Raw genomic sequence first — 99,679 nt, forward strand, 5'->3', positions numbered from 1 at the left:
CGCGCCGCTCGTTCGAACAGCAGTGTCCCCATCCGGTCTTCGAGCGCTTTGATTTGCTGGCTGAGCGCGGGCTGCGCGACGTGTAACCGCGCAGCGGCCCGGGTGAAATTGAGTTCTTCCGCAAGGACGATAAAGAACCGCAGGTGTCTTAAGTTCATGGCTATCGTTCAATAAACTCTTGTGTGAGAGCTATCCTGGCGGTTATTTGCTGCACGATGGCGTTGTGAGACGTCTGTTTTTTTCTGTTCGGTGTTCCGTGCACGTGATGCCGAAACCAATCACCACACATTCAGCGGCAGTTTCAAATACCGGACGCCATTATCCTCGGGTGCCGGCAATTGCCCCGCACACATGTTGACCTGTATGGACGGCAGGATGAGCTTGGGCATGGACAGCGTAGCATCGCGTTTTTCGCGCATGGCGACGAATGTCTGCTCATCGATGCCTGCGTGGACGTGAATGTTTGACGCGCGCTGGTCTGCGATGGTGGTTTCCCAGGCATAAACATCCCGGCCCGGGGCTTTGTAGTCGTGACACACAAACACCCGCGTCGCATCGGGCAAGGCCAGCAAACGTTGGATCGATCGATAAAGCGCCGCGGCGTCTCCACCCGGAAAATCGCAGCGCGCTGTGCCGTAGTCGGGCATGAACAACGTATCACCGGTGAAGACGGTGTCGCCGATGACATAGGCCATGCAGGCTGGTGTGTGCCCGGGCACGTGCAAGGCGATCCCCTGCAGGCTGCCTATTTGAAATTGATCGCCATCCTCGAACAGCTCGTCGAATTGCGTGCCATCGCGGGCGAACTCGGTACCGGCGTTGAAGATTTTCCCGAATACATTCTGGACGGTAGTGATGTGTTTGCCGATAGCCAGCCGGCCACCCAGTTGCGAGATCAGCAGGGGTGCCGCGGAAAGGTGATCGGCATGCGCATGGGTCTCCAGCACCCATTGCGTATGCAGACCGTTTTCCTTGATATGGTCAGCCATCCGCATGGCCGAGGTTTCGGCCGTACGGCCGCTGGCATAGTCGAAATCCAGGACGCTGTCGATGATGGCGCAAGCATCCCCACCGGGATCGCGCACGATATGGCTCGCGGTGAAGGTGTCAGGGTCGAAAAAAGTATGCACGTCCGGTCGCGGCAACTCGCCGCGTAGCGTGCGTTGCACGATCGAGATCGCGATATCCTGTGCGGTATCCATAGCAATATCTGCCGATTGAATTCAACTGTACTGGACGTATACAGGAATTGTATCTGTATGCGTGGCTATCTGCTTTTTGCGACGGGCAATGGCAGATCGGATGACATGCCGGATTTTGGTGGTGCGGCAAGCCGTATTCCGCGTGCTTGTCCTATCATGGGGCTTTGTCACCGTAATTCCGAGTAGTCTCCATGCCGTTCTCGCCCCGTCCTTCGTCCAACGCTACGCCATTAGCTGGTATCGCCTGTGTAACTGCAGGGATCTTGTTCCTGACGTGCAGCGATGCGCTGGCCAAATGGGTGGGGGAACATTACAGCCCTGTGCAAATCCTGTTCCTGCGGGCAGCGATCGCATTGCCCGTGGTCTTGGTGCTGGTTCTGGCGCTGGGCGGGCGGCGAGCCTTGCGTACGCGTCATCCGGGGCTGCACTTGGTGCGTGGGGCGCTCAACATCATTTCGGCGTCGATGTTCTATCTGGGCCTGCAGTCATTGCCTCTGGCGGAGGCAACGGCCATCGCGTTTTCAGCACCGCTGTTTGTGACTGCCCTGTCCGTGCTCGTGTTAAAGGAGCCGGTAGATGGCAAACGCTGGCTAGCGGTGGCGGCCGGGTTTGCCGGGGTATTGGTGATCGTACGGCCTGGCGCTGCGAGTTTTCAGATGGCGGCGCTTTTGCCGTTGGCGACTGCGTCCTTGTATGCCGTCATGATGTTGACGGCCAGGGCGATCGGTGCGGCCGAGAGCATGCTGACGACGACTTTGTATATCGTGTTGGGGCAACTGGTTTGCAGCGCAGTCGCCGTTCCTGCGTTCTGGACGCCGCCCGAGTGGTCGCACTGGCCGTATTTTGCGGGCATTGCGCTGTTCAGCACTTTGGGGCTGACCTTTATTACCCAGGGGTTTCGCATCGGCCCTGCATCAGTGGTGGCGCCTTTTGATTACACAGGCTTGCTGTGGGCGTCGCTGCTGGGATGGTTCGTTTGGCAGGATATTCCCGAGTTGCCCGATTATCTCGGAGCGGCGTTCATCGTGGGCAGCGGCCTATACATTGCGTGGCGCGAGACGCGAACCGGCAAGGAACGACGCGGCTGAGTTGCTTCGCACCATATTGAGTTTTTCTGCACCAGGGCAGGGCAGCGATCGTTCGCTTTGCTGGGGCATCCATGGCCGTTGCGGGCCGTTTACGGCATAAATTCTGGTATCCCATCAAGTATTCAAATCGGGCTGACGGTCAGTATTCGTGCGGTTGTCAGTTGGCGCATCGTTGCTTTTTTCTCCTTGTTTCAAAAGTTGGCATGAACCTTGCATCAGGTTCATGAGCCCGACGGGTTACCGCGCATGCGGCAACAGGGAGAGGAGATGTGGAAATACGATGAGCAAGCATTCGCTGGACATTGAATCCGTAAGTCACCGATATGGCAGTTTCCTGGCCGTCGATGAGGTCGATCTTTCCGTCGATCCTGGTGAGGTGGTTGCCTTGCTGGGGCCGTCAGGCTGTGGCAAGACCACGTTGCTGCGCATCGTGGCGGGTTTTGTCAAACAGACACAAGGCAGGATTCGCGTCGATGGCAGGTCCATCGATGATCTGCAGCCGAATCGCAGGGATATCGGCATCGTGTTCCAGAACTACGCCTTGTTCCCTCATATGACGGTGGCGCAGAATGTTGCCTATGGCCTCGACGCACGCGGCCGTTCCCGGGTGGATACTGCGCGTCGCGTGCAGGAATGCCTGGAAGCCGTACAGTTGCCCCATTTGGCTCAGCGCTATCCACGTCAGTTATCAGGCGGTCAGCAACAGCGCGTGGCGCTGGCTCGTGCCATCGCGACCGAGCCGCATATCCTCCTGCTGGATGAGCCATTCAGCGCATTGGACAAGAATCTGCGCCTGGATATGCAGATCGAAATCAAACGCCTGCAACGCCAACTCGGGCTGACGGCGATCCTGGTCACGCATGATCAGGAAGAAGCGATGAGTGTGGCGGATCGCATCGCGATCATGAATCGAGGCCGCGTCGAGCAATTGGGCACGCCTGTCGATATTTATGATCGTCCTGAGACTTTGTTCGTCAATAGCTTTATCGGCTCGACCAATTTGCTCGAGGGGCGAGTGTCCTCAACGGAGGGCGCGGGGTTATGTATCGCGTTGGATGCAGGCGCCAGTATCGTCGTTCCCTACGCTAAGGAGCTTTCTGCAGGTCAACGCGTGATGGTCTCGTTACGGCCCGAGCATCTCGATCTCTTTGATAAAGACGGGGCGGGACGCTGGCCGGTCGATGTCACGCTGAGTCTGCCTCTGGGGCCGAGCGTGGTGCATCAAGTGCTGACGCGTGATCAAGTGTCTATGAAGATCTCCGCTGCGCGCAGGGGCCTTGCGCATACACCGCAGGGCAGGGCGTGGTGCGGTGTACGCCCGGATGCGTTGCCTTCGCTGTTCTTGTCATCCTCTAACGCTAACTGAAGGAAAGACCATGAAGCATGATCCCGTTCGCCGTCAACTCCTGGCTGGTGCTGCATCATTGGGGGCGCTGGCGATGATGCCACGCATTGCACATGCAGAGGGTAGCGTCGTCAGTGCGGTTTATCCGGGCTCTTGGGAAGAGGCTTACCGTTCTATCGTGGCGCCTGCGCTATCCAAGGCACATGGGGTGACGCTGGAAATGCAGCCGCTCTATGCCGTGGACCAGATTGCCAAGGCGCGCGCGGCGCGGGGCAATCCGCTATTCGATACTTTCTTGCTGGACCCCGGGCCGCGCGTGACGGCTATTGACGCCGGGTTATTCGAGAAATTTGATCCGTCTCGCTTGAGCAACGCCTCGAAACTGCAGCCAGGCATGGCCGACGAGCATGGGGTAACGATCGCCGCGCAGTTTGTCGGGATTGCCTATAACCCTAAAAAGTTCGACAAACCCCCTGTCGGGTGGGCCGATTTGTTTGCCGAACCGTACGTGTCGCGCTTGGGATTGACGGGGTTCCAGACGACATTCGGGACGGTATCAATTCTGGAAATGTCCAAAGCGTTCGGCGCCAAAGGGACAGACGTAGAGCCTTTTTTCGCCGAGCTGAAAAAGGCCCTGCCCAAGATCGCGGTCATCGGCGCGCCTGCCTCGATGCCGAGCCTGTTTCAGCAAGGACAGTGCGACATCATGTACGCCAATACGCAGACAGTCGGTACCCTGAAAGCGCGTGGCGTTGACATCGAGTTCGTGCGGCCGGCTAGCGGCGTCATCACGTTTTTTACGACCATGCATATCGCCAAAGGCGCAGAGCAGGCAGATAACGCGTATCGATACATCGATACCGTGCTCTCTGCGCCAGTGCAAACGGCGCTGATGAAAGGGCCCTATTTCATGGCGCCGGTAGCGTCGGATGTAAAGCTGGACGATACCTTGCCGTTGACGAGCCTGGCCGAGATGTCGAGCATGGTGCAACATGACTGGGCACAGATCAATCCACAGCGTGCGGCATGGATCGAGCGCTTTAACAGGGAAGTCGCCCGTTGAGCCAGGCCGCCATTTCGCCGGGGCGTTGGCCGCTGGCCGTGCCGCTGACATTGGCCTACCTGGTCTTTTTCGCGGCACCGTTATTGATGCTGGTGGCAACTAGCGCCTATGAGGACGATGGGCTGACTCAGTCAGGCTGGGCGACATGGCGCAAGTTCGTTGCGGATCCTTTCTACTGGAAAGTCACCCTGGATACGCTCAAGCTCGGTGTCATGACGGTTTGCGCCACGTTGCTGATAGGCTATCCCCTGGCGATGGTGTACATACAGTCGAGTGAGCGATGGCGGCGGTTGATGTTGTTCATCATCATCATGCCGGTACTGCTGTCGGTCGTGGTGCGTACTTTTGCCTGGATTGTCATTTTGGGCAATGAGGGCGTCATCAATCAGGTCATCATGGCGCTGGGACTAAGTCCGACGCCGTTGCGCCTCTTGCAGACCGAGTTGGGGTTGGTCCTTTCTCTGACCCAGATCGAGATGCCCATGATGTTATTGCCGCTGATCAGTGTGATGGCTCGCATGGATCACAATTTGATCGATGCATCGGTCGCATTAGGGGCATCGCGCTGGCGAACCTTGTTCAAAGTCGTGTTGCCATTGTCGATTCCCGGACTGGTCGCGGGTTGTACGCTGGTATTTGCCAGTTCGACGACGGCGTTTATTTCGCAATCCATTATCGGTGGCAATCGCCTGGTCTATCTGCCCCTGGTGATTTGGCAGCAGTCGCTGGTCGTCTATAACTGGCCCTTGGCTGCAGTGGCTTCAATCATGTTACTTACGTCGGTCATGTTGTGCATTGTGTTGATTGCCGCATTGGGCCGTCGTGGTTCGAGGTATTTGCATGTCTAGACGAAACTCGTTCTCCGATGTGAGCTATTACTCGGTGATCGGCGGCATCGCGGGGTTGGCGTTGTTGGTGTTGGCAGGGCCCGTGATCGTTGTGTTGGTGACCTCGTTGACGGATAGCCAGACATTGCGGTTTCCACCTTCGGGTTTGTCGCTGGATTGGTATCGGCGGCTGTTTGATCCGGTTCTTTCTGCACCGATTCATCGAGCGGCGGGAAATAGCCTGATGGTGGCGGCTTGGTCTGCCTCGGCTGCTGCGGTGCTGGGGGGCGCAGCGGCCTTGGCGCTTGCCCGGTCGAGCAGCCGCAAGGCCCGGGCGCTGGATGCTTTTTTCATGTCGCCGTTGATATTGCCCGGTATCGCGTTTGGGTTGGCGGCATTGGTGTTTTTTACGGCAATAGGGTTGAGGCCATCGTTGATGTTGATGGCGGTGGGGCATGCCGTGATGATCGTGCCGTTTGTTGTGCGCACGACCAGCGCCAGTCTGGTTCAGTTGGAAGGGAGCTTGTTGGAGTGTTCGGCCAGTCTGGGAGCAGGGCGGCTGTATACCTTTCGCAGAATCACACTGCCTATTATTTTTCCAGGCCTGGCTGCAGGCACGTTTATGGCGTTCATGGCATCGATCGATAACGTACCTATTTCACTGTTCTTATCCAGCCCCCGCAGCGACATGTTGCCCATCCGCATGTGGGGAATGATGGAGTCCACATTAGATGTGCGGGTCGCGGCGGTATCGGGCGTGTTGATTGTCAGTGTTCTGGTATTGATGCTGGTGATGGAGCGGCTGACCGGCCTGAGCCGGCGGTTGCAAGGGCAATGACGCGAGATGATTGTCGCGATGATGTCGCACGGGTTTGCTATATCAGAGGGCGTACTGCCGTTCGTCAATACATCTAGATCAAAAGAGGGATTCATGCATACCGTTAAAGTTGAGCCGTTAACTGTTGAGGCGTTTACGCCTTATGGCGACGTGTTGACGTTGCCTACTCGTGCGGGACGCAATTACTACAACGATGCGCTGTCTAACGCACGAAAAGAGGCAGGGCCCAGCCTGTCGTTGTCGTTGCGTGAACCCAGCCCTGCATTGCCGTTGCGAGCCAGCATGCTCGAGCGGCATCAGTATTCCTCGCAAACCTTTATCCCGATCGATGTCGAGCAATATCTGGTGGTGGTGGCGCCTCACTTGCCGCAGGGTGGCCCGGACATCATGCAGGCGCGGGCTTTTTTGGCCAGCGGTAATCAAGGTGTGACCTATCGTGCAGATACGTGGCATCACGGCATGACCGTGTTTGGGCGACCCGCCTGTTTTGCCGTTCTCATGTGGTCTACGGGCGGCGAGGGCGATGAGGAATTCGTAGAAGTCGAACCGTTCGATGTATTGCCCAACTAGGAGGTGAATCCGATATGGCATGGCAACCCACGCGAGATTTTATTGGTTATGGGGATCAGCCGCCTGATCCAAAATGGCCAGGCGGAGCTCGGCTGGCATTGAACTTCGTCATGAACTACGAAGAGGGCTCGGAGCCTTCTTTTCAGGATGGCGAGCATCATACGGAAACTGGATTGACTGAGGCTCACGGTCTGAACCAGATGGGAGATGGCCGTGATCTGGCCGCCGAGGGGATGTTCGAGTATGGCAGTCGCGTGGGGTTTTGGCGGCTAGTGCGCTTGTTTGAAGAGCGTGGTTTGCCCATGACAGTGTTTGGTTGCGCCCTGGCGCTAGAGCGCAATCCCCTGGCTGCGGCCAAAATCAGGCAGATGGGTTACGACGTGTGCTGCCATGGATGGCGTTGGGTCAAGCACTATGAGCTGAGCGAGGACCAAGAGCGCGAACATATTCGGAAGGCCATCGCGTCTTTGACGCAAACAATCGGCGTGCGTCCATCGGGTTGGTATTGCCGGTATGGTCCCAGTGTGAATACCCGGCGTTTACTTGTGGAAGAGGGGGGCTTTTTATATGACTCGGATTACTATGGTGACGAGCTGCCTCTATGGCAATTGGTCCAAGGCAAGCCGCAACTGATCGTGCCGTACTCGCTGACGAATAATGACGGCAAGTATGCGGGATGGATGGGTACGTCCGAGCAGTGGTTCGGTTTCCTGAAAGATGCTTTTGACATGTTGTATGCCGAAGGTGCAAAAACCCCAAAAATGATGTCGGTGGGATTGCATATGCGGCTGGTCGGTCATCCGGCCAGAGCGGCCGGATTACAGCGTTTTCTGGATTATGTGATGAGCCACGAAGGAGTGTGGGTGACGCGTCGTCTGGATATAGCGGAGCATTGGCGCCGGACGCATCCCTATCAGGAATAGATTTGTGCCTCGTGCGCGGACGCGGGCGCGGTCCTCCTGTTGCCCAGTCCCATAGTTGAACCGTGTGTGCGATCGGTACAGAGGTGTAGCGGGATATCCGTACCAGGCAACCGATGAGGTGTGCGTACTGCGGCTGCCTGTTTACTGCGGTTTGGGATCTCTCAGTAGGTCCGCCGATCCTTTTTCCTGGCGTTGAGCGTACCTGTCTGTTTCCTGTTCGACGTCGACAGAGAGCGGTTCGAGTTTGTTTTTCCATGCCTTGGCATTGGACCGAATGGCGTCCATGCCGGGCAGTGTGTCACGCGCCGCGACGATGACACGATTGCCTTGCCGCAGGTTAAAGAACGGTCCGAATACATGGGCATAGGTCGCCGATTCGCGTTCGTAAAGATCGCTGTTGGTAAACGTGTTGGCAACCACAATGCCGTCCTTGGCCAAAATGGCTTTGACGTGTTCCAGAAACTCGACCGTCATCAGGTGTTCCGGAACGTAGTCCACATCAAAGGCGTCCAGCATGACCATGTCGTACTGCTGTCCCGTGCGACGCGCGTTTTCGATATAGGCGCGCCCGTCCTCTACAAACAGCCGTTGCCGCGGGCCAGGCCGGTAATCAAAGTAGTCTTCGGCGACGCGCGCGACGGCGGGATCGATTTCCACCGTATCGATGGTCGCGTCGGGCAGGAGGGCGGCCAGCGCTTTCTGCAGTGTGGCGCCGCCCAGGCCCACGATGAGGATGCGCCGCGGTGCCGGATTGACGAACAGGGCGCTGATCATCATGCGTGTATAAGAAAACACCAGTTCGTCGGGTTCCTGCAGATCCATGCAGGTCTGCCGTCCCAGATCGGTCATGGAGTTGAAATTCAGGCATCGTTCGCCGTTGTCTTCGAATACCAGCACCTGGCCAAAGGGCGATGGCTCGCTATGCAGCAACCGGGGCTCTGCCTGTATCGATAGCGCAAGCAGCAACGCCATGCCGCCGATGGCAAGCGGGAAAATCAGGCGAGGGCGAATGTGAGGCATGAGAGACCAGGGACGGTGGCTTTGGGGTCATCATATCTCGCGTTTATACTTTTGCCGTGCCGTTCTTACTTTCTGATCCCATGTCTGATTCGCTGCCTGACGCCTCTATCGAGAGTTCCGGTATTTCCGCCGCCGTGCGCGAGCTCGAAGAAGACATTGTGCTGGGCAGCCTGCATCCGCGTGAGCGTCTGATCGAGGACGAATTGATGCGTCGATTCACGCTCAAGCGTCACGCCGCCCGAGAAGTGCTGGCAGAGTTGGCGCGGCGTGGGCTGGTCGAGCGGCGCAAGAACATCGGCTGCGAGGTCCGGGCATTCGCCGTGCAGGAAGTGCTTGAGTTGTATCAACTGCGAGAGCTGCTTGAGGCCGAGGCGGCCCGCATTTTGCCGTGCCCGTTACCCACCGAGGCCTTGGATCGGTTAAAGGCAATTCAACGCGAACACGACCGAGCGGTGGCCGATGATGACCCGCGTGCGGTGTTTCACACCAATCTGCGGTTTCACGAGACCTTGTTTGGTTTCTGCAATAACAGCGTGCTGCAGCGCGCGATTCAGGAATATGCACGCCAGACGCATGCGATTCGCTTCAGCTCTCTGGTGGACGCCTCGTATCGCGAGCGTGCACGCCTGGAACACTGGGCCATGATCGCGGCGTTGGAAGAGGGACGCCGGGAGGATCTGATTCGGGTATGCCGTGGGCATCTGGCGCCGTCGCGTGATGCGTACCTGGCGGCGAATCGACACTTGAGTCGTCGCGAGCCCGGATCGAATTGACTGGTTTGAATCGGCGGGCTGGGGATTCAGCCCGCCGATGCCGGCAACACGCTGCACAAGCCTGTTGCCGGTTTTGCTTTAGAAGCGGTGACGCAGGCCGACGCCGACAGCCGTGCTCTTCAGACCATCGATGAAGGCATAGTCTTTGCCGTACGAGCCGTAGGCGTACAGGTTGGTACGCTTGGACAGATCGTAGGTGTAGCCCAGGCTCCAGACGTTCATGGTGGAATCGCCACCGGTCAGGCGGTCGTTGGAGGGGTCGACACGCTGCCACGAACCGAAGACGTTGCTGGCGCCGCCGATGGGTACCGTCGCGCCGACCATGTACGAATTGGCCTTGAAGCCATCGACAAAGCGGTTAGAGCCGAATTCGTTGCTGAAGGGCGTGCCCGAATCCAGGTCCTGGCCGGTGAACCAGCCGTCGGTGGTGCGGCCGTAGGCGGCAGCAAGCTTCAGAACTTCGAAGTCGTAGGTGACGCCGACCGCATATTGACGGGGCGTTGCGTTGCTATCGATGTTCGAGGCGCTGTTGCTGGCGTTCAGTTGGTCGTAGGTCAGGGCGACGTTCAACGGACCGTTCAGATAGCGCAGACCGGCGGTGATGCCGCGGGTGTTGTCTGCCGTACGGAAGCCGGTTTCGTTGCTGTTGGTGTCGTCCACATTGAACGAGTAGCCCACGCCGAATTCAAAACCGCTGAACGACGGCGTGCGGTACATCACCATGTTGTCCCAACGGGTGGTGTTCGCTGCGCTGAAGCCCAGACCCAGGTTGGCTTGGGTATAGCTGGTGTAGAACGGGTCGATGTCTGCCAGGTATTTGGAGGACATGTTGGTCTGACGACCGAACTCCAGGGTACCCCAGCTGTCGTTGGCCAAACCGATGGTGGCCTGACGGCCGAACAGACGGCCGTTTTGGGCGCTGTTGCCGTTGCTGGAATCAAAGCCGCTTTCCAGTTGGAATACGGCGCGCAGACCATCGCCCAAGTCTTCGGTACCACGCAAACCCCAGCGCGAACCGGCTTGAATGCCGTTGATCATGCCTACGCGACTGCCACTGTAACCATCGCCTTTGATCTTGTTGTAGCCGATGCCGGTGTCGATGACACCATAGAGAGTGACCGACGTCTCAGCCTGAGCGGCGCCTGCGAAACCAGCCAGCAGTGCAGCGGCGAGTAGCGTCTTTTTCATAAAGAAAATCTCCGTTGAATTGAACAATCAGAGATAACGGCGCAGGTCTTGTTCCAAGGCCTGCGCATTATCCCTGAGGGCTTCATGGTAAAGCATCGATTGCCGCCAAATTCGGAAACTGCAGGATTTTGCGGCTAAAAGTAGTTATTTCTCACGATTTCGCGTCAGGCCTGGAGATGCCTTTTTAGCGCGGGCGCAGCGCCGCAGCGGCCACGACAGCGGCAAGGGTTTTTTTGCGCGTGGCCGTTGTTTTTTTGCATCGAAATGCGGTTCAGGATGGCAGTCTATTCGTGCATGGTGTGCATATTCCGCTTGAATTGCCGACTCAATGCGCAGCAGCGTTTGCTGCGTTTGATGTTCAGCAGACGCTGTCTTTGCTGCGCCGTTGCTGCAGCAAGTCCAGCGCCAGCATGACCAGCAGCGAGGCGCCCACCAGTGGAAAGATGATCCCGCCAATCACCATCAACACCATGACGCCACGCAGCGCACCGCGCGCCGCCGGCATAGGAGGCACGCCCAGGCTGCCCGTTGGGCGCCGCTTCCACCACATGGTCGCGCCCGCCACACACAACAGCACAATAGCGAGACAGGCTGCAAGCAGGATCAATTGATTGGCCAGGCCGAATTCCTGGCCCATATGTACATTGACCCCCCATTCCAGCGTTTTACCCAACGGCCCATAGTCGCCATAGCTCATGTCCAATAGCGGTTGGCCGCTGTATTGATCCAGATGCACGACGCGCTGGCGTGACAGATCGTTGGGGTAGACCGAGGCGGTGTAGACGCCCGTGGCGTTCTGCGGCACGTTGATGGCGTAACCCGGCGCCAGGCCCAGCCGATCGAAAATATTGACAGCGGCGTCCAGGCCGATGGGCTCGCCCACGGTGTGAGCAGGCGTGGATGCGGGCACGCGGGCTTGCTCCAGCGACCATGTTGTGTGTCCCATATGCGCCAGGTGTTCATCCGACATGGGGACGGCTACGCGCACGCCTGCCGGATAGCCAAAGTTGTTGCCATTGGCCCATTGGTTTACCTTGGCGCCCCACACGATGGACCAAGGCATGCCGGTGGTGGCCAGGAACAGAATGAAAAAGCCGACGATCACTCCGGTGACGGCATGCGTGTCGCGCCAGAAGACGCGTTTGGATGGCGTGCTGCGTATGCTGATGACGCCTTGTTTGCGGCCGCGCGGCCACCAAAGGTAGATCCCCGTGAGCACCAGCAGGATGCTCCAGCCTGCCGCGATTTCAATGGCGCCGTTGGCGATCGGGCCAAAGTAGTCCAGACTGTGCAATCGGCGTATGGTCCACATCAACGTGCCGCGTTCAGGGATCGCCCCCAGAACGTGAGCGTCATACGGGTTGACATAAACGCTGAGGCTCGCGCCGGCTGCCGGCTTGATGACGACTTGTGCCGCCGCCTCGGGTGTGGCGGGCGGCAGGTATTTGGCCAGCGTGCCAGGGTAGGCCTGCAAGGCGGCCTGTGTCAATGCAGACGGCGCCAATGCCGGAGTGTCTTGTGCGGGCACCGATTTCAGTTCGCGATACCAGGCGTTCTCGATCTCGTTATGAAACAGATAAAGCGCGCCGGTGACAGACAGCACAATCAGGAAAGGGATGACCAGCAGGCCGGCATAAAAGTGCCAGCGCCAGACAGCCCGATAAACATCGACATGACGGATCGCATCAGTATCTGGTGTGTTTGCTTGAGTGTTCATGATGACGCAGATAGTTGGAGGCCGAATGTCAGCATCCGGCCAGGATTCAGGGATCGCTCAGAACCGATAGTTCGCGGACAATTCGACGCGTCGTCCTGCGCCCAACAGCCATTGCGTCTGGTTGTAGTAGGCGGTCTCGGCGTACTGTTTATCGAATACGTTGTAGGCTCGCAGGGCCAGGCTCAGGTCGCGGCGAGGCTCCCATTGCAGGGCGAGGTTCGTCGTGGTGTAGGCGGCCATCTCGAGCTCGTTGGCGCTGTCGGCATAGCGTTTGCCCACATAGCGCAACCCTGCGCTGGCGGTCCATTGCGGCGCGAAATTCCAGCTCACCCACAGATTGGCCAGTCGCTCGGGCACGTCGGGCGGCACATTGCCTCGTCGAGAGACGGCGGTCCCGTTGGCGCTATCTACATAGTCGTCGTAATGCGCATCCAGGATCGCTCCGTTGAAATCGATGCGCCAATCGTGGGCAATCTCCATGCCTACGGTGAGCTCCAGCCCGCGGCTGGATTGACTGCCGACTTGCACGCGCAATGCAGGGTCATTGGGGTCGCGTGTGACGAGATGATTTTTGCGGATGTGATAGGCCGCCAAGGTCCATTGGCCCTTGTCGTCCCAGAATGTCTGCTTGAGCCCGATCTCGATCTGGCGACCGGTCGAGAGTTCGAAGTCCTTGTTGGCTGGCGACAAGAGCAACAGTCCGCCGACAGGGTCGGCCGCCTCGGCGTATTGTCCGTATATCGCGAGCGTGGGCAATATGTCGTAGACCGATCCGACTCGCCAGCCCACATTGGTAAAGGTGGTGCGATAGGCCGTGGTGCCGGTGACGAGGTCTTCACGCTGCAGATCAATATGGTCATAGCGCACGCCGCCCAATACGGACCATCGCTCGGTGAGCATCAGGCGGTCTTCGGCAAAGAGAGCGTACTGCGTCGCGGTGTTGCGGTAGCGTGGCGAGGTGCCGGCCTCGTTGATGAATTCGCCGTGATCGACATCGTAGGGATCAACCAAGGACGTACCGCTATAAGGCGAGTTGTTGGTATGGGTGAACTTGCTGCGATTGATTTCGGCACCCACCGAGACTTGATTCTGCAAGCCCAATACCTGGCCGCGAAAGGCGGTATCGGCTCGCGCGCCGATTTGCGACTGGTCATGCTGAATCGCCGTGTAGGCACTGCGTTCGATCAGGCCGCTGTCGGGTTGCCAGGTGTAGTTCTCTGCATTGCGATAGTCGCGGTCGCTGCCGATGTAGTAGACGCGTCCACGGACGGTCGTTTGCGCATTGGGCATCCATTCGGTCTGCAGTTCGGTGCGCTGGTCGCGATAGATGATCTTGCTGTCATCGACGTTGTAGTTCTGATGGCGCAAGGAATAATCGATGTCGCCGTCAATCAAGGGTGTACCGAAATAGCGGGTCGGCTCTTGCCACGCATAGGCTTGGGTCAGCGTGAAATTCAGTTCGGGCGAGACGTCGAGCCGCAGTGCCGCGGTGACGGCGGCGTTTTTCGAATCCCCCAGGCTCATGTCGGCATTACTGTGGTTGCCGCTGAGATCCAACCGATACGACCAGCGATCGTCGATCGCACCGCCGCTGCCGAACGCCAGGCGCTGGGTGTCGTGGGTGCCGATTGTGGTCTGGATTTCATTTTCGATCGGGCCACGGGAAGGCTTCTTGGGAATGATGTTGACCACGCCGCCAATCGCCCCCTCGCCATACAGGACCGAGGCGGGGCCGCGCAGGACCTCGATGCGCTCGACTGACCAGGGATCGTAGACAAAGGTCTGGCCCAGGCCACCGTATTGACGCAGTCCGTCGTACAGGATCGCGACCGAATTCGAATCGGTAAAGCCGCGCGCAGAGAGCGACGAGCCGCCGTTGCCAGGATGCCGGAACGCGCTGATGCCGGCCGCTTGCGTGATAGCATCCATCACCGTCACGTCGCCACGTGCGCGCAGTTGCTCATTGGTGATGATTTCCAGGCTGGCGGGGGTCTCAAAGGGCGTGAGTGACAGCGATGATCCGGTTGCGCCGATCTCATTGAGCGTGATGGGGAAGGCGTCGCTGGATACGGAAATAGCGGGCAGCGTGGCGGTCTGGGCTCGGACGCCAGGGCTGGCCAATAGCAGCGCCACGGTCGCGGAAACGACCGTGCGCCGAGGCAGGACGGATGTCCTGACGGAATGGGATGGCATGGAAATTCTCGGTAGAAAGGGCAGGGCCGTCGCGATGCGCGACGGGGAATCAAGCACTAACCGAGTGAGACAGGCGGGGCGCGCGCACCGAGCGGTGCGCTCTGAGGTGAGGTGTCAGCCAGCGCCGGCGGAGCGCGCGCTGCGACTTGCAGCGTGATGGTGCCGGTCGGTACCAGCCCTGGCAGGGAGGGCAAGAGCGGCAATGCGGCCAATGCCACGCCAGCGGGACAGACGGCCGATTGTTCGGCATGTTGAGCGTCTTGGCGCGAGGGGTGATGATCGTGTCCGGCCTTGGATGGGCCTTCGACCCATATCGGACCCGCGGCCGAACACAATTGAATCAGTGTGGCGCTCGGATCAGTCCCAGGCATAAAGCCCTGGGGGACCAGTGCTTTCAGCGCAAATACGCAGAGCGCCAGCCAGACGGCAGCGCGATAGCGTATCGATGTGAAAGCACGGTTTGTGGGATGCATGGTGCTGTAATTCTAAACTACAGCTCTAGCCGGCTGCGGCATGCATTGAGGCGGCTTTATTCGTTAGATTCGTTGTCAGATTGCTGCGTGAACGCACGCACGAGATGCGCGATCTGATCCAGCTCGTCTTGCGCCCCAGTTGCCCAGGCGGGCACGTCAAAGGGGCTGTCCGCGGGCGCGCTGTCAACGTTGGCACGCAAGTCGCCCAGAATGTCCAGCGCCAAGTCGATGGCTTGCGGGTTGCTGCGGGTGGACAGCGCCAGGGCCAGTGCGACGGTCTGACGCATGGCGAGCAAGCGGCCATCAAGTTCTGTTTCCATGGAGAGCCTTTAAGAAAATAGAGTTGAAGAAAAATTGCGGTGCCTCTGCTGGCAAACGCGAGGTCGGCAGGAGGGCAACGGAAAACCTCTCTATTCTACGGATGGCGTCAGGCGCCGCCGAGCCCGCCGCCGGTTTCGTCAATGACGCTCGCCCGGAGGGAGGCCCTGTCTCCCCTGGTATGTTCTCTTGCAGGCGGAGTCGCTATCGAGGCCCTCGTGTCTGTTGCATAAAAATAACTTGCGATTAAATCGTGCGCTATGTATTATTCAATCCATGACGCCTTCATCCCGATCCTCTGCTGCCGATGAGCCATCACTGTTGCTGGACGAGCAACTGTGTTTTGCCCTGCATTCGACGGTGCTGGCGATGAACAAGGTGTATCGTAAGCTCCTGCGCGCGCTGGATCTGACGTATCCGCAATACCTGGTGATGATGGTGCTGTGGGAACAGGATCAGTTGACGTTGACCGACATCGGCCGCCGGCTGTTTTTGGATTCCGCGACCTTGACGCCCTTGCTCAAGCGTATGGAGGCTGCGGGATGGTTGACCCGCACACGCGCCGAGCAGGATGAGCGCCAAGTCATCGTGGCGCTCACGTCCGCAGGGCGCGCGCTGAAACAGAAGGCGGCGCAAGTCCCCGTCGAGGTGTTGTGTGCGACGGAGTGCGCGCCGGATGAGTTGGCCGCATTGAAAGTGCGGTTGGAGCAGTTGCGGGAAAGTTTGATGACGCATGCATGATTGGGCCGGGTGTGCCCTCTGTCTTGTGCCATCAATCTGCCATATATGTAGTGCACGATTAATTTGCTTGCTATTTGTATTCGGTTCTGGCGAGCCGTATGTTGAGTAAATCGCCTGTCGTTTTATCTCTGTTAACTAAAGGAACCTGTCATGTCTCTCGAAAAAGTCGTATACCGTGCCCATGCCAAAGCCACCGGCGGTCGTGATGGCCGTGCTGTCTCGTCGGACAATATCCTGGACGTCAAACTGGCGGTCCCGCGCGAAATGGGCGGCCCTGGCGGCGGCACGAACCCGGAGCAATTGTTTGCCGCGGGCTATTCCGCATGCTTTCTCGGCGCGATGAAGTTCGTCGCAAATCGCGACAAGCTGTCGATTCCGGCGGATGCGTCCATCGAGGGCGCCGTGGGTATCGGGCCTCTGCCCACCGGCTTCGGTATCGAAGTCGAGCTGAAGATCTCGCTGCCGGGTCTGGCACGCGAGCAGGCCGAGGATCTGGTGCAACGCGCGCACATCGTATGCCCGTATTCGAATGCCACTCGCGGCAATATCGATGTCACGCTGACGATCGTGTAACGCGGTCAAGGTGTAGACCGGCCGGCGCTATCGCTCCAGGAACGCGCCGGCCAGCAACCATAATCCGCCCCCCGCAATCAGCAGCAATACGACGCCGGTGATGCGCTCGATCAGCGCGTTATAGCGGGTCATGGCGGCCACGATGGCCGGGTGACCTATGCCCGCGCAGATCAGTAAATCCCAGGCCAATACCACCGCAAACATCCACAGCCCGTAGGCCCATTGCTGCGTAGGCGGTGTATGTTCGCCGGCCAACAGCGAGAACAGGCTGGCATAAAACAGCGCATTTTTGGGGTTCAGAATGCCGGAGCCGAAACCCATGGCAAAGCGCCGGTGCCAAGACGGCGGCACAGCCGTGCCAGCGATAGCCGGACTGTGCAGCGACGCAGCGCCAGTGCGGGCATGACGGAGCAGCGCTGCCCCCAGATACGCGAGATAGAGGCAGCCTGCCGCTTGCAGCAACTGGAAAAGCGCACCAGAGGGGTTCAATGCGGCAAATCCGCCGATCGCCAATATGATGAAGATGCCGTTCGCTGCTGCGATGCCCAGGCAGACGGTGGCAGTGGGACGCCAGCCATGTAGTAACGCGCTGCGGATAATCAAAAAGAAATCAGGGCCGGGGCTGAGCAGCGCCAGGAAATGCGCGCCTGCGACCACGGCGAAGAGTTGCCAAGCGTTTGCCATATTGCCTCTTGTGAGAACGAGGCGATTCTGCAGCGGCAGACGCATGGCGTATTGAAGAAAATTGCAGGGGTTCAGCCGCTCGAGCGTTGATAGAGGCCAGGCGTGGCGGCGACGCGCTGTTTGAAGGCCCTCTGGAAATGACTTTGGTCCGCAAAACCCAGGTCTTGCGCGATGCGGCTCAGGCTCTGGCCACGCCGCAGCAATTGGCGGGCGTGCAGGATGCGCAGATCCAGTTGATAGGCATGCGGCGTCATGCCGGTCGCTGCGCGGAATGCGCGGATGAACTGATAACGGCTCATGCCCGCCATGTCTGCCAGCGCGGCGAGGGATATGTCATGGTTACCGGATTCGTGCAGCGCGGCCATGATGTGTTGGAAGCGGTGCGGCACCAGTGGAGGAGGCGGGGCTGCCAGCGGCAGGCCCAACCATGAACGGCTCCCTACATACAAGATGAGCGCAGACTCCTTGTCGGCGGGCGCGGCGTCTGAAAACAACAGGTCGTTGAGTTCACAGAATCGCTGATAGGCGGGCAGTGCATGGCTCACGGCCGCGTGATCAGGCAGCGCGGCATCCCCATCGTGCTCGGCCAACAACGCGCGAACCCATTGAGCGTCCAGATGCAGCATCTGATAGCTCCATGCCGCGTCGGAATCGGGATTGCAGGCATGCGCGCAATGCGCCGGCACCATGACCAGACTGCCGGCGGCGAGCCGATATGAGGTGTCGCCACACGTAAAGGTGCTATGGCCGCTGTCGACTGTGCCGATCGACATGGTGTCGTGCGTGTGCGTCACGTAGCATGCGCGGCTGTGAACAGCCCGCCGGCTTTCCACGTAGGGCAGTCGCGCGTCGCGCCAAAATTGGGGGTGGGGCATAAAGAGTCGGTAGGACGCTGGGCCGATAGTCAACAGATTATCACTGGCAGCGCAGGCCGCCGTCCATCGGATGATGGGGCGATAATAGTGATTATGAATTCTTCGATACATGCTACCGATATGGACACCGTTGCACAGCGGCCGGGTTCGGCGTTGCCTGGCCTGCATCGTGCGCCTGAAGAGCCTGTATTTCCTGCTGTGATGACGGATGCTGCTGCGCAGGACTCATCTGCTGATGATCCCGAGCCTGTGCCGCCTACCCCTCCCGGCCCTAACGAGTGTTGTCAAAGTGGCTGTATTCCGTGCGTTTACGACATGTATAACGACGAAATGGAAGCTTATCGCGAGGCTTTGCGCGCTTGGCGGGCTCGGCATGCGGAATCATCGTGAATAGCGAGTGCGCGGCCGCTTGAGGCCGGCAACGTCAGGGCTGGAATCAGGGCGGAGATTTTGTTGCGCTTTGGCACCTATTTTTGCGCTCTGGGGCGCGGTGCCAGACGTTACGATAAATGGGTGCCAATGCCTGACGAGGCTGCGCCCTCTCTTCCCCGGCATGAGTGCCGAGGTTTTTCCGGAGCAATAGATGATGAAGACGATCGTAATTTCCAGCTTTACCGCTTTGACTTGCCTGATGGGCACCGTCGGGATGGCGCAGGCTCAACAGATGCATGAGGCTGCGCAGCAGGCGCAGGAATATAGCTATCCCTCGCGCGACGGCAGTTACTCGCCTCCTTCGACCTTGCGCATTACGGAACAGCCGCAGGCTGGTACGGCAGCCCCGTCAGGCGTGGTGCGCGATACCCCGGAGAGCCTGGCCCAATACGAGCGCTGCCGCAACAACGCCGATCGTGCGGCGGTCGATCGCGCACAACTGCAAAACGAAGTTGCTGCATGTCTGCGTGAACTGGAAGCGCGTCGTCAACAATAAAGCACCGGGATGGTAAGCTGATTGTTTCGACACGTTGATGTGCCCGGAGCCGAGAGCAATTTCGGTTTTTGACTGCACCGTCAATGCGTTTGATGCGATCGCATTTCCATCCGTTTTTGTTTTTTTGCTACTCATGAACGCTGCCGACGACGCCCACTTGATTGAAACGCTGGTTGATAGCCAGTCCCTTTGCGAAGGCAGCTTTATCAAAGCACGTTGCGATACGGTCCGCCTGCCCGATGGCAGGCAGGCCACGCGCGAGTACATCGTGCATCCGGGCGCCGTGGTGATCATTCCGTTGCTCGACGATGGGCGCGTGTTGATGGAGCGGCAGTTCCGTTATCCTGTGGGACAGGTGATGACCGAGTTCCCGGCGGGCAAGCTCGATCCTGGCGAGGATCCGTTGGCGTGTGCAAAGCGCGAACTGCTCGAGGAAACAGGCTACACCGCCAAGGAATGGGCCAGCGCGGGGGCGATGCATCTGGCGATCGCCTATTCGACCGAGATCATCCATATCTTCTTCGCGCGCGGGCTGGTCGCTGGCACGGCCCAGCTCGATCAGGACGAGTTCCTGGAGGTGCGCGCTACGGCGCCTGACGAATTGGCCGACGCTTGCCGCAGTGGCCGCGTGACGGATGCCAAGACGCTGACGTGCACGCTGTGGCTGCAAAATGTGCTGGCCGGAAATTGGCCGTTGGATTGGCAGCCGCACGATGAATCCAGAAGATCTTGAACGTCTCGTCACGCTGGAGATGCCGTTCGGCAAATATCAGGGGCGTTTAATCGCAGATCTGCCGGGACCTTATTTGGCGTGGTTTGCGCGCAAGGGATTTCCGCCTGGGCAGATCGGCAGGTTATTGGCGTTGATGCACGAGTTGGACCACAATGGTCTGTCGGCGTTGCTGCAACCGCTGCGCCAACAGGCCGGGACAGGCAGCAAGCCGAAGGTGGCGGCTAAAGTCCAGGCATGATTATCTTGCTGGTGGCAGCGGGCCCTGTGTTGGCTCGATGGCTTTGCCGGCGGCAGCAATCAAGCAGGGGCAGGCTCGGCAACTTCGCCAGCAACCGGGCTCAGGGGGCTGGCGTAATGGCTTCGCACGAGGCCGCGCGCTCTGCAATGCGTGCGTCGTGACCCAGCAAGGCCTGTGTGCCGCATTGAGAGCCGAACATCGCCGTGGCGTCGTGTCCGACGCCCATGACTCGCTGTGGCGTGTGCGTGAGGTTGATGGGCGAGCTGCCCCGGTGTGCCAGCAGGTGGTCATAGCGCAGATAGCCCAGGCCACGCGACAGCCGGGTGGCACCCTGAGCCTCGGCGGCGCAATGTTTGTCCAACCCGTGATCTTCGGGATTGTTGTCCGCGCCGCCCAATAGATAGACCACATCGCGCGAGGCGTAACGCACGTACAGGCTGGCAGGGCCGGGGTCGCTGGCGTAGGCAGGAAACTGTTGCGGGCCGTAGGGGTATTGGTTATAGGTCGGGCAAATGCCCCGCTCGTAAGAGGCATAGCCCCCGCTGGTGCGGCGAGGGCGCTCAGCTGTCAGGTACAGATAGGAAGGCGCGTTTGCCACGACATAGCGCAGCCCCAAGCCCTCGCGGCGCACGGTGCCGTCCAGGTCATTGAGGATCGCATAGCGCTGCAGCAACTGCGCGCCGCTGCCATGCGCGGCCAGCACGATGTCGGAGAGTGCCGGGATCGCTTTGCGATCGGCCGACCATTTCACAATATCGTCGAGCACTTGAAACGCGCTGATCGGCCCCGGGCGCCCCGAAGCCTGGATGCTCTTGCCACCGACTTCCCAACTGGATTTGCGCCAGGCAGGGAGTTTCGCAAAGTCGGCATCGACGGAGGTGGGAAACTCCAGGGCCAGAACCAGCGTATCGGTTTTGTGGGCGGGATCGCGGTTAACGAGGGCTTCGATATCCTGGTAGTGCTGCCCGGCATCGCGGCGGGCGCCTGGCAGCACGACGATGACGCGGCGTATGCTTTTCAGGCCTTTGCCGAGTTTGTGGTTGGCATAGACCGGCATGCGGTAGGTGTGCTTGGCCTCGCCCAACGTCAGATATTGCCATGCGGGCAGCGGGCGCGGCCCTTTGGGCAGCGGTTCATCGTAGTTGTAAGGCGGAGGCAGGGGCGTTTGGGCCACGGCAGCGCCCCCAACCAGCGTCAATGCCAGCATCAGCGCCATCATCGCCCAGCCAGATGAGCCCGGGTGTGACGGGAGGCGAGGCACGAGCATCGCTCTCAGCAACGTTCCTGCCCTAATCGTTGCTGCAGCGCGGGGATGTCCAGCAATTGGACTTCGCGTTGACGAATTGCGATCAGGTTTTCGCGTGCCAGGCGCGAAAACAGTCGACTGGTGGTCTCTAGGGTCAGTCCGAGAAAGTTGCCGATTTCCTCACGGGTCATGCGCAGCACGAATTCGGTGGAAGAATATCCGAGTGCGGCATAGCGTTGCGACAGATTGAGCAAAAAGCCCGCCAGGCGCTGTTCGGATTGCAGGCTGCCCAGCGAGGCCAGCATCTGATACGAGCGTTCCAGTTCGCGGCTCATGAGGCGGCGCATCTGATGTTGCAGCGAGGGCAGTTGGGCGGCGATATGATCGATTTGAGACAGACGGATGACACAAACCTCGGCGTCTTCCATGGCCAGCGCGGTAGAGACATGCTGTCCTTGCAGCATGCCGTCCAGGCCTATCATTTCTCCCGGCAGGTGAAAGCCGGTAATCTGCATATGTCCGGCTGCGTCTTCGATCTGGGTTTTGACGCTGCCGTAGCGTACGCTGTATACCGCGTCCAATTTGTCTTGCTGGGTGTAGAGCGTCGCGCCCTTGGGCAGGCGGATGCGTTCTTGCACGAGCTTGTCCAGTTGCTGAACGTCGGCGGCGGCCATCCCGACGGGAACGCAGACGTGGCCCAGCATGCATGTCGAGCAGTTGGACGATTCTGGTGACAGGGGAACACGTTTTTGCATAGAGTGGGCTGCGAGTGGTGCGGTGCCTCGCGCAGACGCAAGGACATGAACGAGCTGTACCCTATTGTAAGCGCCACCGAAGGCGGCTCCGTGTGAATGGGTCCCGCGACTGCGGGAACCGTGCAGTCGAGGAGGAATTGGATTGTTACATATTGTGCAATCGTGCTGAAATTCCCACGTTTTGGGGCCTGAAAGGCCTTGAAAAAACGATCAACATCCGCACATGTTATTCATCGAGCCAAGCCGCGTAGCAGTTCCGGTCAGGCTCCCCATCAAGCCTAACGACAACTCTTATGCGATTCGACAAACTGACGACTAAATTCCAGCAGGCTTTGGCTGATGCGCAAAGCTTGGCTGCTCGCAACGACCATCCCTATATCGAGCCCGTGCATGTGCTCTCGGCGCTGCTGTCTGACGCAGACAGCGGGGCAGGCAGCTTGCTGGCGCGCGCAGGTGTCGCGGTGAACCGCGTGCCGGCCGCGTTGGACGCTGCGTTGAAAGCGCTGCCTCAAGTGCAGGGTAACGACAACGTGCAGGTCGGGCGCGACCTGCAGGCGGTGCTGACGCGCACCGACAAAGAAGCCGCGCGGCGTGGCGATACGTACATTGCCAGCGAATTGTTTTTGCTGGCGCTGGCTGACGACAAAGGTCCGGCCGGCACGATCCTGCGCGATGCCGGTTTGCAAAAGAAAGCGCTTGAGGCTGCGATTGACGCTGTGCGTGGAGGCGAAAACGTCTCTGCCGCCGAGGGCGAATCCAATCGTGAGGCCCTGGCCAAATACACCTTGGACCTGACCGAGCGCGCCCGCGAAGGCAAACTCGATCCCGTGATCGGCCGTGATGATGAAATCCGCCGCACGATTCAGATCCTGCAGCGCCGCACCAAGAACAACCCCGTGCTGATCGGCGAACCCGGTGTGGGCAAGACCGCCATCGTCGAGGGCTTGGCGCAACGCATCGTGAATGACGAAGTCCCCGAGACTCTGCGCGGCAAGCGGGTGTTGTCGCTCGACCTGGCGGCGCTGTTGGCAGGCGCCAAGTTCCGTGGCGAGTTCGAAGAGCGTCTGAAAGCCGTGCTGAAAGAGCTGGCGCAAGACGACGGCCAGAACATCGTGTTTATCGATGAGTTGCACACTATGGTGGGCGCCGGCAAGGCCGAGGGTGCGATGGATGCGGGCAATATGCTCAAGCCGGCGTTGGCGCGTGGCGAGTTGCATTGCATCGGCGCAACGACGTTGGACGAGTATCGCAAATACATTGAAAAGGACGCCGCGCTGGAGCGCCGATTCCAGAAGGTGTTGGTCAACGAGCCCGATGTCGAGTCGACGATCGCGATCCTGCGCGGGTTGCAGGAACGCTACGAGATCCACCACGGTGTCGAAATCACCGACCCTGCGATTGTGGCCGCCGCCGAGTTGTCGCATCGCTACATCACAGACCGTTTCCTGCCGGACAAGGCCATCGATTTGATCGACGAAGCAGGGGCGCGTATTCGTATGGAGATCGACTCCAAGCCCGAGGTCATGGATCGTCTGGATCGACGCATCATTCAGTTGAAGATCGAACGCGAAGCCGTACGCAAGGAAACCGATGACGGGTCCAAGCGCCGCCTGGCCGTGATCGAAGAGGAACTCGAAAAGCTGCAACGCGAGTACAACGACTTCGAGGAAATCTGGAAAGCCGAAAAGGCCGCTGTACAAGGCACGCAAGCCATCAAGGAAGAAATCGACCGCGTGCGCGCCGAGATGGCCGAATTGCAACGCAAGGGGCAATTCGACAAACTGGCCGAGCTGCAATACGGCAAGCTGCCCGAGCTGGAGGCGCGTTTGAGCGCGGCCGACAATGCCGAGCAGCAAGGCGAGCAGTCCGAATCGGATAAGCCTCGTTTGCTGCGTACGCAAGTCGGCGCCGAGGAAATCGCCGAGGTCGTGTCGCGCGCGACGGGTATCCCCGTGGCCAAGATGATGCAGGGCGAGCGCGAAAAATTGCTGCAAATGGAAGACTATCTGCACAAGCGCGTGGTGGGGCAGGACGAAGCTGTCCGGCTGGTCTCCGATGCGATTCGCCGCTCGCGTGCAGGTCTGGCGGATCCTTCGCGTCCGTATGGGTCATTCCTGTTCCTCGGGCCGACCGGTGTGGGCAAGACCGAACTGACGCGTGCGTTGGCGGACTTCTTGTTCGATTCCGAGGAACATCTGATTCGTATCGACATGAGTGAGTTCATGGAAAAACACTCCGTCGCGCGTTTGATCGGTGCGCCACCGGGATATGTGGGCTACGAAGAGGGCGGTTACCTGACCGAGGCGGTACGCCGCAAGCCGTACAGCGTGGTGTTGCTGGACGAGGTGGAAAAAGCCCACCCCGATGTGTTCAACGTGCTGCTGCAAGTCCTGGACGATGGTCGTCTGACCGATGGTCAAGGCCGTACGGTGGATTTCCGCAATACGGTGATTGTGATGACATCCAACCTGGGGTCGCAACATATCCAGAGCATGGCGGGACAGCCTTACGAAGTGATCAAGGAGGTCGTGTGGGATGAGCTGAAGCAGTCGTTCCGTCCGGAGTTCTTGAACCGTATCGACGAGGTAGTGGTATTCCACGGACTGGAAGCACAGCACATCGAGTCGATTGCACGGATTCAGCTCAAGCGTCTGGCAGATCGTCTGGAGCGGCAGGAAATGCGCCTGGAGGTGTCCGATGCGGCATTGACCGAGTTGGCGCGTGCCGGGTTCGATCCTGTGTTCGGTGCTCGACCGCTGAAGCGCGCGATCCAGCAGCAGATCGAAAACCCGGTCGCCAAGCTGATCCTCGAAGGCGACTTCGGGCCGCGCGATGTGGTGCCGGTCGATTGGCAAGACGGCAAGTTCGTGTTCACGCGCACGTTGCAGTGATTGAACTGGCGTCATGGAAAAGGGCAACGCGATGTCGCGTTGCCCTTTTTTGTTGCCGGGCCGCCCCAAGACAAAAATGCCCCCTTGGGGGGCAGCAAGCCGAAGGCGCGGCGTGGGGGTCTCATCCGTTGCCGGGCCGCCCCAAGACAAAAATACCCCCTTGGGGGGCAGCAAGCCGAAGGCGCGGCGTGGGGGTCTCATCCGTTGCCGGGCCGCCCCAAGACAAAAATGCCCCCTTGGGGGACAGCAAGCCGAAGGCGCGGCGTGGGGGTCTCGTCCGTTGCCGGGCCGCCCCAAGAAGGACGCATGTTTTTATCCGAGGTGTCGACGCCTTGAGCTCGGCCAGCAGCGCGGCGGGCAGTTGTGCGTCGTGTGTCGTGACCGCCGGGTTGACGCTGATCGACGAGGCGTTATTGAGCGTCAATCCGGTGATAGCGAACAACAACATGCCCAAGAGGCATAATGCGGAACTGATCCAATGCCATTGGTGTAGTGTCTTGAGCCAGTAGGCTCGTCAGCGAGAGGCGGGTTGACTGTCCATGACCAATATTGCACTAAGGCTGCGGATTCTAGTACTTAAATGAGAATGGGTCTCAAATATAAAAATGCAATCGCTGATTCCACTTAACGTTCTGGCCGTGTCGGTCGGAGCCGCTTTCGGGGCGTGCGCGCGTTGGTTGCTGGGGGTGTGGCTGAATACCTCCTCCGGTTGGCCGTGGGGCACGTTGCTCGTCAATCTGATCGGGGGCTATTTGATTGGCGTGGCCCTGGCGGTATTGCTGGCGCACCCGGAATGGCCACAATGGGTGCGCTTGGCGGCCGTGACGGGATTCCTGGGCGGATTGACCACGTTTTCGACGTTTTCGGCGGAAACGGTGGCAATGCTGGAGCGTGGGGCTTATGGCGCAGCGTTGGGTTATGCGGCCGTGAGCCTGATCGGTTCGCTCGCGTTGACGGCGCTGGGATTGGCCAGCGCTCATGCGGTGCTGCGCTGAGGAAAATGAGGGGCGTTTGCGCCTGCCGGTAAGGGCGTAGCGTTCAGCGCCTAACGCGCGTACTCGTCCCAGGAGCCAGCCAGGTGCGCGAATTCGAGTTGCGTTTGGGTTCGCGCGCGCCGCCATATCCGCGCCGGCTTGGTGAGCATCAGCATCCGATTGATCATCGTGCCAGCAGAACCTGGGCCGCCTTGAGCCCACTGCGCACCGCTCCTTCCAGCACGCCCGGATAGCCTGTGTCAGTCCAGTCGCCCGCCAGCGCCAGGGTTGGCCAAGGCGTCGTGTTCAGGGGGCGTTTCAGTCCAGGCACGGCGGCAAAGGTGGCGCGCTTTTCAATGAATAGCTCGGCCGCATCGGTGGCAGGCATGGGCGCCAATCGTGACGGATGGCGCGCGGCCTGTTCGGCCACCTGTGCGGTCAGGTTGGCAATGATGGTGTCGCGATCATCCTCGGCCAGGTCGTGGGCTGCGCTGGTCACGATCGCCAGCTCTGCGCCGGGGCTGTTGCGAGTCAGACGCGAGCGATCAAATATCCATTGGCCGAAATGGCCGCGGGCTTTGTCCTCGCGCAATTGCATCATGGGTTCCGGCAACGGCCAGGGGGACGCCAGTCTCAGGTTCAATGTGGCGATCGGCATGTAGTCGAACGCTTGCAGGGCTTTGAGCAGGCCTGGCGTGTTGGCGTCTACCAGGGCGTCCTCGAGCAGGCGCGCGGCAACCGACGGGGGAACGGCGAGCACCGCCGTATCGAAGCGTTCCCGATTGACATCGACGCCGTGCGCCGAGGGGGCTAAATGCCGCACGGTCGCGCCATAACGCATGGTGGCGCGCAGGGCGACGGCATCCGGCCACAGCGCCGACAGGTCTACACAGGGCAATAGCAGATCGCTGTTGTGGCGGTGGCCGTTCAGGCTGTCTTGCAAAATACGGGCGTACAGGGTCGCACTGGCTTCACCCAGCGGCGTGTTCAGCGCCGCCAAACAAAGGGGCTCCCATACGCACCGGATCAGCGGTTCGGGTTGCTGAAAATGCGCCATCAACTGGGCCACCGTCCAGTCCCGTGGCGGGTGCCAGGCCATTTTTTTCAAGCCATACATCAAGCGTACAGCGGCAAAACGGCTATTCCAGGACAGACCACGGGCCGTGAGCAGGGCGACTGCAGCATGCAGGGGCGCGGGCAGGGCCGGCGCCGACAGGCGGAACTGTCCGTCCAGGCTGCTCAGCCGTAGCGACCGGCGCATGAGCAGCGTGGCGGGGTTGCGGCCCAGTCGGCGCATCAGTGCCAAAGTCTGATCATAGGCGCCCAGCAGAATATGCTGGCCATTGTCCAGATGGCCGCCGAACTCCGGATGCACCACGCGCCGTGCGCGTCCGCCAGGAGTACGGCCTGCCTCGAATACGGTAACTTGCGCGCCGGCGTCGCGCAGAGCGGCACAGGCGGCGAGCCCGGCCCATCCGGCGCCGATGACGGCGGCCTTCATCGTGCTGCCAGGCGACGCACCAGGCCGCGGCCGCCGCTGACCCAGGTTTTCCAGGCCAGCCAGAGTTTGCGCAATGGCGTCAGCGAAATCCGCTGATGCAGCACTTGCCAGTTGTCGCGTTCGATCTCGTCCAGGAGCGCATGGTAGATCGCCGCCATCATCAAGCCAGGGCGCTGCGCGCGGCGATCCGCTTCGGGCAGGCTCTGCATCGCTTCTTTGTAGAGCTGCCGGGCGCGATCGGCCTGGAATGCCATCAGCGCAGAGAATTGGTCGGAATACGTACCGTTCAGAATGTCGGCGGCTTTGACTTCGAACTGCTGCAATTCGTTGATAGGCAAGTAGATGCGGCCGCGTCGCGCGTCGTCGCCGACGTCCCGGATGATATTGGTGAGCTGGAACGCCAGCCCCAATTTGCTGGCGTATTCCATGGTGCGCGGATCGCTATAGCCGAATACCCCGGCGGACAATTCGCCCACGACGCCGGCGGCGTGCCAGCAGTATTTGCGCAGGCCAGGCCAGTCCAGGTAGCGGGTCTGGTCGAGGTCCATTTCCATGCCGTCGATGACTGCCAGCATGCGCTCGCGTGCGATGCCGCAGGGCTCCAGGTGTGGTTGCAGCGCCCGCATCACCGGATGTTCGGCCTGTCCTGCGAACAATTGATCGACCTGTGTTCTCCACCAAGTGAGCTTGATGCGTGCAACGGACGGATCCGTGCATTCGTCGACCACGTCGTCCACCTCGCGGCAGAACGCATACAGCGCCGTGATGGCGCGGCGGCGTTCGGGGGGCAGGAACAGGAACGAATAGTAAAAGCTCGAACCGCTTTTGGCGGCTTTTTCCTGGCAATATTCGTCAGGCGTCATAAATTTGGTAGGTATCCCATCGGTTTTTCAGCACGTCTCGCGTCGCTCTAACGACTGCGCCACAGCATGACAGCCCAGTCTTTCACGCCCAATTTGGGCCGATTCATGAAGACGTCATAGCCGCAGAGCTCGATTCGCTCGAGAATGCGCAGGCCTCCTTGCACAACCAGACGCAGTTCCAGGCCGATGCGGCCGGGCAGGCGTCGAGCCAGCGGAGCGCCAGAGTGTAGCAGTGCCCGGGTGCGCGCCACCTGGAATGCCATCAGTGTCCGCCAGGCGGGCGTCAGCCGGCAGGCCGCGATGTCCTCGTCGGTGACGTGATGGCGCAGCAGATCCTCGCGAGGCAGGTAGCAGCGCTGCTTGCGCCAGTCTACTCGCACATCTTGCCAGAAATTGACCAGTTGCAGTCCGGTGCAAATGGCGTCGGACTGCTCCATATTGTCGGGCGTGGCGGCGTTATATAAGTGCAGCATCAGCCGTCCGACCGGGTTGGCCGAGCGTGAGCAATAATCCAGGAGCGTGGCGTAGTCCTCGTATTGTTTGACGGTGACGTCCTGTTCAAAGGCGGACAACAGATCGAAAAACGGCGTGATCGGCAGTTGATGCTGGGCGATAGTCTGCGCCAGCGGCGTGAAAATAGGGGCGAGGGTCGCCGACGGGGCGGGCATGCTGCCCGGCTCGGCGCCGATGCGATGCAGTTCGGCGCGAAAGGCCGCCAGGTCGGCCAGGCGCTGCGCATCGCTGGCGTTGCCCTCGTCGGCAATGTCATCGGCCGCGCGTGCGTACCGATAGATATCGGTGACCGGGCCGCGCAGGCGGCGCGGCAGCAGCAGCGAGGCAACCGGAAAGTTTTCGTAGTGATCGACGGCCATACTTCTAGGAATCAGCCATGTCGAGGCTGAGGGTGGTGTTCGGAGATAAGGGCATTTTAGTAGTGTATTTTTTGCCGCCGAGCCGCCTCAAGGCAAAAAGCGCCCCCTCGGGGGGCAGCAAGCCGAAGGCGCGGCGTGGGGGTATTTTTTTGCCGCCGAGCCGCCTCAAGGCAAAAAGCGCCCCCTCGGGGGGCAGCAAGCCGAAGGCGCGGCGTGGGGGTACTTTTTTGCCGCCGAGCCGCCTCAAGGCAAAAAGCGCCCCCTCGGGGGGCAGCAAGCCGAAGGCGCGGCGTGGGGGCACTTTTCGGGGGTTTTGCGTCGCGGGATACCGGCCGGTAACAGCAGCGATACATTGGTAATAGTAAGTCGGACTTGTCTGATCCGTAGCACCGTAGATCAGTTAGACTAAGCGCCACAGGAAATTACAGATGCCACGCCCCATACACGCCGCCGTTTCCGTCTCCGCGCTCAGCCATAACCTGGATGTCGTGCGCCGTCGTCTTGACCATGCCGCGCAGGCTGCGGCGGGCCGAGCGCCCTCGATCTGGGCGGTGATCAAGGCCAACGCCTATGGCCACGGCATAGACGCGGCGTTGGCCGGGTTCTCTGCCGCGCAAGGCCTGGCCATGCTGGATCTGGCCGAGGCGGTGCGCTGCCGCGAGGCCGGATGGGGTGGCCCGATTTTGCTGCTTGAGGGTTTTTTTCAACCCGCCGATCTCGAACTGGTCGATCGTTATCACCTGACCACGACCGTGCACACGCGCGAGCAGCTCGACATGGTGGCGCAGGCCCGGCTGTCGCGGCGAGTCGATATCATGCTCAAGCTCAACAGCGGGATGAACCGCCTGGGCTTTGCGCCCGATGCATACAGCAGCGCTTATACGCGAGCGAAGCAGCTACGCGAGCAAGGCGTGCTGGGCAGCATCGGCAAAATGATGCATTTCGCGTGCGCGGATGGCCCGCAGGGCGTTGCGGGTCCGTTGCAGGTTTTCGAGTCCGTCACGCAGGGATTAGGCAATGGCCCGATCAGCGTGTGCAATTCAGCTGCGACACTGCGCTATCCCGAGATTGCGGTGACGCGCGGAGACGAAGCCCATTGGGTCCGCCCCGGTATTTGCCTGTACGGCGCGTCTCCATTTGAGGATCAGAGCGCAGAGGCACTAGGCCTGCTGCCTGCGATGTCGCTGCGGTCTGAGATCATCGGGATACAGGATTTATCTGTAGGCGACGAGATCGGATACGGTGCGACCTTTCGCGCCGATCGGCCCATGCGTATCGGCGTCGTCGCGTGTGGTTATGCCGATGGCTATCCCCGGCATGCCGGTACGGGTACCCCTATCGTTGTCGGCGGGGCGCGCACGCGTCTCGTCGGCCGCGTATCGATGGATATGCTGGCGGTCGATCTGACCAGCGTCCCGGCTGTCGGTGTCGGTACACCTGTGTCGCTGTGGGGCCAGGATGGCCCCTCGGTCGATGAGGTGGCCCAGGCGGCTGGCACCATCGGGTACGAGTTATTGTGTGCGTTGGCGCCGCGCGTGCCGGTCAAACGCACTCCTTGATCATTGTTTAGCGAGGCTTCCCATGAAAGATAAATGCGTGCTGGTGACCGGCGCCACGAAAGGTATTGGCTGGGCATTGACCCAACGGCTGGCTGATCAGGGATGTCATGTCGTGGGAATCGCGCGTAACACGGATCACATTGATTTTCCGGGCTATCTCTACGCCTGTGATCTGGCGGACGCCGGTCGTACCGAGGAAGTCTTGCGCGAAATCCGCGAGAAATTTCCCGTCGATGCGATCGTCAACAACGTCGGCGTCGTGCGGCCCCAGCCTTTAGGCGAGATCGATCTGGCGTCGCTGTACAGCGTGATGGATTTGAACGTGCGTGTGGCCGTGCAGGTCACGCAGACTTTTGTCGAGTCGATGAAGGTGCGCCGCACGGGGCGTATCGTCAATGTGACGAGCCGGGCCATTCATGGCTCGTTGGATCGCACCAGCTATTCAGCCGCCAAGAGCGCGTTGATCGGCTGCACCCGTACCTGGGCGCTGGAGTTGGCCGAGTACGGCGTAACGGTCAACGCCGTGGCCCCGGGGCCGGTCGAGACGGAACTGTTCCGTCTGGCTCAACCCGCGGGCAGCGAAGGCGAGCGGCGCGCGCTGGCATCCATTCCGATGAAGCGGTTGGGCACGCCTACCGAGGTGGCCGCGGCGATCGCATTCCTGTTGTCGGATGACGCGGGATTCATCACTGGTCAGGTCCTGGGTGTGGACGGCGGCGGCAGTCTGGCAGGGCGTTGACGCGGCTACGGCTGTTTAGGCAACAGCCGCTGCAAATCGGTCGGTAACGTCACATCAGGGAGATCGCGCTGCAGGTCTTGCAAGGCGTGCAGCGCTTTTTCACGTTGTCCTTGTTGCAGCAGCGCTCTGATATGCGCGATGCGTGGCGCGGCGTCGTCCGGCGCTGTAGCGGCCTCGGTCGCTGCGGATTGATCGGCTGAGGGCGCAGGAGCAGGCGCCACGGCCATCGGTGCCGATCTCTGTTTCAATGTTGCCGTCTCCGGGTTGGCCGGTGTCCGACGGTCTATTTGATTTGTGAACGCTGCGGATTCGTGAGGGCGTGATGGGGCTCGCGGGGCGGATGCCGGCGCGTTGCGTTGCAGGGTTTCCGGCGGGGTGGCCAACTGCTTATCGACCGGCGGCACCTCGGATAGACGGGCCCTATCCGGATGATTCAAGTCCGTCAGGAAAAACAGGCCCGTGGCCAGCACTACTGTCGCGGCGACGCCCCAGCCTGGATGCCAACGGCGGCGCGGTTGTTGCACGTTGCGGTCGGCCGCAGCGGCGCGGGCTGCCGCCTGCCGCACGGCTGCATCCAGCTTTTCGCCGGGCTCCGTGCGTGGCAGCGAGCGGTAGAGTGCGCGCAGATCCTGGTCGTCGTCTTCGTCGTGTGGGGGCAGGGGATGTGACGTCATGCGTCTAACTCCTCGCGAATACGCTGCGTGGCGTAACGTAAACGCGATTTCACCGTCTCGCGTGGTGCGCCGGTCACGTCGGCAATTTCATCCAGGCTGAGATCATGTTCCAGTCGCAGCAGTATGGCATGTCGCTGGTCGTCGGGCAGGCGCTCGATTGCCAATTGCAGTCGCCGTCGCATCTGAAAGTCAGACAATTGATGCTCCGGTTGTTCGTGCTCGTTGGCGGCCAGTGTCGCCAGCGCGGTCTCGGTTTCCTCCGGGCTGGCATGCACGGGCTGGCGGCGATGCGTATCGACGGCCAGATTGTGTGCGATCTGCAGCAGCCACGTCGTGAATTTGGCCCGGGGTTGCCAGCGTGCCCGTGCATCTACCACGCGGCTCCAGGTTTCCTGAAACAGATCATCGGCCGTGTGCGGATTGCGGGTGCTGCGCAGCAAATAACGATACAGGCCCGCGCGATGGCGGGCATACAAGGCCTCGAACGCCGACAAGTCGCCGGCGCCGTAGGCCTGCATCAAGGTTTCGTCATCGGCGCCCGAGGTGTCCATGGCGGCCGAGTGTATCCGTTTGGCGGCTCGCGGCCAACTTGGGGAGCGAGGCAGGTCCGGTCGCAGGCAACATGCAGGATTTATCGGCATGGTCCATGCTCCGGTTTGGCGGCAGGCCCGAATGCCGTTGCGACGGCAGCTCCGAATGCGGGCAGCCATCCGCCACGCAGGCTGACGGATGGCGAGGCCATCGTGTTCCTCATTGCGCCGCCGGTGTACCCAGGCCCGACGCCAACTCGACCAGCGCGGCCAATTCGGCATTCAGGCCGTACGGATCGTCGCCGCGTGCGCTGCGTGCGAGTGCGGCGATTTGCGTCGGCGTATAGCCGTCCAGATACTTGCTGCCTCGCAACCACTGGGCAAAGGCTGCCGCCGCCGCGGCTCTTCGCATGCCTTCCGAGCCGAAGGCATTCGCGCTGCTCGGTGATTCTGTGGAAGGCGCGCTGGCGACCTTGATGTCCTCACGTTTGACTGCCTGTTCGATCAACTTGCTGTCCGATGCGCCCGGCAGTTTGTAGCGCACGCGCACAAACGCCAACTCTTGACTCGAGCCGGACGGTGGTGTGGGCTTGCCGTAGCGCAAGGGGTCCAGCCTGGCCCCTGCTACGCCAACCGGGGTGATCTCGTATAGCGCCGTCACGTTCGCGCCTGCCCCGATGTCGCCAGCATCGACACGATCGTTATTGAAGTCCTCCCGCGCCAACGCGCGTTTCTCATAGCCGATCAGCCGGTATTCGGCCACCACGGCCGGGTTGAATTCCACCTGGATTTTGACGTCCTGGGCGATCGTCAGCAGCGTGGATGACAACTCCGTCGCCAGGACCTTGCGAGCCTCGCGCAGGCTATCCAGGTAGTGATAGCTGCCGTTGCCGGCGTCGGCCAGTTGCACGGCCAGCGCATCGTTGAAATTGCCGCCGCCTACGCCCAACGTCGTCAGGGCGATTCCGCTTTGACGCTGACGCGAAATCTTTTCTTTCAGCGTTTCCAGGTCGACCATGCCGACATTGAAATCCCCATCGCTGGCCAGCAGAATGCGATTGACACCGCCTTTGACAAAGCCCTTTGCCGCCTGGGCATAGGCGAGGTCCAGGCCCTCTGCGCCATTCGTCGAACCGGAGGCCTGCAGTCCGTCGATGGCTGCCCGTATACGCGCCTTTTGGTCGCCGGGCGTGGAGTCCAGTGTCATCGAGGCCTGACCGGCATAGGTGACAATCGCCACGCGATCCTGGGGCCGCAGTTCTGCCACGAGTTGCTTGAGCGCCCCTTTCAATAGCGGCAGTTTGTCGCGCGAACTCATCGAGCCAGACGTATCGATCAGGAACACCAGGTTGGACGCAGGGATGTCCGCTGGGGCGACTTGATAACCTTGAACACCGATTTTCAATAGCTGGCGCTTCGGGTTCCACGGTGCTCGGGCGACTTCGGTGGCAATGTTGAACGGCGTATCTTTGTTCTCAGGCGCGGCATACCCATAATCAAAATAATTGATGAATTCTTCCGCTCGTACTGCAGCGGCTGGGGGCAGTTGCCCGCCATTCAACAAGCGCCGGACATTCGTATAAGCCCCCGTATCAACATCCACGCCGAACGTGGAAACGGATTGTTCCTGCGCCGCGATGACAGGGTTGTCCTGGTAACGGGCATAGTTTTCACGGTCCTCGATCTGCTGAGGATAAGGTTCGTGCGCCGTGAGAAAAACCGGGTCGGCTGTGCGTGAATTCAAGTAGGCCGGCGAGGCCAATTCGCTTTGGGGCGCTGGAGCCGGAGCAGGGCGAGCCCGCCTTGTGTCCTCTGTATGGCGGGACAGCGTGGCGTCGCTCGCGGCATGCTGCGTCTTTGCCTGAGAGGTGGGCGAATTTGCGCTGGAGGAGGCCGGCTTGTTCATGGCAGACACGCTGCCTTCATTCGTCGTAGGCGAGCACGCAGCCAGCAATGCCGCCATCAGGGCCGTGCAGATAAAGCGCGTCGGTGTGTTATGCAGGGTCATGGTTTCGATCCTTGTGTTGTTTGATGAGCGCTCCCAGGGATGGGCTGTGTGCGGCCCGGCGTTTCCTTGGCGAGTACTACGGTTAAACGCACAAGCCATGAGAACGGGGTTAAAACGCCGCCGCGACTTTGCAAACAAACGTATCCGTGTCGAAATAGCGTCTCCTGCCTGCGAGACCTGTGCCGTTGCCGAGTAAACTTGCGCCATGGCCAAGTCTCGAACCGTATATGTCTGTGCCGAATGTGGCGGCACCAGTCCCAAGTGGCAGGGCAAATGCCCGCATTGCGCTGCCTGGAACACACTCGAAGAAACCATCGAGTCCTCTGGGCCCGCGGCGGCCGCACATCGCTATGCGCCGCTTGCTTCATCCAGCCCCGTACGCAGCCTGGCCGATATCGAGCCTCGCGAAACCCCGCGACAGCCTACCGGGCTGGACGAGTTCGATCGTGTCTTGGGCGGTGGCCTGGTTGCCGGCGCAGTCGTCTTGATCGGCGGCGATCCGGGCATTGGTAAATCGACCTTGCTGTTGCAGGCACTGGCCGCCATGTCGGCCAGCACGCGGGTGCTGTACGTCACAGGCGAAGAATCCGCGGAGCAAGTCGCATTGCGCGCGCGCCGCCTGGGGCTGCAAACCGGCAACGTCAGCCTGTTGGCGGAAATCCGTCTCGAGTCCATCCAGGCAGCGGTCTCTGAACAGCAGCCTACCGTGGCTGTCATCGATTCGATCCAGACCTTATACAGTGGTGAATTGACTGCCGCGCCGGGTTCGGTTTCCCAGGTCCGTGAATGCGCGGCCCAATTGACCCGCTTGGCCAAGCAGACTGGCATCGCTATCGTGATGATCGGCCACGTCACCAAAGACGGCGCCTTGGCCGGTCCTCGCGTGTTGGAACACATTGTTGACACCGTGCTGTACTTCGAGGGGGATACCCACTCGTCGTTCCGTTTGGTGCGGGCGTTCAAGAATCGTTTTGGTGCGGTCAACGAGCTGGGCGTGTTCGCCATGACCGATCGCGGCTTGCGAGGCGTGGCCAATCCGTCCGCGTTGTTCTTGTCTCAGCACGAACAACAGGTATCGGGCTCTTGCGTGATGGCGACTCAAGAGGGCACACGCCCTCTGCTAGTCGAGATCCAGGCGCTGGTCGACAGCTCGCACGCGCCCAATCCACGGCGTCTGACGGTTGGCCTGGAGGGCAATCGTCTGGCCATGTTGCTGGCGGTGCTTCACCGTCATGCGGGTGTGTCCACATTTGACCAGGATGTTTTTGTCAATGCCGTGGGCGGCGTGCGCATTACAGAGCCGGCGGCTGACTTGCCTGTATTGCTGGCCATCATGTCATCGCTGCGTGACCGGCCTTTGCCGCGTGGGCTGATCGCATTTGGCGAAGTCGGATTGGCAGGTGAAATCCGCCCGGCTCCCCGCGGACAAGAGCGCTTGCGCGAAGCGGCCAAGCTGGGGTTCAGCATCGCCCTCATCCCCAAAGCCAATGCGCCGAAGCAGCCTGTCGAGGGCCTGGAAATCTGGGCAGTCGATCGCCTCGATGCAGCGCTGGACAAGCTTCGTTAAGCCATGAGTCTCTGGGTGATAGGCGTTTGCCTGATATGCGGCGCGTTGATCGGGTTTCTGGGCGGTGTCTTGGGGATCGGTGGCGGCCTCATCGCTATCCCCGCGCTGGTCTTGCTGATGGATATGTCTCAGCAATTGGCTCAGGGGACGGCGTTGATCATGGTGCTGCCCACGATCGTCATGGCCGTGCGCAAATACAACCAGAAAGCGCGCATCGACCGGCGGGTCGCCGGAGCAGGGGCGTTAGGCGCGGTGCTGTTCACATGGGTGGGAGCACAACTGGCTTTGGGAATCTCGTCCAGCACGTTGCGGATCAGTTTCGCCGTCTTTTTGTTTTTTGTCGCCGCGTTCTACGTCTATCGAATCGTGAAACCGCCACGCATTGCCGTGGCGAAAAGCGAGGCAGCGAGCCGCTCCGTTGCGCAACTGACCCCGGGACGTTCCGCCGCTCTGGGTGTCGTGTGTGGCACCTTGGGGGGCTTTTTCGGAGTGGGAGGGGCGGTATTGGCTGTGCCGATCTTGACGGTCGTCTTTCGTTTGCCGCAGACCTCTGCGCAGGCTTTGGCGCTCACGATGATCATCCCCGGCTCTACGATTGCACTGATCACGTACAGTTGGGCTGGGCAGGCAAGCTGGTGGATCGGTCTGCCGTTGGCCGCTGGCAGTTTACTGTTCGTGCCTGTCGGCGTGCGCCTGGCTTACCGATTGCCCGAACGGAGATTGCGTGCATGCTTTGCCGCCATGCTGTTTGCAACGGTGGCGCTGTTGATTTTTGAGGCATGACGGCGTGTCACGTATTATTTCGGCAGTTATGACCATTCGTGAACGGGCGAAAAATTTGCGAAAGACGGCGAACTAATTTCGACGCGGGTTCCTCCAACGAATACGAGCTATTGGCTCGGTTTGCTTAGGAGTACCTTTATGACAACGCCTACTCGTATCGCCACTTTTCTGTTCCAGTCCGCACTGTGCCTAGGACTGGCCGCTGGCCCGGCTTTTGCCGGCCAGCACGATGTCAAAACACAGAGTGATGCTCGCACACTGACGCGAGACAGGGGGACTGCTGAACACGTTTCATCCATGCAGCCTGCAGCCAAATCGTCCGCGTCGCATTCGGCAAAACACAGTTCAAAGGCCGCTCACACCAAGGCATCCAAGCCCATGGCGTCCAAGGAAACGGCAGCCAAGGCTGTGGCCTCAAAGACTTCGACAAACGCACATGCGACCGCTCATAAAACCTCTGGCGCTGGCACGTCCACTCACGACACCACCATGTAGAGAATGATTCTCCGGCCGGCCCAGGCCTGGTTCTCTGGCGAATCAGGCTGTGCCCGGCTCTGGAGTCTCACGGTAACTACGCACGACTTTCCAATACCAGGCGTGCAACAAAACCGCCGATAACGCCAAGCCCATCATGGCCATCAGCCACATGGTACCGGCGCCCGTCGGCGAGCCGGGCAGCAGCAATGTGCGCAACCAGTCCAGGCCACCGCGTCCTGGTCCGAAGCCCAGCCACCATCCTCCCAACAGGCCTACGCCCGCCAGCGCGACGACCTGCAACAAGAGCGGCACGACCGCAACCTTGTAGGCACGCAGCACATACGAGTTGATGCATTGCATCGAGTCGCATAGATGAAAGAGCGGGATGATCGTCAATAGCGTGCTGGCGACAGCAGCCACCTGTGGGTCATCCGTGTACGCCGCCAAAATCAATGGCCGTCCCACCAACAGCACCGTGGCGGTCAGCAGCGCACCCAGCAGTCCCAGCGCCATGCCGGCGAGACTGTTGCGCTGCGCCTGACTCAGGTCCCCAGCCCCGATGGATTGCGCGGTCAGCGCAGCGGTCGCAACCCCCAGCGCCATGGGCATCATGTAGCAGAGAGCCGCCAGGTTTGACATGATCTGGTGGCCGCCGCTGACGTACGTCCCTTCGCGCGCAACAAGCAGCGCCATGAACGTAAAGGCCGACACCTCGACCAGATATGACCCGCCCATCGGCAGTCCCAGGCGCAGCAGTTCTTTCTGTGCGGACCAGGCAGGGCGTCCCAATGTCAGCGCAAAGCGGCCAAAGTAGCGGTCGTGGGTGATTACCCACAAGCCGACACCCAAGCTCAACCAGGAGGTGAGCGCGGTCGCCATGCCGGCACCTGTCGCGCCCATCGCGGGCAGTCCCAGGTTGCCGTAGATCAGGACCCAGTTCAGCAACGCCTTGACCCCAACGGCGGACAGGTTGATCACCATGACGATCTTGGGGCGCGAGACCGCTGTTCCCAAGGCATAAATCGTACGAAACACCAGTGCGGCGGGCAGCGCAAGCGCCAAGGCGCGTAAGTACCCGGTCACGCGTTCGCGTACCTCGGGCGCAACGTCCCCCGACAGGGAAAGCCAGACATCCGGAAACATCATCAACACGGCGCCGACAAAGGCCAGCCCCAATGCCAGCCAGACGCCTTGGCCCCAACTGCGCCCGACCTCGTGATAGCGTCCCGCTCCAAAGTGCTGGGCCTGGATCGGAATCAGTGCATGCACCACGCCCATCAAGCCCACGAAAACCGTGATGTAGACCGAGATCGACAGCGACATCGCTGCCAGGTCTGCCGCGCTGGCGTGTCCCGTCATGGCCGTGTCCAGCACGCCAAACGCAATTCCCGCCCATTGGCTGATCAGGACTGGCCAGGCCTGTCGGACGATACGCAGCATGGAGGCGCCAAACCCTCCGGTGATCGGGACAGCGGCAGTCATCGCGAATGATTCACGCGCAGCAGGCGGAAAGTCTCGTGGCGATCTGCGCGGCGGCCGCCGCGCCAGAGTTCCGTCGCGCCGTCGCTATAGGCGGCATTGCCGTCACGCAGGCGTTCACGCGTCGTTTGTTGCAGAACCAACGGACATTTCGAGTCGTAGCTCAGCGTCAGATTGTCAAAAATCAACAGGGACGCTCGCTGGCCGCTACCCACGCTGAGTCCGCGCACGCATTCACCTGGTTTGCGATGTTGCGCCAAGGCGGCATTCAATTCAGCCGACATGTCGCGGTAGCTGCGCGCATAGTCCACCGCCGGTTGCCACAACAGCACCAGCAGGATCCACGTCGCCGTCAGCCCGCTGGCCGACAGGACGGTGCCGCGCCACAGGGCCGACGGATGCGACCGCAGGCGCCATACGACCAAGGCGGCCCAGGCCAGCGTGATCACCAAAGCGATGGCGAACGCCACCCATGAAATCGACGGTTCGTACCCGGTGGTTTGCCGCGCGATATTGCGGGAAATCTGGGCGGGCCAACCGAAATGCAATGCCACCCATCCCAGCCAGGCCGTTGCGAGGGTGAGCGAAAAACACATCACCGCAAACCAGTCCAGGGTATTGACCACACCGCGGCGCAAGGTGGGCAGCGAGAACGCGCCCAGCACCGCGCAGGGCACGGCCAGCATGATGAATTCGGCGTCAGTGGGTTCTTCGAGGAATACCAGTTCCAGCGCAGCAAACGCCGCGAGTCCCAGTGCGAACCAGATGTGTGGCGCATAAAGCCATTCGCGCCAGCGCCATACCGCCAGCAGGGCCAGCGGCCAGGTCGGCCATAGATACCAAGGCAGATCCCGCACGGTCCGGCCGAAATCCGACAGACTGGGCCAGCTAAAGGAAGACAGATTCCAGGTTTTCCAGTTGCTGATCCAGTATTCGCTGCCCTGCGATGCAGGGATCCACCAGGCCAGTATCAGGACTGCGGTGACGCCTACGGTCAACGGCAGCCATTGGCGTCGTGCCCAGAGAGCGCCGCGAGGATGAAAGGCCACCAGCGCGGCCAACATGATGGGCAGGGCTCCTACCCAGCCACGCGTCAGAAACGCCGCCGCCAAGGCCACCCCCAGGGTGATCGCACCCGAAGTGGGCCGATCCAGCATCCTGGCCAAACCGTAAAAGGCCAGCGCCTGCCATGCCATGATCGCAGGGACTACCGAGGTCTCATGCGTGCGTTGCAGAATCCCGACGGTTGCCAGCAACAGCAGTAGCGCTGCGTCGGCGAGCATGCGGCCATAGTCGCGTGACGAAGGCTCACCGCCAAAAGGCAGTGCCAACGGCTGCGCCTCTGCGCGGCGTCCAACCAGATAGGTCCCATACCAGACGCTGCCTGTGGTGATCGCAAACCATAGCAAATTGGGCAGCCTGCCGGCGGTGATGTCGCCCAGCCAGGGGCCGAACAACTGCATGCATATTGCGCCGGCCCAAGTGATGAGCGGGCCTTCTTCTGCGTAAGCCAGCTGGCCGACTTGTGGCCATAGCCAGGTCGTGCCGCCCTCGCGCAGGGCCGTGATCATGGTGGCCAACCCGACCGCATCGTCCGTTTTCCAGGGGTCGCGCATGAACAAGCCGGCCAGAATATAGGCCAGCGAGAGTCCCAACAGCACTAGCCGAGGTAATTTGGCGGTGGCCGAGGCAGTGAGCCGGGCAGGAGTCGAACGCGTTATCGGAGACACGGAGCTAATGTAACTGAGCAGTCCGGGCCTGTGGCCCTGAAACGGGGATGGATCGGATCAATATGGAAAAAAAAGCAGCCCGCAGGCTGCTTTTTTGAGCATCTTGGGAGACGCCAGTTTACGACGCGGATTTGACCGTGCCAGCCGTACGAGCGAAACGGGCGCGGAATTTTTCGACGCGGCCGGTTTCGACGATACGGGTTTGCGCACCCGTGTAGAAGGGGTGGGACTCAGACGTCACGTCGCACTTGAAGAGCGGGTACGTCTTGCCGTCGAGTTCGATGGTTTCGCGGCTGTTGAGCGTCGAGCGCGTGATGAATTTGTTGCCCGTTTGCAGGTCAACGAACACCACGTCACGGTATTCGGGGTGAATGCCTTCTTTCATGATTGATTCCGGTTCTTCCGGTCTTGCCGGGGGGTTAGCGGGTCGCCAGCCTCGCGGGGGTATGAGCACTCAGGGCGGTAAATCCCCGGCGCAGCCAACCCATTCGCAGGCCACGTATCCAAAAAGCAACTTCATATTCTAGCATGCCCTAGAGGTTCGTGCGCAATGTCCAGATTTCAGGAAAGAGCACGACGTCCAGCATTTTGCGCAAATAGCCTACGCCCGAGGTGCCGCCAGTCCCCCGTTTGAACCCGATAACCCGTTCAACCGTGGTCACGTGTCGAAAACGCCACAAACGAAAGGCATCCTCCAGATCGGTCAGCTTTTCCCCTAATTGATACAGATCCCAGTACTGGTCGGGGTGGCGATACACCGTCAGCCAGGCCGCTTCAACGCTTGGGTCCGCCTGATAGGGCTGCGTCCAGTCGCGCTCCAGGTGGCTTGGCGCGATGGCCAGCCCATTGCGGGCCAGCAGCCGCAGCGACTCGTCATAGAGCGACGGGGCTTGATAGGCCGCTTGGACCTGCGCAAGCAGATCCGTGCGGTGGGCATGCGGTTTGAGCATGGCGCCGTTCTTGTTGCCGAGCAGAAACTCGATTTGCCTATATTGATAGCTCTGAAAACCGCTGGAGCGGGCCAGATAGGGGCGCAGCGCGGAGTATTCCGGCGGCGTCATCGTCGCCAGCACGTCCCACGCATGTACCAGTTGCTCCATGATTTTGCTGACGCGGGCCAGCATCTTGAAGGCCGGGGGCAGATGATCCTGGGCCACATGGGTGATGGCGCCTCGCAGTTCGTGCAGCATCAGCTTCATCCAGAGCTCGCTGGTCTGGTGTTGCACGATGAACAGCATTTCATTGTGTTCGGGCGATAGGGGATGCTGAGCGCCCAGCAGTTCGTCTAAATGGAGATACTCGCCATAGGTCATGTCCTTGGCGAAATCGAGCTGCGCGTGTTCGTCGCGAACAATGTTCTCGGGGGTTTCAGACGGGTTCATGTGCCTGACCTGAAAGGAAGCCGTTGCCGAATAGGGCACCGGCTGGAACGGGAAATCAGTCCAGTTCGCGCAGCACTGCACGCACCGGGCTGGCATCGGCCTGGATCAAGGCCAACGGCAGGGCGATCAATTCATAATCGCCGGGCTCCACTTCATCGAGCAGCAGGTTTTCCAGGACGCGGAGGTCGCGCCGCAGGATGACGTGGTGGCTATCCAGGGTCTTGCTGGAGGCGGGGTCTATGCTGGGCGTGTCCAGTCCGATCAGCATGACACCGCGTTCGGCCAGCCATTCAATCGTATGCGGCGCATAGGCCGTGAAATCGTCCGTCCACCATTCGAGCGAAGCATGACGCGCCGTGCGTACCAGTACCCGTGGCGGCAGATCGTCGATGGCGTGCATCAGGTGCTCGGGCAGGATGAGCGGCCCGCAATCAAACGCGTGGATCACGCGACAGGGGCCCAAAAAAGGCTCGAGAGGCACCCTGCCGATGGCAGGCGCATCATTGTCATAATGCAGCGGCGCGTCGGCATGGGCGCCTATATGCGGCGACAAGGTGATTTCGCTGACATTGACCGGACAATCGGGCGTCAGCGTCCATTTCCATTGCTGGCGATACGGCGTATCACCGGGGAAAACCGGCGAACTGGCCGAGACCGGCGGCGAAATATCCCAAAGGCGCTTCATGAGGGCGGTGGATATGGAAAGGGTGTCAAATAATAGGAGAGAGCATACCGCAACCGTGCCCACTATTTGTCTGCATGATCATTACAACAGGCCCAGCTCCGCCATGGAAACGACGCTGTTGCCGGCGACGATCAGGTGATCGATCAGCCGGATATCGACCAGGGCGAGCGCCTGCTTCAGCCGCTGGTTGAATGCACGATCGGCCTCGCTGGGTTGGGAAGAGCCCGAAGGGTGGTTATGGGCCAGGATCAGCGCGGCGGCGTGATGGCGCAGCGCCTCGCGCACGACCTCGCGGGGGTAGACCGAGGCCTGGTTGAGTGTGCCGCGCGCCAATTCTCCGGTAGCGATGAGGTTGAGCTGATTATCCAGGTAGAGAGCCAGGCAGTGTTCTACGGTGCGATGTGTCAGTGCCATCTGGAAATATTGTTTGACGTTTGACGGCCGAGACAGTGCGTGTTTGCGGGTCAGTTGCTCGCCCGCAACTCGCTGCGCCAGTTCCAGCACCGCGGCCAGCGCGCCCGCCTTGGCCGAGCCGAGTCCGGGCAGGGACATCAATTCCTGCGGCGAGGCGGCAAACAGGCCCCGCAGTCCGCCAAAGTGGCGTATCAATCGATTTCCCATTTCGATGGCTGTGTTTCCTCGGGTTCCGGTGCGCAGCGCGAGCGCGAGCAGTTCCGCGTCACGCAATGCGCCGGCGCCATGGCGCAACAAGCGTTCGCGAGGGCGTTCGTGTTCAGGCAGATCGTGAGGCAGGCTCATGGCGGGGCGGGCAAGAATGTCGATCCCTCAGCATGCCAGGCAAGCCTCCGCCCGGGGGCGCGAGTGAACGTTTTTGCCCACTCGTATAAGTACGCCCAGGCCGTGTGGGGGACAGTGCCAGCCCGATCAGGCCAAGTCGTTCTAAAATCGGGGCTTACCGTTACTATTTTTGGTGATCCATTTTGACCGCCACGACTGCCGACCAGATGACCCCCGTCGTCCGCCCTGATTCGTACTTGACGCTGCACTATCGCATTGTGTTGGCATCCGGCCCCGCAGAGGGCTCCATATTTGCCGATACCTTCGACGGGCGTCCGGCCACGTTGCAGATGGGCAGCGGCCAATGGGCGCCGGGTCTCGAGACGGCCTTGCTGGGCCATGCCGAAGGCGAACAATTCAGCATCACGCTGACGCCCGCCGAGGCCTACGGTGATCGCAATCCTGATTTGATCCAAAAGGTCACGCGCACCATGCTGGCCGAGCACGCGGGCGCCGACGCCACCTTCGAGCCGGGCGACCTGGTCGAATTCACCGCCCCCAATGGCGGGCGTTACTCTGGCGTGCTAAAGCAGCTGGAACCCGACTACGCGCTGTTCGACTTCAATCACCCCCTGGCGGGGACATCGCTGCGTGTCGATGTCGATATTTTAGGAGTGCTGTAATGACTCATCCGGTCACTGACGCCAACGCCGAGGTTGTGCTGGCTCAGCCGCGTGGCTTCTGTGCGGGGGTTGATCGGGCCATCGAGATCGTCGAACGCGCCATCGAATTGCACGGTGCGCCTATCTATGTGCGCCACGAAATCGTGCACAACCGCTACGTCGTCGAGGACTTGCGCAACAAGGGGGCGATCTTCATCGATGAGCTTGATGAGGCGCCCGCAGGCTCGATTGTGGTGTTTTCCGCGCATGGCGTGTCCCAGGCGGTGCGCCGAGAGGCCGAAGCACGGGGTTTGCAGGTGTTCGATGCAACCTGCCCCCTGGTGACCAAGGTGCATATCGAAGTCTCGCGCATGCGCGCCGCCGGCCGGGAAATCATCATGATCGGCCACAAGGGCCATCCCGAGGTCGAAGGCACCCTGGGCCAGGCTCAGGGTGGCATGTATCTGGTAGAGACCGCCGAAGACGTGGCAAACCTGCAAGTCACCGATCCGTCCAATCTGGCGTTCGTGACGCAGACCACCTTGTCGGTGGACGATGCCGCGACGGTATCGGCTGCCTTGCGCGCCCGCTTTCCGGATATCGTCGAGCCCAAGAAAAGCGACATTTGCTACGCCACGCAAAATCGCCAGGACGCTATCAAGCTCCTGGCGCCCGAATGCGACTTGATGCTGGTGGTGGGCAGCCCCAATAGTTCCAACTCCAATCGCTTGCGCGAGGTGGCCGAGCGTATTGGCATCGACGCGTATCTCGTCGATGGCGCCGACGCTATCGATCCTGCGTGGTTGGCGGGGCGCCGGCGTATCGGTATCTCGGCGGGAGCATCCGCGCCCGAAATCCTGGTGCAGCAAGTCGTGCAACGCTTGAAAGAGCTGGGTGCATTGTCGGTTCGCACCATGTCCGGCCTGGAAGAAAACATTGCGTTCCCGTTGCCCAAAGGCTTGTCGCGCAAGGTCGCGCCTGCGGCGGACGCGTCATCGGCCACCTGAGTTCGCGTGTACGAGGAGACAACATGCAGTTGTATAGCTATTTTCGCAGTTCGGCGGCGTACCGTGTGCGGATCGCACTGAATCTAAAAGGCCTGTCTTACGAATATCTCGGTGTGCATTTGTTGAAAAACGGCGGAGAGCAGCTTTCCGATTCATATCGCCAACTGAACCCGGCCGCCTTGGTGCCTACGCTGATCGATGGGGATGTGGCATTGGGCCAGTCGATGGCCATCATCGAATACCTGGACGAGACTCATCCGGCCCCCGCGCTCTTGCCCGCCGATCCCGTGGGCCGTGCCCGTGTACGCGCCATTGCCCAGACCATCGCATGCGACACGCATCCGTTGAACAATCTGCGAGTGCTCAAATACCTGAAGCGCGAATTGAAAGTCGACGACGCGGCAAAGGACGCCTGGTATCGGCACTGGGTCGACCTGGGCTTGGGCGCAGTGGAATCCTTGTTGGCCAACTCGCCTGCGACAGGCAAGTTCTGCCATGGCGATACCCCGGGCTTGGCCGATTTGTGCCTGGTGCCTCAGGTTTACAACGCGCGCCGATTGGAATGTGATCTTTCTGCGATGCCGAACGTGGTGCGCATCGATGCCGCTTGCCGCGAATTGCAGGCCTTCGATCTGGCTGCGCCGGACAAACAGCCAGATTCCGAATAGCCCGCCGTATCGTCAGGATTTGCCCGCCTACTGCAGGCGGGCAAAGATCCGCACAGTTTTAGACACAATGTCCGGCGCTGTCTGACGGTCGAATTTGAGAAAGTGCTCGGTCTTCAGATGATGCTGAAACGCTGCCTCATCTTGGTAGACCTCATACAGGAAAATTTGCGCTTTATCATCGCCTGCCTGGCATACATCGAATACCAGGCAACCGGATTCGTGCTTCAGCGATGCAGCGGCATTTTCCAGTATGAGAGGCAAAAATTGCGCCACCCTCTCAGGGTTGACCACGAGCTCGACCGAGACGACGTAGGGTGCGTTTGGCATAGTGGTTGGCTTCAATCCAGTTCCAGGTTGATTTTCTTGGCGAGAGCGGAAAAGCGCTGGATTTCCGCGTCAATTTGACGGCCCATCTGTTCGGATGTGTTGCCCACGGGTTCCGCTCCAGCGTTGCTGAGTTGCTGCCGTATTTCCGGCACGGCCAGTATGCGGGCAATCTCAGTCTGCAATTGTGCAATGATTTCTTTAGGGGTGCCTGCCGGCGCCATGAGGCCGAACCAGGTGGCGATGTCAAATCCGGTCAGACCCGACTCGGACAGCGTAGGCACATCTGGCAACGCCATCGAGCGCTTTCCCGAAGTGACTGCCAGCGCGCGGACTTTTCCTGACGTGATGTAGGGCAAGCACGATGACGCCGTGTCAAACATGGCATGAATTTGCCCGCCCATCAAGTCCGTGATTGCCGGCGCGCTGCCCTTATATGGAACATGCAGCAATTGCGTGCCAGCCATGTCATTGAATTGTTCGCCGATCAGATGGTGCGCGGTGCCGTAGCCGGTGCTGCCGTACGAGATTTTGCCTGGCTGGGATTTGGCCAGCGCAATAAACTCCTGCACATTCTTGACAGGCAGCGAGGCGGATACGATCAGCACATTCGGGACGTTGGCGATGATGCTGATGGGGACGAGATCTTTTTGCAGATCGTAGCTGTTCTTTTTATATACCGCCTGGGCGATTGAGTGATGCACCGCCGCCATCAGCAGCGTATAACCATCCGGGGCGGACTTGGCTACATAGTCGGCGCCCAGGCGCAAGCCCGCTCCGGGTTTGTTCTCTACCAGGACCGGCTGCGTCCACGCGGCTTGTAGCTGGTTGGCGATGAGGCGCCCAATCAAATCCGTGGTGCCGCCAGGCGGCGAGGGGACAACGATTTTGATCGGACGCGATGGGTAGCTCTGCGCAAAAGCACTTACAGAAGGCAGCATCAGGCACGCAGCGGCAGCCGGCAGCGCCACAAACTGTCGGCGCGACATGCGAGGGTCGGTCATGGGTGTTCCTCCTTGAGGCACCTCGAGGGTGCGTTGTCTCCGGAATGGGAGTGGCCTCCCATTTATTCTTTGAATAAACTGCCGCGTGGTAACGCGGCCTTATAGATGGCGCAACACGGCATTGGCGATATCCGCCGTCGTGCTTTTGCCGCCAAAATCAAATGGCAGGACTTCTTTATTGGCGAACGATGTCCGCAGGGCTTTTTCTATGGCGTGTGCCCCCTCGGCCAGGGCGGCATCCGCGTGGCGGTCTGCCAGCCATTCCAGCATCATGGCTGCCGAGAGCAGCATGGCGCTTGGGTTGGCAATGCCTTGGCCCGCAATATCCGGCGCCGTGCCATGGGCAGGTTGAAAGACGGCGTGGTGATCGCCGATATCCGCCGAGGGCGCCATGCCCATGCCGCCGACCAGCGCTGCGATCAGATCGGACAGAATGTCGCCGAACATGTTTTCGGTCACCAGCACGTCGTACTGCCAGGGCTTCATGATCAAGTTCAGCGCCATCGCATCGACATAGGCATTCTCTGTCGTGATGCCTGGGAAGGCCTGGGCGCGCTGTTCGAAAATCTGCCGCCAGTACGCCATGGAGGTAAAGACATTTGCCTTATCCACATTGGTGACGTGACCCCGTTTCCCTGCCGCTTTTCTTTGCTCGGCCAGCCGCAGCGAAAAATCGCACACTCGCGCCGTGCCCTGATGTGTGATTTTCATCGTATCCAGGGCGTGGGCTTGCTCGCCAGTGCCTTCGATCGTTCCACGGCCACGCGCATAAAACAAGCCTTCCGTGCTTTCGCGCACCAACACCAGGTCGATTTGCGCGGCACGCGGATCGCGCAGCGGCACGGGCAGGCCGGGCCAGGTCTTGATGGGACGCACGCCCGCATACAGATCCAGCGCAAAGCGCAGATCGAGTTGCGGAATGACTTCCGTGCCGTCCTTTGCACGCACATGGGGCAAGCCCATCGCGCCAAACAGAATGGCATGTGCATCACGGCATGCCTTCAGCGTGGAATCCGGCAGGGCATTGCCCGTGTCGGCATACAACTGTGCGCCGGCTGGATGTACGGTCAGGGTGAATTGGCGGCCGATGCGCGGCTCGAGCGCTCGCAGGATCTCCAGCGCGGCGTTCATGACTTCCACGCCAATTCCATCACCCGGCAATACTGCAATATCGTAACTGGTCACTTGTGCCTCACATCTGTGCGAGTTTGAATTGATCGAAAATGGCTAACAGCTCACGGCTGGCGCGTTCGCGATGCGCGCGGTTTTCGCGGGAGGCGCCTTCGGCGTCGCCCTCGCGCAAGCGGGCTACCAGTGCGCGATGCTCGCGCGTCGAATTGACGGGCTTGGGACGCAAGCGCAAAGAGAACATGCGCGCGCGATGGGCGCGATCCCAATGTTTCATGACGCCATCAGCCAACAACTGATTGCCGGCCAACTCCACCAGCGCCATGTGAAAGGTTTCGTCCGCATGCGCCCATGCATCGAGATCATTGCGTTCCAGCGCGATCTCCATGTCATCGGTCGCCTTGCTCAACGGCGCGAGCATGTCGTCCGTCGGTTTTTTGCGTGCCAGCAATTCCGCCGCCATGCATTCCAGCGCGGTCAGCACCTCATAAATTTCGCGCATGTCGTTCGGGGATACCGGCAACACCAGCATGCCGTGACGCGGCACCAGATCGATCAAGCGTTCTGCATGCAGGCGAACCAGCGCTTCATGCACAGGCGTGCGACTCATCCCGAGGGCGAGCGCGACCTCCTGTTCGAGCGCGCGATGTCCGGGCGGCCAGACGTTATCGAGAATGCGTTGGCGAATCTGTTCGTACGCGGCGTCGGCCAGCGAGGCAGTCGGCTGAGGTTTGGCGTTCATCGGGGATTAATTCAGTTTTGCGCATGCGTTAACTAATACGTTAATGTATACATTGTTTTGCGGACTAGTTGGGGAAAACCCTTTAATGAAGCAAATCATCGCGGCAATCACGCCGTCTTATCGGCCGCGTTTCGCGATGCGATATAGTCACCGCTCACTACCCAACCGGAGGCAGAGCATGGTGCAGCAGGGGTGGCAATGGTTGATGGCTTGCGCTATTGCGCTCGGGCTGGCCGCGCCGGGCGCGGCCGAGGTGCTATACGATCGGGATGGTTTACGCGGCGAACGCATCCCTTACGGCCAAACCAATCCTGCCACGGGTCAACGCCAGAGCGGCTACACCTACCAGGTCATGTTCAACGGCGCCAAGCTTTGCGGTGACGAGGTGAGTCTCCTGCTGTTTCCCGGCCGCGATTTCAAGCGCTTTTACTGTGCGGGTCCGATTCAACCTTTGCCCGATGGCATGCTGGTGTTCTTTACCGGGGGCGAGACGGCCCTGGCGCGCGTGCGCGTGGCACAAGGCCAATTGCAGGTGCAGCGTATTTCCATGTCGAGCGACGCCAAGCGCGACGGCTTGCATGAGAACCGTTTCCTGGACGCGGGCATGGCGGGTTGGACCCGTATTCAGACGGCATGGGACGACACGGTGATGATTCAGCACGCGCCGTTCCGGGTGGTTTATCTGGGTGAGGGTCGCCTGCTCGATATGTCTGATGGGGTGGCTTACTTGGCACGTGCGCGCCGTACGCAGTACATCCAGATCGAACCCGATAAATGGGTCGACTTGCCCAATATCGGCAGAGTTTTTAGCCGCGGCCGAGAACAGAGCTATCAAGTAGGACCGACATTTCGTGCCGTGCGCTGGCCCGAGGGGCGCGAGTTGGCCAGGCTCGATCTGGACAGTTGCACCGATTTGCCCAAGCTCGAGTTCAATCCTGGCGATGGGCCATCGGATGCGCGGGTGAAATATGCAGATCTCTCTGCGTGGCGTGCGCAGACGCTGGTCTATGCTGCGGCCGGCAAGGGCGGTAGCTTGCGTCTTGCGGCGAGCGCCGATTTGCCTCGGCGCGCTGGCTGCACCCCGGACAAGCCACCCAAGCACGCCAAATAAATCAGGCACGGAAAAGAAAAAAGGCTGACCCAAGGTCAGCCTTTTTTGAATCCTGGTGCCGGCAAGAGGAGTCGAACCCCCGACCTTCGCATTACGAATGCGCTGCTCTACCAACTGAGCTATGCCGGCGTGCATTAGCGCTGATGCGCCTTTGCCAGTAGTGTCTACACCAGTGGCGCAGCACCAAAGACCGAAATCATATCAGAAATTTTTGGCTCCTGTCGAGATGAACAACGAATTTGTCCTTGCGTCGCACGAACGGTTGCAGTATTTGTCAGTCAGTCTACGAACGCCGCATCCGCCGGTTCATTAATCAGGAGTCCCTATGCACACAGTAGTCAAAGCCTTTACGTTCGCTTGCACCATTGCGCTGAGCGCTGCGGCCGCCGCCGAGCCGGTCACCTACGACCTGGATCCCGACCATACGTATCCCAGCTTTGAGGCCGATCATATGGGTGGATTATCGACCTGGCGCGGCAAGTTCAACCGCTCTAGCGGCACCGTCGTTCTGGATCGCGCTGCGCGCACAGGCAGTATCGACGTTACCGTAGATATGAAATCCGTTGATTTCGGACATGACGAAATGAACAAGCACGCGATGGCGGCCGATATCCTCGATGTCGAGCGTTATCCCACTGCCGTCTTCAAAGGGAAATTCACCGAGTTTGACGGTGACGTGCCGGACAAGGCCCGCGGTGAACTGACTATGCATGGTGTGACCCGGCCCATTACGCTAGACATTGATGACTTCAAGTGCATCATGCACCCCATGACCAAGCGCGAGGCCTGCGGCGCCGATGTGTCGGCCGAGTTCAATCGTGCGGATTACGGGATCGATTTTGCGTTGAATATGGGATTCAAGCCAGAGGTAGAGTTGAAAATCCAAGTGGAAGGCCAACGTCGGCAATAGCCTTGCGCGGGTTTCGGGCAACAGGCTCCAGCCATGTGCACCAGCGGTCCGATCGAATGGTTTCGCGGGCCGCTGCCTTGATTGTTGATCGTCGATAAAGCTCGCCGACCGGCCATTGAGGGATCGATAAACTCAGCGAGAAAAGTGCAGAGCAAAAAAATATAGATTTTCTTTCCCTCGACTTGCACACTTCCAAAAATTCGTTCATAATCTCGTTTCTTTAGCAGTTCCCCGATAGCTCAGTCGGTAGAGCGACGGACTGTTAATCCGCAGGTCGCTGGTTCGAGCCCAGCTCGGGGAGCCAAAAAAACGCTAAAGAGAAGTACCGACACAGCAAATTCAACGCCGCCTTTCAGGTGGCGTTTTGCTTTTCTGGCTTTCTTTTTTTGCGTTGAATCCAGCGCATAGCCTTCAACTCTGATGGCTGTCCACTGTCTTCAGTGGGCAGCACATATGAGGTACCATTCCCTACATGAACGCGGCTGCTCGATTTGCCTTCGCTATCGTTGCTTTTGCGCGCACTGGATGCCGGTGCGCCGTTGGCGCGCGCTCGTTCAACAGGGCTCACAGCACCGACGCAGACTCCTAAGCCCGGCAGCAGATCAGAACTCCATCTTCAGGAGTTTGCTGCCGGGCCAAGCCAGACATTCCCTATTTTTTCTGTCTGTCAGGAGTCCATGATGACCGCTGTTTCTAATACCGAACGCATTTTCTCTGAGCTCGACCGGGTCCGCGTCGAACGCCTCGCCGCACGATTTCCCACGCCGGATGGCCTGGCCCACACGGTGCTGGAAGGCTTCGACGAAGGCGACTTCATGATGCCCAGCGATATCCCCGACGATGTCGTGACCGTGAATTCACGCGTGCGCGTACGCGATCAGGACGGCAACGTTCGCGAGATCACGATTTGCTATCCAGGCGAGGCCGATGCCGCCAAGGGATTTTTATCCGTGCTGTCTGCCGTGGGGGGCCAGTTGCTGGGTCATCGCGTAGGGGCAACGGTATCCTGGGCCGACCCCAGCGGTGCCGCGTCGAGCCTGCACATCGAGGCTCTGTTGTTTCAGCCTGAAGCCAGCGGCGAGCTCGCCCTTTGAGGCGTGTTGTCAGCGCGGCGGATTGCCGGCCGCCAGCGCGAGCAGCCGTTGCGCGGTCCAGCCTGCGCCGCACAGTAGTAGCCGGGTGTGCAGGTCTTCGAATGTTTTCCATTCGATAGATCTGCCCAGGTCGATCAGCTGCTTGCCCTGCAATCGCACATGGTGCAATGGATAGTGTGCGCTCAGTGATCGCCAGAGTTCCAATGCGCCAGGTGATTGACGGGCGCCGCTCAGCAGGCACAGGCCGGCGTTCAGCGCTTCCAGATAGACGCGCTTGGCGAGCCCTCGGCGTTGATAAGGCTCTCGGTAACGGGAATGTGGGGATCGTATGTATTGATCCAGTCTACGATCCAGTCCTGTCACGCGATTGAAAGTGGTGCTGCCGGCCAGCCAGCGTTTTGCCGGATCTTCTATATACAAAAAGGTTTCACCCGATGCGGTGCGGCGATAGCGGGGCAGGGGCCTGTCGCGCAGATTGGGTAAAAATATTGTCCCGTCTACGGCTGCGTTTCGCAGGCAATGGGGGTACAGCGAGTCCAGCTCAGCCTCCAGTCGGGTGCCTCCGCGGGCTACATCGATTCTCATGTCGCCTCTACCTTTGCGTATCGTCAACCGCAGCCCAATGGCCGCTGCGCAGACTTCCGGGCCGGCGGCATGCGTGCACGTTCGCGCTGCTTTCCCATGCGTGTTCGGGCACCTGCAGGCCGGCATAGATGCCGTAGCCCTCGCCCGCGCAAATCTCGCCTTCGGTATACAGGCTTTCTCCGGCGCTGATGGCGTTGGCTGCAGATATTTCCGTCAGCGCCTTGATGCCCCAGCCTGCATAGAGGTGTCCGCCGCATTGCAATGATCCGCCGCATTCGACACCTTGACGCGTGACAATATCTGCCTCGCTGGTAACGTTCCCGGCCACGCGAATGCTTTTTTCGCAATGCAGAGTGTTGACCTGCAGGTCCTGACCGGCGTGCACTGCGCCGCGCACTCGAGCGGGGCCGGTGCATGTCAGGTCCCAGCCTGCGCGAATGCTTTCGCAGTCGAGCTCACCCTGGACGAGGATGTTCCACGCAGCGTGAACACGGCCGTTCACGTGTAGCGTGTCGCCGCAAAATATCGCGCCGGAGCAATGAATGTCGTCGCCTGCCTGCAAGCGATCCTGAACCCGCATTCCACCGCCCACGCGAATGCCTCGTCCAGTACGCAACGTGCCGGTGACATCCAGTGTGCCTCGGACTTCTATTGCGCCTGCAAAGACAACGTCTTCTGCATCCAGGTGGTCCAGTTTCAATACTGCGTCCGTCGGCCCGAATTGATCCAGCAACCAGCACGCATCCTTGGTGCGGCCATCAGCAACGAGCGCGTCCAGCAATTGTTGGTAGGTGCCTTGCGGTGGCGCATGGCGCAGATACCAGCGAAAACCGTCAGCGCAGGGCTGTTTGAGTTTGATGAAGTCCTTGGTGATGTCCATGCGAGTCCCTGGGCTGGCCAATGCCGTATGGTGGCTGGCCATAGGGGTGTGCTCGTGTGGTCTGTGCGCCGGGGCATGCCGCAGCGTTGCGGCAACGCCATCCGCGTTGGGATGGCCGTGGTTTCCAGAGCGCTATCGTAAAAAACGAGCAGCACCTATTCGCGCGGCTGATGCCCGACGACCTAGGAATTGCGCAAAAAAGATGAGTGGGAGGTCGCCGGGCTAGTCAAGTGCGGCGAAAGCCGCGGCTGGGCCGGCGCTTGTGGACAGTGGATGTCGAGCACGCCGGATCGGCCACCGGGCGGTGGCTGTCGCACGCAGCAGAGTGCGCGAAGAGGTCTGGCGGCTATACATGGAAGCGAATTGTAGGCCAAGGCCAGCAGGTTTGCACACCCGCTGGCGTTTTCGTGTTTCTGGATCGGTGCGACGGGGCGCGGCCCCGTCGCGCAGACTCAGCAGCTCAGTTGGTCTGCGACAGGTCAATGCTGTAGACCGCGCGTCCTTCGCCCGAGCCATCATCGGCATTGACCAGTGCGATTCCCGTCAGGCCGGCTGCTTGCGCAACGCTCAATGAGTCTTTGCCTGATTTGAACAGCACGGCGCCTGCCGTATTCACAGGAGTAAACCGCCAGCTGCGCGCCGAGCCATTTGCGCTGCGGGTGATTTGCGGGTTGCTCTTGATGTAGTTGATCACTACATCGCGATTCGCATCGGGGGATGCGTAGACAATATCAAATGCCTTGCCGTCGCCCAGAATATAGCGAGCGCTGCTTTCGGCGCGATAGTTGTTGGTGGCAACGATGAACTCCTTGCCATCTACCGGCGCATCGAGATACGTCAGATTCTTGATGCGGCTGCCCTGGGGTTGGGTGACGTCGATCTCATATCGCAAATCTGGCGTGGTGAACATATCAAAGTTGTAGCCAGCGAAAGCGGATTGCCCCGAGGGCACTTGACCCGTTTTGGTGTCTTTGATCAGCCACTGATCCTGTGTCGATGACGGATCGATCCGGTTAAAGCGCAAGGCGGCATTTTCCAGCCAGAGCTTGAGCTCGGCACCCGTGACCTTCACGGCATACACCGTGTTGGGGTACAGATACAGGTCCGCGGCATGATAAATGGCCAATGCGCCCGGCGCGACATCGGTGTAGTCGCCGCCCCCTTGGAATCCCGCTTTGAACGGCGCGCTGATCGACAGGATGGGCAGGTCGGCATACTGAGGCAGATTGGCGGCCACATAGTCGCTGACATAGGCCTGCTGTGCCTGATTGACCAACTGAATCGCGCCCGGATCCCCGACATCAGCAAACAGCGTGCTCATGCGGAAGTTCGAGTTGCCTATGGGTGTTTTGACATATTCCACTGCGGCTTCGTGTTGTGTCTGCACAGAGGCAGCGACAGCCGAGTCGGCCGCGACATATTGCGTGCCGCCGTTGGCGTCGGTGCTTTGAATGGTGCGTATTTCAGCTGTGGTTTTCGAGGTGTCGATGCTCCACGCCTTGCCATCCCACCGCAGGGCGTAGTCAATCACGCCCAGGCCCTTGCCCCATGAGCTGGCCATGACAGCCGGCACGCCGTATACCGTGCCGGCGGCATTGTCCACGCCGGGATAGGTATAGGCGGGACTCTTGCTGCGATCGGGGAATGTGCTGTGCTGATGCCCCATGACCAGACCGTCGATACCGGCGACCTGCGCAATGTACAGGCCGGGATTTTCCATGTCCGCGGAATAGTCTGCATCGCTCATCCCGCCGTGCAGCAATACGAAAACCAGATCGGCGCCTTCGGCGCGCGCTTGGGCGACTTGGGCTTGAACGGCGGCGCGGCCGTCGCTGATCGTGACCTTGTTTTCGAGGTAGCGCTTATCCCAGTTCATGATGCCAGGGGTGGTCAGGCCGATCACGCCGATTTTGATGGGCAGCTTGACGGGGTCGCCGTCCTCTTGCGTGGCGTTGACTTCGCGTTCCAGGATGACGTGGGGCGGCAGCAGTTCTTTGCCGCTGGCAACGCTTTGCACGTTGGCCAGCGTCATCGGGAATCCCGGGCCCGTGCATGACAGGCTGGGGTCTACGCCTTCCACGTTCAGTCCGCCGCCCAGCACTTGGTTCAAATAGGGCAGTCCATAGTTGAATTCATGGTTGCCCAGGGTGCCTGCGTCGTACTGCAATACCGCCATCGCCTTGTACATGGACGATTGTTGGCTGCAGGTGATGGGCGATACCTGGGCCTCGTAATCGGCCAGCGCCGTTCCTTGGATCGTGTCGCCGTTGTCCACGAGCAACGTATTCGGGAATTCCTGGCGGGCAGCGCGGATCAGCGTGGCTGTGCGCTCAAAACCATAGGTCGGGTCTTCTGCGAGCTTGAAATAGTCGTAGCTGCGAACGTTGAAATGCAGATCGGTCGTCGCCAGCAGGGCCAGATTTGCCGAGGCTTTTTCCTGAGCCTCTGGTGGCGGCGTGTTGTCGTCGTCAGAGTCGTCACTGTTGCTGCAAGCAGAAAGGGAACCGGCCAAAGCCAGCGCAAGCATCACTCGCGGGAAGGCTCGGCGAGGGTTCAGGAACGGCACGCGCACAGACATCGGAAACTCCTGGTGTAGTTATAAATAGAGTCGCCGAGTATTAGGGCTATTGCTGACGGGGGTGTGACCAACGGATTTCCGAGAGATGACAATATGTCGAATGATGTCCTTGCGTTCTCCCTTTCTTTTGTGGAGCAGAGCCGTCAAAATTTCGTCATGTCTATTTCTACGCAATCTTCTCCTGACGCTGCCGATCATCGCATCGGCGTGACGGTGTTGACCGGCTTTCTGGGCAGCGGCAAAACCACACTGCTCAATCGGCTGGTGCGCGAGCCTGCGTATGCGGACGCGGCCGTCATCGTCAACGAAGTGGGCGATATCGGTGTCGATCATCATTTGTTGCGCCATGCGGATGGCCGTATCGTTCTCATCGAAGGCGGCTGTATTTGCTGTTCCGTCAATGGGGATCTGGTCAACACCTTGCGTGAACTTTTTATGTCGGCATTGCGCCGGCAGATTCCACGCTTTCGCCGGGTACTGATTGAGACGACAGGACTGGCTACGCCTGCCGCGATTTTGTTCACGTTGCGTCATGAGCACTTTGTGGCCGAGCGTTATGTTTACCGCGGCACCATCACTGTCGTGGACGCGAAACACATTCGGGCCCAATTGCTGGAACAGCCCGAGGCTGCGCAGCAGGTGGCCGCGGCGGATATGGTGGTGTGCACCAAAGCAGATCTCGTCGCGCCCACGGTGCTGGATGAGGCGATTCAGTGGGTCCGGCAGACCAGCCCCGGCGTGCCGGTCTTGGTGCAACAGCCTGATGCACCACTGGATGAACGCCTGGTCATGCCTGGGCTCGACCACCCGCAGACGAATCCGGATGAATCGAATCGCTGGCTAACGGGCTTTTCGTCGTTAGGCGGTGCCCGCCATCCTCAGGTCAGGCATGCAGTATTGCAATGGTCGGCGCCCGTCAGCCGAGCCCTGTTTGTGAAAGGCATGGCGCAACTCCAGGAGGCGCATCATCGCGGTTTGTTGCGCATCAAGGGCCTGATCGGATTCGAGGGCGAGGCTTTGCCTTGCGCCATTCATGGTGTGCATCGCGATCTTTATCCCTTTGAGCCGTTGGCGGCTTGGCCTGATGGTGAGCATCGTTCCTGGCTGGTGTTGATTGTCCGTGAATTGGATCCTGAAATCCTGATCCGCGAGTTACGCAGTTCGCTGCAACTGTCCGGACCCGAGGGGCTCGCTGCCCGATCCTAGTTGCCGATTGTCGTGCCATGCTTTGTCTGTGAGGGCATTGTGGGTATAATTGAGGAACTGTCTTCATGTAGACCAACGTCACTCCAGCCGCCAGCCTCCATGGGCAGGCAATGTGCTCCGGTATAACCGTGTTGCCTAGCTAGGGGTGCAGGCAAAGCCGCGGCGGGTATTTCCGTGGTGGGCCGTCCGACAGCGGGTGCCGTTACAACGGATCCAGCGCTGGTCGTGAGGGTTGCCGGATGAGTTGGCAGGCCGCCCGTGCTGGCCGGTCATGCAGACAGATGGTCGTCCCATATGTCTAAAAATCGTCGGCTTAGTGTCGCTATCAGACGAGTTCGTCCTGTGTATAGTCACAGGGTGCCATCGGTCTGACAGGTGTATCGCTCCGGGGAAGGGGTGTCCTGTGTCTCCGTCCTGCGCTTTGGGGCCAGGCGATTCAGGTTCATTTTTTCAGCAAATGCCGCTGGTGCGGCGCTGCGCACTGATACGCGCGGCATGGTGCAAGCCCAAGGCGCTTTTCGGTGCAGGGCGGCACGATGCTACGTCTAACAGGAACGTCGTGAACATTACGCAAGTCCACGCTACATCGGTTTTTCCGCTATCGGAGCTTCATGGCTCCTGTGGGCGGGCGGGCGCCGATCTCGGCGCTGCCGCCCAAGCCGGTTTTGCCCAGCAAGCGTGCGACGATCATCACAACAAACAAAAAGGCCCGGCGGTGAGCCAGGCCTTTAAGAAATTTGGTTGCGGGGGCAGGATTTGAACCTACGACCTTCGGGTTATGAGCCCGACGAGCTGCCAGACTGCTCCACCCCGCGTCTGAGAGAACGAAATCATAGCGTCTTTTCAGACTCGTTGCAAATTTGCCCTTTTTATGTAGGTAGACAGAAGCTCAATGGACAATAGCGAGGCAACTTATGTGCTGGAAGCTGCGCTGCTATGCGCCAGCCAGCCCATGCCATTGACCGAAATGCGCAAGCTGTTCGGCGAAGACCCGGATTTCGATAACGACAGACTGCGGACGATGCTGCAGGAACTGCAGGAACATTGGGCCAACCGCGGAATGGACTTGGCGCAGTTGGCGACAGGGTGGCGTTTTCAGAGTCGCCCGCAAATGCAGCGCTATCTGGAACGCCTGAATCCCGAGCGGCCGCCCAAATATTCTCGCGCCGTGATGGAAACGCTGGCGATCGTGGCCTGGCGCCAGCCGGTGACGCGCGGTGACATCGAAGACATTCGCGGTGTGACGGTCTCGTCTCAAATCGTCAAGACCCTCGAGGACCGCGGCTGGATCGAGGTCATCGGCCATCGCGATGCGCCGGGGCGACCCGCCTTGTTTGGCACGACGCGGCAATTTCTCGATGATCTGGGGCTGCGCGCGCTGGACGAGTTGCCGCCGTTGGATAGCGCGCAGGCCGCCGCCGCGTTGCAGGGGCTGGATCTGGGGGGGTCCGAAGTCACCCTCGAGGTCAGTGATCCTCAGGCGGCGGAGCCCGGCGCAGGTGCTCCCGAATCGCTGGGTGCTGAAGCGGGCGATGCCGGGACAGAGGCTGCCGAGGGCGATGCTGCTGTTTCCGCTGAGGCCGCGGAGCCGGTCGAAAGTGCATCTGGGGATGAGCCTTCTGGTTCTGCGTCGGTCTCCAGCGAGGACGCCAATGCCGAGCCGGACACGCCAGCCGTATCCGATACGGAGGATGTTGCGTCCATCGACGACACGGCTGTTGACGCTGAGGCGACATTCGAGCCTGCGCCGGTAGAGGCGGACGCCGATACGACGTCGGAGTCTGTGCCGGTAGAGGATGCCGATGCGACGCTTGAGCCTGTGCCGGTAGAGGTAGACGCTGAAGTGGCCGATCGTGTCGCAGTGTTATCCGAGACGGATGCTGAGGCATCTGGCGAAGATGTGGCGGTGTTGGATGCAGATCCCGCCGTGGCCGACGAAGCTGGGCTGGAGACGCCTCGCACCGACGCCGAATCAACAATTACCGAAGCGGAATCGCAGGAGTCTGCGCCCGAGGCCGAGGCCTCCGAGGTCGAGGATTCTCCTTCCGCTGATGACGAAGACCAATCCGCGCAAGGCGGATTGGCGAAAGCTTAAAGAATTCTGGAGCTGTCCCCGTGACAACCGAAATGACACGTAAAAAAATGCAAGACGATTCTGTTCCTGATTCGCTGGCCGGAGAGTCGCCTGTTGCGACGAAAGCCCGAACGACTAAAAGCGCTGCGAGCAAATCTGCGACGGCCAAGTCGACGGTGAAAGCGCCCGCGACCAAAGCAGCAGCAACAAAGGCCGCGACCAAGTCTGCAGCGACTAAAGCAGCAACGAAGACGGCTGCAACCAAGTCCGCCGCCAAGTCGGCAGGGGACAAACCTGCATCGTCCAGGGCGAAGGCCAAGTCGGCAGACGACACGCCTGTAGCGGTCAAGTCGACGGCGGTTAAACCGGCTGCAAAGACTGCAGCCAGAAAAACGGCAGCCTCGAAGTCGGCGGCCGATAAAGCGGTGGCAGACGGCTCCACGGCAGACTCGGTTTCCGACTCCGTTACGCAGCCCAAAGTTGCTGCGCCTAAATCGGCGGCGAGTAAATCGACCAAATCCAAGGTGGCAGCGAGCGGCCCGGCTGAGGCGGTTGCGGCAGAACCCGCCGTAAAGCGTACGCGTACCCGCAAAGCCGCCGCAGGCGCGGCATCGGCCGAGGCGGTGACGCCGGCCGTGGCAGAAAACGCCACCTCGCCCGTCGTCACGGCAGCGCCGGGCGTGTCTTCCGCAGCAACCGAGCGTAACGCGCCTGTTGCTGCAATGGAACGCGCTGCCCCGCAGCCTGCTTCGCATGAGGGAGCAGTTGGATCGTTCTCTGCAGGCTCTGTCCCCTCTGTGCGTGCCCGGCCGGTTGTCGCAGAAATCCGCGCATCGGGTCAGGCTGAACTGTTCGAGTCCGCCGAGCCTGCTGTGAAGCCCGTAGCCGAGTCTTTTGCGTCGATCGGGTCTGAAAGTGCTGCTTCGGCAGAGCCCGTCGTTACCGAGGGTCGTCCGAATCGGCGGCGCGGCGGAAATGCCATGGCAAATCAGCGTCCGGCGTCGGAGTCTGGCGAGGCGTCGCCCGCCACTGCCGAGTTTGCGCAGGCTGCGGCAGGCCAGGCCAATGAAGGGGATCCCAATGCGGCGCGTGGCAGTCGTGGCCGTAAGCTGCGTACCCCGTTCCGTCGCCGTCGTGGCGATGCGACGGGTGTCGCGGGGGCGCCGGGATCGGTGGATGGCGCGCCGGTGGTGCCGTCGGGCGAGGTGGCTGGCGGCCGCGGCGCCGAACGTGAGGCCGAGCAAATGCTCTCTTATTTAGAACATACTGATCGTAGCGAGCAGCGCCTGGGCAAATATCTGAATAGCGACGCAGCGATGCCCAAACTGCACAAAGTCCTGGCGGACGCCGGCATTGGCTCGCGCCGCGAAATGGAAGAATTGATCACCGCCGGCCGCGTGTCGGTCAACGGTGAGCCGGCGCACATCGGTCAGCGCGTTTCGCCGACCGACCTGGTCCGGGTCAACGGCAAGCCGGTTGCCCGCACCAATACGCGAAAACCGCCTCGTGTCATCCTGTATCACAAGCCTGCAGGCGAAATCGTGAGCCACGACGATCCTGGTGGCCGCGCCAATGTGTTCGCGCGTTTGCCCAAACTGCGTACCGGCAAATGGCTGTCGGTCGGACGTCTGGATCTGAACACCGAAGGGCTGCTGATTTTCACCACATCGGGTGATATGGCCAATCGCATCATGCATCCCCGTTACGGTACCGAGCGTGAGTACGCGGTCCGTGTGCTGGGCGAAATGGACGATGCGACCCGCAAGTCCCTGGTCGAGGGCATTCAACTCGAAGACGGCATGGCTGCCTTTGGCTCGCTGGATTATCTGGGCGGCGACGGCAGCAACCGGTGGTATCGCGTTACGCTCCAAGAAGGGCGCAACCGCGAAGTCCGCCGGATGTTCGAGGCGGTAGGCGTGACGGTCAGCCGCCTGATCCGCACTCGCTTTGGTGACTTGGTGTTGCCGCGTAATCTGCGTCGCGGCCGTTGGGATGAGTTGGATTCCTCCTTGGTGACAGCGCTGATGGTGCAGTTGGGTCTGTTGCGCGAGGACGACGATGCAGAGGGCGGTCGCCATATGCGTCAACCGCGTTCGCATGACAGCGCTTTACCGCCCGGATTTGGCACAATGGACCGCAACGGCATGAATGGTGCGCGCATCGGCCGCCGTGGCAAATTGCAGGGCGGACGCCCAGGCAGTGCCGGCCAGGTGGCATCCTCGCCGTCCGATCCTTTCGGTACCGGCTTGATGTTCACGGGCGGATACGCCAATGGGCATCCGCTCGGTAAAGACGGTGGGCGTGGTGGCAAGGGCGGCAAACCCGGTGGCAAGCCTGCAGGTATGCAGGGTGGCCACAAGGCAGGCGGGCGGCGCGGCGGCAAGGGCCCGAGCGCTCAATTCGGCGGTGGTCAAGGCAATGCGGGCGGCAATCCGGCGGGCGGCCAGGGCGGTAGCGGTGGCTACGGCAATGCTGGCCAAGGCGGCAATAGCGGTGAAGGCGGCTATCAGGGCGGCAACAAGCGTGGCGATGGCAAGTTTTCAAAGCATGGCAAGCCACGTCGCCCCAAGGGGCCGGGTGGCGAGGTGGCTGCGTCGGCACCGGGCGTTCCCGGCGTACCCGGCGGCCAGCGCAAAGGTCCGAATCGGCCCAATGGAAAACCCGGCGGCGGCCAGGGCGGCCCGCGTGGTAATCAGGCGGCTCGCAATGGCAAGCCGCAGGGCAACGGCGGCGCTAAAGGCCGTCCGCAGCGCGGTCCCAAAGGCGACGATTGGCAGCCCAAGAGCGCCTCGGCGCACGAGTCGCGCCTGGGCTTTCTCGGTGGCGGCCGTGGGCGCGGCGACCGCTGAGTGGTAACGCCGCGACGCCAAAGGCACCGTCCTGGTGCCCTTGGCGTAAACCCGCGACATAGCAGGCAATTTTCGTAATTATCTGGTAAAATCATTGGTTTTCATGGCGCGTATGAATCCGCGGGTGATCCCCGGGTGCGTCCTTGTCATGTGCCGCAGCATATGCTGTCGCCTGGATAGGTATTCGGGTGTGCTTCTTTTGGGCTTGGGTTCGGTGTTGAGTGCTGGTGGGGTGTCCCATCGGCCGGTAATCCGAGGACCAGGCAATACAGTGGGCTGGGTTTGCAGCCCATTTTTTTTGAGTGTATGGCAGATATTTACGCATTGACCCAACAGGCATTGGCCGGCATGGACGTCGAATTGGTCGACGTCGAACGTGCTGCGCTCGGCCTATTGCGCGTCACCATCGATAAGGTCGGCGGCGTGCGCATCGAGGATTGCGAGCAGGTCTCGCGCCAGTTGTCGCGCGTCTACGAAGTCGAAAACATCGACTACAAGCGGCTCGAAGTCGGCTCGCCGGGCACGGATCGTCCGTTGCGCACCGAGGCCGAGCTGCGCCGTTTCGTGGGCGAACGTATCGAGATCAAACTGCGCGAGCCGCTGGATGGACGTAAGGTGTTTTCCGGCATTCTGTCGCTGCCTGAGGCAGAGCAGAGCGCAGAGGGCGACGCGGCGGCCAATGCGCAGCAGACCGTATTCGGTCTCGAATTTGAGGCAAAAAAGAACGACATTCAGGTATTGAGTTTCACGTTCGGTGATATCGAGCGTGCCAAACTGGATCCCGTTCTGGATTTCAAGGGCAAAAAGCGATGAGTCGCGAAATTCTTCTGTTGGTCGATGCCTTGGCGCGTGAGAAAAACGTCACGCGCGAAGTCGTATTCGGAGCGCTCGAGAGCGCGCTGGCTTCGGCCATGAAAAAGCGTTTCAAGGACGACGCCGAAATCCGCGTCTCCATCGATCGCGAGACTGGCAGCCACGAGGGTTTTCGCCGGTGGCTGGTGGTGCCTGACGAGGCTGGCCTGCAAGAGCCTGACAAACAGGAAATGCTGTCCGACGCCATCGAAATTCAGCCCAATATCCAGGTGGGCGAATACATCGAAGAACCGCTCGAGCCGATCGAGTTCGGCCGTATCGGCGCGCAGGCTGCCAAGCAGGCCATCCTGCAAAAAATCCGTGACGCCGAGCGCGAGCAGGTCCTCAACGACTTCCTTGATCGTGGCGAGACCATCATCTCCGGCACGATCAAGCGCATGGACAAGGGCGACATCATTGTCGAAACCGGCAAGATCGAAGCCCGGTTGCCGCGCTCCGAAATGATCCCGAAGGAAAATTTCCGCGTCGGTGATCGTCTGCGCGCTTATGTGCTCAAGGTCGATCACGCTGCCCGCGGCCAACAGGTCATCCTGTCGCGTACGTCGCCCGATTTCATTCGTCAGCTGTTCGAGAACGAAGTCCCCGAAATCGAACAGGGTCTGCTCGAGATCAAGGCTGCTGCACGTGACCCGGGCGTACGCGCCAAGATCGCCGTGGTCGCCTACGACAAGCGTATCGATCCTATCGGAACGTGTGTCGGGATGCGCGGCTCGCGTGTGACCGCCGTGCGTAACGAACTGGGCGGCGAGCAGGTCGATATCGTGCTCTGGTCCGAGGACCCTGCGCAATTCGTCATCGGCGCCCTGGCGCCGGCCAATGTCGAATCGATCGTGGTCGACGAAGACAAACACGCCATGGACGTGGTGGTCGACGAGGAAAACCTGCCCAAGGCCATCGGCGCCAAGGGGCAGAACGTGCGCCTGGCTTCCGAGCTGACCGGCTGGCAGATCAACATCATGACGCCAGAAGAAAGCCTCAGCCGCCAGGAATCCGAGCGCGCCGGCCTGCGCACCACATTCATGAACAAGCTGGACGTCGACGAAGAAGTCGCCGACATCCTGATTGATGAAGGGTTTACCGGTATCGAGGAAATCGCTTACGTGCCCCTGCCTGAGTTGCTGGAAATCGAAGCGTTTGACGAAGACACCATCAACGAGTTGCGCGCCCGTGCCCGCAATGCGCTCTTGACCGAGGCCATCGCCCAGGAAGAACGCCTTGAAACGGCCCAGGACCTGCTCGAGCTCGAAGGCGTGACGCCCGAGCTGGCTGCCAAGCTGGCCGAGCGACAAGTGCTGACCCGTGATGATCTGGCAGAGCTGGCTACCGACGAGCTGGCGGAAATCGCCGGGATCGACGAGCAACAGGCCAGCGACTTGATCATGCGTGCCCGGGCCCATTGGTTCAACGAAGAATAACCGGCGGCATCCTGCCAAGCGTTTGATTCAAAACCCATTCATCGTTGTTGTAATCGCTGCATATAGAGGGAAGATAGCCTAATGTCGAGTAATACTGTCGCCCAGTTCGCTACCGAGCTGAAAATGCCAGCCAACGTGCTGCTCGAGCAGCTGCGTTCGGCCGGTGTTGACCTCAACTCGGTAGACGACGCGGTAACCGACAGCGACAAGGCGAAGCTGCTCGACTCTCTGCGCCGCGCTCATGGCGCGACCGAGGGCAAGAAGATCACCTTGACGCGTCGCCAGACCTCCGAGATCCGCCAGGCAGATGCCACCGGCCGTTCTCGTACCATTCAGGTCGAAGTCCGCAAAAAACGCGTGTTCGTCAAGCGGGATCCGTCCGAGATCGCCCAGGAACAGGCCGCTGCACAACAGGCTGAGGCCGAGTCGTCTGTATCGGCGCTTGCGCCTGCAGCGCCCGTGGCACCCAAGCCTCCTGTCCAGGAATCGAACGAAACCGTGGCAGCGGCTGAGCCCGCTGTTGCTGAGCCTGCAGCCGAGCAAACTGTCTCTGCCGAAGATCAAACGAGCAAGACCGCCCAACCCGTGGTTGAGCCGACGCCTGCGCCGGCTGCCGACGATGCCCAGGTTGAGGCAGCCGACGCCAAGCCTGCAGCCGAAACGCCCAACGTGGTTGCCGATTCTGGCGCCGAGGGCGTCTCCGAACCCGAGGCTGCGCCGCGCGTTGAGCCTCAACCTGCTACCCCCGTGGCCCAGGCCGAGCCTGAGCCCCAACCCGAACCGGCACCCGTGCCGGCAGAGCAGTCGGCTAGCCCGACTGAGCCTGCCGCTGGGCAGGCCGCTCCCGAGCGCGAGGCCCCCTCGGCCCCGCCGGAACCTGTTGTGCAAGCTGAAATCGATACCGTTGCTAAATCTCCTGCCGAGTCTTCCAAACTGACTCCGCCTGCTTCTTCGTCCAAATCCAACGCTGCCGCGCCTCGTTTGACGCGCGCCGAGCGCCGTGCGCCGCCTCCGCTGGCTCAGACGGCTGGCGATAACGCGTCCCGCGAAGACGCCCGTCGTGCCGCCGAGGCCGAGGCCGCCGCCTTGCGCGAGATGTTGAATCGTCCCCGTAAGGTCCTGCGTGCTCCCGAGCCGGAGGCCGCCGCGCCGTTGTCGGGTACGCTGCACAAGCCCAGTGGCAAGACTGCGGCTGGCGCGAAAAAAGACGCCAAGCCGGGCGCTGGCGCGGGCTCGAAGAAAACCATCAAGACGGCAGAGGTATCCTCGTCCTGGAATGATGATGCGTCGCGCAAAAAGCCTGCCGACACCAAGTCCGCTGCTCCCAGCCGTGATGGCTGGCGCGCCGGCGGCAAGGGTGGCAAAGGCGGCAAGGGCGGCCGTAATCAACAGAACGATCAGCGCCGCCAAGAGCCCGTGCAACAGGAATTCATCGCTCGCGAGGTGCACGTTCCCGAAACCATCAGCGTGGCCGACCTGGCACACAAGATGTCCGTCAAGGCCGCAGAGGTCATCAAGCAATTGATGAAGCTCGGCCAGATGGTCACCATCAACCAGGTGCTGGACCAGGAAACCGCCATGATCGTGGTCGAGGAACTCGGTCACGTGGCGATCGCTGCCAAGCTCGACGATCCGGAAGCCTTCCTCGACGAAACCCCGGGCGCCACCGAAGCCGAGGCCCTGCCTCGTGCGCCGGTAGTCACCGTGATGGGTCACGTCGACCACGGCAAGACCTCTTTGCTGGATTACATCCGCCGTGCCAAGGTCGCCTCTGGCGAAGCCGGCGGGATCACCCAGCATATCGGTGCCTATCATGTGCAAACCGATCGCGGCATGGTGACGTTCCTGGACACCCCGGGCCACGAGGCGTTTACCGCCATGCGTGCCCGTGGCGCAAAGGCTACGGATATCGTGATCCTGGTGGTTGCCGCCGATGACGGCGTCATGCCGCAGACTCGCGAGGCCATTCACCACGCCAAGGCCGCAGGTGTGCCGCTGGTCGTGGCTGTCAACAAGATCGACAAGCCCGAAGCCAACCCCGAGCGCGTCAAGCAAGAGCTGGTCGCCGAGGAAGTCGTGCCCGAAGAATACGGTGGCGATGTGCCGTTCGTGCCTGTGTCCGCCAAAACCGGCGCTGGTATCGACGACCTGCTCGAAAACGTCTTGCTGCAAGCCGAAATTCTGGAACTGACCGCGCCCATCGAAGCACCGGCCAAGGGTCTGGTCATCGAAGCCCGTCTCGACAAGGGACGTGGTCCGGTTGCGACCATCCTGGTGCAGAGCGGTACGCTCAAGCGTGGCGATGTGGTGTTGGCTGGTGCCAGCTTCGGTCGCGTTCGCGCCATGCTGGACGAAAATGGCAAGCAAATCCAAGAAGCTGGGCCGTCCATTCCAGTCGAAATCCAGGGCTTGACGGACGTGCCGGCCGCCGGCGACGAGTTGATGGCGCTGGCCGACGAACGCAAGGCCCGCGAAATCGCGTTGTTCCGCCAAGGCAAGTTCCGCGACGTCAAACTTGCGCGTCAGCAGGCCGCCAAGCTCGAGTCCATGTTCGACAACCTGGGCGAGGGTACGCAAACCTTGGCATTGATCGTCAAGACCGACGTTCAAGGCTCTCAAGAGGCCCTGGTGTCTTCGCTGACCAAGCTCTCGACCGACGAGGTCCGTGTCCAGGTTGTGCATGCGGCCGTGGGTGGTATCTCGGAAAGCGACATCAACCTGGCTATCGCTTCGAACGCCGTGGTGATCGGCTTTAACGTCCGTGCCGAGCAAAGCGCCAAGAAATTGGCTGAAAACAACGGCATCGACCTGCGCTACTACAACATCATCTACGACGCTGTGGATGACGTGAAGGCAGCCATGTCGGGCATGTTGGCGCCCGAGAAAAAAGAAGAGATCATCGGCCTGGTCGAGATCCGCGAGGTTTACTCGATTTCCCGTATCGGCAACATTGCGGGTTGTATGGTGCTCGATGGTGTGGTGCGCCGCGACTCGCAGGTTCGTCTCTTGCGCAACAATGTGGTTCACTGGACCGGTCAGCTGGATTCGTTGCGCCGCTTCAAGGACGACGTCAAAGAGGTCAAATCCGGCTTTGATTGCGGTCTGACGCTGCGCGGCACCAACGACATCCAAGTGGGCGACCAACTGGAAGTCTTCGAAATCAAGGAAATTGCGCGTACGCTGTAAAAAGCGATCGTGAATTTCATACGTGTTACATGAGCCGTCACAAGTCTAAATCCATCCCCGGCCGCAATTTGCGGCTGGCCGACCAGATCCAAAAGGATCTGGCCGGCCTCATTCAGCGCGAGATCGACGTATCTCGCGCTGGATTGATCACGCTGTCCGGTGTGGAGCTGTCGGCTGATTACGCGCACGCCAAAGTCTATTTCACGGTGATGGGCGCCGAGCCCGACACCGCGGCGGCGCTGCTCAACGAAAAAGCCGGCTGGCTGCACTCCCTGCTGTACAAGCTCTTGCACATCCACACTGTGCCCCGATTGCGCTTCTTCCATGACGAGCAAATCGCGCGTGGCATCGAAATGTCGGCATTGATCGACCGCGCAAACCGGCCTGGCCCGGTCGCGGAAGAGCCCGACGAACCTGAAGACCAGCGCTGATCGGCTGTCGTCTACTGCTGCTTTTTTCCCGGATTCGACGATGGCTAAACGACGCGGGCTTGCGCTCGACGGTGTCCTGTTGCTAGACAAACCTGTGGGTTTGTCCAGTAATCACGCCTTGCAGCGCGCCAAACGCACCATGGATGCCGCCAAGGCGGGGCATACAGGTACACTGGATCCTTTCGCCACCGGTTTGCTGGTGTGCTGTATGGGGCGTGCCACCAAGATCTCCGGCGCGATGCTCAACGCCGACAAGTCTTATCGAGCGACCTTGCAGTTCGGCGAGGAAACCGATTCCGGCGATTTGACCGGCATCGTGACGGCACGCGCGACGGATGCGGTCAATGTGACCGAGTCCGCCTTGCTCGACGTGTTGTCACGCTTTCAGGGCATCATCGAGCAGATCCCGCCGATGTATTCGGCGCTGAAGCGGGACGGCAAGCCGTTGTACGAATACGCGCGTCAGGGTATCGAGCTGGACCGCCCGCCGCGTCAAGTCAAGATTTACCGCATCGACCTGTTATCGCTGAATGGCAGCCAGGCCGAGATCGATGTGGCGTGCAGCAAGGGGACGTACATACGTACCCTGGCGCAGGATATCGGCCGGGCACTGGGGTGTTATGCCCACCTGGCGGCGCTGCGGCGCACGCACGTCGGGCCATTTTCGCTGGATCGCGCCGTCACGCTCGAGGCCCTACAGGCCATGACTGACCCCAAGCAAGCATTGCTTGCATTGAATGAATTGCCGGCGGGCTTGCTGCCCGCCACACCGACCTTAAAGGACCCGCTATGACTCGCGCCTTGCGCAACGTCGCCATCATTGCCCACGTTGACCACGGTAAAACTACCCTGGTCGACCAGTTGCTGCGCCAATCCGGCACCTTCCGCGAAAACCAGGCGGTTACGGAACGGGTCATGGATTCGAACGACCTGGAAAAAGAACGCGGCATTACGATTCTGGCCAAAAACTGTGCCGTTGAATACGAAGGCACGCACATCAATATCGTCGACACCCCGGGACACGCGGACTTCGGTGGCGAAGTCGAGCGCGTGCTGTCCATGGTGGACGGGGTATTGCTGTTGGTCGATGCGGTCGAAGGCCCGATGCCGCAGACCATTTTCGTGACCCGTAAGGCCCTGGCCTTGGGATTGAAGCCCATCGTCGTCGTCAACAAGATCGACCGTCCGGGCGCCCGTCCGGATTTCGTGATCAACGCGACGTTCGATTTGTTCGACAAGCTTGGCGCGACCGAAGAGCAGTTGGATTTCCCCGTGGTGTACGCCTCGGGTCTGTCGGGCTACGCCGGTTTGACGCCTGATGTGCGCGAAGGCGACATGCGTCCGTTGTTCGAAGCCATCCTGCAACACGTGCCGCAGCGTGACGACGATCCCAATGGTCCGCTGCAAATGCAGGTCATCTCGCTGGACTACAACAACTATGTGGGCAAGATCGGTGTGGGCCGCATCAACCGTGGACGTATTCGTCCGGGCATGGATGTGGCTTTCCAATTCGGTCCCGAAGGCTCGATCTCGAAAGGCCGCATCAACCAGGTGTTGAAATTCAAGGGCCTGGAACGTGAGGTGGTCGAGGAAGCCGAAGCCGGCGACATCGTGCTGATCAATGGTATCGAAGACATCGGTATCGGTTGCACGGTCATGGATCCGGCGAATCCGGAAGCATTCCCCATGCTGCGCATCGACGAGCCTACGCTGACGATGAACTTCATGGTGAACACGTCGCCCCTGGCCGGCCGCGAAGGCAAGTTCGTCACCAGCCGTCAGCTGCGTGATCGCCTGGACCGCGAGCTGAAGTCCAACGTAGCGCTGCGCGTGCGCGATACGGGCGACGATACCGTGTTCGAGGTGTCGGGCCGTGGCGAATTGCACTTGACCATTTTGCTGGAAACCATGCGTCGCGAAGGCTACGAGTTGGCCGTGTCGCGTCCGCGTGTCGTGTTCAAGGAAATCGACGGCGTGAAATGCGAGCCGTTCGAGTCGCTGACCATCGACGTCGAAGACGCTCACCAAGGTGGCGTCATGGAAGAGCTCGGCCGCCGCAAGGGCGACTTGCAAGACATGCAGCCCGATGGCCGCGGCCGTACCCGTCTGGAATACCTGATTCCGGCCCGTGGCCTGATCGGTTTCCAGAACGAGTTCCTGACTTTGACGCGCGGTACGGGCTTGATGAGCCACATTTTCCACGAATACGCACCCGTGCGCGAAGGCAGCATCGGCGAGCGTCGTAATGGCGTGCTGATCAGCCAGGATAATGGCGATGCAGTGGCTTACGCGCTGTGGAAATTGCAGGATCGTGGCCGCATGTTCGTCAATCCGGGCGAGGCCTTGTACGAAGGCATGATCATCGGCATTCACAGCCGCGATAACGACCTGGTCGTCAACCCGATCAAGGGTAAGCAACTCACCAACGTGCGTGCGTCGGGTACGGACGAGGCGGTGCGTCTGGTGCCGCCGATTCAGATGTCGCTCGAGTATGCGGTTGAGTTCATCGACGATGACGAGCTGGTGGAAATCACGCCGAAGTCGATCCGTCTGCGTAAGCGTTATCTGCAAGAGCATGAGCGTCGTCGTGCGGCGCGTGAAAGTGCTTGATGAGTACTAACAGTTAGTGTGAAGAACGGGCGCCTGAGGTTGGGCGCCCGTTTCGTTTTGGATGTGGCGATTGTGTTTGGTGCGCCCGACTACGCGGGCCTGTGGTTCTGCGAGTTAACCGGGCAGCGACGGCGCGTATTGAGCGTCGTTCTGATGCATGTCGTGAAATTCGCGTATGTGCTGCACGACTTTTTGTGGGTCGTCTTCGATGATGAATAGCTCCAGATCGTGGGCGCCGATCATTCCGTTGGCCAGCATTTGGTCGCGTAGCCAGCCTATCAGGCCTTGCCAGTATTCCTTGCCCACCAGAATGACGGGTGCGGGGGGGACTTTGCCGGTTTGAATCAGCGTCAACGCCTCAAACAGCTCGTCCATTGTGCCAAAGCCGCCGGGCAGCGAGATGTAAGCAAAGCTATGCATGAAAAAGGTCGCTTTGCGAGAATAAAAATACTCAAATGACAAACTGATCGTCTGGTATTTGTTATTGTGAGTCTCGTGCGGCAGGCTGATGTTCAGGCCTACGCTGGTTCCTCCTGCTTCGAATGCGCCTTTATTGGCGGCTTCCATGATGCCTGGGCCACCGCCTGCGATGACGGCAAAGCCTGCCTCGGCCAGTGCGCGTGCGATGGCTTCGCTGGTTTCGTAGTGTGGCGAGCCGCGGCTGGTGCGCGCGCTGCCGAACAAGCTGACGGCGGGGCCTAAATCGGCCAGTTGTTCTGCCGCCGTCCGTATCTCTGACATAATCACCGGTATTTGCTTGCCGGCGGGCGTTTCTAAATCTGCCTTTGTAACCATGAAGAAAACCTTATTGCTGGTAGACGGTTCGAGTTATTTGTACCGCGCCTTTCACGCTATGCCCGATTTGCGCAATGCGCAAGGCGAACCTACGGGCGCACTCTATGGTGTCGTGAATATGTTGCGTAAGCTCGTGTCTGATCATAAGGCAGACTACGCAGCTTGTATTTTTGATGCACGCGGCAAGACCTTCCGTGACGATCTCTACCCCGAATATAAATCGCATCGGCCGCCGATGCCCGAGGATCTGGCCGCGCAGATCGAGCCGATCCACCAGGCCGTCAAGGCCTTGGGCTGGCCAGTTCTGGCGATCGAGGGGGTCGAGGCCGATGATGTGATCGGTACCTTGGCCCGCCAGGCGACAGAGCAGGATATTCACACCATCGTGTCGACTGGTGACAAAGATCTGGCGCAATTGGTTGATTCGCATGTGACCCTGGTCAACACCATGAGCGGCGAGGTCTTGAACGAACCGGGTGTACAAAACAAATTCGGCGTCTCGCCCGAGCGCATTGTTGATTACCTCATGTTGATCGGTGACGCCGTGGACAATGTTCCAGGCGTGACCAAGGTCGGCCCCAAAACTGCCGTCAAGTGGCTGAGCGAGTTTGGCTCGATTGACGGCTTGGTAGAACAGGCAGACACCATCAAGGGCGTAGCGGGCAACAATCTGCGCGAAGCGATCTCGCAGTTTCCGTTGACGCGCGAGCTGCTGACGGTGAAGTGCGATTGCGATCTGACCGGTCACGTTAACACGATGGCCGATCTGGAGCCTCGCCAACCCGATACCGGGACGCTGCAAGCCTTGTACGAGAAATATGGTTTTCGTAGCTGGCTGCGCGAGCTCACGGGCGATGCCGAGCGCGTGCCGCAAGGGGATGCGCGCGTTATCGCCGAGGCGCCTGCCGCACCGGCCGAACTCCGTTATCAGGTCATTGCCGGCTGGCCGGCGTTTGACGAATGGATGGCGCTGGTTGCTGAGGCGCCGCTCGTGGCGCTGGACACCGAAACCACCTCGCTGGATGAAATGCAAGCCAGCCTGGTGGGGATTTCCATGTCGGTCGAGCCGGGCGTGGCCTGCTATATCCCTGTGGCGCATCGTGGTCCGGATCATCCCGAGCAACTGCCCAAAGCCGAAGTCCTCGAACGCATGCGCGCTTGGCTGCAAGATCCCGCGCGGCCCAAGCTGCTGCATCACGCCAAATACGATACCCATGTGTTTGCCAACGAAGGCATCGCGCTCGCTGGCATCCAGGACGACACCATGTTGCAGGCGTATGTGCTGGAATCACACCGCGGCGTCGGTTTGGCCGATTTGTCGCAACGGTATCTGGGACGCAGTGGTATCAGCTACGAGGATTTGTGCGGCAAGGGCGCCAAGCAAATCGGCTTTGACGAAGTCGCCGTCGAAAAGGCGGGCCACTATGCCTGCGAAGACGCCGATTTCACGTTGCAATTGCATCAGGCCTTGCGCCCGCGCGTCGCCGCTGACGCGGGGCTCGAACGCATTTATCAACTGGAAATCCAGGTCTCTCGTGTATTGACCGTCATCGAACGCAACGGCGTCAAGGTCGATGCGGGAGAGTTGGGCCAGCAAAGCCATCGCCTGGGCCAGGAAATGCTGACCTTGGAGCAGCGGGCCTACGATCTGGCGGGCCAGCCGTTCAATCTGAATTCACCCAAGCAATTAGGCGAAATCCTGTTTGGCCGCATGCAACTGCCCGTCGTGCGCAAGACTGCCAGCGGCGCCCCATCGACCGACGAAGAGGTCCTGACCAAGCTCGCGCAGGATTACCCTTTGCCTCAGGTCCTGTTGGAATATCGTGGCCTGTCGAAACTGAAATCGACCTACACGGACAAGCTGCCTCGCATGATCAATGCGCGCACGGGCAGGGTGCACACGCATTATTCGCAGGCTGCAGTGATCACGGGCCGATTGGCGTCGTCCGATCCCAATTTGCAGAACATCCCGGTACGCACCGAAGCCGGCCGTCGTGTACGTGAAGCCTTCATTGCAGAAAACGGCGTGTTGTTGTCGGCCGACTATTCCCAGATCGAGTTGCGCATCATGGCGCACGTCTCCGACGACGAGAATTTGCAGCGGGCCTTTGCCGCTGGCGAGGACATTCACCGCGCTACCGCGTCCGAGATCTTTGGCGTTGCGCTCCCCGATGTCACTTCCGAACAGCGCCGGGCTGCCAAAGCCATCAATTTTGGCCTGATTTACGGCATGGGTGTATTCGGCTTGGCGTCCAACCTGGGGATTACGCGCGATGCGGCCCAGGCATACATCGACCGTTATTTTGCTCGTTATCCCGGCGTGGCGCAGTACATGGAACAGACGCGTCAATTGGCGCGTCAACAAGGCTATGTCGAAACCGTCTTTGGCCGCCGCTTGCAGATGCCCGATATCCGCGCAGCATCCGGGCCTCGCCGCCAGGGCGCAGAGCGCGCCGCCATCAACGCGCCCATGCAGGGCACGGCGGCCGATCTGATCAAAATGGCCATGGTGGCCGTGCAAGACTGGCTCGACGCCGACCAATTGGCGACTCGCATGATCATGCAGGTCCACGACGAACTGGTGCTGGAGGTACCCGCCAGCGAGCTCGGCGTCGTGCGCGCGCGCGTACCTGAGCTCATGTGCGGCGTCGCGACGCTGCGCGTGCCGCTGCTGGCCGAGGTCGGCGTCGGTCCCAACTGGGAACAGGCGCACTGAGGCACTGGTTTGCCAGTCCTGTTTACGGCATCCAGCCTGGATGTCGTAAACAGACTGTTGCAAACCCTGCTGCCCTATATCCGGGGCCACACGCGCGAGGAAGCCTGTAACGATATAATGTTACTTTACGCCTCCTTTCTGCCTCATTTCCCATGCTGCTCCTCTGGATCTTGCTGGCCACCGTCGCCGGCGGCCTGATCGCTGTGTCTATCGCCAGTTGGCTGGCGTACCGCGTTTTCAGCAAGTACCTGCACCACATGGTCAGCCTCTCGGTTGGGGTATTGCTGTCCGTTGCGCTGTTGCATTTGCTGCCCGAGGCCTTCGAGGGAGCAGATGCCGATGCACACACGCTATTTGCGTTGCTCTTGGCGGGGCTGCTGGGATTTTTCGTCCTGGAAAAAATCGCCTTGCTGCGGCACAGCCACCACCACGAAGGTGATGGCCATCATCATCACAAGGGACATGATCGCCACGAGGCGGGACGCGGGGGCGTGCTGATCCTGGTTGGCAGTTCTTTGCACAATTTGTGCGATGGCGTCTTGGTTGCGGCGGCTTTTCTCACCGATCCTATCCTGGGCGTACTCACGGCCTCCTCGATCATCGTGCACGAGGTGCCGCACAAATTGGGTGATTTTGTGGTGTTGCTCAATGCGGGCTTGGCGCGGCGCAAGGCGTTTATATTGATCTTGTTTACCAGCTTATGTACTGCGCTGGGTGGGGTGATCGGCTATTTCCTTTTGCAGCAGGCTCAGGATCTGGTTCCCTATGTTCTGGTCATTGCCGCGAGCAGTTTCCTCTATATCTCCGTGTCGGATCTGATTCCGCAGATGCATGAACGAGGCGCGTTGTCCGATGCGATCCCTCAGTTGGTGCTCGTGGGGATCGGCGTTGCGGTCATCTACGGCGTGACCTCGTTCATGCACCATGGGCATGAACATGGCGGGCACAACCATACCGTCGTGCACGAGGAACATCATGAGGCTGGGCACGCACATTGATGCGGGCCAAAGGTCTTTGTTCAGATGCTCGTCCCTTGCCCTGCGGATTTTAATGCGCCTGTGATCAGCGTTGGTTGAGCATGCTTAATATGATGCAGATGTTCAGTGTGGCGCTTTTGGGTGCCTCGATGTTCAGCGGGCGGAGTTCTTAAGACGCCGGTGTGCCGCGTGCGTAGGCTGCACCGGCCCTATCGCAGCGGCTCGGCGCGACACCAGGCGCCGAGGTCCCCTTCGGGGACTACCCGCCGCTCAACGGGCCGGCGCAGCCTACGCACGCGGCACACCGGCTCGCAAGGACGGCAGACCACGGATGCTGATTTGCCGAGGTCATTGGTGGTGACCAACGAATCGCTTAACGACCGATGCATTTCATTTCTGCGAGTTCCGCAGGCGGGGCAAAGCGCGATGCTGGCCTTTTGAGCGACGGGCAGTCCCCGAAGGGGACCGAGGCCCCTGGTCATGGGCCGAGCCGTTGCGATTAGGCCGGCATCGCGCTTTGCCCCGCCTGCGGAACGCCTAAAGAACGCCATCCGCCGCCAGCAAACTATCTAATCCCCTCAAAAAACAGCCATCTACCGGCAAATAAGCCATCCCTAAGCAAAACCACTTCACCCGTATTACGAAGGCACTCACCACCCCCCCGACATTTGCACCCACTCCCACCGCCAAGTACATTCACTCTTGAGACCAGCCAGATCGGCCCGGTCATTGGCATAGGAGTCCCGTCATGAGTTTTGCCCCCGCAGCCGGCCAGCCCACGTCCACCACTATTCACACCGATAGCGAAGGCCTGGAGCAGGGCGGCATTGATCTACCCGTGCACGACGGCACCATCTTTGCTTATTACGCCGCACCGCTAGGGAAAAAGGATCTGCCCGTCGTTCTGGTCATACAAGAAATCTTCGGTGTGCACGAACACATCAAAGACATCTGCCGCCGCCTGGCCAAAGCCGGTTATCTGGCCATTGCCGCCGATCTGTATCAACGCCAGGGCGACGCGTCGCAATACACCGACATTCCCAAACTGATTTCCGACATCGTTGCAAAAGTCCCGGACGAACAGGTCTACGCCGATCTCGATGCCTGCATCGAATGGGCCGGCCAACATGGCGGCGATATCTCGCGCGTTGGCGTCACCGGATTTTGCTGGGGCGGCCGCTTGACCTGGATGTATGCCGCGCATAATCCCGCCGTCAAAGCCGGCGTCGCCTGGTACGGCAAGGTCGCTGCCGGCCACGGCCCCCTGATCAAACAAATGGTCGTGGACGTGGCCGCGAATACGCATGCGCCTGTGCTCGGCCTGTATGCCGGCCAGGATGCCAGCATTCCGCTCGATACGGTCCAAGCGCTACGGTCCGTATTGGCCAGCGGCAACGAAGCCGCACGGGCATCGGAAATCGTGATCTATCCCGAAGCCAACCACGGTTTTCTCGCAGACTATCGTCCCATGTATCGCGAAGTCGATGCTCGTGACGGCTGGCAGCGCATGCTGACGTGGTTCGAACGTTATCTATGATGATCGGATAGCGTGGTCGGCGGTTGATGCCGTGTTCGGTCACGGCATCAGGTGACTCTCGCGCGGTATCTGTGTTTTGTCTTGTGGCGCGGGGTCGGTCCGCTTGCGCCATGTATGCCAGGCCGTGATCAACAACAGGCCTCCCGTGGCTGCCATGACAGCCAGCAGCGCATAGTCAAACGATGCGCGTGCACGCTCGGCGAGCATGGCAGCAACAGCTGGCGCCGACGTCGCCGCGACGGCGAGGGCTTCGTCCAGGCTGTCATACACCACCGCAGGCAGCATGCTGTTGTCGGGCAATATCAAGGTAGCGCCATACACCGCAGTGGCCAGGCTGCCCATGATCGCGACACCGAGCACGGCACCCAATTCGAAGGACATTTCCTCGACCGATGCCGCCATGCCGACCTGATCAGCGGGCGCATTGCTCAGGATCGAGCTTGATGCTGCTGTCAGCGCCATACCGAGCCCAAGACCCATGATCGTCAAGCCCACCAGTTGCCAGACCGGCGCCATCTGATGCGTGCCGACCAACGCAAGTGCGCCGAGCCCGGCAACGAGCATCGACAGCCACATGCCGCGGTTTTCGCCCAGCCTCGGTATCAACAAGCCCGCGATCGGCCCCGCGACGAACGAAGCCAGCGGTGCAGGCAAAATGAATAATCCAGCCTGCAACGGCGACATTTGACGGACCAACTGCAGCCATTGGCTATAAATCAACTCAATGCCCGCAAAGGCGATCGCCGCCGCGAGCGCCACGATCACAGCCGTGCTGAATTTGCGATTGCGGAATAACCGCAGGTCGATCAGCGGATCCTTCGTGCGTAATTGTCGTTTGACAAAGAGCAGCAGAAAGACGGCGCCGAGGAGTCCCGCCAACAACGCCAGGATGTAAGACGGCGCGCGTTGGGTGAGCTCTTTGACGGCGAACACCGAGCAGACCAGGCCGACCAGGATTTGCCCTGAACCTATCAGGTCAAAGATCCGGGTGGAGCCACTACGGTGATCGTCGATAAACCACAGTGCCAACGGCAACACGATCAACACCGTCGGCACGTTGATCAGGAACACCGATCCCCACCAGTAGTGCTCCAGCAGCGCCCCACCCACGACCGGTCCGAACGCTGCGCCGCCCGACGCGACTGCCGCCCAGATGCCGATGGCGATCGCCCGCTCACGGGCATCCTGGAACGTATGACGAATAATCGCGAGCGTGGCGGGCATCATCATGGCCGCGCCTACCGCCAGCAGAACGCGGGCGCCCATCAGCCATTCCGGATTGGCCGCGTAGGCCGCCAACAGCGAAGCGATACCGAATATCGCCATACCGCCTACAAAGAGCCGTTTCGGCCCATAGCGGTCGGACAGGGTGCCCATCCCCGGCAGCAGGCCCGCGACAGCCAACGGATAGGCGTTGACGATCCACAGTTTCTCAGACGCCGTCGCCTGCAGGGCCAGGGTGAGATGCGGCAGTGCCGTGTAGAGCACGGTCATGTCGATCACAATCAAGAACAGATCGACCGACACAATGGCCAGGATGAGCCAACGCAACGCGTGTGATGATGAGGTATGCAAAGACGACATGGGTTGCCCCGCCGGGACTAAGGCGATGCCGTTGAAATAGCAGGCCTACCCATGGCAGACTGGGGCGATCGCGTCCTGTGGCAGGACATGCGCCAGAATGTGGGACCTGAACGGCATCCAGCCTGGTGCCGGATGATGAACGGGATTATAATTTAATTCCATACGTATGTATTGAAAAAAGAGTAACAATGGGCCGAACCCGTACCGTAGACCGTGAACAGCTGCTCGACGCCGCCGAGGCCATTATCGAAACTTCGGGCGCGGCAGGCTTGACCATCGACGCCGTGGCAAAGGCCGTGGGTATCAGCAAAGGCGGGGTGCAATACTGCTTTGGGAACAAAGACGCCCTGGTGGACGCGCTGTTTACGCGCTGGGGCGCGTCCTACGACAGATTGTTTGCTCAGACCATGGCTGGCAGCACCGATCCTGTGGATGCCGTGCGGGCCCATGTCGCGGCGACCCGGCGCACCGACGAGGCGAGCGCCAAATCAGCCAGCTTGCTGGCGGCCCTGGCTCAAACGCCCGAGCACCTGGTCAGCACGCGCAAATGGTATCGAGAGCGTATTGCCAAGCTCGATGCCACCACGCCAGAGGGCAAGCGCGCCCGATTGGCATTTCTGGCGACAGAGGGCGCGTTCATGCTGCGATTCTTCGGTTTTATGGAAGTCGACGAGGCCGAGTGGGAATCCATGTTTGATGACCTGCAGCAATTGCTGTGAGGCTGATGGGGCCCGTCGATATCAAGCGGGCCTGCGCGCGAGTCCGCGTCAGCATCGTGGCTGGGGCCCGATCAATTCCCTGCCTCGCGCAGCCGGCTCGGCAGCAATTCGCCATGCCGCGCCAGCAATGGATAGGCGGCCGCGCCCACCAAGTGCGAATTGATGCTCTTCATGTCACGCAGAATATCCAAGTACAGCGCGCCGATTTCTGCGGCATCGATTTGCCCGGATTTGATTTTCTGCAGATGCGCTTCCGATTCCTGCATTTCCAGCTCCCGGAAACGCGATTTTTCACCTGCTAATTCGCGCGCCTGGCGCACATCATCATTAATGAACAGGGCGGCCGCCTCGCGCTGATTGGCAATCAGGCGAGCCAGCGTTTCGTCCAATTGCTGACGTTGTTCCGGCGGCAAAACCCAGCCTTGTTTGCGCAAACGGGCAATGTGATTGAGCAGGCCGTGATGCGTGATGTCCGCTGCGTGCCCAATGTTGCTGGCAAAGGCCAGAATATCGTCCAGCCGTTGAGTATCGGCGCGGGTCATGTCTTCGCGGTCCAGCAAGGCCAGATAGGTGGTGATCGCCGTCTCGATCTTGTCCACGGCGTTATCCAATTGGCGCGCCTGCACGAGACGATGGCGGTTATCGCGTTTAAAGCCTGCACGCGCATAGAGCAAGAGCGTCTGCAGCATATCGGCCATCCGCAGGGCCTCGCGCGTGGCGTTTCCCAAGGCAACCGCTGGCACATCGTGTGCCGATTCGTCCAGGTACTGGGGCCGGGCGGGGTCATTGGGATCTGTTCTTTTCGGCAGCCAGCGCGTCAGCAGTGCCGCATACGGTGTCAGCAGCGGCAGGAAAATCAAGGCGATCATGGCGTTGAACACGGTGTGAAAGTTCGCCACCAGGCGCGCATTGTCGCTCTCCAGCCAGCCCATCCAGCCCGGCAGCCATGGCAGCAACAACAACCCCAGCACCACACCGACAACCCGCGTCAGGAGATTGCCCAGCGGCAGGCGACGGGCGGCTGGGTCGTCGCCGGTGACGCCCTCGATCATCGGATTGACGGCCGTGCCGAGATTGGCGCCCAGCACCAGTGCCAACGCGAGTGCGGGCGAGACCAAATGATGCTCCGACAACGACATGATCAGCACGACGATGGCCACACTCGAGTGCGCGGCCCAGGTCAATGCCGCGGACAGCAGCACTGCGGCGACGGGTTGCGTGCCCAATGCATCCAGTATCTGTTCGAGCAAGGGCGCGTCCTGCAGCGGAGCGAATAGCTCCACCAGTTGATGCAGTGATAGCAATAGCAATCCCAAACCTATGAATACCCGGCCCAGGTCACGGGTACGCCCCGGCGGGTAACGGCGAAACATCCATACCCCCGCCAAAATCAGGATGGGGGCCAGCGCGGTCAGGTCGAATGACAGCAACTGCACAATCAGAGTCGTGCCTACGTTGGCCCCCAGCATGGCGGCCAACGCGGGCGCGAGGCCGACAAGGCCCCCGGCTGCAAAACCCGTGATCATCAGCCCCGTTGCCGTACTGCTCTGCAATGCGGCAGTAATCCCCAATCCCGTCGAAAACGCCCGTAATCGCGTTCCCAGGGCACGCCCCAGCGCCGCACCCAAGGCCGCACCGAACGCTCGCTGTACGCCCGTCTGCACCATGTGCACGCCCCACAGCAGCAGCGCCACGTATCCCGCAAAATCGAGGAGGGGTATGAGTCCCGACATAGTCAGCCTGAAAAAATCAACGCCACGGGCCGTTGGATCTGGATTGAAACAAACCTGTCATGTCCAATGATCGCACGGCCGGATGCGAAGGGAAATCGTCATCAAGCAGGGAATTCCAGCTTGTTGTACTAATACCTTATCTCTCTGTCCCCAGTTTGACCAGCATTGTCGATGGGGACCGCTGTCCTCCGCGTATCATGTCTATATGATCCTCATCGTTCCTTTTACAGAGGTTAACCGTGGCAGTCTCCGCTTTTGATCTTTTTAAAATCGGCATTGGGCCATCCAGCTCTCATACTGTGGGACCGATGCGTGCCGCGCTGTTATTTGCCCAGGGCTTGGAGCGGGATCAACTGCTGTCTCAGGTGGCCTCGGTACGGGTAGAGCTATACGGGTCCCTGGGGGCGACCGGCAAGGGGCACGGTACCGACAAAGGCGTCATTTTGGGGCTGATGGGGCAGGCTCCCGACACCGTGGACCCGTCAGCGATTGCGGGGCTGCTGCAGTCGGTGCGCACGAAAGAGTCTCTTGCGTTGTTGGGTCATTTTTCCGTGCCTTTTATCGAGAAAGAGCACATCCTGTTTTATCGCCGTGAGGCCATGGCCGAGCACCCTAATGGCATGAAATTCCATGCCTACGATGCGGTGGGCCATTCCCTGCGCGAAGCCCGTTATCTTTCGGTGGGTGGTGGCTTTGTGGTGACCGCAGGCGCACCGAATAGCCAGATCATCGCAGCACACGATCAGTTGCCGTTTCCTTTTCGCACCAGCCGCGAGTTGATGGAGATGTGCCACGCCGAGTCCTGTACGGTGGCGCAGTTGATGATGCGCAACGAACTCGTGTGGCGTACCCAGGCCGAGGTCGACGCCGCGCTGGATCGCATCTGGCAAGTCATGCAGGATTGCGTCAGCCGTGGGTGCGGCATCAATTACCCCGAAGCAGATGGTGACTTGCCCGGTCCGCTGAAGGTACGCCGCCGTGCGCCCGAGCTATATCGCAGCCTGACACAGCGGGCCGAGCGTACCTTGTCCGATCCCTTGTCCGTCATGGACTGGGTCAATCTGTACGCCATGGCCGTCAACGAGGAAAACGCCGCGGGCGGCCGCGTGGTGACGGCGCCCACCAACGGGGCGGCGGGCATTATCCCGGCCGTACTGCACTATTACGACCGCTTTGTCCCGGGCGCCAACGCCCAGGGCGCCCGCGATTTTCTGTTGACGGCGGCAGCGATAGGCCTGTTATACAAATACAACGCCTCGATCTCTGGTGCCGAGGTCGGTTGCCAGGGCGAGGTCGGCGTCGCCTGCTCCATGGCGGCCGGGGCGCTGGCGGCTGTGCTGGGCGGTTCCGTGAACCAAGTCGAAAACGCGGCCGAAATCGGGATGGAACACAACCTGGGTTTGACCTGTGATCCCGTGGGCGGTCTGGTCCAGATCCCTTGTATCGAGCGTAACGCCATGGCCTCTGTCAAAGCCGTCAACGCGGCTCGCATGGCGCTGCGTGGAAATGGCCAACATTATGTCTCGCTGGATTCAGTCATCAAGACCATGCGCGAAACTGGCGCCGATATGAAAACCAAATACAAAGAAACCGCGCGAGGGGGGTTAGCGGTGAACATCGTCGAGTGCTGAAGGGATAGAGCGCCGCTCGGCGCTGGATGCACGTGGAACCAATAGAAAGCCATAGTTACTTAACGGCCTGTAACCAGTCTGTTTTTTGGATTTCTAGCGGAGCACGACAATCATGACCATTCATTCTGGCATTACTCCTAACGTCCCGATAACTCCCGGCGGGCCCGTCGAGGTTGACAATCTTCAATCCGCCAACGCAGGCGGCACCGTTACCGTCGAACAGTTTTACGATGCGTTGTTCCAGGAGGATGCATCAACACTCAATAGCTGGATAGAGCAGGATTTGATCCCTGAATCGGTTCTGCGCAGCTTGGAGCCACGTACTAAAGAGCCGCTATTGGTCTATCTCATAAAGAATCCCAAGATCAACATACAGGATCAGGTCACGGCGCTGATCTATAAAGTGCCTCAGGAGCTGATCGATGCCCCAGGCAAGGACGGGCAGACGCCTTTGCTTTTGCTTTCCAAGCGTCCTCAATCCTCCGGCATGATGGACGCGTTGCTCAAACGCGGCGCCAATCCCAACGTCAGTGACAAAGACGGATGCACGGTGTTGATGCATTGCATTAAAAACAGCTATTCATCGGACATGGTGCGTTATTTGTGTCGTCACGGGGTGCACCTCAATGCGAAAGATGTCGAAGGGCGTACTGCACTGCATCATGTTGCGTTGATGCAAAATTGCGCGCTCGTTCCTGAGCTGGTGGGCGCCGGTGCGGACAAGACGTCTACGGATGTTTACGGGAAAACCGCTCTCGCTATTGCCAAAGAGCAGAGTTTAGACGGCGATGATCCCGTGCAGTGCGCGTTGCAGGTTAGCCAAGCTGATATGTTGGCGTATCTTGGTAGCATTTTTGGTGATGCTTTCCGCGCCGATTTGCTGAAGGCATCGACTCTCACATGGGAAGCCATCGCAGACACGTTGTCGTATGCGCTAAGTTTATTGCCAGGTTCGGCTAACGCTATCGTCGAGACTGACGTCCAAGCTGGAGAACGCTCGTATAACCAGAGGGAATTAGACAACGAACCCATTGAAGACGTCGTTGTGGGTGCCAATCAGCCCGTGTACTCCGCGTCAGGGGAAACTGTTACTGACAAGTCGGCGTCAGCCACCCGCATCAAGTAAACCTGGTGATTAAAAATGGCGGGCAGAGATATCTCTGCCCGCCATGTCATTTTTGTTCCCTGTGTGGTGACAAAATGGATGGCTACAACGCCAGAAATCCTACAACCACCAGTGCAATCAGCACCACTTTGGCGATCTTGTACACCGTACGATTCCACGCCTTGAACTGCTTGCGCTTTTGATCGATGACCCAGTGTGCATGCGTCAGCTTGTTGATGGCGCCGGTCTGATCGCCGCCATCGTTCGGCGAGCTGGCCGCCGACATCACGACGCGTCCGAACCACCGGTTAAATGCCTCGGCCCATCGCCATTTCAGCGGGCGCTCGATGTCGCAAAACAAAATGATGCGGTTGGCGTCAGACCGGTTGTGGGCTTCGTGGACATAGGTTTCATCGAACACCACGCTTTCACCGTCACGCCAGCTATACGGCTCGCCGTCGACGATGATGTGGCATCTGTCATCATTGGGCGTAGTCAGGCCCAGGTGGTAGCGCAGTGATCCTGCAAAAGGATCACGATGCTTGTTGAGCTTGCCGCCCGGGGGCAGTTCGGCAAACATGGCCGCTTTGACTTTAGGCAGGCCTTTCAGAATGGCGACGGTACGAGGGCACAGTTCCTCGGCCGAGGGGTGACGGGCGTCATACCACTTCAGATAAAACCGCTTCCACCCATATTTGAAAAACGAATTAAAGCCGATGTCGTCATGCTTCTCGGCGGCTTTGATACGGCGCAGCTCGGCCATTTTCAGTGCTTCGTCACGAATGACTTCCCAGTTGTCATCCAGCATCTGCAACTCGGGAATCTCGCGCGAGGGCAGATAGGGAGTCGTCGGCACACGGGAACACAGCACCATAAATGCATTGACTGGCGCGAGCAGCGCGGACTGGTCTAACAGTTGCCGAGAAAGACGCAGACGCACACGGCCCCGAAAATGTGCAAACAGGATGGAGGCCAGCCAGATAACAAGAATCAGCCACTTCATAACGCACAGCTCGTAGTGAGCCAATCGGTAAAAGACAACCTATTTTCTCATAGCTTGGCAAAATATGACGGAGTGAGGGCTTGGCGTACCCGCCCAGACGGCCGACTAGGTACAATTCCGAGCATGTCTGAAGCCGTTATCTCCCAGCCTGCCTTTGTCCATTTGCGCGTCCATTCCGAGTTCTCGGTGGTGGATGGTATTGTGCGCGTGCCCGACCTGATCAAACGGGTCGCTCAACTGGGCCAGCCAGCCGTGGCCCTCACGGATCTGTCCAATATTTTCGGGCTGATCAAGTTCTATAAAGGCGCGCGTGGAAAGGGGGTGAAACCCATTGCGGGCTGCGATGTCTGGCTGACCAACGACGATGACCCCGACAAGCCTTTCCGTTTGCTGTTGCTCGTACGCAACCACAAAGGCTATCTGAACCTCTGCGAGCTGCTGACTCAGTCTTTTTTGACCAATCAGGGTAGAGGCCGTGCCGAAATCCGCCGTGAGTGGCTGGCAGGCCGGGAGGGGCTGATCGTGCTCTCCGGGGGGCGGGGCGGCGATATCGGGCATGCCCTGGATGCGGGCAATGCCGCCACGGCGTTGTCGCTGGCGCGGCAATGGGGGCAATTATTCCCCGGGGCTTTTTACATCGAGCTGCAGCGCAGCGGTGCCGATGGCGATGAGGCCTATACCCAGGCTGCCATGCGCCTGGCCGCCGAGGCTGGGCTGCCGGTTGTGGCCACGCATCCCGTGCAGTTTCTGGACGAAAGCGAATTTCAGGCTCACGAGGCGCGCGTATGTATCTCCCAGGGCGAGATCCTGGCCGATCCGCGCCGTGTGCGCCGCTTCACAAAAGAGCAGTATCTGCTCAGCTCCGAGGAAATGGCGCGGCGTTTTGCCGATGTGCCTTCGGCGCTGGCAAATACCGTCGAAATCGCCAAGCGATGCAATCTGACGCTGGTGCTGGGCAAGCCACGGCTGCCTATTTTCCCCACGCCCGAGGGCGTGTCTCTGGATGACTATCTGGTGCAGCTCTCCGAGGCTGGCCTGGAAAAGCGCCTGGAATTCCTGTTTCCCGACCAGGCTGTTCGCGACGCCAAGCGCGAGCAGTATTACGAGCGCCTGCGCTGGGAATGCAAAACCATCATTCAGATGGGCTTTCCGGGTTACTTCCTGATCGTTCAGGACTTTATCAACTGGGGCAAAAATAACGGCGTGCCAGTCGGCCCGGGCCGGGGCTCGGGGGCGGGTTCGCTGGTGGCGTACGCGCTGGGCATTACCGATCTGGATCCGATTCGCTACGACTTGCTGTTCGAGCGGTTCCTGAATCCCGAGCGGGTATCCATGCCCGACTTCGATATCGACTTCTGCCAGGACAATCGCGAACGCGTCATCGACTACGTCAAGATGAAATACGGCCGCGACGCCGTGAGCCAGATTGCGACGTTCGGTACGCTGGGCGCAAAAGCCGTTGTCCGCGATGCAGGGCGGGTGCTGGACATGCCCTACCTGTTCTGCGATGGCCTGTCCAAACTGATTCCGTTCAACCCGGCCGATCCGTGGTCGCTCGACCGCACGCTGAAGGACGAGCCGGCATTCAAAGAACGCTACGAACAAGAAGAAGAAGTCCGCGCGCTGGTCGACCTGGCCCAGCCCCTGGAGGGCTTGACCCGCAACATCGGCATGCACGCTGGCGGGGTGCTGATCGCGCCGGGCAAACTCACCGATTTCTGCCCCCTGTATTGCCAGCCGGGCCAGGAAAACAGCGCGGTGTCGCAGTTCGATAAAGACGACGTCGAGGCTGCGGGCCTGGTGAAGTTTGACTTTCTGGGGCTGCGAAACTTGACGATTCTGGACTGGGCCGTGCGCTATGTACGCCAGTTTAATGAATCCAAGCGCGAGTTCGACATCATGTCGCTCGAGCTCGACGATCAGGCTGCCTACAAAATTCTGTGCGATGCCAACACGACGGCTGTGTTCCAGCTGGAATCGCGCGGGATGAAAGAGCTGTTGAAAAAGCTCCGGCCCAGCAACTTCGAAGACATCATCGCTATGTTGGCGCTCTACCGGCCGGGTCCGTTGGAATCCGGGATGGTGGATGACTTCGTCAACCGTAAACACGGACGTGCGGCGGTGGATTATTTCCACCCCGATCTGGAAAACACGCTGAAAAGCACCTACGGGGTCATCGTCTACCAAGAACAGGTGATGTTGATCTCGCAGATCATCGGCGGCTACTCGCTGGGCGGCGCAGACCTGCTGCGCCGCGCCATGGGCAAGAAAAAGCCCGAGGAAATGGCCAAGCACCGCGAGTTGTTCGAAAAGGGCGCCAAGGAAAAGGGCCATGACCCGGATCTGGCCGTCAAGCTGTTCGACTTGATGGAAAAATTCGCCGGCTACGGTTTTAACAAATCGCACTCGGCGGCCTATGCGCTGATCTCCTATCAGACCGCCTGGCTCAAGGCCTATCACCCCACCGAGTTTTTGGCCGCCACGATGTCGTCGGATATGGACGACACGGACAAAGTGCAGATTTTCTGCCGCGATGCTCAGGAAAACGGCGTGTTGGTGCTGCCGCCCGACGTCAACGCGTCGGGTTACCGGTTCGAGCCTGTTCAAGACGAGCACACCAAACAGGGCAAACCGCCGCGCACCATGCGCTATGGTCTGGGGGCAGTCAAAGGAACAGGGCAGGGCGCCGTCGAAGAAATCCTGCGTGCACGCCAGGCAGATGGTCCGTTTGCAAATCTTTTCGACTTCTGTCGGCGCGTCAACAAGCATGCCGTGAATCGGCGTACGATCGAGGCCTTGATTCGCGCCGGTGCGTTTGACACCATCGAGCCCAACCGCGCGGCCATGCTGGCCTCGGTCAGCACCGCGATGGACGCCGCCGAGCAGGCTGCTCGCAGCGCGAATCAGGCCTCCTTGTTTGGAGACGACAGCGGCGACGTGGTCGCAGGCGAACTCAGCAAAGTCGCCCCGTGGAACCTGCATGCCAAGCTGACCGAGGAAAAATCCGCGCTCGGCTATTACTTCAGCGGCCATTTGTTCGATCACTGGCGCGACGAAGTCCGCCGCATCGTGCCTACGCAGCTTGCACGTATCGAACCACAGCGAGATTTGCAATGGATGTGCGGCGTGTTGGCGGGCGTGCGCACGATGATGACCCGACGCGGCAAAATGGTATTCGCAGTTCTCGATGACGGCACCGCCCAATTGGAAATTTCCGTCTTCAACGAGCTGTACGAAAAACACCGTTCCCGCCTGCGCGAAGACCAGTTGATCATCGTCCAGGGCAAAGTCAGCAATGACGATTATTCGGGCGGCATGCGCATCGTGGCGGATCAGCTTTACGATTTGCAGTTGGCTCGCGAGGCGCGCGCCAAATCGCTACGCGTCAAGCTCAACGGCCAGGCCGACGCCAAACGCCTCTACCAGATGCTCAACCCATTCCGGGCCGAGCCCGAAAATGGCGTTCCTGGCGTGCCCGTTGATATTATTTACGAGCGTGACAACTTCTTGTGCACGGTACGGCTGGGTGAGGAATGGCGTGTGCGCATGGCCGATACCTTGCTTGACAACCTGACCGCCTGGGCTAATCCTGACGGGGTAGAGGTGACCTACTGATGCAACCGCTACGCATACTCCACTCCGAGGCGGCCGTCGCGTTTGGCGGGCAAGAACACCGCATTTTCAAGGAAATGCATGCTATGCGCGCGCGCGGCCATCACATCGAGGCCGTTTGCCAGCCGCAAGCCCAGTTGGTACCGCGTCTGCGTGACGCGGGGTTTACGGTGCATACCGTGCCCATGGGCGGCCTGGTCAAATATCTGCAGGGTGTCGTCGCCGTGCGGCGCATTCTGCTGGAGGGCAATTACGATGTGGTCAATACGCATAGCCGTATCGATACCCTGATTGCCGGCACGGCGGGACGTTTGGCCGGTACGCCGCTCATCGTGCGCACGCGCCATCTAGCCAGTAAAGTCGGATCCATGCTGTCCTACACCTGGCTGCCGCATCGCGTCACCACGGTCAGCGAATATGTGCGCCGTTATTTGGTCAGCCGGGGTGTGCCGGCCGAACATACCGCCACGCTGTATTCCCCCGTTGTTCTGCCGCCGCCTGTCGAACACTCGACATTGCGCGGCGAGTTGGGCTTGGCCGAGGACGATATCGTCGTGGGCTGTGTCGCCGTGATGCGCGCAGCCAAAGGCCATAAGAGCCTGATCGATGCCATGCGCCCCTTGATGGCGACACGGCCCAAGCTGCACATGGTATTCGTGGGCTCTGGTTCGCCGACGTTCGAAAACACCCAGGCCTACATTCAGGAACTGGGCCTGCAGGACCGCATCCACCTGATGGGGACGCGGCGCGATGTGCCCAACCTGCTCGCGGGCTTTGATCTGTTTGCGCTGGCCACCGAACAAGAGGCGTCCGGCACGGTATACGTCGAGGCCGAAGCCGCAGGCCTGCCGGTCATTGGTACGGATGTCGGCGGCGTATCCGAAATGATGCGCGACGGCGTGACCGGCATCCTGGTGCCGCTGCATGATCACGCCGCATTGCAAAGCGCGTTGGAGCGCTTGATCGACAACCCCGAACTGCGCCGCGAAATGGGCGAAGCCGGCCGTCGCATGGTGTGGGAAGAGGGCGTGTTTTCTCCCGCGCGTTTGGCGGAGAACACCGAGGCGGTATACCGTAAATGGTTGGCGGAGCGCCGATCGTGAACCCTGTCACCAGTGATCTCGCGTCCGCGACCCGCACCAACGGTCATGCGGCCCAGCCCAGCAGCCGCGCCGTTCTGGCGTAACGTGCTCAAGAGTGAACCCGCATGTCTAACGCGCCCAACGTTCCCGTCCTGATGTATCACCACGTTCACCCGGCTGGCGGCATGATTGCCGTGACGCCCGAGGTGTTCGAACAACAGATCGCAGGCTTGGCCCGCGCAGGCTATACCTCGCTGAGCGCGCAGCAGTTCGCCGATTATCTGGCCGGCGGCACCGTTCCGGAAAAATCCGTTCTCATCACCTTTGACGACGGCTATCTGAATAACTGGACCTACGCGCATCCGATTCTGCAACGCCATGGCATGAAAGCCATCCTGTTTCTGATTACAGGCTGGCTCGGTCAGGGAGACGTGCGGCCTTACGAGGGGCAGGGCTTACCCGTGCCGCATTCGCCCGATCATCATGAAAGCAAACGCCTGGTCGCCGAAGGCCGCACTGACGAAGTGATGTTGCGCTGGAGTGAGGTGCGCGCGATGTTGGCGGCCGGGACCTTCGAGGTGCATTCCCATACGCATACCCATACTCGTTGGGACAAGGAATGCGGCCCTGACGTCGCTGCCAAGCGCGAGCACGTTGCCCAAGAATTAACAGATTCCCGTGCGGCCCTCGTCCACCAGCTGGGTGACGTCAGTGATCATCTGTGCTGGCCACAAGGCTATTTTGACGACGACTACGTACAGATGGCCCGCGAGGCGGGCTTCAAACATCTGTACACCACCGATGCCTTGGGTCAAAACCTGCCGGGCACCAATCCCGAGCACATCTATCGTTTTGCGGTGCGCAACCTCGGCGGATCCTGGCTGAACCGCCGCATCTGGATGTCCCGTCATCCCATCGTGGGCCCGCGTTATCACGCCTGGAAAGCGTGGAAAAGACGGCTGAGGAATCGCAAATGAAGCTCTCGGTCATCATCATCACCAAAAACGAGGCCAAGCACATCGTGGGGTGCCTGGAATCGGTGGCCTTTGCCGACGAATTCATCGTGGTGGATTCCGGCAGCACCGACAATACCGTTGAGCTCGCGCGCGATTTTGGCGCACGCGTCGAAATCACGCCCGATTGGCCGGGATTCGGGCCACAGAAAAATCGTGCGCTTGATCTGGCCACTGGCGATTGGGTGCTGTCCATTGACGCCGACGAGCGCGTCACCCCCGAGCTGGCCCGCGAGATCCAGGCAGTACTCGCGGCACCGAAGGCCGACGCTTATGACATCCCTCGGTTGTCGGAATTCTGTGGCCGTTTCATTCGCCACAGTGGCTGGTGGCCCGACTATGTGCTGCGCTTGTTCAAGCGCAGCACCGGGCGCTTTACCGATGCTGCAGTACACGAACGTGTCGTGCCGCAAGGCCCCGTATTGCAACTGAAGGGGCATTTCGAACATTATCCTTATCCCAATCTGGATGCGCTGATCAACAAGGTCAACCGTTATTCTTCGGATGCCGCAGCAATGATGTACGCCCGTGGCAAACGGGCGACGGTGTTCAGCGCACTGGGACATGGCTTTTGGACTTTTGTGCGTATTTATTTGATTCGTCGAGGGTTTCTGGACGGACGCCACGGCTTGGTGCTGGCAGTGACGGCAGCGGCAGGCAGTTTTTTTCGCTACGCCAAGCTCAGCTTTCTGTCTGACCAGGGTAAATAATTCTCTGCAGTGAAGATCCTTTACACCAATTTCCACCCGCGTAACGGCGGCGGCCATACGACCTACATCACCAGTCTGGCAAAAGCGCTGGCGGGTGATCATGAGATCACCGTGGCTGCGCCGGATACGAGCCGGCTGTTTCGCTATGCAGGCGCCATTCCCGGTGTGCGCACCGTTGGCATGCGTTTCACGACGCGGCTGTCATCCTGGTTTGGCGAACGCGCGGCATTGAGGCGTCTGATTGCGCAGGAGCGTTACGACATCATTCACGTCAACGGTTCGGCGGACCATAAGCAGGTCATGCTCGCATTGATCGGCATGCGCCATCGTCCGCGCGTCGTGTTCACCAAGCATAACGATCACCCGCTGGATTCCTTGGGCCATCGCATGCGGGCTGCCATGGCGACGGATCATGTCATTGCCGTCAGCGACTTTGTGCGGACTATGGTGATGGCATCGCCATACCGGCGTGTGCCGATCACTACGATCCGGCATGGCATCGATACCGATTATTTTGCTCCGCTTGATGTTACGCAGTCTCCGGACGCCGAATCCTCGGTAGAAACGCTGCGCGATCACTATTTCGGTCCCTCGTGGCGCGGTCGTTTGCTGCTTGGTAGCGCTGGCGGCACCGATTACGCAAAGGGATGGCTCGATCTGGTCGATGCTGCAGGCAGTCTCCCTGCAGATCTGCGCGAACGCATTTTCATACTCGTGGCAGGCGATCTCCCGAATGACGACAAGCGCGCACGCGTACGCGCGGCAGGCATGCAGGACCAGGTCTTTTTCCCTGGCTTGCTGGACGACGTCCGGGATGCGCTGGCCTGCTGCCATGTCGGCTTCGTGCTTTCCTATCGCGAAGCCTTGTCGTATGCCTGTCGAGAGGTGATGTCGCTGGGCTTGCCTGCATTGGTAAGCAATGCGGGCGGCCTGCCGGAAAATGTGCGAGACGGCGAAGATGGCTGGATCGTGCCTGTGCGCGATGTTCCCGCTATTGCTCGAACCTTGACCGTGATGTTGCAAGATCCCAGCCGGGTATCCATCATGGGCGCCGCAGCGCGGCGTAGTGCCGTCGACTTTTTTGGTCTCGACGATTTTGCTCGTGCGACCTTGGACGTTTATCGAAATACCGTGTCGGCTTGAGTTGACACCAGAGACGTGTTGACGATGTTTATCTCTCAGCGGTTCTCATCGTGGCAGGCCGCTACCATCTCGGTATGCCGTTAATCCGCTGATCAGGGCGCCATCACACGGGATGCTTCAGTGGCGAGGTTTCGAGCTCGAGGCGCGCCAACCACTGAAGTGCATCATCGCGATCCCGGCCGCACATTTCCAACGAGGGCTGCAGGCCCGAGCAACAGGATGGCCGCTCAGGCTGGCCAAAAATCCGGCAACGCATCATGTCATCCAGTTGGATACACGGCACACCCGCCGGCTTGCCGTGCGGCATGCCTGGAATCGCGCTGGAAATCGAGGGCGCCGTGCAGCATGCACCGCACCCTGCACGGCATTCAATGGCGGCACCCACGTTTACACCCATCCCCGCAACCAATACACGAGCAGGCCGGCATATTCCTTGATAATGCTGCGGCTGGCATCGAGCGTTCGCATATGCGGTAACCAAGGCGTCACCGACCCATCGGGCGGCAAGAAAATCTGTGGCGGTGTCGAGGCCGGAATGGCGGACACGCCTTGCTTGGAAAAGGCGGCCATCGCGCGCGGCATATGCAGCGCGGAAGTCACCAGCAGGATGCGCTTGAATCCATGCTCTTTCAGTTCCTCTTCGGTCTGCGTGGCATTTTCATAGGTCGTGCGGCTGGCGTTTTCCAGCACCAGGGCGCTCTCGGGGACGCCTTGTTGCTTCATCGTATAGGCCATGCCGCGAGCCTCGCTGATATCGCCTTCCAGCGCCCCACCCGACAAGACCACTTTGGGCGCGCGCCCGGCCTTGTACAGATTCGTGGCGGTATCCACCCGCACGATCGCGGTGTCCTTATCGTAGGGTAAAAACCAGTTGGCTCGGCCATTCGCCGTGTTGCCGCCCAAGACCACAATGGCGTCGGCGACTGGCAGTTCTGCCGCAGGCAGGTGCGGGTAGCGAGCCTCGAGCGAGCCTCCCAACCATATCGACGTCGCAGGCAGTGACCAGGCAGCCAACCAGATGACACCTGCGGCAGCGAGGGCTGCGCCCGTCTTGCGCAGGCGAAACAGTCCCAGTACCAAACCCAGAACGACCAAAGTTACGCAGAGATTCTGCGGAATGATGAGGTTGGCCAGGTAAGTCGTAAAAGTCATGTAAAAAAATCCGGTCAAGCAGGTTGCAGCAGGTCGCCGATTTCACGTTCGACTTCGTCGGCAGCGGGCCAGTTCCCGTCCGATCCAAGGCAAACCGCACGCGGTGACCAGGGGCCCGTACGTCCTGGACTGGTGACACCAAATAGCGTCAGTTGCGATGCATCGGCGGCCGCGGCGATATGCGATACCCCAGAATCATTACATATCACCAATGAGGCGCGAGTCGTCAACGCGGCAAACGCTCCCAGAGGGGTGGCAGGCAGCAGACGCGCGGTCGGCGCATTGCGCTGTGCTTGCTCAACCTCGGCAGGAGGAGGGCACATTACCACGGTATGGCCACGTGCCTGTAACGCACGCGTTAACGTATCAAAATGTGGCCAGACTTTAACCTTGCCTTTGTGCAGGCCGGTGGCCGTGGGGGCAATCAGCACAAAACGCTGTGCTGTCAGGCCGCCTTCACGCAACAGCGCATCTGCTGCCTCGTGCTGGGCGGCCGTGATGGGTAAATTCAGCGTTGGACCGGGCTGTTCCGTACCTGCCGGCAGTCCCCAACGCGTCAAAGCGCTGCGTGTCAGGTAATACCAGGATTGCACGGCGTGCAGGCTGGGGTCCGGCTTGGCAATCGGCCAGCGCAATAGCAGGCTGCGTCCATCGTCCCGATAGCCGGCGCTGGGAATTCCGGCCAGCCGAAACGTCGCAGCACTCGAGAGAGAGTCGGGCAGGGTCACGCCCCGCACTCGCTTCGCGGCCGCCCCCCAATTGCGCCGATGGTCGCGCACGGCGCGGTAATCCTCCTTCAGACGGCCCTTCATGGGGATGAAGTCATGTTTGACCACACCGTCCAGCAAATCGCGCGCCCAGGGGCGTGCGCAGACGACAACTGGCAAGCCAGTTGCGCTCAGCAGGGCCAGGCTAGGCAGGCTCATGCAAACATCGCCGACCCAATTGGGCAGGCGGACATACAGGCAAGAAATCTCTGATGTGGGCAACTTCGGTTCCTTGGAACGGTCGAACGGTACAATCCCGAGCACAATTGTATAAAAGCGAGCCCCCTCTTGAATTCTGACGCACGTCACGCACCCGCTGGATCTCATCCGGTCAAGTCCGAACTCTGGAAACGCGTCTACAGCCGCGTCGGTTCCTACTGGAAGGGCCTGCTGCTGGCTATCTTGCTGATGGCTGGCGCCGCCGCCACGCAGCCGACGCTGGCCATCATCATGAAGCCCCTGCTCGATGAGGGTTTCGCCGGCACCAAGCCGTATTACGTGTGGGCGATCCCCCTCGCCGTGGTGGGTCTGATCTTCTTGCGGGGAGTATGTAACTTTTTCAGCGATTACTTGTTGGCCTGGGTGGCCAATAATGTCCTGCTCGGCATGCGCCGTGACATGTTCGAGCGGCTGCTGGGGTTGCCCGATGCGGACTTCAAGCGCGGCGATACCGGCCGGCTGCTCAATCGCTTTACCATCGACGCCGGCAACGTCACTGGCTACGCCACCGATGTGCTCACCGTCCTGGTACGCGAAACGCTCGTCGTGATCGCGTTGATTTGCGTGCTGCTGTACATGTCCTGGATGTTGACGCTGATCATCCTGGTCATGTTGCCCGTTTCTGTGCTGATTGCGCGTACCTTCATTCGGCGCCTGCGTCGCATCAATCGCGAAACGGTCAATATGAACGCCGAGTTGACCCGTGTCGCCAGCGAGGGTATCAATGGCCAGCGCGTCATCAAGCTGTTCGACGGCTATGAGGCCGAGCGCGGCCGTTTTGCTTTCGTGAATGCGCGTTTGCGCCGCTTCGCCATGCGGACTGCCACGGCCGATGCTGCCATGACGCCGCTGACCCAGGTCTGCATCTCGATCTCTGTGGCTGCCATCATCGCCGTAGCGCTCAGCCAGGCCAATCACGGCAATCTGACCGTCGGTAGCTTTGCGTCTTTTATGGCTGCGCTGGCCCAGATTTTCGACCCCATCAAACGCCTGACCAACCTCGCCGGCAAAATGCAGAAAATGCTGGTGGCCGCAGAGAGCGTCTTTACCCTGATCGATCAGGAGCCCGAAGTCGATACCGGCAAACGCACCTTGCCCGAGCCGGTGCGCGGGCGCATCGAGTTCCGTCAGGTCACGCATCGCTTTCCCGATGCCGAGCGCGACACCTTGCACGACGTTTCCTTTCAGATCGAACCCGGGCAGACTGTCGCCTTGGTCGGACGTTCAGGCAGCGGCAAGACCACACTGGCCAATATGCTGCCGCGTTTCGTCCTGCCGGGGTCGGGCGATATCCTGATCGACGATGTACCGATCAATGAACTGACGTTGCGCAGCCTGCGTTCCCATTTGTCCTTGGTCAGTCAGGACGTAGTGTTATTTGACGACACCATCGCCGCCAACGTGGGTTACGGGGCATTAGGGCAGGCGAGCGACGAACAGATACGCGATGCGTTGGCCGCTGCCAACCTGCTCGAGTTCGTCGATGGCCTGCCGCAGGGCATGCACAGTGCCGTCGGCGAAAATGCCGCCCGCTTGTCGGGTGGGCAACGTCAACGCTTGGCGATTGCCCGCGCGCTGATTAAAAATGCCCCTATCCTGATTCTGGACGAGGCGACTTCGGCACTCGATAACGAGTCCGAACGTCAAGTTCAGGCGTCGCTCGAGCGCCTCATGCGCGGCCGCAGCACGCTGGTGATTGCACATCGTCTCTCCACCGTGCAAAACGCCGACCGCATCATCGTTCTGGATGGCGGCCGTATTGTTGAGCAAGGCCCGCATGCCGAGCTATTGGCAGCCCAGGGCCTCTATGCTTCGCTCTACAACATGCAATTCCGCGAGGACTGACTCGCTTTTTCGCGCGGTGAGCCATTCATCCGAGGTTCACCGCGTGTCGTGCCGGTCGATGGCCGATACACTTCGGTGCCCATCCCTGGATGCTGTGGCCCTGCCGGCAACCGCCGTTTCCCCGTCCATGACAGCAAACTTGGCGTCACACGCACCGTGAAGTCTGTGCGTTGACGTGTCCTGACAATTGGCTGAAGGTAAACTGATCTGATTCCGCTGCAATGGTGGGAATCCGCCATGACAGCGCCCTTGTGTTGCCCTGAGTGCGGACGAAGCCTTGGCACGTCGATGTCTCTGGCAATATCTATACAGATCCGGGTACGCCAATGCTAGAGTTTCTGCAGACCCTTCATTGGGGGGCGGTATTTCAAATCATCCTTATCGATCTCCTGTTGGGGGGCGATAACGCCGTCGTGATTGCCTTGGCCTGTCGCGGTTTGCCCCCGGACAAGCGCATGCAGGGCGTTCTATGGGGCAGCGCCGGCGCCGTCATGCTGCGCGTCGTCCTGATCAGTTTTGCTTTGGCCTTACTGAGCGTGCCGTTTCTCAAAGTCTTCGGTTGCCTGCTGCTGCTCTGGATCGGCATCAAATTGATGGTCCCTCAATCCGGCAGCCACGACAAGATCCAAAGTACGGCGTCTGTGCTGACGGCAGTCAAAACCATCATCGTGGCGGATTTTGCGATGAGTCTGGACAATGTCATCGCCATTGCGGGGGCTGCTGAAAATACCCATGCCGACCACCAGATCTTCTACGTCATTTTTGGCCTGCTTGTCAGCGTGCCCATCATCATCTGGGGCAGCACCCTATTACTGAAGCTGATAGACCGTTTTCCCCTGTTGGTTGCGTTCGGGGCAGGGCTGCTAGGGTGGATTGCGGGCGGCATGTTCATCACAGACAGCTACTTTGTGCAGCGCCTGGGGCAGCCCACTACAGCGGCCAAGCTTGCCGCAGAGTTGGCGGGTGCATTCGTTGTCGTTGCCGTGGGCAAGCGGCTGGCCGCGTACCACCGCAGGCGGGAGCAAAAGTCGCGTGACTTGCTTTAAACGTAACTAATATATCCGGAGCCGGCCAGGCTCAGTCAGACTTCAAAATAGCTCCGCCTATTGAGAGCAAAATCGTTTTATATCGGTCTTTGTGTGGGTACGGTCAACCTGTCCATGTCCCAGAATGCGGCCACTGGTCAGACCCGCTTCGCTGAGAAACGATGCCCTTCAAACCAGGATAATGTCGTATTGCTCTTGCGAATAAGCCGTCTCGACTTCCAGCGAGACGGGCTTGCCGACGAAATCCCCCAGCATCGCCAGATGCTGGCTTTCTTCTTCCAGGAACAGATCCACGACATTTTGCGAGGCCAGAATACGGAACTCGCGCGGATTGAACTGACGCGCTTCGCGCAAAATCTCACGCAGGATTTCATAGCAGACCGTACGGGCCGTGCGCACATTCCCCCGCGACTCGCACATGGGGCAGGGCTCACACAACTGATGCGCCAGCGAGTCCCGCGTGCGTTTGCGCGTCATCTCCACCAGCCCCAATTGGGTAAATCCGTTTACCGTCATACGGGTGCGATCACGCGCCAGCGCCTTTTTTAGTTCGGCCAACACCGTTTCGCGGTGCTCCAGATCCTCCATATCGATGAAATCGAGGATAACAATGCCCCCCAGATTACGCAGCCGCAATTGGCGAGCAATAGCTTGAGCCGCCTCCAGATTGGTCTTGAAAATCGTGTCATCGAAATTACGGCCACCCACAAAGCCACCCGTATTGACGTCCACGGTGGTCAGCGCTTCCGTCTGGTCAATAATCAGGTATCCCCCTGATTTCAGATCTACCCGGCGTGACAGGGCTCGTGCGATCTCGGCATCCACATTGGCCGTATCGAATAGCGGCCGCTCGCCGCTGTAATGTTGAATACGGTCCGCCACCGATGGCGTATAGAGACGAGCCCACTCGATCAGTGAGGTGGTCGTCGTGCGCGAATCTACCTGGATGACTCCCGTATTGACGCCAACCATGTCGCGCAGCACGCGTTGCTCGAGCGTCAGATCATGATGCAGCAGGGCGGGGGCGGGATTGCTGCGAGCCGCGGCCTGTACGCTCGCCCAGAGCTTACGCAGGTACTCCAGATCCGCACTCAGCTCATCGTCCGTGGCGCCTTCGGCTTGCGTACGTACGATCAAGCCACCTTTCTCGTCCTCAGGGATGAGTGCCTGCAGGCGTTCGCGCAATTGAATCCGCTCGGCCTCCGAGTCAATCTTTTGCGAGATGCCAATATGCGGGTCATGCGGCAAGTACACCAGCATACGGCCGGCGATACTGATTTGGGTCGAAAGGCGGGCGCCTTTGGTGCCCAGCGGGTCTTTGATCACCTGCACCATCAGGGTCTGACCCTCAAATAACAGCTTTTCGATAGGCGTAGGGGTCAGGCCCTGGCTGCGTTCGCTGCGGTTCTCTCGCAGATCCGCTATATGAATAAAAGCGGCGCGCTCCAGGCCTATCTCTATAAAGGCACTCTGCATCCCGGGCAGCACCCGCACCACACGGCCCAGATAAATATTTCCCACATGTCCGCGCTGAATACTGCGTTCTACGTGCAACTCCTGTACTGCGCCCTGTTCCACCAGGGCAACCCGTGTTTCAAAGGGGGTGATATTGATCAGGATGTCTTCGCTCATAAGCTCAGGTCGCGTTATCGTGGATTCAACTTGAATAGTAAACGGTGACAGAGGGCTGCCGAGCTTTATATCGCTTTATAGTGAATAGATGGGCTGATATGGTCGATGCACCCCGGTTGTACAGGACAAAACGGCGCGGAAATCAGTCCGAATCAGCCTTGTCCCCAAATTATTTGCAGATTTATCGGCCGATTTGCCAACGCCTTAAAATATCGTGTATAGTCTCGCTCCTTCGCTGCTTGAACACGAATTCAGACGAAACGCAGTTTCGATTGAGACGGGATCAGGCGGTGGGGCCGAAGTGGTAACGCAGTAAATTCCCGCGATGATGATTGTTTGAGATCTAGTTGCACCGAATTTAAAAAGTGTGTTAATATTTCGGGCTCGGCAGTTGGTGAGGTTAGGGTTAACCCTGATATCCCGAATGACCGAGGCAGCGGCTGGGGCGACCTGGTGGCTGTGAGGTGATGAAGAGTTCAGATCGGCGAAATAAATCGATTTGACAGCGTGAAAAAAAGCCTTCATAATCTCGTTTCTCTGCTGCTGACACAGTAGCAG

The 99,679-nt window shown here is 60.0% G+C and carries 88 protein-coding genes, 3 tRNA genes and 1 pseudogene (1 of these 92 running past the window's edge); 50 read left to right on the forward strand and 42 right to left on the reverse strand.

What is annotated here, in order from left to right:
* On the reverse strand, nt 1-158 hold the 5' portion of the coding sequence (locus tag ACYVIT_RS10555) for a LysR substrate-binding domain-containing protein (RefSeq protein WP_415808008.1). Its footprint begins 772 nt before the window's first position; only the first 158 of its 930 coding nucleotides appear in the window; it begins with the start codon at nt 156-158; its stop codon lies off the left edge, out of view.
* Between the two features lie 120 nt (nt 159-278).
* The gene (locus ACYVIT_RS10560) at nt 279-1,202 is read right to left on the reverse strand and encodes an MBL fold metallo-hydrolase (protein ID WP_415808007.1); all 924 of its coding nucleotides are present in this window, start codon (nt 1,200-1,202) and stop codon (nt 279-281) included.
* 191 nt (nt 1,203-1,393) lie between these two features.
* Between ACYVIT_RS10560 and ACYVIT_RS10565 the strand changes: the two genes are divergently transcribed.
* The 7 genes from ACYVIT_RS10565 (at nt 1,394) to ACYVIT_RS10595 (ending at nt 7,856) form a co-directional block, all read left to right on the forward strand.
* Complete coding sequence (locus ACYVIT_RS10565) at nt 1,394-2,290, forward strand: DMT family transporter (protein WP_415808006.1); 897 nt, start codon at nt 1,394-1,396, stop codon at nt 2,288-2,290.
* A 280-nt stretch (nt 2,291-2,570) separates the two neighbouring features.
* A complete protein-coding gene (locus ACYVIT_RS10570) occupies nt 2,571-3,656 on the forward strand; it encodes an ABC transporter ATP-binding protein (RefSeq protein WP_415808005.1) in 1,086 nt (361 codons plus the stop codon).
* Nucleotides 3,657-3,666: 10 nt separating this feature from the next.
* A complete protein-coding gene (locus ACYVIT_RS10575) occupies nt 3,667-4,698 on the forward strand; it encodes an extracellular solute-binding protein (protein ID WP_415808004.1) in 1,032 nt (343 codons plus the stop codon).
* Nucleotides 4,695-5,546, forward strand: a complete 852-nt coding sequence (locus tag ACYVIT_RS10580; RefSeq protein WP_415808003.1) for an ABC transporter permease — start codon at nt 4,695-4,697, stop codon at nt 5,544-5,546. Before ACYVIT_RS10575 ends, ACYVIT_RS10580 begins: the two co-directional genes overlap by 4 nt.
* A complete protein-coding gene (locus ACYVIT_RS10585; RefSeq protein WP_415808002.1) occupies nt 5,539-6,363 on the forward strand; it encodes an ABC transporter permease in 825 nt (274 codons plus the stop codon). The genes ACYVIT_RS10580 and ACYVIT_RS10585 overlap by 8 nt, the downstream gene beginning before the upstream one ends.
* Before the next feature lie 93 nt (nt 6,364-6,456).
* Nucleotides 6,457-6,933, forward strand: coding sequence for an ureidoglycolate lyase (locus ACYVIT_RS10590; RefSeq protein WP_415808001.1), 477 nt, complete (start codon nt 6,457-6,459; stop codon nt 6,931-6,933).
* A 14-nt stretch (nt 6,934-6,947) separates the two neighbouring features.
* Nucleotides 6,948-7,856: an allantoinase PuuE gene (locus ACYVIT_RS10595; protein ID WP_415808000.1), complete on the forward strand. Its 909-nt coding sequence runs from the start codon at nt 6,948-6,950 to the stop codon at nt 7,854-7,856.
* 141 nt (nt 7,857-7,997) lie between these two features.
* On the opposite strand, the gene ACYVIT_RS10600 is transcribed toward ACYVIT_RS10595, so the two are convergent.
* On the reverse strand, nt 7,998-8,876 hold the full coding sequence (locus ACYVIT_RS10600; protein WP_415807999.1) for a spermidine synthase: 879 nt from the start codon (nt 8,874-8,876) through the stop codon (nt 7,998-8,000).
* Nucleotides 8,877-8,956: 80 nt separating this feature from the next.
* On the opposite strand from ACYVIT_RS10600, the gene ACYVIT_RS10605 reads away from it, so the two are divergent.
* Entirely contained in the window at nt 8,957-9,649 is a 693-nt protein-coding gene (locus ACYVIT_RS10605) for a GntR family transcriptional regulator (protein ID WP_415807998.1), read from the forward strand.
* 78 nt (nt 9,650-9,727) lie between these two features.
* On the opposite strand, the gene ACYVIT_RS10610 is transcribed toward ACYVIT_RS10605, so the two are convergent.
* From ACYVIT_RS10610 to ACYVIT_RS10630, 5 genes are all read right to left on the reverse strand, one after another.
* Nucleotides 9,728-10,837, reverse strand: coding sequence for a porin (locus tag ACYVIT_RS10610; protein ID WP_415807997.1), 1,110 nt, complete (start codon nt 10,835-10,837; stop codon nt 9,728-9,730).
* Nucleotides 10,838-11,195: 358 nt separating this feature from the next.
* A complete protein-coding gene (locus ACYVIT_RS10615; RefSeq protein ID WP_415807996.1) occupies nt 11,196-12,554 on the reverse strand; it encodes a PepSY-associated TM helix domain-containing protein in 1,359 nt (452 codons plus the stop codon).
* A 57-nt stretch (nt 12,555-12,611) separates the two neighbouring features.
* The gene (locus tag ACYVIT_RS10620; protein WP_460478194.1) at nt 12,612-14,747 is read right to left on the reverse strand and encodes a TonB-dependent receptor; all 2,136 of its coding nucleotides are present in this window, start codon (nt 14,745-14,747) and stop codon (nt 12,612-12,614) included.
* A 56-nt stretch (nt 14,748-14,803) separates the two neighbouring features.
* Nucleotides 14,804-15,220: a DUF2946 family protein gene (locus ACYVIT_RS10625; protein WP_415807995.1), complete on the reverse strand. Its 417-nt coding sequence runs from the start codon at nt 15,218-15,220 to the stop codon at nt 14,804-14,806.
* Between the two features lie 56 nt (nt 15,221-15,276).
* Entirely contained in the window at nt 15,277-15,540 is a 264-nt protein-coding gene (locus tag ACYVIT_RS10630; protein WP_415807994.1) for a hypothetical protein, read from the reverse strand.
* Nucleotides 15,541-15,814: 274 nt separating this feature from the next.
* On the opposite strand from ACYVIT_RS10630, the gene ACYVIT_RS10635 reads away from it, so the two are divergent.
* Together ACYVIT_RS10635 and ACYVIT_RS10640 are read left to right on the forward strand one after the other, a co-directional pair.
* Nucleotides 15,815-16,279 carry a MarR family winged helix-turn-helix transcriptional regulator gene (locus ACYVIT_RS10635; RefSeq protein ID WP_415807993.1) on the forward strand — a complete coding sequence of 155 codons (465 nt, stop codon included), beginning with the start codon at nt 15,815-15,817 and terminating at the stop codon, nt 16,277-16,279.
* Nucleotides 16,280-16,429: 150 nt separating this feature from the next.
* Nucleotides 16,430-16,852: an organic hydroperoxide resistance protein gene (locus ACYVIT_RS10640; protein WP_094822217.1), complete on the forward strand. Its 423-nt coding sequence runs from the start codon at nt 16,430-16,432 to the stop codon at nt 16,850-16,852.
* A gap of 27 nt (nt 16,853-16,879) precedes the next feature.
* On the opposite strand, the gene ACYVIT_RS10645 is transcribed toward ACYVIT_RS10640, so the two are convergent.
* Together ACYVIT_RS10645 and ACYVIT_RS10650 are read right to left on the reverse strand one after the other, a co-directional pair.
* Entirely contained in the window at nt 16,880-17,536 is a 657-nt protein-coding gene (locus ACYVIT_RS10645; protein WP_415807992.1) for a LysE family translocator, read from the reverse strand.
* A gap of 71 nt (nt 17,537-17,607) precedes the next feature.
* The gene (locus ACYVIT_RS10650) at nt 17,608-18,411 is read right to left on the reverse strand and encodes an AraC family transcriptional regulator (protein ID WP_460478195.1); all 804 of its coding nucleotides are present in this window, start codon (nt 18,409-18,411) and stop codon (nt 17,608-17,610) included.
* A gap of 201 nt (nt 18,412-18,612) precedes the next feature.
* Here ACYVIT_RS10650 and ACYVIT_RS10655 point away from each other — a divergent pair, with 201 nt between their 5' ends.
* The 4 genes from ACYVIT_RS10655 to ACYVIT_RS10670 all read left to right on the forward strand — a co-directional run bounded on the left by ACYVIT_RS10655 (nt 18,613) and on the right by ACYVIT_RS10670 (nt 20,310).
* Entirely contained in the window at nt 18,613-18,801 is a 189-nt protein-coding gene (locus tag ACYVIT_RS10655) for an oxidoreductase-like domain-containing protein (protein ID WP_415808032.1), read from the forward strand.
* Between the two features lie 196 nt (nt 18,802-18,997).
* On the forward strand, nt 18,998-19,339 hold the full coding sequence (locus ACYVIT_RS10660; protein ID WP_415808031.1) for a hypothetical protein: 342 nt from the start codon (nt 18,998-19,000) through the stop codon (nt 19,337-19,339).
* A gap of 133 nt (nt 19,340-19,472) precedes the next feature.
* Complete coding sequence (locus ACYVIT_RS10665; protein ID WP_415807990.1) at nt 19,473-20,072, forward strand: NUDIX domain-containing protein; 600 nt, start codon at nt 19,473-19,475, stop codon at nt 20,070-20,072.
* Entirely contained in the window at nt 20,053-20,310 is a 258-nt protein-coding gene (locus tag ACYVIT_RS10670; RefSeq protein WP_415807989.1) for a DUF3820 family protein, read from the forward strand. Before ACYVIT_RS10665 ends, ACYVIT_RS10670 begins: the two co-directional genes overlap by 20 nt.
* A 100-nt stretch (nt 20,311-20,410) precedes the next feature.
* Here the strand turns inward: ACYVIT_RS10670 and ACYVIT_RS10675 are convergent, their stop codons facing one another.
* Nucleotides 20,411-21,577 (reverse strand): hypothetical protein, encoded by a 1,167-nt coding sequence (locus tag ACYVIT_RS10675; RefSeq protein ID WP_415807988.1) that lies wholly within the window; start codon nt 21,575-21,577, stop codon nt 20,411-20,413.
* Between the two features lie 5 nt (nt 21,578-21,582).
* Nucleotides 21,583-22,311, reverse strand: a complete 729-nt coding sequence (locus ACYVIT_RS10680) for a helix-turn-helix domain-containing protein (protein WP_415807987.1) — start codon at nt 22,309-22,311, stop codon at nt 21,583-21,585.
* Between the two features lie 293 nt (nt 22,312-22,604).
* On the opposite strand from ACYVIT_RS10680, the gene clpB reads away from it, so the two are divergent.
* A complete protein-coding gene (clpB, locus tag ACYVIT_RS10685; protein ID WP_415807986.1) occupies nt 22,605-25,202 on the forward strand; it encodes an ATP-dependent chaperone ClpB in 2,598 nt (865 codons plus the stop codon).
* Between the two features lie 319 nt (nt 25,203-25,521).
* Here clpB and ACYVIT_RS10690 read toward each other — a convergent pair.
* Nucleotides 25,522-25,743 (reverse strand): annotated as a pseudogene (locus ACYVIT_RS10690) (PepSY-associated TM helix domain-containing protein); the annotation flags it as partial.
* 64 nt (nt 25,744-25,807) lie between these two features.
* Here ACYVIT_RS10690 and crcB point away from each other — a divergent pair.
* A complete protein-coding gene (gene crcB / locus ACYVIT_RS10695) occupies nt 25,808-26,197 on the forward strand; it encodes a fluoride efflux transporter CrcB (protein ID WP_415807985.1) in 390 nt (129 codons plus the stop codon).
* 163 nt (nt 26,198-26,360) lie between these two features.
* Here the strand turns inward: crcB and hpnE are convergent, their stop codons facing one another.
* From hpnE to hpnC, 3 genes are read right to left on the reverse strand one after another with little or no spacing between them, the layout of a single operon-like run.
* Nucleotides 26,361-27,677: a hydroxysqualene dehydroxylase HpnE gene (gene hpnE / locus ACYVIT_RS10700; protein ID WP_415807984.1), complete on the reverse strand. Its 1,317-nt coding sequence runs from the start codon at nt 27,675-27,677 to the stop codon at nt 26,361-26,363.
* The gene (gene hpnD, locus ACYVIT_RS10705; RefSeq protein WP_415807983.1) at nt 27,674-28,540 is read right to left on the reverse strand and encodes a presqualene diphosphate synthase HpnD; all 867 of its coding nucleotides are present in this window, start codon (nt 28,538-28,540) and stop codon (nt 27,674-27,676) included. The genes hpnE and hpnD overlap by 4 nt, the downstream gene beginning before the upstream one ends.
* Before the next feature lie 47 nt (nt 28,541-28,587).
* On the reverse strand, nt 28,588-29,412 hold the full coding sequence (gene hpnC, locus ACYVIT_RS10710) for a squalene synthase HpnC (RefSeq protein ID WP_415807982.1): 825 nt from the start codon (nt 29,410-29,412) through the stop codon (nt 28,588-28,590).
* A 428-nt stretch (nt 29,413-29,840) separates the two neighbouring features.
* Between hpnC and alr the strand changes: the two genes are divergently transcribed.
* Nucleotides 29,841-30,971 (forward strand): alanine racemase, encoded by a 1,131-nt coding sequence (gene alr / locus ACYVIT_RS10715; protein ID WP_415807981.1) that lies wholly within the window; start codon nt 29,841-29,843, stop codon nt 30,969-30,971.
* 22 nt (nt 30,972-30,993) lie between these two features.
* The gene (locus ACYVIT_RS10720; RefSeq protein WP_415807980.1) at nt 30,994-31,710 is read left to right on the forward strand and encodes an SDR family oxidoreductase; all 717 of its coding nucleotides are present in this window, start codon (nt 30,994-30,996) and stop codon (nt 31,708-31,710) included.
* Between the two features lie 5 nt (nt 31,711-31,715).
* Here the strand turns inward: ACYVIT_RS10720 and ACYVIT_RS10725 are convergent, their stop codons facing one another.
* The 3 genes from ACYVIT_RS10725 to ACYVIT_RS10735 all read right to left on the reverse strand — a co-directional run bounded on the left by ACYVIT_RS10725 (nt 31,716) and on the right by ACYVIT_RS10735 (nt 34,922).
* Nucleotides 31,716-32,384, reverse strand: coding sequence for a hypothetical protein (locus tag ACYVIT_RS10725; protein WP_415807979.1), 669 nt, complete (start codon nt 32,382-32,384; stop codon nt 31,716-31,718).
* A complete protein-coding gene (locus ACYVIT_RS10730; protein ID WP_415807978.1) occupies nt 32,381-32,935 on the reverse strand; it encodes an RNA polymerase sigma factor in 555 nt (184 codons plus the stop codon). Before ACYVIT_RS10730 ends, ACYVIT_RS10725 begins: the two co-directional genes overlap by 4 nt.
* Nucleotides 32,936-33,134: 199 nt before the next feature.
* A complete protein-coding gene (locus tag ACYVIT_RS10735; RefSeq protein WP_415807977.1) occupies nt 33,135-34,922 on the reverse strand; it encodes a vWA domain-containing protein in 1,788 nt (595 codons plus the stop codon).
* Between the two features lie 205 nt (nt 34,923-35,127).
* Here ACYVIT_RS10735 and radA point away from each other — a divergent pair, with 205 nt between their 5' ends.
* The 3 genes from radA to ACYVIT_RS10750 all read left to right on the forward strand — a co-directional run bounded on the left by radA (nt 35,128) and on the right by ACYVIT_RS10750 (nt 37,767).
* Entirely contained in the window at nt 35,128-36,489 is a 1,362-nt protein-coding gene (radA, locus tag ACYVIT_RS10740; RefSeq protein WP_415807976.1) for a DNA repair protein RadA, read from the forward strand.
* A 3-nt stretch (nt 36,490-36,492) separates the two neighbouring features.
* Nucleotides 36,493-37,272, forward strand: a complete 780-nt coding sequence (locus ACYVIT_RS10745; protein WP_415807975.1) for a sulfite exporter TauE/SafE family protein — start codon at nt 36,493-36,495, stop codon at nt 37,270-37,272.
* 138 nt (nt 37,273-37,410) lie between these two features.
* Nucleotides 37,411-37,767: a hypothetical protein gene (locus tag ACYVIT_RS10750; RefSeq protein ID WP_415807974.1), complete on the forward strand. Its 357-nt coding sequence runs from the start codon at nt 37,411-37,413 to the stop codon at nt 37,765-37,767.
* Between the two features lie 42 nt (nt 37,768-37,809).
* Here ACYVIT_RS10750 and ACYVIT_RS10755 read toward each other — a convergent pair whose 3' ends face one another.
* From ACYVIT_RS10755 to radC, 6 genes are all read right to left on the reverse strand, one after another.
* Entirely contained in the window at nt 37,810-39,231 is a 1,422-nt protein-coding gene (locus ACYVIT_RS10755; RefSeq protein WP_415808030.1) for an MATE family efflux transporter, read from the reverse strand.
* Nucleotides 39,228-40,958, reverse strand: coding sequence for an ArnT family glycosyltransferase (locus tag ACYVIT_RS10760; protein ID WP_460478196.1), 1,731 nt, complete (start codon nt 40,956-40,958; stop codon nt 39,228-39,230). The genes ACYVIT_RS10755 and ACYVIT_RS10760 overlap by 4 nt, the downstream gene beginning before the upstream one ends.
* A gap of 118 nt (nt 40,959-41,076) precedes the next feature.
* Nucleotides 41,077-41,343 carry a type B 50S ribosomal protein L31 gene (locus ACYVIT_RS10765; RefSeq protein WP_094822190.1) on the reverse strand — a complete coding sequence of 89 codons (267 nt, stop codon included), beginning with the start codon at nt 41,341-41,343 and terminating at the stop codon, nt 41,077-41,079.
* 148 nt (nt 41,344-41,491) lie between these two features.
* A complete protein-coding gene (gene kynA, locus ACYVIT_RS10770) occupies nt 41,492-42,340 on the reverse strand; it encodes a tryptophan 2,3-dioxygenase (protein WP_415807972.1) in 849 nt (282 codons plus the stop codon).
* Between the two features lie 55 nt (nt 42,341-42,395).
* Nucleotides 42,396-43,025 (reverse strand): arylformamidase, encoded by a 630-nt coding sequence (gene kynB / locus ACYVIT_RS10775; RefSeq protein WP_415807971.1) that lies wholly within the window; start codon nt 43,023-43,025, stop codon nt 42,396-42,398.
* A gap of 81 nt (nt 43,026-43,106) precedes the next feature.
* Nucleotides 43,107-43,784 carry a RadC family protein gene (gene radC, locus ACYVIT_RS10780; RefSeq protein ID WP_415807970.1) on the reverse strand — a complete coding sequence of 226 codons (678 nt, stop codon included), beginning with the start codon at nt 43,782-43,784 and terminating at the stop codon, nt 43,107-43,109.
* A gap of 206 nt (nt 43,785-43,990) precedes the next feature.
* On the opposite strand from radC, the gene ACYVIT_RS10785 reads away from it, so the two are divergent.
* Genes ACYVIT_RS10785 through maiA form a run of 3 tightly spaced genes read left to right on the forward strand, consistent with a single transcriptional unit; the run spans nt 43,991 to nt 46,100 of the window.
* On the forward strand, nt 43,991-44,446 hold the full coding sequence (locus tag ACYVIT_RS10785) for an FKBP-type peptidyl-prolyl cis-trans isomerase (RefSeq protein ID WP_415808029.1): 456 nt from the start codon (nt 43,991-43,993) through the stop codon (nt 44,444-44,446).
* Complete coding sequence (ispH, locus tag ACYVIT_RS10790; RefSeq protein ID WP_415807969.1) at nt 44,446-45,432, forward strand: 4-hydroxy-3-methylbut-2-enyl diphosphate reductase; 987 nt, start codon at nt 44,446-44,448, stop codon at nt 45,430-45,432. The genes ACYVIT_RS10785 and ispH overlap by 1 nt, the downstream gene beginning before the upstream one ends.
* A 23-nt stretch (nt 45,433-45,455) precedes the next feature.
* Nucleotides 45,456-46,100, forward strand: a complete 645-nt coding sequence (maiA, locus tag ACYVIT_RS10795) for a maleylacetoacetate isomerase (protein ID WP_415807968.1) — start codon at nt 45,456-45,458, stop codon at nt 46,098-46,100.
* A gap of 27 nt (nt 46,101-46,127) precedes the next feature.
* On the opposite strand, the gene ACYVIT_RS10800 is transcribed toward maiA, so the two are convergent.
* The 4 genes from ACYVIT_RS10800 to ACYVIT_RS10815 all read right to left on the reverse strand — a co-directional run bounded on the left by ACYVIT_RS10800 (nt 46,128) and on the right by ACYVIT_RS10815 (nt 49,298).
* Nucleotides 46,128-46,427 carry a putative quinol monooxygenase gene (locus ACYVIT_RS10800; protein ID WP_415807967.1) on the reverse strand — a complete coding sequence of 100 codons (300 nt, stop codon included), beginning with the start codon at nt 46,425-46,427 and terminating at the stop codon, nt 46,128-46,130.
* A gap of 11 nt (nt 46,428-46,438) precedes the next feature.
* Nucleotides 46,439-47,428, reverse strand: coding sequence for a Bug family tripartite tricarboxylate transporter substrate binding protein (locus ACYVIT_RS10805; protein ID WP_415807966.1), 990 nt, complete (start codon nt 47,426-47,428; stop codon nt 46,439-46,441).
* A gap of 99 nt (nt 47,429-47,527) precedes the next feature.
* Nucleotides 47,528-48,613: an isocitrate/isopropylmalate dehydrogenase family protein gene (locus ACYVIT_RS10810; RefSeq protein WP_415807965.1), complete on the reverse strand. Its 1,086-nt coding sequence runs from the start codon at nt 48,611-48,613 to the stop codon at nt 47,528-47,530.
* Between the two features lie 7 nt (nt 48,614-48,620).
* On the reverse strand, nt 48,621-49,298 hold the full coding sequence (locus ACYVIT_RS10815; protein ID WP_415807964.1) for a GntR family transcriptional regulator: 678 nt from the start codon (nt 49,296-49,298) through the stop codon (nt 48,621-48,623).
* Nucleotides 49,299-49,383: 85 nt separating this feature from the next.
* On the opposite strand from ACYVIT_RS10815, the gene ACYVIT_RS10820 reads away from it, so the two are divergent.
* The gene (locus ACYVIT_RS10820; protein ID WP_460478197.1) at nt 49,384-50,409 is read left to right on the forward strand and encodes a hypothetical protein; all 1,026 of its coding nucleotides are present in this window, start codon (nt 49,384-49,386) and stop codon (nt 50,407-50,409) included.
* 53 nt (nt 50,410-50,462) lie between these two features.
* On the opposite strand, the gene ACYVIT_RS10825 is transcribed toward ACYVIT_RS10820, so the two are convergent.
* A tRNA-Thr gene (locus ACYVIT_RS10825) sits at nt 50,463-50,538 on the reverse strand.
* 196 nt (nt 50,539-50,734) lie between these two features.
* Between ACYVIT_RS10825 and ACYVIT_RS10830 the strand changes: the two genes are divergently transcribed.
* The 3 genes from ACYVIT_RS10830 (at nt 50,735) to ACYVIT_RS10840 (ending at nt 52,413) form a co-directional block, all read left to right on the forward strand.
* Nucleotides 50,735-51,319 carry a YceI family protein gene (locus ACYVIT_RS10830; RefSeq protein WP_415807962.1) on the forward strand — a complete coding sequence of 195 codons (585 nt, stop codon included), beginning with the start codon at nt 50,735-50,737 and terminating at the stop codon, nt 51,317-51,319.
* A 228-nt stretch (nt 51,320-51,547) separates the two neighbouring features.
* Nucleotides 51,548-51,623: transfer RNA gene (locus tag ACYVIT_RS10835), tRNA-Asn, on the forward strand.
* 376 nt (nt 51,624-51,999) lie between these two features.
* Complete coding sequence (locus tag ACYVIT_RS10840) at nt 52,000-52,413, forward strand: GreA/GreB family elongation factor (RefSeq protein ID WP_415807961.1); 414 nt, start codon at nt 52,000-52,002, stop codon at nt 52,411-52,413.
* A gap of 9 nt (nt 52,414-52,422) precedes the next feature.
* Here ACYVIT_RS10840 and ACYVIT_RS10845 read toward each other — a convergent pair whose 3' ends face one another.
* From ACYVIT_RS10845 to ACYVIT_RS10855, 3 genes are all read right to left on the reverse strand, one after another.
* Nucleotides 52,423-52,998, reverse strand: a complete 576-nt coding sequence (locus tag ACYVIT_RS10845) for an N-acetyltransferase (protein WP_415807960.1) — start codon at nt 52,996-52,998, stop codon at nt 52,423-52,425.
* Nucleotides 52,999-53,005: 7 nt separating this feature from the next.
* The gene (locus tag ACYVIT_RS10850; protein WP_415807959.1) at nt 53,006-53,920 is read right to left on the reverse strand and encodes a bactofilin family protein; all 915 of its coding nucleotides are present in this window, start codon (nt 53,918-53,920) and stop codon (nt 53,006-53,008) included.
* A gap of 418 nt (nt 53,921-54,338) precedes the next feature.
* Nucleotides 54,339-56,456, reverse strand: a complete 2,118-nt coding sequence (locus ACYVIT_RS10855) for a bifunctional 2',3'-cyclic-nucleotide 2'-phosphodiesterase/3'-nucleotidase (protein WP_415807958.1) — start codon at nt 56,454-56,456, stop codon at nt 54,339-54,341.
* A 156-nt stretch (nt 56,457-56,612) separates the two neighbouring features.
* Between ACYVIT_RS10855 and ACYVIT_RS10860 the strand changes: the two genes are divergently transcribed.
* Nucleotides 56,613-57,662, forward strand: coding sequence for a CobW family GTP-binding protein (locus ACYVIT_RS10860; protein ID WP_415807957.1), 1,050 nt, complete (start codon nt 56,613-56,615; stop codon nt 57,660-57,662).
* Between the two features lie 738 nt (nt 57,663-58,400).
* Here the strand turns inward: ACYVIT_RS10860 and ACYVIT_RS10865 are convergent.
* Nucleotides 58,401-58,477 (reverse strand) — tRNA-Met (locus ACYVIT_RS10865).
* Between the two features lie 77 nt (nt 58,478-58,554).
* Here ACYVIT_RS10865 and scpB point away from each other — a divergent pair.
* From scpB to typA, 8 genes are all read left to right on the forward strand, one after another.
* Entirely contained in the window at nt 58,555-59,757 is a 1,203-nt protein-coding gene (gene scpB / locus ACYVIT_RS10870; protein ID WP_415807956.1) for an SMC-Scp complex subunit ScpB, read from the forward strand.
* Nucleotides 59,758-60,716: 959 nt separating this feature from the next.
* Entirely contained in the window at nt 60,717-62,585 is a 1,869-nt protein-coding gene (rluB, locus tag ACYVIT_RS10875) for a 23S rRNA pseudouridine(2605) synthase RluB (protein WP_415808028.1), read from the forward strand.
* A gap of 306 nt (nt 62,586-62,891) precedes the next feature.
* A complete protein-coding gene (gene rimP / locus ACYVIT_RS10880) occupies nt 62,892-63,398 on the forward strand; it encodes a ribosome maturation factor RimP (RefSeq protein ID WP_415807955.1) in 507 nt (168 codons plus the stop codon).
* The gene (nusA, locus tag ACYVIT_RS10885; protein WP_094838503.1) at nt 63,395-64,873 is read left to right on the forward strand and encodes a transcription termination factor NusA; all 1,479 of its coding nucleotides are present in this window, start codon (nt 63,395-63,397) and stop codon (nt 64,871-64,873) included. The genes rimP and nusA overlap by 4 nt, the downstream gene beginning before the upstream one ends.
* Nucleotides 64,874-64,954: 81 nt before the next feature.
* Nucleotides 64,955-68,059 carry a translation initiation factor IF-2 gene (gene infB, locus ACYVIT_RS10890; protein WP_415807954.1) on the forward strand — a complete coding sequence of 1,035 codons (3,105 nt, stop codon included), beginning with the start codon at nt 64,955-64,957 and terminating at the stop codon, nt 68,057-68,059.
* A 29-nt stretch (nt 68,060-68,088) separates the two neighbouring features.
* Nucleotides 68,089-68,490 carry a ribosome-binding factor A gene (gene rbfA / locus ACYVIT_RS10895; RefSeq protein ID WP_460478198.1) on the forward strand — a complete coding sequence of 134 codons (402 nt, stop codon included), beginning with the start codon at nt 68,089-68,091 and terminating at the stop codon, nt 68,488-68,490.
* A 40-nt stretch (nt 68,491-68,530) separates the two neighbouring features.
* Entirely contained in the window at nt 68,531-69,283 is a 753-nt protein-coding gene (truB, locus tag ACYVIT_RS10900; protein WP_415807952.1) for a tRNA pseudouridine(55) synthase TruB, read from the forward strand.
* Nucleotides 69,280-71,100 (forward strand): translational GTPase TypA, encoded by a 1,821-nt coding sequence (typA, locus tag ACYVIT_RS10905; protein ID WP_415807951.1) that lies wholly within the window; start codon nt 69,280-69,282, stop codon nt 71,098-71,100. The genes truB and typA overlap by 4 nt, the downstream gene beginning before the upstream one ends.
* Before the next feature lie 114 nt (nt 71,101-71,214).
* Here typA and ACYVIT_RS10910 read toward each other — a convergent pair whose 3' ends face one another.
* A complete protein-coding gene (locus tag ACYVIT_RS10910) occupies nt 71,215-71,895 on the reverse strand; it encodes an LOG family protein (RefSeq protein ID WP_460478199.1) in 681 nt (226 codons plus the stop codon).
* Here ACYVIT_RS10910 and polA point away from each other — a divergent pair.
* The 3 genes from polA (at nt 71,894) to ACYVIT_RS10925 (ending at nt 77,125) form a co-directional block, all read left to right on the forward strand.
* Nucleotides 71,894-74,611 carry a DNA polymerase I gene (gene polA, locus ACYVIT_RS10915; protein ID WP_415807950.1) on the forward strand — a complete coding sequence of 906 codons (2,718 nt, stop codon included), beginning with the start codon at nt 71,894-71,896 and terminating at the stop codon, nt 74,609-74,611. The two genes, ACYVIT_RS10910 and polA, sit on opposite strands and share 2 nt — an antisense overlap.
* 152 nt (nt 74,612-74,763) lie before the next feature.
* A complete protein-coding gene (locus ACYVIT_RS10920; RefSeq protein ID WP_415807949.1) occupies nt 74,764-75,609 on the forward strand; it encodes a ZIP family metal transporter in 846 nt (281 codons plus the stop codon).
* Between the two features lie 727 nt (nt 75,610-76,336).
* Complete coding sequence (locus tag ACYVIT_RS10925; protein ID WP_415807948.1) at nt 76,337-77,125, forward strand: dienelactone hydrolase family protein; 789 nt, start codon at nt 76,337-76,339, stop codon at nt 77,123-77,125.
* 39 nt (nt 77,126-77,164) lie between these two features.
* Here the strand turns inward: ACYVIT_RS10925 and ACYVIT_RS10930 are convergent, their stop codons facing one another.
* A complete protein-coding gene (locus ACYVIT_RS10930; protein WP_415807947.1) occupies nt 77,165-78,709 on the reverse strand; it encodes an MFS transporter in 1,545 nt (514 codons plus the stop codon).
* A gap of 188 nt (nt 78,710-78,897) precedes the next feature.
* Between ACYVIT_RS10930 and ACYVIT_RS10935 the strand changes: the two genes are divergently transcribed.
* Complete coding sequence (locus tag ACYVIT_RS10935; RefSeq protein ID WP_415807946.1) at nt 78,898-79,428, forward strand: TetR/AcrR family transcriptional regulator; 531 nt, start codon at nt 78,898-78,900, stop codon at nt 79,426-79,428.
* Between the two features lie 71 nt (nt 79,429-79,499).
* Here the strand turns inward: ACYVIT_RS10935 and ACYVIT_RS10940 are convergent, their stop codons facing one another.
* A complete protein-coding gene (locus ACYVIT_RS10940) occupies nt 79,500-81,161 on the reverse strand; it encodes a Na/Pi cotransporter family protein (protein WP_415807945.1) in 1,662 nt (553 codons plus the stop codon).
* A 239-nt stretch (nt 81,162-81,400) separates the two neighbouring features.
* Between ACYVIT_RS10940 and ACYVIT_RS10945 the strand changes: the two genes are divergently transcribed.
* Nucleotides 81,401-82,792 (forward strand): L-serine ammonia-lyase, encoded by a 1,392-nt coding sequence (locus ACYVIT_RS10945; RefSeq protein WP_415807944.1) that lies wholly within the window; start codon nt 81,401-81,403, stop codon nt 82,790-82,792.
* 112 nt (nt 82,793-82,904) lie between these two features.
* Nucleotides 82,905-83,918: an ankyrin repeat domain-containing protein gene (locus ACYVIT_RS10950; protein WP_415807943.1), complete on the forward strand. Its 1,014-nt coding sequence runs from the start codon at nt 82,905-82,907 to the stop codon at nt 83,916-83,918.
* A gap of 82 nt (nt 83,919-84,000) precedes the next feature.
* Here ACYVIT_RS10950 and lpxO read toward each other — a convergent pair whose 3' ends face one another.
* Nucleotides 84,001-84,900 (reverse strand): lipid A hydroxylase LpxO, encoded by a 900-nt coding sequence (gene lpxO, locus ACYVIT_RS10955; RefSeq protein WP_415807942.1) that lies wholly within the window; start codon nt 84,898-84,900, stop codon nt 84,001-84,003.
* Between the two features lie 123 nt (nt 84,901-85,023).
* Between lpxO and dnaE the strand changes: the two genes are divergently transcribed.
* From dnaE to ACYVIT_RS10980, 5 genes are all read left to right on the forward strand, one after another.
* Nucleotides 85,024-88,515: a DNA polymerase III subunit alpha gene (dnaE, locus tag ACYVIT_RS10960; protein WP_415807941.1), complete on the forward strand. Its 3,492-nt coding sequence runs from the start codon at nt 85,024-85,026 to the stop codon at nt 88,513-88,515.
* A complete protein-coding gene (locus ACYVIT_RS10965) occupies nt 88,515-89,615 on the forward strand; it encodes a glycosyltransferase family 4 protein (RefSeq protein WP_415807940.1) in 1,101 nt (366 codons plus the stop codon). Before dnaE ends, ACYVIT_RS10965 begins: the two co-directional genes overlap by 1 nt.
* A 104-nt stretch (nt 89,616-89,719) precedes the next feature.
* Nucleotides 89,720-90,571, forward strand: coding sequence for a polysaccharide deacetylase family protein (locus ACYVIT_RS10970; protein ID WP_415807939.1), 852 nt, complete (start codon nt 89,720-89,722; stop codon nt 90,569-90,571).
* Entirely contained in the window at nt 90,568-91,317 is a 750-nt protein-coding gene (locus ACYVIT_RS10975) for a glycosyltransferase family 2 protein (protein WP_415807938.1), read from the forward strand. Before ACYVIT_RS10970 ends, ACYVIT_RS10975 begins: the two co-directional genes overlap by 4 nt.
* A gap of 9 nt (nt 91,318-91,326) precedes the next feature.
* On the forward strand, nt 91,327-92,460 hold the full coding sequence (locus ACYVIT_RS10980; protein ID WP_415807937.1) for a glycosyltransferase: 1,134 nt from the start codon (nt 91,327-91,329) through the stop codon (nt 92,458-92,460).
* Between the two features lie 103 nt (nt 92,461-92,563).
* On the opposite strand, the gene ACYVIT_RS10985 is transcribed toward ACYVIT_RS10980, so the two are convergent.
* From ACYVIT_RS10985 to ACYVIT_RS10995, 3 genes are read right to left on the reverse strand one after another with little or no spacing between them, the layout of a single operon-like run.
* Entirely contained in the window at nt 92,564-92,845 is a 282-nt protein-coding gene (locus ACYVIT_RS10985; RefSeq protein WP_415807936.1) for a YkgJ family cysteine cluster protein, read from the reverse strand.
* A 2-nt stretch (nt 92,846-92,847) separates the two neighbouring features.
* A complete protein-coding gene (locus tag ACYVIT_RS10990) occupies nt 92,848-93,612 on the reverse strand; it encodes a YdcF family protein (protein ID WP_415807935.1) in 765 nt (254 codons plus the stop codon).
* A gap of 14 nt (nt 93,613-93,626) precedes the next feature.
* Nucleotides 93,627-94,538, reverse strand: coding sequence for a glycosyltransferase family 9 protein (locus ACYVIT_RS10995; protein WP_415807934.1), 912 nt, complete (start codon nt 94,536-94,538; stop codon nt 93,627-93,629).
* Nucleotides 94,539-94,667: 129 nt separating this feature from the next.
* Between ACYVIT_RS10995 and msbA the strand changes: the two genes are divergently transcribed.
* Both msbA and ACYVIT_RS11005 read left to right on the forward strand, forming a co-directional pair.
* Nucleotides 94,668-96,443 (forward strand): lipid A export permease/ATP-binding protein MsbA, encoded by a 1,776-nt coding sequence (gene msbA / locus ACYVIT_RS11000; RefSeq protein ID WP_415807933.1) that lies wholly within the window; start codon nt 94,668-94,670, stop codon nt 96,441-96,443.
* A 326-nt stretch (nt 96,444-96,769) separates the two neighbouring features.
* The gene (locus ACYVIT_RS11005; protein ID WP_415807932.1) at nt 96,770-97,489 is read left to right on the forward strand and encodes a TerC family protein; all 720 of its coding nucleotides are present in this window, start codon (nt 96,770-96,772) and stop codon (nt 97,487-97,489) included.
* A 168-nt stretch (nt 97,490-97,657) separates the two neighbouring features.
* On the opposite strand, the gene rng is transcribed toward ACYVIT_RS11005, so the two are convergent.
* Complete coding sequence (rng, locus tag ACYVIT_RS11010; protein WP_415807931.1) at nt 97,658-99,121, reverse strand: ribonuclease G; 1,464 nt, start codon at nt 99,119-99,121, stop codon at nt 97,658-97,660.
* Between the last annotated feature and the right edge of the window lie 558 nt (nt 99,122-99,679).

This window comes from Bordetella muralis, assembly GCF_054781015.1.

Bases quoted from the DNA above. Each gene is read 5' to 3' on its own strand.
- ispH (WP_415807969.1), top strand. From the start codon at position 44,446: ATGACTCATCCGGTCACTGACGCCAACGCCGAGGTTGTGCTGGCTCAG.
- maiA (WP_415807968.1), top strand. From the start codon at position 45,456: ATGCAGTTGTATAGCTATTTTCGCAGTTCGGCGGCGTACCGTGTGCGG.
- scpB (WP_415807956.1), top strand. From the start codon at position 58,555: ATGGACAATAGCGAGGCAACTTATGTGCTGGAAGCTGCGCTGCTATGC.
- ACYVIT_RS10765 (WP_094822190.1), bottom strand. From the start codon at position 41,343: ATGAAAGAAGGCATTCACCCCGAATACCGTGACGTGGTGTTCGTTGAC.
- lpxO (WP_415807942.1), bottom strand. From the start codon at position 84,900: ATGAAGTGGCTGATTCTTGTTATCTGGCTGGCCTCCATCCTGTTTGCA.
- ACYVIT_RS10910 (WP_460478199.1), bottom strand. From the start codon at position 71,895: ATGGTTACAAAGGCAGATTTAGAAACGCCCGCCGGCAAGCAAATACCG.
- ACYVIT_RS10785 (WP_415808029.1), top strand. From the start codon at position 43,991: ATGACCCCCGTCGTCCGCCCTGATTCGTACTTGACGCTGCACTATCGC.
- ACYVIT_RS10675 (WP_415807988.1), bottom strand. From the start codon at position 21,577: ATGCTCGTGCCTCGCCTCCCGTCACACCCGGGCTCATCTGGCTGGGCG.
- kynB (WP_415807971.1), bottom strand. From the start codon at position 43,025: ATGAAGCGCCTTTGGGATATTTCGCCGCCGGTCTCGGCCAGTTCGCCG.
- ACYVIT_RS10920 (WP_415807949.1), top strand. From the start codon at position 74,764: ATGCTGCTCCTCTGGATCTTGCTGGCCACCGTCGCCGGCGGCCTGATC.
- hpnE (WP_415807984.1), bottom strand. From the start codon at position 27,677: ATGAAGGCCGCCGTCATCGGCGCCGGATGGGCCGGGCTCGCCGCCTGT.
- ACYVIT_RS10995 (WP_415807934.1), bottom strand. From the start codon at position 94,538: ATGAGCCTGCCTAGCCTGGCCCTGCTGAGCGCAACTGGCTTGCCAGTT.
- ACYVIT_RS10560 (WP_415808007.1), bottom strand. From the start codon at position 1,202: ATGGATACCGCACAGGATATCGCGATCTCGATCGTGCAACGCACGCTA.
- ACYVIT_RS10590 (WP_415808001.1), top strand. From the start codon at position 6,457: ATGCATACCGTTAAAGTTGAGCCGTTAACTGTTGAGGCGTTTACGCCT.
- ACYVIT_RS10970 (WP_415807939.1), top strand. From the start codon at position 89,720: ATGTCTAACGCGCCCAACGTTCCCGTCCTGATGTATCACCACGTTCAC.
- ACYVIT_RS10625 (WP_415807995.1), bottom strand. From the start codon at position 15,220: ATGCATCCCACAAACCGTGCTTTCACATCGATACGCTATCGCGCTGCC.
- ACYVIT_RS10655 (WP_415808032.1), top strand. From the start codon at position 18,613: ATGACGGATGCTGCTGCGCAGGACTCATCTGCTGATGATCCCGAGCCT.
- ACYVIT_RS10815 (WP_415807964.1), bottom strand. From the start codon at position 49,298: ATGAACGCCAAACCTCAGCCGACTGCCTCGCTGGCCGACGCCGCGTAC.
- ACYVIT_RS10975 (WP_415807938.1), top strand. From the start codon at position 90,568: ATGAAGCTCTCGGTCATCATCATCACCAAAAACGAGGCCAAGCACATC.
- hpnD (WP_415807983.1), bottom strand. From the start codon at position 28,540: ATGACGCCTGACGAATATTGCCAGGAAAAAGCCGCCAAAAGCGGTTCG.
- ACYVIT_RS10950 (WP_415807943.1), top strand. From the start codon at position 82,905: ATGACCATTCATTCTGGCATTACTCCTAACGTCCCGATAACTCCCGGC.
- ACYVIT_RS10860 (WP_415807957.1), top strand. From the start codon at position 56,613: ATGTCTATTTCTACGCAATCTTCTCCTGACGCTGCCGATCATCGCATC.
- ACYVIT_RS10565 (WP_415808006.1), top strand. From the start codon at position 1,394: ATGCCGTTCTCGCCCCGTCCTTCGTCCAACGCTACGCCATTAGCTGGT.
- ACYVIT_RS11005 (WP_415807932.1), top strand. From the start codon at position 96,770: ATGCTAGAGTTTCTGCAGACCCTTCATTGGGGGGCGGTATTTCAAATC.
- ACYVIT_RS10840 (WP_415807961.1), top strand. From the start codon at position 52,000: ATGACCGCTGTTTCTAATACCGAACGCATTTTCTCTGAGCTCGACCGG.
- ACYVIT_RS10735 (WP_415807977.1), bottom strand. From the start codon at position 34,922: ATGACCCTGCATAACACACCGACGCGCTTTATCTGCACGGCCCTGATG.
- ACYVIT_RS10640 (WP_094822217.1), top strand. From the start codon at position 16,430: ATGTCTCTCGAAAAAGTCGTATACCGTGCCCATGCCAAAGCCACCGGC.
- hpnC (WP_415807982.1), bottom strand. From the start codon at position 29,412: ATGGCCGTCGATCACTACGAAAACTTTCCGGTTGCCTCGCTGCTGCTG.
- ACYVIT_RS10930 (WP_415807947.1), bottom strand. From the start codon at position 78,709: ATGTCGTCTTTGCATACCTCATCATCACACGCGTTGCGTTGGCTCATC.
- polA (WP_415807950.1), top strand. From the start codon at position 71,894: ATGAAGAAAACCTTATTGCTGGTAGACGGTTCGAGTTATTTGTACCGC.
- ACYVIT_RS10605 (WP_415807998.1), top strand. From the start codon at position 8,957: ATGTCTGATTCGCTGCCTGACGCCTCTATCGAGAGTTCCGGTATTTCC.
- radC (WP_415807970.1), bottom strand. From the start codon at position 43,784: ATGAGCCTGCCTCACGATCTGCCTGAACACGAACGCCCTCGCGAACGC.
- dnaE (WP_415807941.1), top strand. From the start codon at position 85,024: ATGTCTGAAGCCGTTATCTCCCAGCCTGCCTTTGTCCATTTGCGCGTC.
- kynA (WP_415807972.1), bottom strand. From the start codon at position 42,340: ATGAACCCGTCTGAAACCCCCGAGAACATTGTTCGCGACGAACACGCG.
- ACYVIT_RS10620 (WP_460478194.1), bottom strand. From the start codon at position 14,747: ATGCCATCCCATTCCGTCAGGACATCCGTCCTGCCTCGGCGCACGGTC.
- ACYVIT_RS10630 (WP_415807994.1), bottom strand. From the start codon at position 15,540: ATGGAAACAGAACTTGATGGCCGCTTGCTCGCCATGCGTCAGACCGTC.
- rimP (WP_415807955.1), top strand. From the start codon at position 62,892: ATGGCAGATATTTACGCATTGACCCAACAGGCATTGGCCGGCATGGAC.
- ACYVIT_RS10600 (WP_415807999.1), bottom strand. From the start codon at position 8,876: ATGCCTCACATTCGCCCTCGCCTGATTTTCCCGCTTGCCATCGGCGGC.
- ACYVIT_RS10650 (WP_460478195.1), bottom strand. From the start codon at position 18,411: ATGCCCCACCCCCAATTTTGGCGCGACGCGCGACTGCCCTACGTGGAA.
- ACYVIT_RS10745 (WP_415807975.1), top strand. From the start codon at position 36,493: ATGAGTCTCTGGGTGATAGGCGTTTGCCTGATATGCGGCGCGTTGATC.
- ACYVIT_RS10730 (WP_415807978.1), bottom strand. From the start codon at position 32,935: ATGGACACCTCGGGCGCCGATGACGAAACCTTGATGCAGGCCTACGGC.
- ACYVIT_RS10800 (WP_415807967.1), bottom strand. From the start codon at position 46,427: ATGCCAAACGCACCCTACGTCGTCTCGGTCGAGCTCGTGGTCAACCCT.
- ACYVIT_RS10595 (WP_415808000.1), top strand. From the start codon at position 6,948: ATGGCATGGCAACCCACGCGAGATTTTATTGGTTATGGGGATCAGCCG.
- ACYVIT_RS10750 (WP_415807974.1), top strand. From the start codon at position 37,411: ATGACAACGCCTACTCGTATCGCCACTTTTCTGTTCCAGTCCGCACTG.
- rbfA (WP_460478198.1), top strand. From the start codon at position 68,089: ATGAGCCGTCACAAGTCTAAATCCATCCCCGGCCGCAATTTGCGGCTG.
- ACYVIT_RS10990 (WP_415807935.1), bottom strand. From the start codon at position 93,612: ATGACTTTTACGACTTACCTGGCCAACCTCATCATTCCGCAGAATCTC.
- ACYVIT_RS10660 (WP_415808031.1), top strand. From the start codon at position 18,998: ATGAAGACGATCGTAATTTCCAGCTTTACCGCTTTGACTTGCCTGATG.
- rluB (WP_415808028.1), top strand. From the start codon at position 60,717: ATGGCAAATCAGCGTCCGGCGTCGGAGTCTGGCGAGGCGTCGCCCGCC.
- ACYVIT_RS10720 (WP_415807980.1), top strand. From the start codon at position 30,994: ATGAAAGATAAATGCGTGCTGGTGACCGGCGCCACGAAAGGTATTGGC.
- ACYVIT_RS10805 (WP_415807966.1), bottom strand. From the start codon at position 47,428: ATGACCGACCCTCGCATGTCGCGCCGACAGTTTGTGGCGCTGCCGGCT.
- ACYVIT_RS10635 (WP_415807993.1), top strand. From the start codon at position 15,815: ATGACGCCTTCATCCCGATCCTCTGCTGCCGATGAGCCATCACTGTTG.
- ACYVIT_RS10575 (WP_415808004.1), top strand. From the start codon at position 3,667: ATGAAGCATGATCCCGTTCGCCGTCAACTCCTGGCTGGTGCTGCATCA.
- ACYVIT_RS10940 (WP_415807945.1), bottom strand. From the start codon at position 81,161: ATGTCGGGACTCATACCCCTCCTCGATTTTGCGGGATACGTGGCGCTG.
- crcB (WP_415807985.1), top strand. From the start codon at position 25,808: ATGCAATCGCTGATTCCACTTAACGTTCTGGCCGTGTCGGTCGGAGCC.
- ACYVIT_RS10570 (WP_415808005.1), top strand. From the start codon at position 2,571: ATGAGCAAGCATTCGCTGGACATTGAATCCGTAAGTCACCGATATGGC.
- ACYVIT_RS10935 (WP_415807946.1), top strand. From the start codon at position 78,898: ATGGGCCGAACCCGTACCGTAGACCGTGAACAGCTGCTCGACGCCGCC.
- infB (WP_415807954.1), top strand. From the start codon at position 64,955: ATGTCGAGTAATACTGTCGCCCAGTTCGCTACCGAGCTGAAAATGCCA.
- clpB (WP_415807986.1), top strand. From the start codon at position 22,605: ATGCGATTCGACAAACTGACGACTAAATTCCAGCAGGCTTTGGCTGAT.
- ACYVIT_RS10680 (WP_415807987.1), bottom strand. From the start codon at position 22,311: ATGCAAAAACGTGTTCCCCTGTCACCAGAATCGTCCAACTGCTCGACA.
- ACYVIT_RS10610 (WP_415807997.1), bottom strand. From the start codon at position 10,837: ATGAAAAAGACGCTACTCGCCGCTGCACTGCTGGCTGGTTTCGCAGGC.
- ACYVIT_RS10925 (WP_415807948.1), top strand. From the start codon at position 76,337: ATGAGTTTTGCCCCCGCAGCCGGCCAGCCCACGTCCACCACTATTCAC.
- ACYVIT_RS10820 (WP_460478197.1), top strand. From the start codon at position 49,384: ATGAAGCAAATCATCGCGGCAATCACGCCGTCTTATCGGCCGCGTTTC.
- ACYVIT_RS10645 (WP_415807992.1), bottom strand. From the start codon at position 17,536: ATGGCAAACGCTTGGCAACTCTTCGCCGTGGTCGCAGGCGCGCATTTC.
- truB (WP_415807952.1), top strand. From the start codon at position 68,531: ATGGCTAAACGACGCGGGCTTGCGCTCGACGGTGTCCTGTTGCTAGAC.
- radA (WP_415807976.1), top strand. From the start codon at position 35,128: ATGGCCAAGTCTCGAACCGTATATGTCTGTGCCGAATGTGGCGGCACC.
- ACYVIT_RS10965 (WP_415807940.1), top strand. From the start codon at position 88,515: ATGCAACCGCTACGCATACTCCACTCCGAGGCGGCCGTCGCGTTTGGC.
- ACYVIT_RS10670 (WP_415807989.1), top strand. From the start codon at position 20,053: ATGAATCCAGAAGATCTTGAACGTCTCGTCACGCTGGAGATGCCGTTC.
- ACYVIT_RS10850 (WP_415807959.1), bottom strand. From the start codon at position 53,920: ATGGCCAGCCACCATACGGCATTGGCCAGCCCAGGGACTCGCATGGAC.
- typA (WP_415807951.1), top strand. From the start codon at position 69,280: ATGACTCGCGCCTTGCGCAACGTCGCCATCATTGCCCACGTTGACCAC.
- alr (WP_415807981.1), top strand. From the start codon at position 29,841: ATGCCACGCCCCATACACGCCGCCGTTTCCGTCTCCGCGCTCAGCCAT.
- nusA (WP_094838503.1), top strand. From the start codon at position 63,395: ATGAGTCGCGAAATTCTTCTGTTGGTCGATGCCTTGGCGCGTGAGAAA.
- ACYVIT_RS10830 (WP_415807962.1), top strand. From the start codon at position 50,735: ATGCACACAGTAGTCAAAGCCTTTACGTTCGCTTGCACCATTGCGCTG.
- ACYVIT_RS10615 (WP_415807996.1), bottom strand. From the start codon at position 12,554: ATGAACACTCAAGCAAACACACCAGATACTGATGCGATCCGTCATGTC.
- ACYVIT_RS10585 (WP_415808002.1), top strand. From the start codon at position 5,539: ATGTCTAGACGAAACTCGTTCTCCGATGTGAGCTATTACTCGGTGATC.
- ACYVIT_RS10855 (WP_415807958.1), bottom strand. From the start codon at position 56,456: ATGTCTGTGCGCGTGCCGTTCCTGAACCCTCGCCGAGCCTTCCCGCGA.
- ACYVIT_RS10755 (WP_415808030.1), bottom strand. From the start codon at position 39,231: ATGACTGCCGCTGTCCCGATCACCGGAGGGTTTGGCGCCTCCATGCTG.
- ACYVIT_RS10725 (WP_415807979.1), bottom strand. From the start codon at position 32,384: ATGACGTCACATCCCCTGCCCCCACACGACGAAGACGACGACCAGGAT.
- rng (WP_415807931.1), bottom strand. From the start codon at position 99,121: ATGAGCGAAGACATCCTGATCAATATCACCCCCTTTGAAACACGGGTT.
- ACYVIT_RS10845 (WP_415807960.1), bottom strand. From the start codon at position 52,998: ATGAGAATCGATGTAGCCCGCGGAGGCACCCGACTGGAGGCTGAGCTG.
- ACYVIT_RS10665 (WP_415807990.1), top strand. From the start codon at position 19,473: ATGAACGCTGCCGACGACGCCCACTTGATTGAAACGCTGGTTGATAGC.